At 63.5% G+C, this 114529-nt stretch carries 101 protein-coding genes, 2 tRNA genes, 1 pseudogene and 1 riboswitch (1 of these 105 cut by a window edge); of the genes and pseudogenes, 64 read left to right on the top strand and 40 right to left on the bottom strand.

Annotated elements, in window-relative coordinates:
* Positions 1 to 152: the 5' end (the start) of a porin gene (locus A9762_RS08195; protein WP_069341540.1), read on the bottom strand. It extends 1012 nt beyond the left edge of the window; 152 of the gene's 1164 nt are visible here — the first part of the coding sequence; its start codon is at positions 150 to 152; its stop codon lies off the left edge, out of view.
* An 847-nt stretch (positions 153 to 999) separates the two neighbouring features.
* Positions 1000 to 2331, bottom strand: coding sequence for a sigma-54-dependent Fis family transcriptional regulator (locus tag A9762_RS08185; protein ID WP_240493480.1), 1332 nt, complete (start codon positions 2329 to 2331; stop codon positions 1000 to 1002).
* Positions 2332 to 2513: 182 nt separating this feature from the next.
* Between A9762_RS08185 and A9762_RS08180 the strand changes: the two genes are divergently transcribed.
* On the top strand, positions 2514 to 3458 hold the full coding sequence (locus tag A9762_RS08180; protein WP_069341538.1) for a LysR family transcriptional regulator: 945 nt from the start codon (positions 2514 to 2516) through the stop codon (positions 3456 to 3458).
* An 83-nt stretch (positions 3459 to 3541) separates the two neighbouring features.
* Here A9762_RS08180 and A9762_RS08175 read toward each other — a convergent pair whose 3' ends face one another.
* From A9762_RS08175 to A9762_RS08165, 3 genes are all read right to left on the bottom strand, one after another.
* On the bottom strand, positions 3542 to 4297 hold the full coding sequence (locus A9762_RS08175; protein WP_069341537.1) for an SDR family NAD(P)-dependent oxidoreductase: 756 nt from the start codon (positions 4295 to 4297) through the stop codon (positions 3542 to 3544).
* Between the two features lie 103 nt (positions 4298 to 4400).
* The gene (locus tag A9762_RS08170) at positions 4401 to 6263 is read right to left on the bottom strand and encodes a TRAP transporter large permease subunit (RefSeq protein WP_069341559.1); all 1863 of its coding nucleotides are present in this window, start codon (positions 6261 to 6263) and stop codon (positions 4401 to 4403) included.
* A gap of 15 nt (positions 6264 to 6278) precedes the next feature.
* A complete protein-coding gene (locus tag A9762_RS08165; protein WP_069341536.1) occupies positions 6279 to 7298 on the bottom strand; it encodes a TRAP transporter substrate-binding protein in 1020 nt (339 codons plus the stop codon).
* Between the two features lie 725 nt (positions 7299 to 8023).
* Between A9762_RS08165 and A9762_RS08160 the strand changes: the two genes are divergently transcribed.
* The 4 genes from A9762_RS08160 to A9762_RS08145 are packed head-to-tail and all read left to right on the top strand — an operon-like array spanning position 8024 to position 11731.
* Positions 8024 to 9190 (top strand): acetyl-CoA acetyltransferase, encoded by a 1167-nt coding sequence (locus A9762_RS08160; protein WP_069341535.1) that lies wholly within the window; start codon positions 8024 to 8026, stop codon positions 9188 to 9190.
* 20 nt (positions 9191 to 9210) lie between these two features.
* On the top strand, positions 9211 to 10788 hold the full coding sequence (locus tag A9762_RS08155) for an acyl-CoA synthetase (protein ID WP_139133136.1): 1578 nt from the start codon (positions 9211 to 9213) through the stop codon (positions 10786 to 10788).
* Entirely contained in the window at positions 10785 to 11321 is a 537-nt protein-coding gene (locus A9762_RS08150; protein WP_069341533.1) for a hypothetical protein, read from the top strand. The genes A9762_RS08155 and A9762_RS08150 overlap by 4 nt, the downstream gene beginning before the upstream one ends.
* Positions 11318 to 11731 carry a PPC domain-containing DNA-binding protein gene (locus A9762_RS08145; protein ID WP_069341532.1) on the top strand — a complete coding sequence of 138 codons (414 nt, stop codon included), beginning with the start codon at positions 11318 to 11320 and terminating at the stop codon, positions 11729 to 11731. Before A9762_RS08150 ends, A9762_RS08145 begins: the two co-directional genes overlap by 4 nt.
* A gap of 100 nt (positions 11732 to 11831) precedes the next feature.
* Here the strand turns inward: A9762_RS08145 and A9762_RS08140 are convergent, their stop codons facing one another.
* A complete protein-coding gene (locus A9762_RS08140) occupies positions 11832 to 12602 on the bottom strand; it encodes an alpha/beta fold hydrolase (protein ID WP_069341531.1) in 771 nt (256 codons plus the stop codon).
* A 102-nt stretch (positions 12603 to 12704) separates the two neighbouring features.
* Here A9762_RS08140 and A9762_RS08135 point away from each other — a divergent pair, with 102 nt between their 5' ends.
* Complete coding sequence (locus A9762_RS08135; protein ID WP_069341530.1) at positions 12705 to 13481, top strand: helix-turn-helix domain-containing protein; 777 nt, start codon at positions 12705 to 12707, stop codon at positions 13479 to 13481.
* 112 nt (positions 13482 to 13593) lie between these two features.
* Here the strand turns inward: A9762_RS08135 and alaC are convergent, their stop codons facing one another.
* Positions 13594 to 14811: an alanine transaminase gene (gene alaC / locus A9762_RS08130; protein WP_069341529.1), complete on the bottom strand. Its 1218-nt coding sequence runs from the start codon at positions 14809 to 14811 to the stop codon at positions 13594 to 13596.
* A 184-nt stretch (positions 14812 to 14995) separates the two neighbouring features.
* Between alaC and A9762_RS08125 the strand changes: the two genes are divergently transcribed.
* Entirely contained in the window at positions 14996 to 15325 is a 330-nt protein-coding gene (locus A9762_RS08125; RefSeq protein ID WP_069341528.1) for a multidrug efflux SMR transporter, read from the top strand.
* A 118-nt stretch (positions 15326 to 15443) separates the two neighbouring features.
* On the opposite strand, the gene rocD is transcribed toward A9762_RS08125, so the two are convergent.
* Complete coding sequence (gene rocD, locus A9762_RS08120) at positions 15444 to 16649, bottom strand: ornithine--oxo-acid transaminase (RefSeq protein ID WP_069341527.1); 1206 nt, start codon at positions 16647 to 16649, stop codon at positions 15444 to 15446.
* Positions 16650 to 16843: 194 nt separating this feature from the next.
* On the opposite strand from rocD, the gene A9762_RS08115 reads away from it, so the two are divergent.
* Together A9762_RS08115 and A9762_RS08110 are read left to right on the top strand one after the other, a co-directional pair.
* Positions 16844 to 16920 (top strand) — tRNA-Arg (locus A9762_RS08115).
* Positions 16921 to 17158: 238 nt separating this feature from the next.
* Positions 17159 to 17872, top strand: a complete 714-nt coding sequence (locus tag A9762_RS08110) for a GntR family transcriptional regulator (protein WP_069341526.1) — start codon at positions 17159 to 17161, stop codon at positions 17870 to 17872.
* Positions 17873 to 17971: 99 nt separating this feature from the next.
* On the opposite strand, the gene A9762_RS08105 is transcribed toward A9762_RS08110, so the two are convergent.
* The 4 genes from A9762_RS08105 to A9762_RS08090 form a co-directional block, all read right to left on the bottom strand.
* Positions 17972 to 19333 (bottom strand): cytosine permease, encoded by a 1362-nt coding sequence (locus A9762_RS08105; RefSeq protein WP_069341525.1) that lies wholly within the window; start codon positions 19331 to 19333, stop codon positions 17972 to 17974.
* A 160-nt stretch (positions 19334 to 19493) separates the two neighbouring features.
* On the bottom strand, positions 19494 to 20027 hold the full coding sequence (locus A9762_RS08100; RefSeq protein WP_069341524.1) for a flavin reductase: 534 nt from the start codon (positions 20025 to 20027) through the stop codon (positions 19494 to 19496).
* A gap of 16 nt (positions 20028 to 20043) precedes the next feature.
* The gene (locus A9762_RS08095; protein ID WP_069341523.1) at positions 20044 to 21312 is read right to left on the bottom strand and encodes a styrene monooxygenase/indole monooxygenase family protein; all 1269 of its coding nucleotides are present in this window, start codon (positions 21310 to 21312) and stop codon (positions 20044 to 20046) included.
* 105 nt (positions 21313 to 21417) lie between these two features.
* A complete protein-coding gene (locus tag A9762_RS08090; protein ID WP_069341522.1) occupies positions 21418 to 22362 on the bottom strand; it encodes an NAD(P)-dependent oxidoreductase in 945 nt (314 codons plus the stop codon).
* Positions 22363 to 22652: 290 nt separating this feature from the next.
* On the opposite strand from A9762_RS08090, the gene A9762_RS08085 reads away from it, so the two are divergent.
* The 4 genes from A9762_RS08085 (at position 22653) to A9762_RS08070 (ending at position 27240) form a co-directional block, all read left to right on the top strand.
* Positions 22653 to 23567: a hypothetical protein gene (locus A9762_RS08085; protein WP_069341521.1), complete on the top strand. Its 915-nt coding sequence runs from the start codon at positions 22653 to 22655 to the stop codon at positions 23565 to 23567.
* A 100-nt stretch (positions 23568 to 23667) separates the two neighbouring features.
* Positions 23668 to 25131, top strand: a complete 1464-nt coding sequence (gene hydA, locus A9762_RS08080; protein WP_069341520.1) for a dihydropyrimidinase — start codon at positions 23668 to 23670, stop codon at positions 25129 to 25131.
* 95 nt (positions 25132 to 25226) lie between these two features.
* Entirely contained in the window at positions 25227 to 26108 is an 882-nt protein-coding gene (locus tag A9762_RS08075) for an RNA polymerase sigma-70 factor (RefSeq protein ID WP_069341519.1), read from the top strand.
* A gap of 82 nt (positions 26109 to 26190) precedes the next feature.
* Entirely contained in the window at positions 26191 to 27240 is a 1050-nt protein-coding gene (locus A9762_RS08070) for a LysR family transcriptional regulator (RefSeq protein ID WP_240493478.1), read from the top strand.
* A gap of 73 nt (positions 27241 to 27313) precedes the next feature.
* On the opposite strand, the gene A9762_RS08065 is transcribed toward A9762_RS08070, so the two are convergent.
* Complete coding sequence (locus A9762_RS08065; RefSeq protein ID WP_069341518.1) at positions 27314 to 27793, bottom strand: carboxymuconolactone decarboxylase family protein; 480 nt, start codon at positions 27791 to 27793, stop codon at positions 27314 to 27316.
* A gap of 251 nt (positions 27794 to 28044) precedes the next feature.
* Between A9762_RS08065 and A9762_RS29165 the strand changes: the two genes are divergently transcribed.
* The 7 genes from A9762_RS29165 (at position 28045) to A9762_RS08025 (ending at position 33467) form a co-directional block, all read left to right on the top strand.
* Entirely contained in the window at positions 28045 to 28434 is a 390-nt protein-coding gene (locus A9762_RS29165) for an OsmC family protein (RefSeq protein ID WP_069341517.1), read from the top strand.
* A gap of 176 nt (positions 28435 to 28610) precedes the next feature.
* Positions 28611 to 29240, top strand: coding sequence for an alpha/beta fold hydrolase (locus A9762_RS08055; RefSeq protein ID WP_069341516.1), 630 nt, complete (start codon positions 28611 to 28613; stop codon positions 29238 to 29240).
* Complete coding sequence (locus tag A9762_RS08050; protein ID WP_371442596.1) at positions 29200 to 29841, top strand: cysteine hydrolase family protein; 642 nt, start codon at positions 29200 to 29202, stop codon at positions 29839 to 29841. The genes A9762_RS08055 and A9762_RS08050 overlap by 41 nt, the downstream gene beginning before the upstream one ends.
* Before the next feature lie 376 nt (positions 29842 to 30217).
* On the top strand, positions 30218 to 30604 hold the full coding sequence (locus A9762_RS28880; RefSeq protein WP_069341515.1) for a hypothetical protein: 387 nt from the start codon (positions 30218 to 30220) through the stop codon (positions 30602 to 30604).
* A 451-nt stretch (positions 30605 to 31055) separates the two neighbouring features.
* The gene (locus tag A9762_RS08035) at positions 31056 to 31700 is read left to right on the top strand and encodes an EcsC family protein (RefSeq protein ID WP_069341513.1); all 645 of its coding nucleotides are present in this window, start codon (positions 31056 to 31058) and stop codon (positions 31698 to 31700) included.
* A gap of 377 nt (positions 31701 to 32077) precedes the next feature.
* Entirely contained in the window at positions 32078 to 32839 is a 762-nt protein-coding gene (locus A9762_RS28480; RefSeq protein ID WP_139133133.1) for a hypothetical protein, read from the top strand.
* Between the two features lie 76 nt (positions 32840 to 32915).
* A complete protein-coding gene (locus A9762_RS08025) occupies positions 32916 to 33467 on the top strand; it encodes a hypothetical protein (protein WP_069341511.1) in 552 nt (183 codons plus the stop codon).
* A 168-nt stretch (positions 33468 to 33635) separates the two neighbouring features.
* Here the strand turns inward: A9762_RS08025 and bluB are convergent, their stop codons facing one another.
* The 5 genes and pseudogenes from bluB to cobA (A9762_RS29395) all read right to left on the bottom strand — a co-directional run.
* The gene (gene bluB / locus A9762_RS08020; RefSeq protein WP_069341510.1) at positions 33636 to 34319 is read right to left on the bottom strand and encodes a 5,6-dimethylbenzimidazole synthase; all 684 of its coding nucleotides are present in this window, start codon (positions 34317 to 34319) and stop codon (positions 33636 to 33638) included.
* Complete coding sequence (locus tag A9762_RS08015; protein WP_069341509.1) at positions 34303 to 35616, bottom strand: cobyrinate a,c-diamide synthase; 1314 nt, start codon at positions 35614 to 35616, stop codon at positions 34303 to 34305. Before A9762_RS08015 ends, bluB begins: the two co-directional genes overlap by 17 nt.
* A gap of 2 nt (positions 35617 to 35618) precedes the next feature.
* Positions 35619 to 36221 carry a cob(I)yrinic acid a,c-diamide adenosyltransferase gene (gene cobO / locus A9762_RS08010; protein ID WP_069341508.1) on the bottom strand — a complete coding sequence of 201 codons (603 nt, stop codon included), beginning with the start codon at positions 36219 to 36221 and terminating at the stop codon, positions 35619 to 35621.
* The gene (locus A9762_RS29400) at positions 36208 to 36714 is read right to left on the bottom strand and encodes a cobalamin biosynthesis protein (RefSeq protein ID WP_371442605.1); all 507 of its coding nucleotides are present in this window, start codon (positions 36712 to 36714) and stop codon (positions 36208 to 36210) included. Before A9762_RS29400 ends, cobO begins: the two co-directional genes overlap by 14 nt.
* A pseudogene (cobA, locus tag A9762_RS29395) lies at positions 36712 to 37434 on the bottom strand (uroporphyrinogen-III C-methyltransferase); the annotation flags it as partial. The pseudogene cobA (A9762_RS29395) and the gene A9762_RS29400, both read right to left, overlap by 3 nt.
* 389 nt (positions 37435 to 37823) lie before the next feature.
* Positions 37824 to 38109: riboswitch (cobalamin riboswitch) on the top strand.
* 192 nt (positions 38110 to 38301) lie between these two features.
* Between cobA (A9762_RS29395) and cobW the strand changes: the two are divergent.
* The 5 genes from cobW to A9762_RS07980 all read left to right on the top strand — a co-directional run bounded on the left by cobW (position 38302) and on the right by A9762_RS07980 (position 46139).
* Positions 38302 to 39396: a cobalamin biosynthesis protein CobW gene (gene cobW, locus A9762_RS08000; RefSeq protein WP_305778316.1), complete on the top strand. Its 1095-nt coding sequence runs from the start codon at positions 38302 to 38304 to the stop codon at positions 39394 to 39396.
* A gap of 19 nt (positions 39397 to 39415) precedes the next feature.
* Positions 39416 to 43240: a cobaltochelatase subunit CobN gene (gene cobN, locus A9762_RS07995; protein ID WP_069341506.1), complete on the top strand. Its 3825-nt coding sequence runs from the start codon at positions 39416 to 39418 to the stop codon at positions 43238 to 43240.
* Between the two features lie 38 nt (positions 43241 to 43278).
* Positions 43279 to 44331, top strand: a complete 1053-nt coding sequence (locus A9762_RS07990) for an ATP-binding protein (RefSeq protein WP_240493476.1) — start codon at positions 43279 to 43281, stop codon at positions 44329 to 44331.
* A gap of 98 nt (positions 44332 to 44429) precedes the next feature.
* A complete protein-coding gene (locus A9762_RS07985) occupies positions 44430 to 45038 on the top strand; it encodes a VWA domain-containing protein (protein ID WP_069341505.1) in 609 nt (202 codons plus the stop codon).
* Between the two features lie 45 nt (positions 45039 to 45083).
* Positions 45084 to 46139 (top strand): HoxN/HupN/NixA family nickel/cobalt transporter, encoded by a 1056-nt coding sequence (locus tag A9762_RS07980; RefSeq protein ID WP_069341504.1) that lies wholly within the window; start codon positions 45084 to 45086, stop codon positions 46137 to 46139.
* A 42-nt stretch (positions 46140 to 46181) separates the two neighbouring features.
* Here the strand turns inward: A9762_RS07980 and cobJ are convergent, their stop codons facing one another.
* The 4 genes from cobJ to cobG are packed head-to-tail and all read right to left on the bottom strand — an operon-like array spanning position 46182 to position 50711.
* Positions 46182 to 47963, bottom strand: a complete 1782-nt coding sequence (gene cobJ / locus A9762_RS07975; RefSeq protein ID WP_240493475.1) for a precorrin-3B C(17)-methyltransferase — start codon at positions 47961 to 47963, stop codon at positions 46182 to 46184.
* Positions 47960 to 48691: a precorrin-2 C(20)-methyltransferase gene (locus A9762_RS07970; protein ID WP_069341503.1), complete on the bottom strand. Its 732-nt coding sequence runs from the start codon at positions 48689 to 48691 to the stop codon at positions 47960 to 47962. The genes cobJ and A9762_RS07970 overlap by 4 nt, the downstream gene beginning before the upstream one ends.
* On the bottom strand, positions 48691 to 49317 hold the full coding sequence (locus A9762_RS07965; protein WP_069341502.1) for a precorrin-8X methylmutase: 627 nt from the start codon (positions 49315 to 49317) through the stop codon (positions 48691 to 48693). The genes A9762_RS07970 and A9762_RS07965 overlap by 1 nt, the downstream gene beginning before the upstream one ends.
* The gene (gene cobG / locus A9762_RS07960) at positions 49314 to 50711 is read right to left on the bottom strand and encodes a precorrin-3B synthase (RefSeq protein ID WP_240493474.1); all 1398 of its coding nucleotides are present in this window, start codon (positions 50709 to 50711) and stop codon (positions 49314 to 49316) included. The genes A9762_RS07965 and cobG overlap by 4 nt, the downstream gene beginning before the upstream one ends.
* 262 nt (positions 50712 to 50973) lie before the next feature.
* On the opposite strand from cobG, the gene A9762_RS07955 reads away from it, so the two are divergent.
* From A9762_RS07955 to cobF, 4 genes are read left to right on the top strand one after another with little or no spacing between them, the layout of a single operon-like run.
* A complete protein-coding gene (locus A9762_RS07955) occupies positions 50974 to 52212 on the top strand; it encodes a bifunctional cobalt-precorrin-7 (C(5))-methyltransferase/cobalt-precorrin-6B (C(15))-methyltransferase (RefSeq protein WP_069341554.1) in 1239 nt (412 codons plus the stop codon).
* Positions 52212 to 52964, top strand: coding sequence for a cobalt-precorrin-6A reductase (locus A9762_RS07950; protein WP_069341500.1), 753 nt, complete (start codon positions 52212 to 52214; stop codon positions 52962 to 52964). Before A9762_RS07955 ends, A9762_RS07950 begins: the two co-directional genes overlap by 1 nt.
* Positions 52965 to 52978: 14 nt before the next feature.
* Positions 52979 to 53737, top strand: a complete 759-nt coding sequence (gene cobM, locus A9762_RS07945; protein ID WP_069341499.1) for a precorrin-4 C(11)-methyltransferase — start codon at positions 52979 to 52981, stop codon at positions 53735 to 53737.
* A complete protein-coding gene (gene cobF / locus A9762_RS07940) occupies positions 53734 to 54501 on the top strand; it encodes a precorrin-6A synthase (deacetylating) (RefSeq protein WP_069341498.1) in 768 nt (255 codons plus the stop codon). Before cobM ends, cobF begins: the two co-directional genes overlap by 4 nt.
* A 134-nt stretch (positions 54502 to 54635) precedes the next feature.
* Here the strand turns inward: cobF and A9762_RS07935 are convergent, their stop codons facing one another.
* Entirely contained in the window at positions 54636 to 55502 is an 867-nt protein-coding gene (locus A9762_RS07935; protein WP_069341497.1) for an alpha/beta hydrolase, read from the bottom strand.
* A gap of 125 nt (positions 55503 to 55627) precedes the next feature.
* Here A9762_RS07935 and A9762_RS07930 point away from each other — a divergent pair, with 125 nt between their 5' ends.
* The 8 genes from A9762_RS07930 (at position 55628) to A9762_RS07895 (ending at position 63607) form a co-directional block, all read left to right on the top strand.
* Positions 55628 to 56410, top strand: coding sequence for a helix-turn-helix domain-containing protein (locus tag A9762_RS07930; protein WP_069341496.1), 783 nt, complete (start codon positions 55628 to 55630; stop codon positions 56408 to 56410).
* 131 nt (positions 56411 to 56541) lie between these two features.
* A complete protein-coding gene (locus A9762_RS07925) occupies positions 56542 to 57006 on the top strand; it encodes a RidA family protein (protein WP_069341495.1) in 465 nt (154 codons plus the stop codon).
* A complete protein-coding gene (locus A9762_RS07920) occupies positions 57003 to 58400 on the top strand; it encodes an adenylosuccinate synthetase (protein ID WP_069341494.1) in 1398 nt (465 codons plus the stop codon). The genes A9762_RS07925 and A9762_RS07920 overlap by 4 nt, the downstream gene beginning before the upstream one ends.
* Entirely contained in the window at positions 58390 to 59013 is a 624-nt protein-coding gene (locus A9762_RS07915) for a pyridoxamine 5'-phosphate oxidase family protein (RefSeq protein ID WP_170836208.1), read from the top strand. Before A9762_RS07920 ends, A9762_RS07915 begins: the two co-directional genes overlap by 11 nt.
* A gap of 219 nt (positions 59014 to 59232) precedes the next feature.
* Positions 59233 to 60606: an MFS transporter gene (locus A9762_RS07910; RefSeq protein WP_083253738.1), complete on the top strand. Its 1374-nt coding sequence runs from the start codon at positions 59233 to 59235 to the stop codon at positions 60604 to 60606.
* 84 nt (positions 60607 to 60690) lie between these two features.
* Positions 60691 to 61713, top strand: a complete 1023-nt coding sequence (locus tag A9762_RS07905) for an AraC family transcriptional regulator (protein ID WP_371442592.1) — start codon at positions 60691 to 60693, stop codon at positions 61711 to 61713.
* 130 nt (positions 61714 to 61843) lie between these two features.
* Positions 61844 to 63079, top strand: coding sequence for an FAD-dependent oxidoreductase (locus tag A9762_RS07900; protein WP_069341493.1), 1236 nt, complete (start codon positions 61844 to 61846; stop codon positions 63077 to 63079).
* Positions 63080 to 63148: 69 nt separating this feature from the next.
* Positions 63149 to 63607, top strand: a complete 459-nt coding sequence (locus tag A9762_RS07895) for a YaiI/YqxD family protein (RefSeq protein WP_069341492.1) — start codon at positions 63149 to 63151, stop codon at positions 63605 to 63607.
* A gap of 75 nt (positions 63608 to 63682) precedes the next feature.
* Here the strand turns inward: A9762_RS07895 and A9762_RS07890 are convergent, their stop codons facing one another.
* Together A9762_RS07890 and A9762_RS07885 are read right to left on the bottom strand one after the other, a co-directional pair.
* Positions 63683 to 64336 (bottom strand): ankyrin repeat domain-containing protein, encoded by a 654-nt coding sequence (locus A9762_RS07890; RefSeq protein WP_069341491.1) that lies wholly within the window; start codon positions 64334 to 64336, stop codon positions 63683 to 63685.
* Positions 64337 to 64461: 125 nt separating this feature from the next.
* Positions 64462 to 65334 (bottom strand): LysR family transcriptional regulator, encoded by an 873-nt coding sequence (locus A9762_RS07885; RefSeq protein WP_069341490.1) that lies wholly within the window; start codon positions 65332 to 65334, stop codon positions 64462 to 64464.
* 314 nt (positions 65335 to 65648) lie between these two features.
* Between A9762_RS07885 and A9762_RS07880 the strand changes: the two genes are divergently transcribed.
* From A9762_RS07880 to A9762_RS07870, 3 genes are read left to right on the top strand one after another with little or no spacing between them, the layout of a single operon-like run.
* Complete coding sequence (locus tag A9762_RS07880) at positions 65649 to 66893, top strand: efflux RND transporter periplasmic adaptor subunit (RefSeq protein ID WP_069341550.1); 1245 nt, start codon at positions 65649 to 65651, stop codon at positions 66891 to 66893.
* Between the two features lie 2 nt (positions 66894 to 66895).
* The gene (locus A9762_RS07875) at positions 66896 to 70042 is read left to right on the top strand and encodes a multidrug efflux RND transporter permease subunit (RefSeq protein WP_069341489.1); all 3147 of its coding nucleotides are present in this window, start codon (positions 66896 to 66898) and stop codon (positions 70040 to 70042) included.
* Entirely contained in the window at positions 70039 to 71502 is a 1464-nt protein-coding gene (locus A9762_RS07870) for an efflux transporter outer membrane subunit (RefSeq protein ID WP_083253737.1), read from the top strand. Before A9762_RS07875 ends, A9762_RS07870 begins: the two co-directional genes overlap by 4 nt.
* A 108-nt stretch (positions 71503 to 71610) precedes the next feature.
* Here the strand turns inward: A9762_RS07870 and A9762_RS07865 are convergent, their stop codons facing one another.
* Positions 71611 to 72219: a nitroreductase family protein gene (locus A9762_RS07865; RefSeq protein WP_170836207.1), complete on the bottom strand. Its 609-nt coding sequence runs from the start codon at positions 72217 to 72219 to the stop codon at positions 71611 to 71613.
* A 181-nt stretch (positions 72220 to 72400) separates the two neighbouring features.
* On the opposite strand from A9762_RS07865, the gene A9762_RS07860 reads away from it, so the two are divergent.
* Positions 72401 to 73354 (top strand): LysR family transcriptional regulator, encoded by a 954-nt coding sequence (locus A9762_RS07860; protein ID WP_069341488.1) that lies wholly within the window; start codon positions 72401 to 72403, stop codon positions 73352 to 73354.
* Here the strand turns inward: A9762_RS07860 and A9762_RS07855 are convergent.
* Positions 73254 to 74429 (bottom strand): MFS transporter, encoded by a 1176-nt coding sequence (locus A9762_RS07855; protein ID WP_069341487.1) that lies wholly within the window; start codon positions 74427 to 74429, stop codon positions 73254 to 73256. The genes A9762_RS07860 and A9762_RS07855 overlap by 101 nt on opposite strands.
* A gap of 191 nt (positions 74430 to 74620) precedes the next feature.
* Between A9762_RS07855 and A9762_RS07850 the strand changes: the two genes are divergently transcribed.
* From A9762_RS07850 to A9762_RS07840, 3 genes are all read left to right on the top strand, one after another.
* Positions 74621 to 75514 (top strand): LysR family transcriptional regulator, encoded by an 894-nt coding sequence (locus tag A9762_RS07850; RefSeq protein ID WP_069341486.1) that lies wholly within the window; start codon positions 74621 to 74623, stop codon positions 75512 to 75514.
* A 148-nt stretch (positions 75515 to 75662) separates the two neighbouring features.
* Positions 75663 to 76430 (top strand): autoinducer binding domain-containing protein, encoded by a 768-nt coding sequence (locus tag A9762_RS07845; protein ID WP_069341485.1) that lies wholly within the window; start codon positions 75663 to 75665, stop codon positions 76428 to 76430.
* A gap of 189 nt (positions 76431 to 76619) precedes the next feature.
* On the top strand, positions 76620 to 76883 hold the full coding sequence (locus tag A9762_RS07840) for a DUF4148 domain-containing protein (protein WP_069341484.1): 264 nt from the start codon (positions 76620 to 76622) through the stop codon (positions 76881 to 76883).
* Positions 76884 to 77022: 139 nt separating this feature from the next.
* On the opposite strand, the gene A9762_RS07835 is transcribed toward A9762_RS07840, so the two are convergent.
* Genes A9762_RS07835 through A9762_RS07815 form a run of 5 tightly spaced genes read right to left on the bottom strand, consistent with a single transcriptional unit; the run spans position 77023 to position 82191 of the window.
* Positions 77023 to 78492 carry an efflux transporter outer membrane subunit gene (locus A9762_RS07835; protein ID WP_069341483.1) on the bottom strand — a complete coding sequence of 490 codons (1470 nt, stop codon included), beginning with the start codon at positions 78490 to 78492 and terminating at the stop codon, positions 77023 to 77025.
* A 56-nt stretch (positions 78493 to 78548) separates the two neighbouring features.
* Entirely contained in the window at positions 78549 to 79511 is a 963-nt protein-coding gene (locus tag A9762_RS07830) for an efflux RND transporter periplasmic adaptor subunit (RefSeq protein ID WP_069341482.1), read from the bottom strand.
* Entirely contained in the window at positions 79508 to 79717 is a 210-nt protein-coding gene (locus A9762_RS07825) for a DUF1656 domain-containing protein (RefSeq protein WP_069341481.1), read from the bottom strand. The genes A9762_RS07830 and A9762_RS07825 overlap by 4 nt, the downstream gene beginning before the upstream one ends.
* The gene (locus A9762_RS07820; RefSeq protein WP_069341480.1) at positions 79714 to 81714 is read right to left on the bottom strand and encodes an FUSC family protein; all 2001 of its coding nucleotides are present in this window, start codon (positions 81712 to 81714) and stop codon (positions 79714 to 79716) included. Before A9762_RS07820 ends, A9762_RS07825 begins: the two co-directional genes overlap by 4 nt.
* Before the next feature lie 3 nt (positions 81715 to 81717).
* Positions 81718 to 82191: a MarR family winged helix-turn-helix transcriptional regulator gene (locus A9762_RS07815; RefSeq protein ID WP_069341479.1), complete on the bottom strand. Its 474-nt coding sequence runs from the start codon at positions 82189 to 82191 to the stop codon at positions 81718 to 81720.
* A gap of 220 nt (positions 82192 to 82411) precedes the next feature.
* Between A9762_RS07815 and A9762_RS07810 the strand changes: the two genes are divergently transcribed.
* The 8 genes from A9762_RS07810 to A9762_RS07775 all read left to right on the top strand — a co-directional run bounded on the left by A9762_RS07810 (position 82412) and on the right by A9762_RS07775 (position 94007).
* Positions 82412 to 83581 (top strand): acyl-CoA dehydrogenase family protein, encoded by a 1170-nt coding sequence (locus A9762_RS07810; RefSeq protein WP_069341478.1) that lies wholly within the window; start codon positions 82412 to 82414, stop codon positions 83579 to 83581.
* The gene (locus tag A9762_RS07805) at positions 83578 to 84993 is read left to right on the top strand and encodes an MFS transporter (protein WP_069341477.1); all 1416 of its coding nucleotides are present in this window, start codon (positions 83578 to 83580) and stop codon (positions 84991 to 84993) included. Before A9762_RS07810 ends, A9762_RS07805 begins: the two co-directional genes overlap by 4 nt.
* 417 nt (positions 84994 to 85410) lie before the next feature.
* Positions 85411 to 87882, top strand: a complete 2472-nt coding sequence (nirB, locus tag A9762_RS07800; RefSeq protein WP_069341476.1) for a nitrite reductase large subunit NirB — start codon at positions 85411 to 85413, stop codon at positions 87880 to 87882.
* Positions 87883 to 87909: 27 nt separating this feature from the next.
* Positions 87910 to 88293, top strand: a complete 384-nt coding sequence (nirD, locus tag A9762_RS07795; protein WP_069341475.1) for a nitrite reductase small subunit NirD — start codon at positions 87910 to 87912, stop codon at positions 88291 to 88293.
* 34 nt (positions 88294 to 88327) lie between these two features.
* Positions 88328 to 91057 carry a nitrate reductase gene (locus A9762_RS07790; RefSeq protein ID WP_069341474.1) on the top strand — a complete coding sequence of 910 codons (2730 nt, stop codon included), beginning with the start codon at positions 88328 to 88330 and terminating at the stop codon, positions 91055 to 91057.
* Between the two features lie 93 nt (positions 91058 to 91150).
* The gene (gene cobA, locus A9762_RS07785) at positions 91151 to 91966 is read left to right on the top strand and encodes a uroporphyrinogen-III C-methyltransferase (RefSeq protein ID WP_069341473.1); all 816 of its coding nucleotides are present in this window, start codon (positions 91151 to 91153) and stop codon (positions 91964 to 91966) included.
* A gap of 256 nt (positions 91967 to 92222) precedes the next feature.
* On the top strand, positions 92223 to 92798 hold the full coding sequence (locus A9762_RS07780) for an ANTAR domain-containing response regulator (protein ID WP_069341472.1): 576 nt from the start codon (positions 92223 to 92225) through the stop codon (positions 92796 to 92798).
* A 9-nt stretch (positions 92799 to 92807) separates the two neighbouring features.
* On the top strand, positions 92808 to 94007 hold the full coding sequence (locus A9762_RS07775; protein WP_069341471.1) for a CmpA/NrtA family ABC transporter substrate-binding protein: 1200 nt from the start codon (positions 92808 to 92810) through the stop codon (positions 94005 to 94007).
* 82 nt (positions 94008 to 94089) lie between these two features.
* Here A9762_RS07775 and A9762_RS07770 read toward each other — a convergent pair whose 3' ends face one another.
* Entirely contained in the window at positions 94090 to 94350 is a 261-nt protein-coding gene (locus A9762_RS07770) for a hypothetical protein (RefSeq protein ID WP_069341470.1), read from the bottom strand.
* Positions 94351 to 94659: 309 nt separating this feature from the next.
* Between A9762_RS07770 and A9762_RS07765 the strand changes: the two genes are divergently transcribed.
* From A9762_RS07765 to hxsC, 5 genes are all read left to right on the top strand, one after another.
* Entirely contained in the window at positions 94660 to 95058 is a 399-nt protein-coding gene (locus tag A9762_RS07765) for a GFA family protein (RefSeq protein ID WP_069341469.1), read from the top strand.
* Positions 95059 to 95487: 429 nt separating this feature from the next.
* Entirely contained in the window at positions 95488 to 95784 is a 297-nt protein-coding gene (gene hxsA2, locus A9762_RS28045) for a His-Xaa-Ser repeat protein HxsA2 (RefSeq protein WP_083253736.1), read from the top strand.
* 77 nt (positions 95785 to 95861) lie between these two features.
* Positions 95862 to 96134 carry a His-Xaa-Ser system protein HxsD gene (gene hxsD / locus A9762_RS07760; RefSeq protein WP_170836206.1) on the top strand — a complete coding sequence of 91 codons (273 nt, stop codon included), beginning with the start codon at positions 95862 to 95864 and terminating at the stop codon, positions 96132 to 96134.
* Complete coding sequence (hxsB, locus tag A9762_RS07755; protein ID WP_069341467.1) at positions 96131 to 97591, top strand: His-Xaa-Ser system radical SAM maturase HxsB; 1461 nt, start codon at positions 96131 to 96133, stop codon at positions 97589 to 97591. Before hxsD ends, hxsB begins: the two co-directional genes overlap by 4 nt.
* Complete coding sequence (hxsC, locus tag A9762_RS07750) at positions 97585 to 98757, top strand: His-Xaa-Ser system radical SAM maturase HxsC (RefSeq protein WP_069341466.1); 1173 nt, start codon at positions 97585 to 97587, stop codon at positions 98755 to 98757. Before hxsB ends, hxsC begins: the two co-directional genes overlap by 7 nt.
* Positions 98758 to 98812: 55 nt before the next feature.
* Here hxsC and A9762_RS07745 read toward each other — a convergent pair whose 3' ends face one another.
* Complete coding sequence (locus tag A9762_RS07745; RefSeq protein WP_069341465.1) at positions 98813 to 99154, bottom strand: zinc ribbon domain-containing protein YjdM; 342 nt, start codon at positions 99152 to 99154, stop codon at positions 98813 to 98815.
* Positions 99155 to 99840: 686 nt separating this feature from the next.
* On the opposite strand from A9762_RS07745, the gene A9762_RS07740 reads away from it, so the two are divergent.
* The gene (locus A9762_RS07740) at positions 99841 to 100245 is read left to right on the top strand and encodes a hypothetical protein (protein ID WP_069341464.1); all 405 of its coding nucleotides are present in this window, start codon (positions 99841 to 99843) and stop codon (positions 100243 to 100245) included.
* A gap of 24 nt (positions 100246 to 100269) precedes the next feature.
* Here the strand turns inward: A9762_RS07740 and A9762_RS07735 are convergent, their stop codons facing one another.
* The 3 genes from A9762_RS07735 to A9762_RS07725 are packed head-to-tail and all read right to left on the bottom strand — an operon-like array spanning position 100270 to position 101895.
* The gene (locus A9762_RS07735) at positions 100270 to 100791 is read right to left on the bottom strand and encodes a phage tail protein (protein ID WP_069341463.1); all 522 of its coding nucleotides are present in this window, start codon (positions 100789 to 100791) and stop codon (positions 100270 to 100272) included.
* A gap of 12 nt (positions 100792 to 100803) precedes the next feature.
* Complete coding sequence (locus A9762_RS07730) at positions 100804 to 101337, bottom strand: phage tail protein (protein ID WP_069341462.1); 534 nt, start codon at positions 101335 to 101337, stop codon at positions 100804 to 100806.
* A gap of 9 nt (positions 101338 to 101346) precedes the next feature.
* Positions 101347 to 101895, bottom strand: a complete 549-nt coding sequence (locus tag A9762_RS07725; RefSeq protein ID WP_206093560.1) for a phage tail protein — start codon at positions 101893 to 101895, stop codon at positions 101347 to 101349.
* A gap of 683 nt (positions 101896 to 102578) precedes the next feature.
* Between A9762_RS07725 and A9762_RS07720 the strand changes: the two genes are divergently transcribed.
* Entirely contained in the window at positions 102579 to 108242 is a 5664-nt protein-coding gene (locus A9762_RS07720; protein WP_170836205.1) for an IPT/TIG domain-containing protein, read from the top strand.
* Positions 108243 to 108364: 122 nt separating this feature from the next.
* Here A9762_RS07720 and A9762_RS07715 read toward each other — a convergent pair whose 3' ends face one another.
* Positions 108365 to 108871, bottom strand: a complete 507-nt coding sequence (locus tag A9762_RS07715; protein WP_069341460.1) for a PaaI family thioesterase — start codon at positions 108869 to 108871, stop codon at positions 108365 to 108367.
* A gap of 79 nt (positions 108872 to 108950) precedes the next feature.
* On the opposite strand from A9762_RS07715, the gene A9762_RS07710 reads away from it, so the two are divergent.
* The 3 genes from A9762_RS07710 (at position 108951) to A9762_RS07700 (ending at position 112007) form a co-directional block, all read left to right on the top strand.
* Entirely contained in the window at positions 108951 to 110321 is a 1371-nt protein-coding gene (locus tag A9762_RS07710) for a PLP-dependent aminotransferase family protein (RefSeq protein WP_069341459.1), read from the top strand.
* Between the two features lie 75 nt (positions 110322 to 110396).
* Entirely contained in the window at positions 110397 to 110930 is a 534-nt protein-coding gene (locus tag A9762_RS07705) for a phospholipase D family protein (RefSeq protein ID WP_206093559.1), read from the top strand.
* A 108-nt stretch (positions 110931 to 111038) separates the two neighbouring features.
* Positions 111039 to 112007: a bifunctional helix-turn-helix transcriptional regulator/GNAT family N-acetyltransferase gene (locus tag A9762_RS07700; protein ID WP_069341457.1), complete on the top strand. Its 969-nt coding sequence runs from the start codon at positions 111039 to 111041 to the stop codon at positions 112005 to 112007.
* A 101-nt stretch (positions 112008 to 112108) separates the two neighbouring features.
* Here A9762_RS07700 and A9762_RS07695 read toward each other — a convergent pair whose 3' ends face one another.
* Positions 112109 to 112747, bottom strand: a complete 639-nt coding sequence (locus A9762_RS07695; RefSeq protein ID WP_069341456.1) for an isochorismatase family cysteine hydrolase — start codon at positions 112745 to 112747, stop codon at positions 112109 to 112111.
* 189 nt (positions 112748 to 112936) lie between these two features.
* On the opposite strand from A9762_RS07695, the gene A9762_RS07690 reads away from it, so the two are divergent.
* Both A9762_RS07690 and A9762_RS07685 read left to right on the top strand, forming a co-directional pair.
* A complete protein-coding gene (locus tag A9762_RS07690; protein WP_069341455.1) occupies positions 112937 to 113764 on the top strand; it encodes an AraC family transcriptional regulator in 828 nt (275 codons plus the stop codon).
* Between the two features lie 81 nt (positions 113765 to 113845).
* Positions 113846 to 114271, top strand: coding sequence for a cupin domain-containing protein (locus tag A9762_RS07685; protein ID WP_069341454.1), 426 nt, complete (start codon positions 113846 to 113848; stop codon positions 114269 to 114271).
* Between the two features lie 176 nt (positions 114272 to 114447).
* On the opposite strand, the gene A9762_RS07680 is transcribed toward A9762_RS07685, so the two are convergent.
* Positions 114448 to 114524 (bottom strand) — tRNA-Met (locus tag A9762_RS07680).
* Positions 114525 to 114529 lie beyond the last annotated feature (5 nt).

Raw genomic sequence — 114529 nt, 5'->3', positions numbered from 1 at the left:
TTCTTCGAACCCGATGCACCGACCGTGTTCGTCGAGTTGCTCGTGTAAGCGACGCCGGCGTCGATCAAGCCGTACAGGGTGACGCTGCTTTGAGCGTGCGCGGTCATCGAGAACGCGCCGACAACGGCCGCGGCAAGAAGAGTTTTTTTCATGGTTTAAGCTCCAGTAACGTGACACGAATCGCAGAATTCGCGTGTAAACAGAACGCGGCGAAACAGAACATGTCGAGGTGACGATGCGTCACTCGCGGACCCGAACAGCTATCGGCACTGCTCTGTTGACAGGGGGCAGTGTATGAGTCACCGCAACTCCCGCCTATTTCAGAATCCGCAAGAATCTATTTCAGATATGAAAAGAATCTGCGAGACACGTCCTAAAGCATTGCCTGACAAGGGATTGGCTTGATTAAGCGTAGGTGAGAAATCGCCATGCAAGCGATGTGTGTTGCGCTTGGGACACAGTGTGATGTGCAGAAGAAAGCGCGCGCGAAGCGTTGCCAGCATTGAATTTGCGCGCGACACGCATGATCGGATTTGGTTCCGTGAGTGTGTAAGCACGTCGCATGAATGATTGCGCACGCCTCGCATCGAACCATCGGACGTTGTGACGGTCATCGTGTCGCGCATCGATGACGACATGTTTCATCGCATCACTTCATCACAACGATCGCGCGTGTCGTCTTGTCATGTTGGATGGCTGCCATGTGGCTGTCATCTACGCCGCGTACACGCGCGCAATGAGATAAATCTGAGATGCTGGCAAGCGCATGAAAGCGTCGTGTGCCGAAAAGTGCTTTATTTATGGGGTTTTACGGACTATTGCGAGTCGCCGAATAATTCATTGCGTCGAATGATGACAATGATTTCGGGATGCAGACCTATACTACGTTCCGCGAGAAGTAGACTTTTGCGTTGAGTGAAAAGTCTCCAAACCTTGGCGCGGCCTCATCGGCCGCGCTTTTTTTTGCCCGCGATTTTCAGCGTGCCGGCGCAGGTTTCGTCAGGCGTAGTAGCCGGTGGTGAGGGCTTCGCCGCAATCTCGCACGTGGGGAATGCTCAACTGCTTGAGCTTGCGATACAACGACGCACGGCAGAAGCCGAGCGTGCGCGCGGCGGCGGAAATGTTCCAGCGATGTTGGGCGAGCGCATGCAGAATGCGTTCGCGTTCGGCGTCGTGATGGGCGTCGTGCGTGAGGGATTCCGCAGGCAGTGCGACCGCCTTCGACGCAGCGCTCACCTCCTTCGCATCCTTCCCTTCCCCAAGTTCCTTCGTGCGCAACACGTCGTCGCGAGATAACGCTTGCGTCATCCGCATCGACGTTGCCGAGTGCAGCGCGCCGGCCTGCAGACACTCCGGCGGCAGATCGCTCACGCACAGCACATCCTCGCCCATCACAGCGCACGCGTAACGCAATGCGGCGCGCATCTGACGCAGATTGCCCGGCCACTGGTGTGAAAGCAGACGTGAGAGCGCATCCGGCGACACGCGCGAGAGTGCCTGATCGACGCGCAGTCCGGGCCACTCGTCACACAGCATGCGCGCAATCAATTCAGTCTTGTCGTCGCGCTCACGCAGCGTGGGCAGTGTGAGCACGCCGACCGCGATCCGGTAATAGAGGTCTTCGCGGAACGTGCCTTGCGCGACCGCACTCGCGAGATCCTGATGGGTTGCGCAGATCAGTTGCACATCGACCGGGACCGGCTGGCTTGCGCCCAGCGGCGTGACCTCGCGCTCCGACAGCACGCGCAGCAAACGCGTTTGCAACGCATGCGGCATGTCGCCGATCTCATCGAGAAACAACGTACCGCCGTCGGCCTGTTGCAGTTTTCCTTTCATGCCGCCGGGCAATGCGCCCGAAAATGCGCCGCGCTGGTAGCCGAACAACTCACTCTCGACCAGATGCTCCGGCAGCGACGCTGTGTTGATTGCGACGAAGGCCTGCGCGCGACGTTCGCTGTACGCGTGCAATGCCCGCGCGAGAAATTCCTTGCCGGTGCCCGTCTCGCCGAGAATCAGCACCGGCAACCCGCGATCGACGAAGCGCTTGCCGCGCGCGAGCAGGTCGCGCATGCGGGCGTCGGTGCCGCACAGGTCGTCGATGTCGAGGTAGTCGGGGCGCAAATGGCGGGCATGCATCGGTGCGGGACGGGCGGGGGCGGCCGCAGGCACACGTACGATGCGCTCGGCGAGCGCGGCAAAGTTGTTGAAGGCGGTGTTGACAGTGTTGTGGGTGCCGACAGCACCGACGGTATTCGCATTGGCGGCGCCGAGGGGGCTGGCGTGGCCGACAGGTCGAGCGGGGGCGTGCGCTACGGCTAGGTGAGCGGGCATGACTTGTCTCCTTCTCGTATTGGTACGAAAGGGGCGCCGTCGGTGGCTTGTGGCCTGGCGATTCCTGACGTCTCTTTATGTCGCGACCGGCTCGGGTGGCCAACCGCCAATGCAGGATACGACCGCCGAGTCATAACATCCAATACAATATTGATGCGCCAATAATACCTCTGGGGTATCAAATGATCGAATTGCGCCATTTCCAGTACTTTGTCGTGCTCGCGCAGACGCTTCACTTCGGCCGCGCGGCCCAACAACTCCATATCTCGCAGCCGCCGCTATCGCGTCAGATCGCGCTGATGGAGGCCGAACTGGGCGTACAACTGTTCGAGCGCACGAATCGCAGCGTGCGGCTCACACGGGCCGGCACGCGCTTCTATCAGGACGCGGTGGAAATCCTCAATTCGGTCGACCGGGCGCGGCGCAATGTCGTGGCGGCCAGCCGTGGGGAGGACGGCGCGATCACCGTCGGCTTCATGATGTCGTCGGCCTACAACATCCTGCCCGCGCTCACCCGGACGTATGCCGCTGCGTATTCACGCGTCGACATGAAGCTGGCAGAAACGCTGCCCAATCTGCTCGCGGAGTCGGTGCGGGCCGGGCAGACGGACGTCGGCATCATGTACCGCCCGGAGGATCTGACCGGGCTGGATACGGCGACGGTGTTTCGCGAGGAGATGGTGGCGGTCATTCCCCGCACGCACCCGCTCGCAAAGGTGCGCGTGCTCGACGCCGAGCATCTCGCCGAAGAATCGTTCGTGAGCATTCCGCGCGAGATCGCGCCGCTCGTGTACGACCTGATCGTCACGCATTGCCGGCGCTCGGGCTTCTCGCCGCACATCCGTCTCGAGACCAACTTGCAGCAGACGATCATCAACCTCGTCGGAGAGGGCCTTGGCGTGGCCATGGTGCCGATGTCGATGAGCAGTGCTAGTGCCTCGGGCAACGCCGTGTTCAAGCCGCTCAGGAACGCGCCTGTGGCTGAGGTGGCGCTGCTGTGGAGCCGGGACAACCACAACCCCTGCGTGGCGACGTTCGTGGAGAACGCACGCAGTGTGTGGCGGGAGATGCAGCGCGCGCCGGGTGCGCGACTGGTGCCCGATCTGCCGGACACCAGCCTGCGCTGAGCGCGTCATGCGTGGGGGACAAGCGGTGAGACGAGGGAAGCGGGGGACGTAGATACGGGGAATGCCGGGGCGCGAGCGCGCCGTCAGATTTCCAGAATCCCTGCGGCCACGAAGCCGCCATCGACCGGCAGAATGTGGCCGGTCACATACGAGGCGTCGTCCGACGCCAGAAAGCTCACCGCACCGGCGATTTCGTTCGGTTGCCCGTAGCGCCCCAGCGGGGTCGTCTCGGTATAGTGACGACGCGAGATGTCCGAGTGCAGCACCTTGGTCAGCGGCGTATCGATCGGCCCGGGCGCGATGCCGTTCGCGGTGATGCCGAACGGCGCGAGTTCGATCGCCATCTGACGCGTCAGCCCGATCACGGCCGCCTTCGACGTGCCGTAAGCCGTGCGACCCGCGCTGGCCAGAATCCCTGCGACCGATGCCAGATTGACGATGCGTCCCCAGCGCTGCTCGCGCATGAGCCGCGCGGCGTGCTGTCCGCACAGCAGCGTGCCCGTGAGGTTCACGGCCATGACCTGATGCCAGTGTTCGAGCGGATAGTCCAGGAACGGAAACGTCTTGGCGATGCCCGCATTGTTCACGAGCACGTCGCACCGTCCGTACCGTTTCGCCACCTGCGCAAAGCCGTCGGCGATCGACGCTTCCTCGCCCACGTTCATCCCCAGCGCCCACGCGCGACCACCTGCTGCGCTGAGCGCTGCGGCCGTCTCCGTGGCCGCGCCTTCGTTCAGATCGGCCACGACTACGGTCATGCCATCCTTGACCAATCGTTCGCAGATGGCGGCACCAATGCCCATACCGCCGCCCGTGACTACTGCTACCTTCTCCGTCATGCTATGGACTCCTAAATTTACTGACAGTTACAGCTCGGGCTCCGCCGCACGCTTAAGCGGCGGAGCCCGTCGGTGATATCGCGAAACCGTTAAGGGGTTGGCGTTACTTCAGGAAACCGATCGAGATCCAGGGGATGAAGACCACGATGAGCAGCGCGATGAGCAGCGCGCCCATGTATGTCCACATCCGGTTGAAGACCTTGTCGGGCGACGTCTTGCCGATGGCGCAGGCGGCATAGAAGCCGACACCGAGCGGCGGGGCGAACAGGCCCATGCCCATCGACAGGATCACGACCATGGCGTAATGCACGTCGTGAATGCCGAGCGAGCGCGCGACCGGGAACAGCAGCGGCCCGAACAGCACGATGGCGGGAATGCCTTCGAGCACGCTGCCGAGCACGATGAACACGACCATTGAGATGAGCAGGAAGCCGACTTGTCCGCCCGGCACGCCGTGCATCAGACCGACGAGCTTGGCCGAGAAGCCCGATTGCGTGAGCGCCCATGCCATGGCGGTGGCCATGCCGATGATCAGCAGGATCGCGCCGGACAGGGCGGCGGTCTCGGTGAGCAGCGGATAGAGACGCTTGAAATTCAGATGTTTTTTGAAGGCGTGGACGATCAGGCCGATCACGATGGTGTACGCGATGCCGATGGTCGACACTTCCGTGGCCGTTGCCGCGCCTTCGATCACTGCCGTACGGATGAGGATCGGCAGCGCCAGCGCGGGCAGCGCAATGATGAAGGTCTTGCCGATCACGCTCCACGGCGCGCGACGCGCAGCGTTGGGCGCTTCCTTGCGCGAGCGGGCGAAACACACCACGACGATGGCCAGTGTGGCGATCACGGCAGGCAGCAGGCCGCCGACGAACAGGGCAGTGATCGACACGCCGCACACGGCGCCGATGGTGATGAGCACGAGGCTCGGCGGGATCGTCTCCGTCATCGCGCCGGTGGCGGACAACAGGGCGACGAGGTCTTCCTGTTTCGAGCCGCGTCGCTGCATTTCAGGGAACAGCGCCGGGGCGACGGCGGCCATGTCGGCCGCCTTGGAACCGGAGATGCCCGAGACCAGGAACATCGCCCCGAGCAGCACATACTGGAGGCCGCCGCGCACGTGACCGAGCAGCGAGGCCATGAATTCGATCAGGCTGCGTGCCAGTCCGCTCATTTCGATGAGCGCGCCGAGCAGCACGAACAGCGGCACCGACAGCAGCACGAGCCCGGACATGCCTTCGTCCATGCGGCTCACGACGATCTGCAAGGGGGCATCGGTCACGAGCGCCAGATAGGCGAGGGTGGCCGTGCCGAACGCGAAGGCAATCGGAATGCCGCCCGCCACGCACGCGCCCACGATCAGCACGAAGAAGATGAGCAGGTTGTAGTTGCCCATGGCGATGAGCGCGGGGCGTCCGAGCCAGAGCGCGGCGCCGAGCGCGGCGACGAACAGCACGCCGAGCCCGAACTGACGCAGGCTGGAGCAGCGCGCCATGCGCGAGATCGCCGCGATGAGCATCAGGGCGGCGCCCACCGGCAGCGCAGCCGCACGCAGGCCGTCGGGAATCTCGAGGGCGGGCGTGGTGATGTCCATCTGTTCGATCGCATGCGTGTACGCCGGCATGATGATCAGCGCGACGAACACGCACACGGTCAGCGCGGCCATGGTCTGGAACCAGTCGCGCCATGCAGCGGGAAGTTTGTTGACGATGGCGGACAGACGCATGTGTTCGCCCCGGTCGAGGGCGAGCACGGCGCCGAGCATCGACAGCCAGATGAAAAGAATCTGTGCAAGCTCATCCGACCACGTGAGCGGATTGTCGAACCCGTAACGCGAGATCACGCCCGCGAGCAGGATGAGAGTTTCCGCCACCACCAGCAGCACGGCAGCCGCTTCGGTGACTTTCATCACCGCGCGGTTGACGTGGCAGAAGAGGCGGGCGAGCGCGTGCGTCGGCTCGGCCGTCATCGTCAACGTTTCCATTTACGCGAGCTTCCCTGTGTACTTTTCCAGCATGGCCCATGCTTCGTCGCCGAACTTCTTGTGCCATTCGGCATAGAAGCCCGCGGCGCGCAGCTTGTCGCGGAACTGCTCGTTGTTCGGTGCGTTGAACACGAGACCCTTCTGCTTGAGCTCGGCCGTCACGCCTTCGTTAAGCTTGCGCACGTCATCACGCTGGGCGACGGCGGCGGCGTTCACGTTGGCGGTCACGATGTCCTGCAGGTCCTTCGGCAGCTTGTCCCACTTCTGCTTGTTGGCGAGGAACCAGAAGCCGTCCCACATGTGGTTCGTCATCGACACATACTTCTGCACTTCGTAGAGCTTGGCCGTGGTCAGCAGCGCCAGCGGGTTTTCCTGCGCTTCGACGATGTGCGTCTGCAAGGCGGAATAGACCTCGGCGAAGTTGATCGACGTGGGCGACGAATCGAACGCGCGGAACATCGACGTCCACAGCGGGCTCGTCGGCACGCGAATCTTCAGACCCTTGAGATCGTTCGGCGAGTTGATCGGACGACTACTCGTGGTGATCTGGCGATAACCGTTTTCCCAGATCTTGTCGAAGGCGAACACCGTGGTCTTCGCGATCTGACCGCGCACGTGCGCGCCGAGATCGCCGTCCATGGCCGCCCACACCTGGCTGTAATCCTTGAACGCGAAACCCACGCCCGAGATCTGCGCGGCCGGCACGAGCGTGCCGAGAATCAGCGGCGAGAGCGTGAAGTAATCGATCGCGCCGGAGCGGATCTGACTCAGCATGTCGCTGTCCGAGCCGAGCTGGTTGTTCGGATAGATCTGGAAGTCGATACGTCCCTTCGACTGCTCCGCGATTTTCTGCGCCATCTCCTTGGCGCGGATGTTCATCGGATGGCTGACGGGCAGGTTGTTGGCGAACTTCAGCGTGAATTCGGCGGCGTGGGCTTGCGTCTGATACAACCCCGTAGCGGCGGCTGCCGATGTGGTGGCCACGACTTTGATGAAGTGGCGACGATCCATGGTGCTCATACTGCATGTCTCCTATTTATAAGTTTGGTGACTGCGTCTGATGCGCGAGACGTGAGAGGCAGATTGCCTCGCAACATCACGGCCAACTCGACTGGCGATGCGCAAATTCTTCGTTCGACTTCCGATTCGCGTCATCTGCCGGACATTCGGCTCGCAAGTGGCTGGGTCATCTTACGCAAATCGAATGCCAGTTCGGGCCCTGAACGGGAAAACCCTTACGTTGTTAAGCATCAGTGAAATCCCGCGTGGCGTGTCGGCATCCTTTCGTCATGCGCAACAAGGCTTCGCGGCGAATTGGCGCGATGACGGGCGTTTGCTGCACGTGCGAACGGTGCCGGGACGCCCGGCGATCGGGGGGTGACACCTGTCGCATTTCGCCGATGCCTTGCGACACCTGTCGCATGCCCGGACACGCCCGGTGCGACAGGTGTCGCATCGGTATCGGTGCCACGATTTCTGCTGCGGCACAGCAAAATTTCCGCGTATTACAAACGTCACCGACTTTCAAATTTCACTTGATGCGGCGATAAATCCCGCTTTACGCTTGCGTCAATTGCGAATGCGCCAAAAGCGTGTGAGATAGATCGAACTCGCAACGACGACTGACCGAGCCGTCGATGTCGCAGACCTGGCCCTGTGCGGACCGCGCGCAGACACGCGGCAGAGGTCTGGCATCGAAATTGCTCACCGGAGTCTGGATGACCCCATTTTTCCGGAGACACTTCATGGTTGCTGCATGCCTTACCGGCTGGGCCCACTCCCAGTTCGGCAAACTCGATAACGTCGATGCCGAAGTCCTGCTGGCCGATGTCGCACAAGCGGCTCTCGACGACGCGGGCCTTTCGCCCGAACAGATCGATTCGATTCACGTCGGCACTTTCAATGGCGGTTTCCTGTATCAGGACTTCCCGTCGTCGCTCATCTTCAACCGGATTCCCGGGCTGCGCTTCAAACCGGCCACGCGTTACGAAAACGCCTGCGCCACGGGCTCGGCTGCTGTGCATGGCGGGCTGCAATCGATCGAAGCAGGCAAGGCCACGCACGTGCTGGTGATCGGCTTCGAGAAGATGACCGAACTCGCTACGCCGCAAGTCGGCGAAGTGCTGCTCAAGTGTTCGTATGCGCGTGAGGAAGCCGGCATTCCCGGTGGCTTCGCCGGTGTGTTCGGCACCATCGCGCAGACGTACTTCGACCGCTACGGCGACCAGTCCGACGCGCTCGCCCAGATTGCCGCGAAGAACCACCGCAACGGCTCGGTCAATCCGTACGCGCACATGCGCCGCGATTTCGGCTACGACTTCTGCCGTAACGTGTCCGAGAAGAACCCGTTCGTGGCCGGTCCGCTCAAGCGCACCGACTGCTCGATGGTGTCCGATGGCGCAGCCGCCCTCGTGATCTCGAAGGCCGATGTGGCGCGCGCCATGCCCAAAGCGGTCGGCTTCCGTGCGGCGGTGCAGGTCAACGATTACCTGCCGCTCTCGCGGCGCGATCCGCTGGCGTTCGAAGGCGGTCAGCACGCGTGGCGTCAGGCGCTGGGGGTTGCGGGCGTGTCGTTGAAAGACCTCTCGCTGGTCGAGACCCACGACTGCTTCACCATCGCCGAACTGATCGAATACGAAGCCATGGGGCTGGCCAAGCCGGGGCAGGGCGCGAGCGTGCTGGCCGAAGGGCTGACGCAAAAAGACGGCTTGCTGCCGGTCAACCCGTCGGGCGGTCTGAAGGCGAAGGGTCACCCGGTCGGCGCGACGGGCGTGTCGATGCACGTCATGGCGGCGATGCAACTCACGGGCACGGCCGGTGAGATGCAGATTCCGGGGGCGAAGCTCGCAGGCGTCTTCAACATGGGCGGCGCGGCTGTAGCGAACTACGTGAGCATTCTCGAAGCACGCTGAGTGCATACAGGAGACGAGAGATGCTCAAGAAGGTCATGAACCTCGGCCGACTACTGGCCGACGTCGCCCGCCGTCATCCGGACGAACCCGGTCTGATCGTGGGCGACAAGATCACCACGTGGGGCGAGATCGATGCCCGCGTGAACGCTGCCGTCGAAGCCCTGCGCAAGCTCGGTGTCGGCAAAGGCGACAAGCTGCTGGTGCATTCGCGCAACAACCTGCCGATCTTCGAGAGCGCGTGGATCGCGTTTCGTCTGGGCGCGGTGTGGGTGCCGACGAACTTTCGCATCACCGCTCCGGAGGCCGCCTATCTGGGGCAGTCGAGCGGCGCCTGCGCCATGATCTACGACGCAGGATTCGAAGGTCATGTCGATGCCGTGCGCGCCGCCTCGCCGGCGTTGCGTCATGTGATTGCACTGGGCGCGCCGCGCGAAGGCGAGCTGCACTACGAGACGCTGGTGGCCGAACATCTCGGTGCACCGGGCTTTGAGGAAGAAGTCGAGTACGAGGACCCGCTGTGGTTCTTCTACACGTCCGGCACGACGGGGCACCCGAAGGCCGGCGTGCTCTCGCACGGGCAGATGGCGTTCGTCGTCACCAACCATCTGGCGGATCTGATGCCGGGCATCACGTATCGCAGCCGCTCGATGGTCGTGGCGCCGCTCTCGCATGGCGCGGGCATTCACGCCATCGTCAACACGGCGCGAGGCGCGGCGAGCGTGTTGCTGCCGGGCGAGAAGATGGACGCAGCGCAAGTCTGGCAGGCAGTCGAGCGTCACCGTGTCGACAACATGTTCACGGTGCCTACGATCGTCAAGATGCTGGTCGAAGATCCGGCGGTGGACGAGTACGACCATAGCTCGCTGCGCTTCGTGATCTACGCGGGCGCACCGATGTACCGCGCCGATCAGAAGTATGCGTTGCAGAAGCTGGGGCGCGTGCTGGTGCAGTACTACGGCCTGGGCGAAGTGACGGGCAACATCACGGTGCTGCCGCCGTGGTTGCATAGCGACGACGATGATGCGCCGGACGCCCGCGTGGGCACCTGCGGTTTGCCGCGCACGGGTATGGAGGTGGCGATTCTCGACGAGCAGGGGCAGCGTCAGCCGGCGTTCGCGTCGGGCGAGATCTGCGTGCGCGGGCCGGCCGTCTTCATGGGGTATCACAACAATCCGGACGCCAACGCCAAGGCGTTCAAGGACGACTGGTTCCACACCGGCGACCTCGGTCATGTGGATGCGCAGGGCTTCCTGTACATCACGGGGCGGGCGTCGGACATGTACATCTCGGGCGGCTCGAACGTCTATCCGCGCGAGATCGAAGAAGCGTTGCTGACACACCCGTGCGTCTCCGAGTGTGCCGTGCTCGGCGTGCCCGACCCCAAGTGGGGTGAGAGCGGGCTCGCGGTGGTGGTCGCCCGGGAAGGCATGGCCGCACAGGCCGATGAACTGCTCGGACATCTCGAAGCGCGTATTGCCCGCTACAAGTGGCCGCGCCGCTTCGTATTCTGGAGTGCCATGCCCAAATCGGGCTACGGCAAAATCGTGAAAAAGCAAATCAAGACGATGCTCGAAGAGCAAGGAGACTATCGACTATGAAACCTGCGCTTTCACGGGTCTATCAGCATGCAGGCGTCCCCACGTTACCCCGTGTGGAAGACTGCGTGTTGAGCGGGCAGCACGAACTGCGCGTGACGATCCGGTCTGGTGCGAATCTCGGCGAGTCCTTACGCGCGGCGTTATCCCGCTATGCGTACGGTGGCGGCGTCGGGCGTTTCTGTGCGGGTACCGCGCGAGGGCTGCGGTATCACATGATCGAGAACACGACAGACGTGGAGCGCCCCTTCGGGTACGGCGCGCCGGTCGACGAGATGCGCGAGGTCGATCTGATCGGCGGCGCGATCACCGTCGGTCGCACGGCTGACGGCGCCACGCTGCTGCATTGCCATGCGGGGTTCTCCGACCCGTCCGGCGAGTTGCACGGCGGGCATCTGATCCTCGATCACACCTGGGCCGGGGACGAGCCTGTGGTGATTCGTCTGTGTCTGTTCGAGCATGGCGGATATGTGACGGGCGACGACGAGGAGACGCGGTTTCATTTGCTGCGTCCGGTGGCGGGAGATCTCTCATGAGCGTCGCACTGGATGTTCCGGTCGCCATCGAGAGCGGCACGCTGGGCCGGTTGGTGGTGGCGCGCCTGAAGCCGAATCAGGATCTGACGGAAAGCATCGAGGCGCTGTGCGCCGAGCATGCCATCTCGCGCGCCATCGTGCGGGGGGCCGTCGGCAGCCTGATCGACGCACGACTGGCGTTCCGTGCGGGTGACGGCTGGCGTGAGCAAGTGGTGAACGGCCCCGGCGTGGAGATCCTCAACGTGTTCGGCGAGGTCGATGCTCGGCCGGGTGCGGCGAACGCGCTGCCCATGCTGCATGGCATGGTGGCCGACACCAACGGGCGCATGTTCGCGGGTCGCTTCGTTCGTGGTGGCAACCTGTCGTTCATCACCATCGAAGTGACGTTGCAGGAGTGGTTGCCGGCCTGACGCCGCAACGACAGACAGATTGTCGGTATACGTGAAAGCGCATGGGGAGTCTTCGGACTCCCCATTTGCGTTGGTTGGCACTGGTGGGCACTAGTCGGTACTAATCGCCGCTGCCGAGGAACGACTCGATGGCGTTCACCAGCGCGAGCGGCGTCTCGTTCATCGGATAGTGACCGGCGTTGCGCATCACCTCGACGCTCGTCCGCGCGTAGCGTTTCCGATAGGTCTGCGCCATCAGCTCGGCGGTAAACACCGGATCGTGCTCGCCGACGAGCGCCTTGACGGGCACATCGGCATTGATCTCGTTGCTGAAGTCGGTATCCGCCCATGCCGGGAAATACGCGGCGAAAGCCTGTGACGACGAACCTGTCGCCGAGGCGTTGGCCTTCCAGTCGATCCACGGCGATGGCAGTCGGTTGCCGGTGCTACGGTCGATGATGGCCTTGCGGGCATCGAGCGAGGTGGCGGCGCTCTCGAACAGGGCACGACGGGCGGCGTCGAACACGACACCGCCACATGGCACGGGCGCGACGGCGACGAGCTTGCGCACGCGGTGCGGCACGAGTGCGGCGACCTTCTCGATCGCCATGCCGCCCATCGAATGACCGATCAGGCTGAACGTCGTGAAGTCGAGCGAATCGGCGAGGGCGATGGCGTCTGTGGCGATCTCGGTAATGGTGTGCTCGCCCGCGACGTCCAGCATGCCGCCATAGCCGCGATAGTCCATGAAGACGTAGCTGAAGTCGTCTTGCGAGAGCCACGGCTCGCAGGCGGCGAACGAGCGGGCGTCGCCGAACCAGCCGTGCAGCGCGAGGATGGCGTGCGGGCCGTGGCCGACGCGGTGAAACGTGTTGGGTTTGCGATCTGGCATGTCGAATCCTTCGGGACAGCGGGAATTGCCCGGACGCTCATCGTAGCCACGGCGGAGATTGCCCACCGTCGATGACGGGTCAATCGCTGTAGAATTTGGGCCATGCGAAATACGTTGATCGATCCCTACGAGCATTTGCCGCGCAGCGTCGTCGTCACGGCCAACGACTACCCGGCCGGGCTCACCTTCCCGGAACACGCCCACGCACGCGGGCAGTTCGCGTTCGCGTCGCGCGGCATGATTACGGTGTCGACGCCGCAGGGGCGATGGTTCGTGCCGCCGCAGCGCGCCTGCTGGGTGCCCGCGCAGGTTTCGCACGACATGACGATGAACGGACCGGTGACGATGCTCAACACGTTCGTCACGCCCGAAGCGGCGAGGTCGGCGGGTTTGCCGGATCGATGCTGTGTCTATGGCGTCTCACCGCTGCTTCGCCAGTTGCTGGACGACGCCATCGACTTGCCGCCGCTGTACGACGAGCAGGCGCGCGACGGCAAGCTCATGGCGTTGCTGCTCGCCGAGATCGCGGCGATGCCGCGTCTGTCGCTACATGCGCCGTTGCCAACCGATGCCGAGTTGGCGCGCGTGTGTCGGGACGTGTTCGCCGCACCGTCGATGACGTTGGAACTGGATACCGTTGCGGCGATGGCGTCGATGAGCCGCCGAACATTCACGCGCCGCTTTCGTGAGGCGACGGGGGTGAGCTTTGCACAATGGCGGCAGCAGGTGTGTCTGTTGGCGGCGGTCGAGCGGCTGAGCGACGGACAGCCGGTCACGCGTGTCGCACTGGATCTTGGCTACGGCAGTCCTAGCGCGTTCACTGCCGCGTTTCGCCGGGTGCTTGGCGATCCGCCGAGTCGCTATCTCGCGCTCGCTTAGCGCGGCGCGGGGTGAGGGTGTTCAGCACGCGTGAGGCGTGCGACGTCCCAACGAAAAAGGGGCGCCACCGAGGCGCCCCTTTGACTTTGCGTGCCGTACTGGTTGCGATGCCTTATGCCACCGTCGGTTGCACGAGTCCGTCTTCACGGAACATGTGCTTGATGCCGCGCACGGCTTGTCGGATACGCGACTCGTTTTCGATCAGCGCGAACCGCACGTACTCGTCGCCATACTCACCGAAGCCGATGCCGGGCGAGACCGATACCTTGGCCTGCGCGAGCAGCTTCTTGGCGAACTCCAGCGATCCGAGCGCGCGATACGGTTCCGGAATGCGCGCCCAGATGTACATCGACGCCTTCGGCAGATCGACCGTCCAGCCCGCTTCCGTCAGGCCTTTGTAGAGCACATCGCGGCGGCGCTGGTATTGCTCGCGAATCTCTTCGACGCACGTCTGATCGCCTTCGAGCGCAGCGATGGCTGCGACCTGAACCGGCGTGAACGTGCCGTAGTCGTGATAGCTCTTGATGCGCGCGAGTGCCGCGACCAGTTCGGCGTTGCCGACCATGAAGCCAATGCGCCAGCCGGCCATGTTGTAGCTCTTCGACAGCGTGAAGAACTCGACGGCGACGTCCTGCGCGCCGGGCACCTGCATGATCGACGGCGCTTTGTAGCCGTCATAGACGATGTCGGCATAGGCCAGATCGTGCACCACCAGAATGTCGTGCTTGCGTGCGAGATCGACGACCCGCTCGAAGAATTCGAGTTCGACGCACTGAGCCGTGGGGTTCGACGGGAAGCCGAGAATCACCATCTTCGGCTTCGGATGACTCTCGCGAATGCCGCGTTCGAGTTCGGTGAAGAAGTCGATGCCGGGCGTCATCGGCACGGAGCGGATGTTGGCGCCGGCGATCACCGCACCGTAGATGTGAATCGGGTACGACGGGTTCGGCACGAGCACCGTGTCGCCCTGATCCAGCGTGGCAAGCATCAGGTGCGCGAGGCCTTCCTTCGAGCCGATGGTGACGATCGCTTCGCGCTCGGGGTCGAGTTCGACGTCGTAGCGATCCTTGTACCAGCGGGTGATGGCGCGACGCAGGCGGGGAATGCCGCGCGAGGTCGAATACCCGTGCGTGTCGGGGCGTTGTGCGACTTCGACGAGCTTGCTGACGATATGCGGCGGTGTGGCCCCGTCGGGATTGCCCATCGACAGATCGATGATGTCCTCGCCACGACGGCGCGCTGCCATCTTCAGCTCGGCGGTGATGTTGAAAACGTACGGGGGAAGACGATTGATGCGCGCAAAGCTGCGCGAGCCCTGAGAGCTGGACATGAGAAATCCTGGAACGTAAGCGCCCGGAACCGTCCGAGCGACGCCGGTGTGCTGGCCACACCGTGACGGCGAATGTAGCGCGACGGTGAACGCTTAGGCAAGTGATTTTTGCAGCGCGTGGTCAAGGGGACGTCGGGTAAGATGGGCGCCCATGTGTTGGCAAGTCCGAAGAAAAGGAGGGGCGATGGCGTATCTGTACCTGCTGGTGGCAATCGTGGCGGAGGTGATTGCGACGTCTGCCCTGAAGGCGTCGGAGGGTTTTACGCGGGTCGGTCCGGTCGCGCTGGTCGTGGCGGGTTACGGCATTGCGTTCTACATGCTCTCGCTCACGCTACGCACGATCCCCGTGGGCATTGCCTATGCGATGTGGTCGGGGCTGGGCATCGTGCTCATTTCCATCGCGTCACGCGTGTTGTTCGGACAGAAGCTCGATGCACCGGCCATCCTCGGCATGGCGCTGATCATCGCCGGCGTGCTGGTGATGAATCTCTGGTCGAAGACGTCGGCGCACTGACACACGCACCGGCGCATTCCGGCGTTGCGGGTATCGTTGGCATCGTTGGCATTGCGACGTGATGCGAGAGCGAGGGGCAGCGCGCAATGATGCAATTCCCGCGCTGCCTGTCAGCGCGTCATGCGTCGTGCTCCGCTTCGGCGAGCACCGCCTTGAGTGCAGAGATGCAGGTATCGATCTCCGTACGTTCGATCACGAGCGGTGGCGCGAGACGCAGCACGGTCGAGCGCGTCTCCTTGGCGAGCACACGACGGCGCAGCATGCGCATCGACAGGTCGTGCGCATCGGCGCGCGACGGATCGATCTCGATGCCTGCCCAGAGGCCGCGTCCCCGCACTTCCCGAATGAGCGGCGAGTGAATCGCGTGCAGACGCGAGAGCAGATATTCCCCCATTTCCGCACTTCTGCCCGGCAGGTCTTCGTCGGCCATGACGTCGAGCGCTTCGAGCGCGACGGTGGCGGCGAGTGCATTGCCGCCGAACGTCGAGCCGTGGCTGCCGGGTTCGAAAAGGTCGATGATGTCGCGCCGCGCAACGAAGGCCGACACCGGCAGCAGGCCACCGCCGAGCGCTTTGCCGAGCATGATGCCGTCCGGCACGATGCCTTCGTGCTGATACGCGAACCATCGGCCTGTGCGTCCAAGGCCGGACTGGATTTCGTCGAGCAGCATCAGCACATTCTGCTCGGTGCAGAGTTGACGCAGCCCGCGCAGAAAGCCGTCGGGCGGCACGACGATGCCGCCTTCACCCTGAATCGTCTCGAACAGTACGGCACAGGTATTGGGGGTGATGGCGGCGCGCACGGCGTCGATATCGCCGTAGGGCACGCGCACGAAGCCGGGCGCGAACGGGCCGAAGTCGGCGCGATAGGCGGGCTCGGAGGAGAAGCCGACGATGGTGGTGGTGCGTCCGTGGAAGTTGCCGTCGGCGACGATGATTTCGGCTTTTTCGGCGGGAATGCGTTTGACGCTGTATCCCCAGCGTCGCGCGGCCTTGACGGCCGTCTCCACGGCTTCGGCGCCTGTGTTCATGGGCAGGGCGCCGCCGAGCGTCGTGAGGTCGCAGAGGCGTTCGAGAAAGGCGCCCAGCCGGTCGGTGTAGAAGGCGCGGGAGACGACGGCGAGTCGCTGCGCCTGCGCGGTGAGTGCGGCGACCAGACGCGGGTGCGCGTGGCCATGACTGACGGCGGAATAGGCGCTCATCATGTCGAGGTAGCGATTGCCCTCGACGTCCCAGACCCAGACACCTTTGGCGTGCGAGAGCACGACGGGCAGGGGAGCATAGTTGTGCGCACCAAAGCGTTGTTCGCGTTCGATCTCGTTCATGAGCGCGTTCCTCCACGTCTGAAGTCTAGATGCGAACGCGCTGGCACGCAAAGGGGGAGAACTCCCGAAGGGTCGCGCATGAATTTGGCATGCACGTGCGCTATAATCGCCGATTACCCGGATGTGACGTATGACGTCGTGTCCGGGCCTCTCCGGCAGCGATATCAGATCGCCGCCAGCATGTCGCAAGCGCACTGCCCATAGCTCAGTTGGATAGAGCATCGGCCTTCTAAGCCGACGGTCGGGGGTTCGAATCCCTCTGGGCAGGCCAACCACGCCAAGACTGCCCACAAACGTTGCGATCCCACCTCCCGGTGTTGACGCGCGGTGAAATCCCGGTGACATCGATATGGCGACGCGCGTTGCAGATACCGCCATACCAGCGGATTTTTGCTGTCGATGCGTATAATCTAGGAACAAAAATCATCGGCCCGCGCTGTGCGTATCGCGTCGAAGTCCGTTCGTTTTCTTCGCGCGTCGTCCGTGTCCAGGTCTCGACTCCAACCAACATGTCCAAAGCCTCCCGTTCACCTCGCGCCGCACCGAAGCCTACCGAAAGCACGAGTGAAGAGATCTACGAGCGCATCTACCTAGCCCTGCTGGAGCATCGGCTGACGCCCGGCACCAAGCTTGCCGAAGAGCGGCTGGCGGCCATCTTCAATGCCAATCGTGCGCGTGTCAGAGATGCCCTGAGCAAGCTGGCGTACGAGCAGATTGTCGAGGTCTATCCTAAGAAGGGCTGGTTCGTGGCAAAGCCATCGGTGGATCAGGCGCGCGATGTGTTCGAGGCGCGCCGCGTCATCGAACCGGCGGTCATGCGGCGTCTGGCGCAGGAGATGGACGACGAGAAGCTGGCGGCGCTTCAGGCGCATCTGCGCAAGGAGATGGACGCGCGTGAGTCAGGCGACAAGCGCGCCGTCATTCGTCTGTCGGGGGAGTTTCATAATCTGGCGGCGTCGCTCGCCGGTAATTCGTCGTTCATCCGCAGTCTTCGCGAATTGTCCACGCTGACCTGCCTGGTGATTCTGGTGTACAACGCACCGGTCGTGGAGAGCTGCCGTGCCGACGAACACGAGCGCATCGTCAAGGCGCTCGCCGCGAACGATGGTGAGACGGCTGCCAGGATCATTCTCGAACATCTGAGCCATGTCGAGCATTCGCTCGATCTCGGCGCGGCGTCGGAAGAAGCCGATCTGGAAGCGATTTTCGGCAGCGCTGCCTGACGGCAGCGGTCCCCGCGGTTCCCGGTCATGGCAATGCCGTCGGCCAGGGACAGGCGCCGACGGCGTTGCGCGATAACCGCTGCTGAGGTTTCCGACGCCTCAGACGGAAGGCGACGGGACGCTCGCCTTCGGCGGGAGCGCGAACTTCAGCGACCCGTACAGCAGCGAAGCCGTCACGGCGGTGATGGGGCCGGAGAAATCGGCAATCGCGCCCCCCCATTCCATGATCGTGATCCCGCAGGCCGTCGAAACCGCCCAGGCGGCAATGCCCGGGAAATTGAACGACGACTGCGAACTGTCTTCCCACTCCTGCGTGAATGATCCCTGCGATCCTTGCGAATGGCGCGTGGCGACGATATGCATGACGGCGATCGACACCCATGCCACCACGATCACCCCCTGATAAGCCAGTGCCTGCAAGATGTATTCAAAGACATTGAGCAGCATGAGCAGGTAGATCAGCACCCCGATGACCGTGGCGCAGACGAAGCGCGGCAGCTTTAGCGAAAGTATCGTCTGAAGCAGCGACTGGAGATTGACCGCAGCCAGATAGAAGTTGGCCGTGTTGATCCGCGTCTGGCTGACCCATACGAAGAACAGACCGCCCACGCCCATGAGCTTCAGTATGGCGAAAACGACCGACAGTTCCGACACCTTGTCTCCGGACGACAGGCTCCCCACGAGGAAGATACCGACCAGACCGTTCACGAAGAACGTGAAGAAGTAGAACGGCCATCCGAAGTTCAGGCGTGCGTGATACTTGACGTCGCGCTTCTTGCCGAAGCGGGCGTAGTCGAAGGTGAACATCATCATGATCCACACCCCCATCAGATACGCGAAGGATGAAAACCATCCGAATCGCGAAGGGTGTGCCGGCCCGAGATGAAGCCACTGGGTCGTCAGACCCACGTCGTAGATGGTCAGCGCCGTTGCGGTGATCAGCCCGATCAGATAGAACGGCAACAAGACACCGTTGAACTTGTCGAGCCATTTCTGAACGCTGCCGAATACCAGAAGGACGCTATACACGACCACGAACAGGTTCATCACCTTTTGCGGCACGGCGGGAACGAACGAGTGCAGTGCAATGCTGATCACCGACCCTTCGAACAGTCCGTAGTACGTGGCGCAGGCAAAGAAGATGAGTGTGGCCAGTGCCGCGCCGGACCGGCCGAACAGAATCCGCGAGAACAGCGCGACGGACAGTCCGGAGTTGATGGCGTATCTGGCGATGATGCCGTTGACGATGCTGTAGCAAATGACCGTCAGGCCAAGGCCGATCAGGGCGTTGACCGTACCGAAGTTGATGGCCATCGTCGCCGAGAACACCAGCCAGCACATCGAACTGCATACGGCCCACCACGCCATTGTCAGCGGGCCTTTGTTCATCCGTTGGTCTTCAGGGATCGGGCGATCGGCGAAATCGCTGTTTTGTTCTTCATCGGAAGGCTGCAAGTTCATTTTTCACCTGCTTCATAAAGTGAGGTTCGCTCCTCCAATGTCGACCAGATGCAAGGTTGCGGCCAAAGCGGCTGAAACGGCCGAACCTTGCACCATGCCTCTAGCCCGAGCGAATCCTGAGCTAACTACGGAACCGTCGTGTGCCTTGGCAACGACGCAGCTACTTGAGAGCAACAGCCGGCGCTTCGGAGAGCGCGTGGTAACGACGGCCGAAGTAGATCAGCCCGTGCGCGGCCGACGAACAAAGCCCGACGGCAAGGACGCTCGCGATGATGATCGAATGCGTGCCGACTTCCGAGACCTCCTTGATTCGGCAGTCGAACGACACGACAGCGTTGCGCAGGATCGGCGCACCGGTCGCGAGCGTGGTCCACTCGGCCTTCTCGAAACGTTCGGGAATGGATAACGCACCGACGCCGGCGAAGGTGTCTGCCAGATGCTGTTGATGACCCGACAGACTGTTCACGCAGAACACGCCGTTCTGTTTGAGCGGCACGTTCTGCAGGCTCGAGCGATTCATACACAGCAGCAGGGTCGGCGGCGTATCGCTGACACTGCATACCGCGGACGCCGTAAAACCGAGCTTTCCGGCGGGCCCGTCCGACGTAATCACGTTCACGGCAGCGCCGAGCCGGGACATGCCGTCGCGGAACTGCTGTCGTGAGAGATCGCCTTCGTAAGTGGAAGTGTCCATTGCGTCTCCGCGCCTGTCAGGCCTGATAGCGCTCGACGAATGCCTGTGCCTGTTGCGGGCAAAGCAAGGTGTCGAGCATGCGATCCGGGCGAGCGAATCCGTTGAACAGCGCATCGCCTGCGTCGAGATTCTGTGCTGCCGTGGCAATCACGCTTGCGCCGGCCGAATCGAACGGTTCCAGGAAGTGATGGTTGAACTTGTAGGCCGCACGGCCATAGTTTTCCCAGAGATCGTCGTTGATCTGCGTCAGCCACTGTTCCGTCACGGGATGCTCGCCTCGCGCGACGATGACTTCGGCAAGGAAGTTGGCGCTGCGATTGGCGAACTGTCCGCCCTGTCCGCAGACCGGGTCGAACGTGATCGCCGTGTCACCGACCGGAATCACGTAGCCGCCGGACGGCATCTTGGCGAACGCCTGACGCACGGTGGGCGAGAATCGGCCGACCAGCCATGCGTGGGGATCGCCTTCGACGTAGGTCATGTCGTCGGCAATATGCGCTTCCCACGGTGCCGTATCCCGGATGATGTCGCACGCCGCCTTGACCACATCCTGTCCGGTCTTGCAGTCGCCGAAGCGATCCATCATGCCGCCCGGGCGGGCTTCGAGCAGGATGGCGAACGAGGCGCCGGCGGTCTTGTGCTCGTAAGGCACCCAGAAGTACTCGCCCACATCGCCATACTGATTGAACTTGACCGGCACGTACGGCACCCGATCCGAGAACCATTCGGTGTGCTTGCCCGACTTGCTCTGGACCACCGCCATGGCGAGGTTGCGCTGCGGACGGTCGTAGACGGCGCGTTCCGCGTGACGCGGGATGCATGCCGCGAGGTCGGCCTTGCCTGCGGCCAGCACGGTGAGGTCGTGCGTGGCGGCGATCTCGTCCATGCGCTCAAGCGTCACGCTCTCGATGACCAGCTTGCCGCCACGGCTTTCCAGATCCTCCAGCCAGCGGCTCACGCGCATACGCTGGTCGATTGCCGCACCACGACGACCGTACTCGGTGCGTCCCTGCACTGCCGTACGCGGACCGCCCACCGTCGCGAGGGTGTCGAGCAGGAAGCCATGCCCACGGAAGGACTTGTCCGACCAGTGATCCATGCCCAGCGAGCGCTCGATCTCGATGACTTCGTCATACAGGTACGCCGAACCCGTGGGCTTGGAGTGATTCAACCATTGATCGGGGGACCGATCCGAATAGAGCGTGACGTCGTAGTTCGATTTGAGCAGCGCGTAAGCCAGAATGCATCCTGCGGGACCAGCACCAATAATCGCAATCTTCTTCATTAATTCATCTCCATTGTCGTCTTGATGAAACGGTTGACGGCCGTTGCGTCGGGCTTTCGAAACCCTGACGCGGCGTCGTAACAAGCACTCAAACTATTCGTTCGTTCAGCCTCCTGTGGTGGTGCTCTGTTGTCGCAACCAGGCGGCGTAGCGTTCGATGCCCGCCTCCAGGCTGACTTGCGGGGAGTAGCCCAGATCCCGTTGCGCCGCCGAAATGTCGAACAACCCTTGACTCTCGTCCAGGCAATCGGGGCCCGCCTGTAACTGGATATCCGCTTCGGGGACGACGGCGCGCACGATCTCGGCGATCTGGCTGAACGTGACGCGGGATCCACCGGTGATGTTGTAGGTGCGACGTGGCAGCGTTGGCGCATCGAGTGCGCGGATCAATCCGTTGGCGGCGTCGTCGATGTGGATGAACTGGCGGTGAAAGTCGCTACCGAACGGCATGCGGGTCGGGCGCTGGCGAAGGGCGTCGGTCAGCATCGTGCGGATGACGCAGTCCGTCGTGCGGCGCGGGCCGTACACCCACGAAATGCGCGCGCTCACGCCATCGACGCCGTACTGTTTCGCGTAACTCTCGACGAGGTATTCGGACGCGACCTTGCTCGCGCCATAGAGGCTTTCCGGCTTCAGCGGCGAGTCTTCGCCGATACGGCCACCCTCGGGAAGGGCGATGTGCCCATAGGCGCTCGTCGACGAGCAGAAGACGAACCGTCGCGCCTGATGAATCCGCGCGATCTCCAGCATGTTCGCGGTGCCGACGATGTTCACCTGCACCATCGAATAAGGCTCGTCGCGCGCCACCATGGGCCCGGAGTAAGCGCCGCAATGGATGATGGCCGAGACGCCCTTGCGGGTCAGTTCATGAAGGCGATGGATCTCGGTGAGGTCGCATCGAATCACTTCCAGTCCATCGATGCTGTGTCCACCGGTTCTGTCGATGGCAATGACATCGTCTCCTCTGTCTTTGAGCTTGCGCGCAACTGCGGCACCCAGCAGTCCCGCAGCGCCGGTCACAACAATGGTCTCGGCTTTCGAATTCGTCATCGTCTGTCCTTTGAGTTTGTCTCTCTTACTGAATGGCTGCCCTGCATGCAGGCTAGATCATGTAAACAGTGTTGTTAACAATATATTTATTTGCAACTGAGAAAAAATTCTGGTTTACGATGAGTGTTGTTGTTTACATCAATGTAAACATGATTGGATATTTGACGTACACTCCTTTCATGAGACGACGAAGCGTTTGCCGACGCCGCGCGAGGTCCCGACAGATCACGAGATCACGCGTGTTTCGGTCAGCGGCAAACGCAGTCAATGAAGTGAACGGAGTGATCGGAATGAAAGTGAGTCGTGGCATTTCGACATTTGCCGAGGGGCGAGCGCCTGCCCGATGCGGCCTTGTCATTGGCAACTTCGATGGCGTGCATCGGGGGCACCAATCGGTGCTCTGGCATGCCCGCGTCGCAACGGCGAGGCTGGGGATTGCGCTGGTCGTGCTGACGTTCAACCGCCATCCCAAAGCGGTGCTCACGCCGGCGTGTGCGCCTACGGAGATTCTTCCGGTACGCGAGAAGCTGCTGGCGCTGGAAAAGTGCGACGTCGATCACGTCGTGCTGCAACCCTTCACCAGGGCGTTCGCGAGTCTGACGCCGGAGGCGTTCATCGAGGACGTGCTGGTCGGCACCCTGAACATTGCCTGGTTGCAGGTGAGCAAGGACTTCCGGTTCGGTGCAAAGCGGGCGGGAGACTTCGCGCTTCTGGCAAAGGCAGGCGAGCAGCATTCGTTCACCGTGAGCCGGAGCGACACGGTGCTGGATCGGGGGGTACCCATTTCCAGTTCGACGATCCGTCAGGTATTGAGCCGGGGCGACATGCGCGAAGCGGAGCGCCTGCTGGGGCGGGACCTTGCGTTTGCCGGCACGGTACTGGCTGCAGCCGGCGCGCGTGACGGCAAGCGATGGCTGCGTGTCAGGGTTGGCTATGTTCGGCCGAGTCTCGTCGGGCTATTCAATGCGCAAATCACGTTCAACGACAGGACAGTCGTTGACGGTGTCGTGGCGTTGAGTGGCGTGCCGGGTGCCAGTCATCGGGAAAAGCGCATTGCGGAGATTTTTCTTGACGGTGATGCGCCGCTGCCGGTCGGCAGGGCGGTTCGAATCCGAATCCTGGCGCCTTGCCGCGCTTTTCCTTCGGACGACACGTGCCTTGCCCACGAGGAAGATGCCATGGAAATGGCCGGACGCAGCGTTTGATCGAGCCGTCAGTGGTCCTGTGTTGCGATTGCCACGCGGTCCTCACGAATTTTAATTTAGTAATCCTGTTTAAATTCATTGAATCGAAAGGATGCCGGTCATGGAAAGACAAAGCAGTTTTGAGTTTGATACGGTGCTTCGGAACGCACGAGTGGCAACGGCGTCCGATGTCTTTTTGGCCGACATCGGCATTCGTGACGGCAAAATCGCGGCGCTCGGGGCGAACTTGCCATCTGCGAAGCACGAGATCGATGTCATGGGCCGCGTCGTAACGCCGGGCGGGGTCGATGCGCACTGCCATCTGGATGAACCGATGGAGCCCCCATTGAGAATGGCTGACGATTTTCTGACCGGAAGTCGCGCAGCGGCCTGTGGCGGAACGACGACCATCGTGCCGTTCGCCGTACAGCGTCGCGGCACTTCGCTCGCCGAAGCCGTCAAGGCGTATCACGCAAAGTCCGAGGGGCGGGCATGCATCGATTACGCCTTTCACATGATCGTGACCGATCCCACCGAGGTGCTGCTCAAAACGGAGCTGCCGCATCTCATCGAGAACGGCTATACGTCCTTCAAGATTTACATGACGTATGAAGACCTGAAGCTCGACGATTTTCAGATCCTCGATTTGCTGGCGGTCGCGCGTCAGTCGGGTGCCATGGCCATGGTGCATGCGGAGAACTCTGATTGCATTGAATGGCTGACGCGCAAGCTGGAGGCCGTGGGACGTACCGCACCGCGTTTTCATAGCCACGCGAGACCGATGCTGGTGGAGCGTGAGGCGACACACCGGGCGATTGCGCTGGCGGAACTGATCGATGTTCCGATTCTCATCGTGCATGTGTCGGGGCGTGAAGCCGTCGAGCAAATTCGTTCGGCACGCGGCAAGGGGCTTTCCATTTACGCGGAGACCTGTCCGCAGTATCTGTTCCTGACCGCCGACGATCTCGGTATCGACGACAGCTATCACGGCGCCCGTTGCGTGTGCAGTCCGCCGCCTCGGGACCGGCAAAATCAGGAAGTGATCTGGAACGCCATCAACGAAGGTCTCTTCTCCGTTTTCTCGTCGGATCATGCACCGTTCCGGATGGACGGCGTCGACGGGAAGCGCCCGGGCGGGCACGAACAGCCGTTCAGGCATATTCCGAACGGCATACCGGGCATTGAAACGCGCATGGCGTTGCTCTATTCGGAAGGGGTACTCGCGGGACGCATTACGTTGCCCCGATTCGTGCAACTGACGGCCACGGGGCCGGCCAAGGCTTATGGCCTTCATCCGAGGAAGGGGGCGATTGCGATCGGATCGGATGCCGATCTCGTGATCTGGGACGAGCGGGCGAAAACGATTGCGAATGCCGACCTGCACCACGGGGCCGACTACACCCCTTATGAAGGGATGCAGCTCAAGGCGTGGCCGGGGCTCACCATGAGCCGGGGCAAGGTCGTTTGGGACGGCGAGTCGTTCACCGGCGAGTCGGGGCACGGGAAATTTCTGCGATGTGGCTCGCCGACGCTCGGCCCCCGTCTTAGTCGTGGTGCGGGGCCAGGTTTTTTCGATGAGGTCTGAGCGCGCGTCGTTCTTGTCGGGGCGGTCGTGCTGCGGCAAAATGAGCAGCCTTGCGCGTGCGCACTGCCCGCACATTTTCTGGCCTTCGCCACGACATGACCGACTCCGCACTCATCTTCGAGCGTCACCGTCCGCGCCTGCAAGCGATTGCGTATCGCATGCTGGGCGCCGTCGCGGAAGCCGAGGACGTCGTGCAGGATGCGTGGCTGCGCTGGCACAACACCGACCCGCATGCGGTGGAGAACGCCGAAGCGTGGCTGGTCACGATCACGACACGCCTGTCCATCGACCGCCTGCGCGCGGCCAAGGCCGAGCGCGAGCACTACACCGGCGTCTGGCTGCCCGAGCCGGTGCTGATGGCCGAGGCGCCGCCGACGCCGGAGCAGGTGCACGAGTTCGCCGAAGACGTCTCCGTCGCCTTTCTCTACACACTGGAACGTCTCTCGCCGGACGCTCGCGCTGCCTTTCTGATGCGCGATGTGTTCGACGCCGAGTATGACGACATCGCGCAAACGCTGGAGAAGACGCCTGCCGCCGTCCGCCAGCTCGTACGACGCGCGCGAGAGACATTGCGCGACGGCAAGCCACGCGAGTCCGTGCCGCGTGCCACGCTGCATCGCTTGCTGACAGCCTTTGCCGACGCGATGCAGCGCAGCGACTTCCATGCGCTGCACGCGCTGCTGAGCGACAACGCAGAACTCATCGGCGACGGTGGCGGCAAGGTCTCGGCCTTCAGCCGTCTGGTCGGCGGGAAGCGGCTCGCACAGCTCTTCTTCGCGGGCACGCGTCGTTATGGCGACGCGCTGCGGGTCGAAGTGGCACGGGTCAACGGCGAATGGGCACTGCTGCGCTTCATCGATGGGCAACTGGAGTCGGTGCTCGCGTATGAGACCGATGGTGAACGCCTGACGCGCATTCTGGCGCAACGCAACCCGGACAAGCTGGCAGGGATCGCGGCGGCGCTCGCACGGCGCTGAGAAAATTTTTTTCATTTGATGTCACAAATCGATCCGGCGGCTCGTCTTAGCGGTATGGTCAACAAACCGCGGGCTCGCCATCATGTCGATATCCCTCTCAATGCTGCCGGTCAAACCCTCCGTCACGGGGCCGAGCACGCTGCCCGGCCGGGCTGGCGCCGATCGTGCTCGTCGTGCTGATTCGCTGGCGGACAGCTTCGCCACGAGTTATGCCGGTGTCGTGGCGTTTCTGGCCGTCGCGGCGGAAGGCAACTTCGTGAAGGCCGCCGACCGGCTGGGCATCGGCCGCTCGGCGGTCAGTCGCAGTGTTCAAAAGCTTGAGGCGCAGTTGGGCGTCCGGCTATTTGTGCGCACCACGCGCAACACCTCGCTCACGCCCGAAGGACAACGTTTCTACGATCAATGTCATCCCGGCGTGACGCGTATCGTGCAGGCGCTCGACGACATGCGGGAGCTACGCGAAGGCCCGCCGTCGGGACGATTGCGCGTGTCGTCGACGGTGAGCTTCGGCCGGCAGGTCGTAGCCCCCCTCCTCGCCGGATTCCGACGTGGCAATCCGGACATCGCTATCGAGTTGCTGCTTGACGACGCGCCTGTCGATCTGGCCGCCGACGGCGTCGATATCGCGTTTCGCAATGGCCGCATGGAAGACAGTCAGGTCATCGCGAAGCAGGTGATTCCCATGCAGATGGTGTTGTGCGCGTCGCCCGAATACGTCGCCAGACATGGATTGCCGACGAGTCTGGAGACGCTTGCCGATCACAGTTGCGTGAATTACCGGCTGGCGTCCGGTCGACTGTGCGAATGGGAGTTCAGGAAGGACGACCGTCCGCTCAAGGTCGCGCCGAACGCCATGCTGACGTTCAACGATGCCGATCTGGTCCTGCAATCGGTGCTGGACGGTCAGGGGATTGCGCAGATGGCGGCCTATCAGGTAAGCCACCATCTACGTGCCGGAACATTGATGGCGTGCCTTGCGCAACACGCGCCCGACGACTATGGGCACTACTTGTGTTTCCTGAGCCGTCAGCACCTGCCGGCCCGGATGCGCGTGTTCATTGACTACATGACCGAGCGCATCCGCTCGCTGGACTTGCAAGTCTTTGACGGGGTGCTGCTGAAGCAGGCGTAATCAGCAAGCTGGCGCGTTGCGTGGGCGACGACCGGCGATAGCCGGTGTCATCGCCGGTCGCCGTAAGGCGTGTTCAACTGAGATTCGCCTTGTCGAGGCCGTATGCCTTGTCGGCCGAGCCGGGCACCGTACGGAAGCCGACGTTCAGCCGATTCCAGCCGTTAATGGCCATGACAGCGAAACTGAGATCCGAAATTTCCTTCTCGGACAGGTGCGCGCGTACCTGCTCGTAGATGTCGTCGGACACGCCGTGCGGGGCCAGCGTCGTCAGGGCTTCGGTCCATGCCAGGCAGGCGCGCTCGCGCGGGGAAAAGAGGGGAGACTCGCGCCAGATCGCCACGTGATGCAGGCGAAGCTCGCGCTCACCGCGAATCTTCGCCTCTTTCACGTGCATGTCGAGGCAGAAGCCGCAGCCATTGATCTGCGATGCACGAACCTCGATCAGGCTCAGGATCGAGGATTCGATGGTGCTCGACTTCAGCAACATGCCGAACTCGACGAATTTCTTGAAAAGCTCGGGCGACTGGGCGAAGGCGTTCAGACGTTGACTCATGGTGGCGACCTCGATGGGTTGACGCGTCCCGATGCGGTTCGGTCAGGACGCTAAGGCATAAAACAGCCTCTTCATCTTAGATGTCGACACCGAATGGCAGAAGATCCGGGGTGGGGCGCACCATGTTGCCCCGGCGGCAACAATCATCCGTCCGAAGCCTGTCACAAACCATACCGGGATAACGACTTGCCTTCCTAAGCGAGCACTGTGCGCAGACACTGGCAATCGTTCTCGACGCCACGGATACCATCATGATTACGGCAACACGGCAGGGCGAGCCATATGGCGTCCAATTGACCAATGGGCGTTGTCTGGTGTCCTCGGACACGCAAAAGGGTGGGAAAGGTGGGCGTGCGGGCATGCGACCGCATGAGCTGCTGGAGAGTGCGCTTGCAGCGTGCATTCGCATGTCCATCGATATGTCTGCCGAGCGCGCGGGTGCCACACTTCCCGCCGTCACAGTCAAAGTGACGATCGACAGGCAAGACCACGAAACCGCGTTCGACGTGTCTCTTCACTTCTCGACAGCCCCCTCGCCGGCGCACGAGTCACTTGCTCGTGAGGCGGTGCGAGCATCACCCGTTGCGCAGACACTGGGCAAGCCCATCGCGATTCGTCCAGCGGCAATCGTCATTCCTTGATAGGGAGGGGGCATTTATCATGGGCGACCAAACCATCGAAGCCCTCTCGTCGGCAATGCGCCAACTTGCACCGATTGGCGGGATGCTATTGAACTGATGGGTGATAGGTTTCTGGTCCCCGGCGTTTGCGCCGTTGACCCGCCTGATCGAATATTCCAGACACGGAGAATCTACGCTTGCCTGCTCCATCGAAACTGTTTTTCCTGCCGGGCGCATCCGGAAACACGGCGTTCTGGCAGCCGCTCGCGAATCTGCTGACCACCCCCGCCAAGAAAGTCATCCTTCCCTATCCGGGGTTCGGTCAGGAGCCGCCGGCGCCTGATGTCAACGACATCGACGATCTCGTTCGAAAGGTCGTCTCTCACATCGACGAGCCCACGGCCTTGATTGCTCAATCCATGGGAGGGGTGTTAGCGATTCGCGCAGCGCTGGAAAGGCCTGATCTGATAACCCATCTTGTATTGACGGTGACGTCTGGCGGCATCGATACACGCGCGCTGGGTGCGGCAGATTGGCAAAGCGGATTTATCAATGCCAATCCGTCTTTCCCGAATTGGTTCACGTCGTTCACCGCTGATCTGACTGACGAACTCAGCCGAATTGCACAGCCTGTCCTCTTACTTTGGGGGGATGCAGATCCCATCAGTCCGCTAGCGGTTGGCCAGCGGCTGCGCGAACTGCTGCCTGACGCTAGGTTGCACGTCGTCCCAGGGGGTAACCATGATCTGGCGCATGAGCACGCGTCGGAACTCGCAGGCCTTGTCGATGCGCACCTATCGCGGACCGGCGCGGGTGACCGGTCCTGATCACCAGATCGATTCGAAAGATTTCATATCGGAACACATGGACGCCCGACTTCCCCCTCCCGGCGCGGTACTTCTGCTGATCGACTTGCAGCGTGCGATTGACCATCCCAGTTGGGGCGAGCGAAATAACCCCGATGCCGAGCGACAAGTCGGTCGATTACTGGCTCACTGGCGTTGTCGAGGGTGGCCTGTGTGGCACGTTCGGCACGACTCCACAAATCCCGCGTCTCACTACCGGCCGGGCCAGCCAGGACATGCATTCAAGCCAGAGACAGCCCCGGTGGCAGGGGAGTTGATCATCCCGAAGCAGACGAACAGTGCGTTCATCGGGACCGACCTGGAAGATCGGCTTCGGGCCGGAGGGCTCGACGCGTTGGTTGTGGCGGGCGTCATCACCAATAATTCAGTGGAAGCCACGGTCCGCATGGCCGGTAACCTTGGTTTCAAGACATGGCTCGTGTCTGACGGCTGCTTCACGTTTGCACGCACAGACTGGAACGGCGCACCACGAAGCGCCGAAGAGGTTCACGCGATGTCACTCGCCAATCTGGACACCGAATATTGCACCGTCACGACTGCCGATGCGTTATTGCCTGCGTGAGCACGACCAAATCGACCGGAGCCGAGCGAGCATTGACGGGGCGTCGGTGTCGAGCCCCCAGGGGGGCGACGTCGGAACTGACAAGTGGTGGACGGTTTCGCAAAGTCCTGAAGACAGGCGCTGTCAGGATGCGATTTCCTTTCCACGACGGAGGTCGACGATGAATCCCCTTAGTGCCGCAACCCTCAGTTCCGTACCGACGGCGACGCGGACGCTTCACCGGCATTTGTGCCCGCTTCGCGAGCGTTTTCAAGCCGATCTCGCCACGGTTCGCCTCACGCGCAGAGGCGAGCTTCGCGCGGCGGTAATCCCCAACGCTGTGATTGTGGAGCCACGTGGCGCGGGGCACCCGTTACCGACGCCCTCGTCAGCGCGTATGGCCGAGCCGGCAGCGCCGAAGCCCGCAGTGGATTTCATGTTTTTTCGCGAACCGTTGAAGGCGAACCCCGCGCTCGTCGAGAAGTGGGGTGTCGCGGCGAAGGCCGGAAGCGAATCCGAAGCGTGGTCTGCCTTCGTTGGCGATATCAGCGAACGGTTCTTCAAAGGCAGCCGCCGACAGCGCGTGATGGATGCGCTGATCCTGAGCCTTGACGTCCTGCCGCCGCAGCATCGGGCAGATGCCCTCGCATGTCTCCTGACTGACGGCAGCGAAGGCCTCGCCGCCGTCGAAGAGTTCTGGGAGTACGTCGGGATGGAACGCATTCCCGACGTCGACCGGGCGCGTGTGGCGGCATTGTTGCTTCGCTACGAGATCGGCAAGTAAGGTCGGCGAGTATGACGGGCGTCGTTGTGCTTCGACATTGCCCGTCGCGCCAACCCGCTACGTTCACAACACACCGAGCACGGCCTTCGGTTCCATGACGGCTTCGATTCCGAAGGTGCCGTACTCACGTCCGATGCCCGATTGTCGTTGCGAAGCCGGCCGCAGTCGAATGACCGATGTCGGCACGGTGGTATGTGCCTTGCGGGGCGAAAACGGCCGTTCATGAATGGCTGCAAACGGATGAATCCACAGCCAGTAACAGACCGTTGCCTTGGGCCGCACCAAGACATACACACACGCTCGGCACCGATTCAGTTCGCATACCTACGATACGCCCTAAAGTTTTCCGGTTCGCTGCCGTTGTCCATGCGAGCGGAGTAGATACGACGCGCTAGACATTAGGCTAAAGAGTTTTCACCACTAATTCGCGGATCTGGACAGTCAGAAAAAAATGACCAATGAGTTAACTGAATCGAAAATTCAGCAAGCACTTGAATGGGCCTACGACAAGGCTTTAAATGGCATTCCCGGAGCGGGAACCGCAGAGGAATTGGCGGCGCAATACCTGAAAGACAGCGATTCACCGCTTGATGCCGTCAACTCGCTAATCCGTTGGCAAAATACCAAGGCAGCGACCTCGGGATTTCTCGCCGGGTTAGGCGGGATCGTGACGTTGCCGGTCACGATTCCCGCCAACGTCGCGAGTGTTCTGTATGTGCAGTTGCGAATGATCACAGCAATTGCCTACATCGGAGGCCACGATCCTAAGGATGACCGGGTGAAAGCGCTCGCTTACACTTGTCTCGCGGGAAGTGCGGCAAAGGACATCCTGAAGGATGCGGGCATCGCCATCGCGCAAAAGATCGCAATCAACTCGATCAAGGGCATTAGCCGCGCAACGATCACGAAGATCAATCAGGCAGTTGGATTTCGCTTGATCACGAAATTTGGCACTACCGGGGTCATCAATCTTGGTAAGGCCGTACCGCTACTCGGCGGCATCGTGGGCGCCACATTTGACTCTGTGACCACCAATATAGTTGGCAACGTCGCCCGAGACACATTTGTCGCCTCCGCAGATACGTTGGCGGCCTGATCTCGCGTTGCGGTTCGCGTGAAAGTTGATGGACCCCGTTCGCCCTGCTTGGAAGGGCCGTCAACCTCGCTGATTACCTCGTCGGCCAGCAGGATGTCGAGAACGACCGTTTACGCCTCGAAAGTAGCTGCCGAAATCACGCGTGCGCGTAAGGTCGAAACGTATCGAGCAGAGCCGACCGTGTTGGGCGGTGGGGCTACTGCGCGCAGCGGCGGACATGCAAACGTCGATTTCTCCCAAGATAACGGACGTGCCCAGATCATGTCAGTCGAGTCGGCTATACCCGAAAGCATAGATATCGAAGTGACATGATCGTGCTGCCAGCTGGCAGATCATCCCAAAACCGAACGCTTTTATTCCTTAGTTCCAAGATTCCTATGGCCAAACCGACCGATCGAGATCGCCTTTTGTGGTTGCTAAATGAAGAAGGCGGCACATCGAATCAACAAGCAAAAACAATATTGAATGTTTCTGATCAACGATATGGCCGGTTGAAAGATGAACTTCTCGGCGAAGCGTTAATTGAGAAATATCGCTGCCGCTCGGGCGGTATATCCTTAACCGCCAAAGGCGTAAAACATCTCGCGCCCTCACCAGAATCGGCCGTCGGAAAAGAAGCAGATCTCTATGAGGAACTGGTTAATGTTATCGACCATGAAGCCTACGATAACGAAGAGAACGCGTTTGGTTTCGATATCGGGTCGCTTCGCAATCGTGGCAAGTGGACTAATCCGGATGTTGTTAAATTTTCAGTCCGAAACTATCCGCGACAACGTATCGATAAGCTTATCGTAACAACTTACGAAGTAAAGCAATGGCGAAGATGGAATGTAGAAGCGGTCTATGAGGCAGCATCACATCGCAAATTCGCACATGAGGCATATGTGGTGCTTGAATGGGCAAAAGGGGCCGAGCTGGAGGGACTGGAAGTCATGGAGTCCGCCTGCAGCCGCTTCGGGGTTGGCCTTATAACGTTACATAAACACTACAGCGGCTTCCGCAAACTCATACAACTTGAGGCGGTACCGAATGTACCCTCGGAAGATGATGTCGAGGATTTCCTTGAGTATGTACTTTCGCGGAAAGCTGATGCGGACAAGGCATTTGCAGATCTCTGGACAAAGCGTGGCGTTGCCTGATCGCCCTCTGGAGGGAAGGAGATCACACCTCTCGCGAACTACGAAGTGTGGGGAATTCTAATGAGGCGAGGTATACATGATCAGATTCGGCGATGTTTTCGGTATCAAACGGCGCAATTCCTCTATGAATGAAAAGCACTTGGCCCTCTACATGGGGTACGCGTTTAGTCACGGGATCAATGTTCAGCACCTTCTCGCACCTAGCGAGCTAGCGGTTCCGTACGTTGTTTACTGGGACAACGAGACGCCCACACCGGTCCCCTATTCCGCAGCGACTCAGCATGAGGCGGTTGCAAATGCGCGATCAGCACGAGAACAGGCTGTCGGTGTGTCGGGATGGTCGTCCGGTCGAGAAGGAACCGTCACTCAGAACGACGGCACAAAATTGGATATTTTGTTGATCGAGGGTTGGGTGCCAGGACTTGATGTACCACTCGAGATGTTCGTGTATTACAGGACGCAACCGTTCAGGCTGATCCACGGATTCATGTGGAAAGAACATGCGCAAGCGCGAAAAGAACGCCATTCCTTTATGGCCGACTTCCAGCGCGGCATCCTGATGCAGCCATTCGGTCAACGATGTATGGAAGACGTTGAAAATGCGGAGCGCGTCCAGTTCGTGCGGTGATAGTCGCCCGAGACTCGAGCATTTACGCCAGGCATCCGGATCGGAAGCTATCGAATTCATCAGGCAATGCTGCAGCGTCAATGGCAACAGATGAATAGCCGCTTTGCAGAAGAACAAATGTCGTTCGGGGTCGAAAACCGCCATTCGTTTTCGGCGGCATCACCCCCATCATTCCGCTGCACTACCGGGATCGCTCGCCGCAGCGTCCTTTTCCGGCGGCCATCGGTTTTCGAAAACGTACTCGTCCAGCGGTGCGCGAGACGCCCAGCCTTCCTGTTCCAGCATCGGGGCGTCGTAGAACTCGGTCACGTGTCCGAGGCAGAGAATCGCGACCGGCTTTGCACCCGCGGGCATTTCCAGCAGTTGCGCGACTTCGTCGGGATCGAAGATCGACACCCATCCCATGCCGAGACCTTCCGCGCGGGCGGCCAGCCACAGGTTCTGAATCGCGCAGGATACCGAGGCCAGATCCATCTCCGGTAACGTGCGTCGGCCGAAAACGTGCCGCTCGCGTCCGTCCATCAGCGCCATCACCAGGATCTCGGCGCACTGCTGCATGCCCTCGACCTTGAGCTTCATGAATTCGTCGTGGCGAGCACCGAGTGCGTCGGCCGTCTTGTGCCGCTCACGTTCTACCGCATCGTGCAACGCCGAACGCAGGGCGGGCGACGTCACCCGCACCACGCGCCAGGGCTGCATGAAACCAACGCTCGGGGCGTGATGCGCGGCGTCGAGCAGTCGTGCGAGGACCTCGGGATCGACGGGCGTCGGCATGAAATGGCGCATGTCGCGCCGCTCGTAGATCGCGCGGTAGACGGCGGCGCGTTCGCGCTCGCTAAAAGGCTGTGCCATGAAAGAGTGCGGCAGTAAGCGCCGGGTTCGACGGCCAGTAGCCGTGCAGATAGCTCGCCACGATCGCGCCTTGACGGTACACCGGCTCACCCGTCGTGCTGGCAGCGCTGCCGGGCCGTGTCGTGTGGTAAATCGGCACCATCGACGTGGCCATGCGCGTGTAGTGAAAGGTGTGCCCCCTGAGCGTGCCGTGCGATGTCTCCAGCGCCTGCATGCCGAGACCGGCGAGGCGTTTTTGCAGCGTGGCGTGCCCGGGCAGAATGCCCAGCATGGATGTCGAGACGCCGTCGGCATCCGTCAGCTTTTCCAGCAAATACAGCATGCCGCCGCACTCCGCCACGATGGGCTTGCCTGCCGCCGCATGCGCACGCACGCTCGCAGCGCTACGCGTATTGCCTGCAAGCCGCGCCGCATGTAGTTCGGGATAGCCGCCGGGCAGGAACAGGGCATCCGTCGCGTCGGGAACGGCGTCGTCCGCGAGCGGCGAAAAATACGTCACGTGTGCGCCCATCGTCTCCAGCAGACGAAGGTTCTCCGGGTAGATGAACGAGAACGCGGCGTCACGCGCGACGGCGATGCGCTTGCCGTCGAGAAATTTCGGGATGTCCGGCATCGCATCCGAAGGCGGCGCGTCGAAGCTGACCGGCGGCGGGAGGTCGGCAAGTGCGGTGCCGGCGAGCGCCTGCGCGGTCGCAGCAATCCGGGCATCGAGCCGATCGATTTCATCGGCCTGATGCAGACCGAGATGTCGGGCGGGCAGTGTCATCTGCGCCGATGTCGCGAGATGCCCAAGCCATCGCAAGTCAGCAGGCATGCCTTCGCGCAACAACTGCGCATGACGCGGCGAACTCACGTGATTCGCGAGTACGCCATGCATCGGCAACCCGGGCCGGTAGTGGGCCAGTCCTGAGGCAATCGCCCCGAACGTCTGCGCCATCGATTTCGCGGAGATGACAGTGACGACAGGCACGCCGAACGTCATCGCCAGATCGGCGCTGCTCGGGGTGCCGTCGAACAATCCCATCACACCTTCGATGAGAATCAGGTCGGCCTCGCGCACAGCCTCCGCCAGCAGACGACGGCATTGCGCAGCGCCCACCATCCACAGATCGAGCGTCTGGACGCACGCCCCGCTGGCGCGCTCGAGAATCTTCGGGTCGAGAAAGTCGGGACCGGTCTTGAAGACGCGAACGCGGCGTCCCTGCTCGCGATGCCATTGCGCCAGACCGGCCGTGACCGTGGTCTTGCCCTGACCGGACGCAGGCGCACTCACGAACAGCGCGGGGCACGACGCCATGATCAGAACTCGACGCCCTGTTGCGCCTTCACACCCTGCTCGCGATACGGATGCTTCACCAGACGCATCTCGGTGACGAGGTCCGCCGCTTCGATCAATTCGTCCGGCGCATGACGGCCGGTGACCACGACGTGCTGCATTTCGCCACGTGCGGTGAGCACGCCGAGCACTTCGTCGAGCGGCAGATATTCGTACTTCAGGACGGTATTGAGCTCATCGAGAATCACCATACGGTAGTTGCCGCTCTCGATCATGTCGACGGCCGCTTGCCAGCCCTTGCGTGCGGTGGCGATGTCGGCGTCGCGGTTCTGCGTGTTCCAGGTGTAGCCGTCACCCATCGTGATGAAGTCGCACTGCGGGTGGCTGCCGAGGAAGTCGCGCTCGGACGTATGCAGCGCGCCCTTGATGAACTGCACCACGCCAATGCGCTGGTCGTGACCGAGCATGCGCACGGCCATGCCGAACGCCGCCGTGCTCTTGCCCTTGCCGTTGCCCGTATGCACGATCAGCAGGCCCTTTTCGGTCGTCGCGGCAGCTTGCTTCTTTTCGTGCCCTTCGCGACGTCGCTGGGTCATGCGCAGGTGGGATTCGCTATCTGTCTTCATCGTTTCGTGACTCCGGTTGAGCGTCGTGCTGAGGGTTGTCTGAGGCGGCGATGGTGGTCGTCACCGCGATGGCGACGGTGATGCCGTCGCCGGCGTATTTCTTCGCGAGCAGCGTGCCGCCGGACGATGCCAGCACGGCGCAAGGCTCGCACACCGCGCGCACACCCATGTGGGCAAGCACGGTGTCGGAGCGGGGCAATTGGGGATGCGCGTCGAGACACGCCTCGATCTGCGCAGGTGTATAGCCTGCCAGACGAATGCCGTGGTGCTCGCAGAAGCGCACGAGCGCCGGATCGCCGGCCTTCTTGTCGAGCGTCGCGAGGGTGGCGACCTCGGCCAGCGAGCGCGAGCCTAGTGCCGCGAGTACCGCGGCTTCGATCTGTGCTGTCGTCATGCCTTGCCGAAAACCGATGCCGAGGCTGAGCGGGCGCTGCGCCGTGGGGCGTCGGGAAATCCCGGCGATCTCACTGCCGGCATCATCACCGTCGATCATGCCGGGGCGCTGCGCGAGCGACACCACGTCGCCGATCACGATGATCGACGGCGATCCGATGGCCGCCGCACGAACCTCGGCAGACAAGGTGTGCAGCGTGGCAATGACGTGACGCTGCGCCGGGAGCGTTGCCGACTCGATGGCCGCGCACGGGGTGTCCGGCGACATGCCCGCTTGTTGCAACTGATCCGTGATGTCTTGCAGACGGCGAATGCCCATGTAGATCACGAGCGTCAGGCCCGTGGCCGCAAGCGCTCGCCAGTCCGGCTCGTCTTCGCCTGCGCTGTGCCCCGTCACGAAAATCACGCCCTGTGCCAACCCCCGGTGAGTGACGGGGATGCCGAGCGTCGTCGGTGCCGCAATGCCGGCGGTTATCCCGCCCAGGATCTCGACGGGCACTCCCGCCGCCTGCAACGCTTGCAGTTCCTCGCCGCCGCGCCCGAACACGAAGGGGTCGCCGCCTTTCAGGCGCGCCACGCTTCGGCCTGCACGAAGGTGGGAGAGCATCAGCGCGATGATCTCGCGCTGCGGTGTGGACGCATGCCCGCCGCGTTTGCCGACGTAGACGATCTGCGCGTGCGGCGCGGCCATCGCCAGAATGCCGGGATTCACGAGATCGTCGACCAGTACGACATCCGCCTGGCCAAGCGCTCGCATGGCCTTGACGGTGATGAGTTCGGGGTCGCCCGGTCCGGCGCCGATCAGCCACGCACGACTCATTGCTGGCCTCGCTCGGCGTAATCGTGGTGAAGTTCGCACGGGACGTGCATCGTGCAGCACGAGACGAAAACGGCACCCGACATGGGACGCGATGCAGGACGCAGACGTGCCACCGGGACCGGGGCAGGGCGATGACTCATAAGCGGGACGACGGGGGAGGGCATGAGCGGTCGGCTGCGGTGCGCGGAACGAATGCGCGGTAACGCCCTTCATGCCCCTCATCGAGGGAGCAGGGGGACCGAAAATTTGGTGGCGAGGATACCACAGGCCTTGTGCGGCTCGCTTCGCGCCCGTTCGCCCCGGCGGTGCCCCGATTGTAGGCATCGGCGGGGCGGCTTGAGGGAGGCTTAGGGCCAGCGTCTCGCCTTGACGGAGCGGTATCCGGCACCTACACTCGCGGCTAATCTGGTGCTCGCGCACACGTTCAGGCGTGCGCAGTTAAACGGGAAACAGACGGGCGGCGCGCCCCCTCATGGGGTCGACGCGACGCCCCAGCCTGTGCTGCCCCCGCAACGGTGAAACGAAGGTGCCGCAGTCATGCGACGCCAGGCCGACTTCAACCCCGCACGTGTTTCGCGGGGCGAGACCACTGCGCTAATGCCCTGACGGGCAGCGTGGGAAGGTGAAGCGGCCATTTCGTCAGCCCGGATACCGGCCGGAGAAGACGATTGGCACTGCGGGTAGGCGGTGTGCAGTCAAACCTTCAGTTTTGCCACGTTTCCTCCGCTTTCCCGATGCAGCCGTCACCGGCGGCGCGGCCGTGTCCTGCCGGACTGGTCGAATGCCATGCCGGCAATACCGACAGCACCGACGACCGGGCCGGAAGAGGCGTGTCACCACGCTTTGCCTTATTCCATGTCGACTTCCATGCGCAAGATCCCCGTGACCGTGATCACGGGCTTTCTCGGCAGCGGTAAAACCACGCTGCTGCGTCACATCCTGTCCAACAACAACGGCCTGCGCGTCGCGGTCATCGTCAACGAATTCGGCGAACTGGGCATCGACGGCGAAATCCTCAAAGGTTGCGGCATCGGCTGCGACGACAACGGTCAGGAGACCGAAGGCCAACTGTACGAACTGGCCAACGGCTGCCTGTGTTGCACTGTCCAGGAGGAGTTCTTCCCCGTGATGGAAGCGCTGGTGGAGCGTCGCGACCAGATCGACCATGTGCTCATCGAGACGTCCGGCCTCGCGTTGCCCAAGCCGCTGGTGCAGGCGTTCAACTGGCCGTCGATCCGCAACAGCTTCACCGTCGACGCCGTGATTACCGTGGTCGACGGTCCTGCCGCCGCCAGAGGTCAGTTCGCCGAAGATCCGGTGGCCGTCGACGAACAGCGCAAGGCCGATCCGAACCTCGACCACGAATCGCCCCTGCACGAACTTTTCGAAGACCAGTTGAGCGCGGCGGATCTGGTCATTCTCAACAAGACCGATCTGCTCGACGACGCGGCGCAAGCCAGCGTGTCGGCCCTGATTCGCGACGAACTGCCCTCGCACGTGAAGATCGTGCCGGCGAGCAACGGCAACCTCGATCTGAGCGTGCTGCTCGGCCTGAACTCGGCCTCCGAGGAAACCATCGACCAGCGCCACGACCATCACGGTTCGGCGGACGATGCGGACCACCACCACGACGAGTTCGACTCGGTCATGGTGTCGGCATCGCTCATGGCACCGGCGTCGCGCGACTCGGTCATCGCCGCGTTGAGCCAGTTGGTGCAGAACCACACGATCTACCGCGCCAAGGGGTTCGCGGCGTTGCCGGGCGCACCGATGCGTCTCGTGATTCAGGGCGTCGGCAAGCGTTTCGACAGCTATTTCGACCGTCACTGGCGCGATGGCGAAGCGCGCGGCAGCCGCTTCGTGCTGATCGGCGAAGACCTCGACGCCGACCAACTCCAGCGCGAATTCGACGCGGCACTGGGCGTGAGCGCCACGTCGGCCACGTCTACCGCAGCGGCCTGAGCCGGGGAAGACGCGTCGCATGCATCTGTTACGGACAGTCCCCGGCGGCTTTGTCGATGACGCCGCCGGCGTGATCCGCATCGATCAGCAGCCCGCCGACATCGTGGTGCTCAGTTCGGCCGACACCACGCTGTCGTTGCTCGCGAGCGTGGTCGAGCGGCTCGGCGACGATTTCCCGAGCCTGCGCCTTGCCAACGTCACGTATCTGCGTCAGCCGGCGTCGGTCGACTTCTATGTCGACGATGTCTTGCAGCATGCGCGCGTCGTGGTGGTCGACCATCTGGGGGGCGAAGCTTACTGGCCGTATGGCATCGAGAGGATCGTCGAGCTGGCGCAGCGTCGCGGCCAGATGCTGGTGATGTTCTCCGGCGACTTGCAGGAAGACCCGAACCTGACGGCGCTGAGCACGGCAAGCCCCGAGTTCTGTACGCGCCTGTGGCGCTATCTGCGTCAGGGCGGACCGGTCAACGCCGAGGCGTTCCTGCGTGCCATCGCGTGGCACGCGCTCGGCTGGGGCGACGAACCGCCGCTGCCGGTCGCCGTGCCCAATGCCACGCTGTACCACCCGGATCCGCGATCGCCGACCCGAGTCGCCACGATGGACGACTGGCAGGCCTGCTGGCATGCCGGGGCGCCCGTCGTCGCCATCCTGTTCTACCGCGCGCACTTGCAGGCGGCGAATACCGGCGTGTTCGACGCCCTGATCGATGCGCTGAGCGCGCGGGGTCTGAATCCGTTGCCGATCGCGATTACGTCGCTCAAGGACGCTCTCAGCCGCGACGTCGTGCAGCAACTCTGCGACACCTACGACGTCTCGCTGGTCCTCAACACCACGGCCTTCTCCACCTCGACGCCGGAAGATCCGCGCCAGTCGCAGGTCTTCGGCAACGACGCGCCGGTGTTGCAGGTGATTCTCAGCGGCGGCAATCGCGACGATTGGGTCAAGGACAATCAGGGCCTCAACTCCCGCGATATCGCAATGCATGTCGCGCTGCCGGAAGTCGACGGCCGCATCATCACGCGGGCGATCAGCTTCAAGGGCCTCGACTATCGCTGCCCGCGCACCGAGGTCGACGTCGTGCGCTATCAGCCGGACAAGGAACGTGTTGCGTTCGTGGCCGAACTCAGTCGCCGCTGGTGCCTGCTGCGCACGAAGCCCAACGCGCAGAAGCGTCTTGCGCTGGTGCTCGCGAACTACCCGGCGAGCGAGGGACGCATCGGCAACGGTGTCGGACTCGATACCCCGGCGTCGGTCGTCGAGATCCTGACCTTGCTGCGCGACGAAGGTTACCGCGTCGACGAACTGCCCGACGACGGCGAAGCGCTGATGGCACGCCTGACGCGTGGCGTGACGAACGATCCCGAGACGCGTGCGTTGCGCCCGGCCTTCCAGAGCTACGCGCTCGACGACTATCTCGCAGCGTTCGCGCAGTTACCGGCAGACGTGCGCGACGCGCTTAACGAACGCTGGGGGCCGGCAGATCAGGACCCCACCGTCCGGCAGGGGCGCTTCATGATTGCCGGCTCGCGATGCGGCAACGTGTTCGTAGGCATCCAGCCGTCGCGCTCTCGCATCGACGGCGATTACGCCAGCTATCACGACGCCGAACTCGTCCCGCCGCACGCCTATCTCGCGTTTTACTTCTGGCTGCGCCACACGGTCGACGTCGATGCCGTCGTGCATGTGGGCAAACACGGCAGTCTCGAATGGCTGCCCGGCAAGAGCGTGGCGCTGTCCGACAGTTGCTGGCCGGACCTGACGCTCGGCCCGCTGCCCCATCTGTACCCGTTCATCGTGAACGATCCGGGCGAGGGCAGTCAGGCGAAGCGTCGCGCGCAGGCCGTGATCATCGATCATCTGATGCCGCCGCTCACGCGCGCCGAATCGTATGGCCCGCTTCAGGATCTGGAGCGTCAGGTCGACGAGTATTACGAAGCGTTGATGGTCGATGCGCGCCGCGCCAGGCTGCTGCGCAGCACGATCCTCGAGACCATCGTGCGTCATCGTCTGCACGAGGAGCTGAGCCTCGACGCCCCGAACGATACGGACGCGGAAGACGAACTGCTCACCCGCGTGGACACCTGGCTGTGCGAGTTGAAGGAGACGCAGATTCGCGACGGCCTGCACATCTTCGGCCGTTCGCCGACGGGGCGCGAACGTCGCGACACGTTGCTCGCGCTGATGCGTTTCCCGGTGCGTGGCGGGCAGGGCCGCGACGCCAGCCTCATCGATGCGCTGGCGAAAGACTTGCAGATCGACGACCGGTTCGATCCGCTGAAGGCCGAATGGTCGGCGCCGTGGGACGGACCGCGTCCGGCGTTGCTCGCGCAGGTGAGCGATGCACCGTGGCGTCATCAGGGCGATACGCGAGAGCGACTGGAGTTGCTGGCGACGAACCTGCTGGAGACGTTGACCGGCGAGGACGGAGAGCCCGCCGCGTCGCTCGAAGGCAAGACACAGCATCTGAGCGCGACGCGCGAAGTGCTGGCGCGAGCGCGGGACGAAGTACTGCCGTCGCTCGATGCGTGCGGCAGCGAGGAGCTAAGACATCTGCGGCGCGGTCTCGAAGGACGCTTCGTGCCGCCGGGGCCGAGCGGCGCGCCCTCGCGCGGACGCCCGGACGTGCTGCCGACGGGGCGCAACTTCTACTCCGTCGACACGCGCGCGATTCCCACGCAGACGGCATGGGCGCTCGGCGTGAAGTCGGCGCGCCAGTTGATCGAACGTCATTTGCAGGATCACGGCGATTACCCGCGCGCCATCGGCCTGTCGGTGTGGGGCACGGCCACGATGCGCACCGGTGGCGACGATATCGCGCAGGCATTCGCGTTGCTCGGCGTGCGTCCGAAGTGGGCTGCCGGCAGTCACCGCGTGACGGACTTCGAAATTCTGCCGCCGGGCGGCATGGAGCGTCCGCGTATCGACGTGACGCTGCGGGTGTCCGGCTTCTTCCGCGACGCCTTCCCGAATGTCATGCACCTGTTCGACGCTGCGGTGCAGGCCGTGGCGGCGCTCGACGAGCCGGAAGACATCAACCCGATCCGCGCGCGTGTGCTGCGTGAGCGCGACGCCTGGATGGCGCGCGGCCTCGACGCTGATGAGGCACGCAAGCGTGCAGGCTGGCGCGTCTTCAGCTCACGCCCGGGCACTTACGGCGCAGGCTTGCAGGAGATGATCGACAACGGCCTGTGGCAGACGGACGAAGATCTCGCGCAAGCCTATCGTGAGTCCGGCGGCTATGCGTATGCGCAGGCGAGTGCCGGTGAGCAGGCGCATGGCGTGTTTGCGACGCGTCTGGCGAGCATCGACGTCGTTTTGCAGAATCAGGACAATCGCGAGCACGACGTGCTCGACTCGAACGACTACTACCAGTTTCAGGGCGGCATGACGGCGGCCGTGCGGCACTTCTCGGGGCAGCAACCCGAGGTGTACCACGCCGACCACAGCCGCCCGGATGCGCCGCGCGTGCGCCCGCTCACCGAAGAGATCGCCCGCGTGATCCGTGCGCGTGTCGTCAATCCGAAATGGCTCGACGGGGTGAAGCGTCACGGTTACAAGGGCGCGGCGGAGATTGCCGCCACGGTCGATTACCTGTTCGGTTACGACGCCACGGCGCGCGTGGTGTCGGACCATCAATACGGGCTCGTGACCGACGCCTGCCTGAACGACGCCCACACGCGCGAGTTCATGCAGCGCCACAACCCTCAGGCACTGCGCGGCGTGTGCGAGCGCCTGCTCGAAGCCATCGGTCGGGGCCTGTGGCAATCGCCCGGCGCCTACCGTGAGCAAATCGAAAATCATCTCCTGGCCGTCGGGCAGGAAATCGAACGGAGCGTGTCGTGACATCGCCCAACGAACTGAGCGCGTCTGAGATGCCGCCAATGCCGCAGCTGTTTCCTTCATTTCCCCTGACGGCACTCGTCGGTCAGGCGCCACTGCGCGACGCCTTGCTGCTGATCGCCGTCGATCCGTCGATTGGCGGCGTGCTGATCACCGGCCCGCGCGGTACGGCGAAATCGACGGCGGCCCGCTCGCTGGCCGATCTGCTGCCCGACTGTCCTTTCGTGACGCTGCCGCTGGGCGCGACCGAGGAGCGCCTGATCGGTGCGCTGGATATCGACGAAGCGCTGCGTGGCGGCGGCGTGAAGTTCTCGCCGGGCCTGCTGGCGCGCGCGCATCAGGGCGTGTTGTACGTCGACGAGGTGAACCTGCTGGCCGATGCGCTCGTCGACGTGGTGCTGGACGTTGCCGCGAGCGGCATCAACGTCGTGGAGCGCGACGGGGTATCGCACCGGCACGCAGCGCGCTTCATGCTCGTCGGTACGATGAATCCGGAGGAGGGCGAGCTGCGGCCCCAGTTGCTGGATCGCTTCGGCCTGACGGTCGTGCTGGAGAACTGTTTCGATCCGCAGGTGCGTCAGCAAATCGTGAAGACGCGGCTGGCGTTCGATCTCGATCCGGCGGCGTTTCACGCGCGATGTGCACCGGCGCAGGCCGAGCTTCGTCAGCGCATTCTCGACGCGCGTGCAGCGCTGGCCGATGTCGGCATCGACGATGACGTGCACGACGCCGTGAGCGCCCTGTGTATCGAAGCGCAGGTCGATGGCATGCGCGCGGATCTCATCATGCTGCGTGCGGCACGGGCACTGGCCGCGCTGGAAGGTTCGCCGATGGCCACGCGCGCGCATGTCGAGCGCGTGGCGGAGTCGGTGCTGGGGCATCGTCGTCATGCGCCCGCGCAAGGGGCGTCGTCCGGCCGTCCGCCTCAGGACACCGGCGGTACTGCACAAGAGGCCCGTGAGGCTGACGCCGGGAACGCACCGCAGAGCAGTGGGGCAGGCGACGCGGCCCCCGATTGGGGCTATCTGCCGCCCGAGCCCATCGGAACGACTCGCGTGAAGGGCGTGGTCCCGCTGTCGTCAAAAAAACGCTGAACCATCGGGAGCGCGCCGCCGTCGGCTCGTCCGGCGGTTCCCGGTGGTTACACGGTGCAGGGCAGGCAAGACGCGCGAAACGTCGTAGCGAGACGTCCGTGCCGGGACGACGCATCGTCTGGAGCGCGACGCTATTGCGCAAAGGTCCGCAACCGCTGGACAGAACGCATCTGCGTTACGCCGGGGACGAAACCCCCGGCGGCGAGTTGCACTGCTTCGTGCTCGACGGTTCCGCATCGATGCTGGGCAGTCTCGCGCAGGCGAAAGGCTGGTTGCTCGATAGCTTCAACCGCCTGGCGCGGGAGCGATCCGAAGTCGCGCTGATTCGCTTTGGTGGCGATCGTGCCGAGGTGCTGTTCGGTCCCGCCGTGCCGCGATGGTGGAACGAGCGCTGGATCGAGCCCATCGGCGGTGGTGGCGGCACGCCGCTGTCGGCGGGTGTCGCCGCCGCGGCACGACTGCTCGCGCGGGCGAAACGTGCCGAAGGGCCGCAGGCATCGCAGGTGCGGGTGTTGTGGCTGCTGACGGACGGCCGCACCCGCGACATGCCGTCGAAGCCCCCGGGCGTCGACCGCGTTGTCGTGGTCGATTGCGAGCAGGCGCGTATCGGACATGTCGCACACATCGCACTGCGTGGTTGCGAACGTCTCGCCCGCGCGTGGGCGGCCGAATGCGTTCGTCTGGATGAGATTGCACCGCGTGTTTAAGGATTCCCCAGTTGCACGGACTCACTTGATTTAAGGATCGACCGTATGTCCATGTCTCTTACCTCCCTGCCCCCGGCGGGGCGCTTGCGCACTCGCGTCGGCGGCATGTATGCCTTGCTCGCGGCGTTCAATATCGGCGCGTGGGTCTGGGCGTTCGTCGCGTTCCGTGGCGACCCGCTGCTGCTGAGCACCGGCGTGCTGGCGTGGGGCTTCGGCCTGCGTCATGCGGTGGATGCCGATCACATCGCTGCCATCGACAACGTCACGCGCAAGCTGATGCAGGACGGGCAGCGCCCCGTCTCGGTCGGCTTCTTCTTCGCGCTCGGGCACTCAGCCGTGGTGCTGATCGTGGCGGCCGGCGTGGCGCTTGCAGCGGTGGCGCTGCAAAACCGTGTCGAGGAATGGCGGGGTGTCGGCGGCATCATCTCCACCAGTATCTCGGCAACGTTCCTGTTCCTGATCGCTGCGATGAACATTTTCATCCTGCGCGGCGTTTGGCGGGCGTTCGACAAGGTGCGTCGCGGCTTGCCCTACGACAGCGACGATCTCGACATTCTGCTGAACAATCGTGGCTTCGTGGCGCGCCTGTTCCGTCCGATGTTCCGGCTCGTGTCGCATCCGGCGTGGATGCTGCCGCTGGGGTTCCTGTTCGGTCTCGGGTTCGATACGGCCACGGAAGTGAGTCTGCTGGCGCTGTCGGCCAGTCAGGCGGCGCATGGCGTGTCGCTGGGCACGGTGCTGGTGTTCCCGGCGCTGTTTGCGGCCGGTATGACGCTCGTCGACACGACGGATGGCATTCTGATGCTCGGCGCCTACGAGTGGGCCTTCGTTCGTCCGATTCGCAAGCTGTATTACAACCTGACGATTACGCTCGTGTCGGTGCTCGTCGCCGTGCTCATCGGCGGGATCGAGACACTCGGCATGTTCCAGAACAAGTACGAACTGACGGGCGGGTTCTGGGATGTCATCGCCGAGCTGAACGAGAACTTCAACAACCTCGGCTTCGCCATCATCGGCGTGTTCATCCTGTCGTGGTTGCTGTCGTTCGTCGTCTACCGGATCAAGGGGTACGACAAGCTCGGGCCGGCCGAGGCGGCGTAACGTCTTCTTCTATTTCGTCGCGCCGCTGAGCCTCGTCAATCCTCAGCGCTTCGGCGGCTCGCCGTACCAGCGGGGCGTGTAGATCCACTCCCCGTTCGGGCCGCCATCGATGCCTCGCGTGGTCGACGAGCCGACGATAACCATCGTGCGCATGTCGACCTGCTCCGCACGCAACTCGCCAAGCGTGGTGTTGACGAGTGTGGCGCCGGGGCGGCCCACGTCACGTCCGAGCACCACGCGCGTGTCCGGCGTGCGCCATTCGCGCACGATGTCCAGCGCTTCGCCCAGTTGCCACGGACGCGCCCGCGAGATCGGGTTGTAGAACGCCATGACGAGATCGGCCTGCGCTGCGTGTTGCAGGCGTTCACGAATCACCTGCCACGGCTTCAGATTGTCCGAGAGCGACAGCACGCAGAAGTCGTGACCGAGCGGTGCGCCTGCGAGTGCTGCTGTCGCCATGGCCGCCGAAATGCCCGGGACGATGCGCAGGTCGACGGTCTTCCAGTGCGCATGCTCACTCACATCCAGCGCTTCAAGCACGGCACTCGCCATCGCGAACACGCCCGGATCGCCCGACGACACCACAACGACATGCCGGCCCGCGCTCGCGAGTTCGAACGCGTGGCGTGCACGCATCAACTCCTCGCGGTTGTCGGTCGCGTGCACTTGCTGGTCGTCGCGGAACGGGCCGGCCATGGCGACGTAGGTGGCATAGCCGAGAATGTCGGTCGCCGCCGCCAGCGCGGCAGTGGCATCGGGCACACGCAGACCGATGTCGCCGGGCCCGAGCCCGATGACAGTCAGTGTGCCGCGCGCCTGACCGATCCGCGCGGGATCGATCGGCGCCCGCGCTCGGGCGAGTGCGATGCCGGTGGCGTCGTGATGAAAGTCGACGTCCGGGCCAAGCGTCGTTACCAGCCAATCGATGGCGGTGGAGGCTTCAGAATCGTTGAAATCCGCGTTGAAGTTCGCGTTGAAGTTGGCAAAGCGCAGCGGCACCGCGAGGTCGTCGGCAATGGCTTGCACGGCGGCGTCGCCCATCGACGAGACGGGCGCAATCACAGCCGCCAATGCCTGTGGCGAGAGCGCTTGCGCCGAGAGCATCGCGCGAATCTGCTGCGCGTCGGCACCTTGCGGCTTAGTGACGACGGCGAGCAGGCTGCGCGGATGAATCACCAGTGCGTCGGGACGCGAGGTGCTATGGGCGTCATCGACGAACGGCGTGATGCGAATCGTCCGCGCGGCACCGTCGGCTTTCGGGAGGTCGGCATCGTCGAGCCACGGGGCGTCGCCTTCGATGCGCACCGTTTCACCCGCGAGCAGATCCGAGACGAAATGCTTGCTCTGCTCGAGATCGGCGAGCACGTAGCCTTCCGGCGGATTCAACAAACAGGTGCCGAAACGCAGCTCGCCGCTGGTCGTGATGGCCGGGGCGATCCCCAGCGTTTGTGCGAGGTGACGCGCCAAAACGTTGACGCCGGCCAGTCCGCCGAGCAGCGGCACCACGGCGCTGCCGTCTTCGGCGACGGCCAGCACCGGCGGCTCCGTTCCCTTGTTGCTCAGCATCGGGGCAACGCAGCGGATGACGATACCGGCCGCGCACAGGGCGACGATCGGCGTGCCGTTGGCATACAGCGCCTGAAGATGTTCGCCGAGTTGCGTGAAACTCACGTCGGCGTCGTGCCCGACACGGGCTTCGAGACCGTGCACGGTCGCGCCCGGCAGGCTCGCCTGAAGACGTCGCGCGGTGTCGAGCGCGCTGCGCCCGAGCACGACGATGGCCGGTGCCGGCGCGATGGCCTGCCCCATGGTCGAGAGGTTCATCCCTGCCATTTCTGCCCCGGCACGACGAGCAGCGAGAAGTACGGCGAGGCGCTCGGGTCCACGTCCGTCAGCGGCACGATGCGCTGGTTCGCCATCGTCGCCCGCTCGACGTAGAGCGCACGGCTGGCGAGTCCGAGTTCGTCGAGCACGCGCCGCACCTTATCGAAGTTGCGTCCGAGCTTCATGATGACGGCGGCGTCCGTATCGGCGAGCTTGCGACGCAGTTCCGCTTCGGGCATCACGCCCGAGAGCACCGACAGGCTCTGATTGCGATAGACGAGCGGCGTGCCCAGCACGGCGGCACCGCCAAGCATCGAGCACACGCCCGGGACCACGTCGACGTCGAACCGCCCGGCCAGCCGGTCGTGCAGATACATGTACGAGCCGTAGAAGAACGGATCGCCTTCACAGACCACGGCGACGTCGCGTCCCGCTTCGAGATGCTCGCCGATCAGTGCGGCGGCCGTGTCGTAGAAGTCCGCGATGATCGTCTCGTACGACAGCGGCGGTTCGAGCGCTTCGGTCGTGACCGGATAGACGAGCGGCATGCGTGTCTGCGAGTCGAGCAAATGGCCTTCGATGATGCCGAAGGCGTTGCCTTTCTTGCCCTTCGCCACGAAGTACGCGACGACCGGGGCGGCTTGCAGCAGACGCAAGCCTTTGAGCGTGAGCAATTCGGGGTCGCCGGGGCCGACACCAATGCCGAAGAGTTTGCCGGAGGTTGTCATTATTCGATCTCCGATGCCAGAGCGTTGATGGCGGCCGCGGCCATGGCGCTGCCGCCTCGGCGGCCCGAAACGATCACGTACGGCACGCCGCGACTGTCAGCCGCGAGCATGGCTTTGGACTCGGCGGCGCCGACGAAGCCGACCGGAAAGCCGAGGATCAGTGCGGGGCGCGGTGCCCCCTGATCGAGCATGTCGAGCAGATGGAACAGGGCGGTCGGCGCGTTGCCGATGGCGACGACGCTGCCGGCGAGCCTCGGACGCCACAGTTCCAGCGCCGCTGCCGAGCGCGTGTTGCCCATCGAGCGGGCAAGTTCCGGCACGGCGGGATCGGTGAGCGTGCACACGACATCGTTCGCGGCGGGCAGGCGGGCGCGGGTCACGCCGTGCGCGACCATGTTGGCGTCGCACAGGATCGGGGCGCCGGCGCGCAGGGCGTTGCGTCCGGCCGTGCCTGCGCCGTCCGAGAATTGCAGGGCATCGACGATATCGACCATGCCACACGCGTGGATGACGCGAACGGCGAGCTTTTCGAGGTCGGCAGGGATGCGCGAGAGGTCGGCTTCGGTGCGGATCGTAGCGAACGATTCGCGGTAGATGGCCTGTCCGTCGCGGACGTAATCAATCATGGCTGGGCAATCCGGTCTTGCGAGTTGAGTCGAAGCGCAATCGCTTCGAGCGTCAGGTGAGTGGCGACGCGCGCGCCGAAACGGGCGGCGTCGTCCCGGCGAGGGCCGGGGGTGTCGGGGGCTGTGTCTGACGTCGCGTCGCAGTACAGGTCGTACTGTCCCGGGCCGACAGCGAGCAAGGTCCACGGCGCGCGATGCGCCGACGCGCACGAGCGGACACAGCCGCTGACGTGAACTTCGACACCGGTTTGCAGACGTTCGGCCAGTGCGCGCGCGTCGGCTTTCGTGTCGGAGAGCGCCTTGGCGCACCCCGTCGATCCTGCACAGGCGATCATGCGACCCAGTGGCGTGTGTGCGTGGCGAATCATGCCGAGGCCGTCGAGGGTTTGCTCGACATGCGCCACATCGCGCTCGGCCACGTCCGTGATCAGCAGACCTTGCCACGGCGTGACGCGGAAACTGCCTTGCGCATGCGAGCGCGACAGCGTCGCGATGGCGTGCAAGGTCGCGGCGTCGAGGCGTCCGAGCGGCGCTTGCGCGCCGACGTGCCACAGGCCCGCATCGCGCTGCGGCCATGCGCCGAACCGGCGCAGCGGATCCGCAGGTGCGCGTTGCCAGTCGCTCACCGCCGCGTCGCGATGCAACGTGACACCGGCGCGGGCTGCGGCACGATGGGCGACGTCGTCTGCGCGGTGCACCCGCAACAGGTCGCGCATCCGCTTGTGGTCGTCGTCGGCCAGATCGATGAACGTGTGCAGCAACGCGTGCACCAGCGCGGGAACGTCGCTCGCCCGAATCGCCGCGATGGCGCTGCCGGGCGTGGTGAGCGTGGTGAGCGGATAGCCAGCGAAGCCGAGTGCGAACATCGGTTCGCTGGCAATGGTGACTGTCATCGGCGACAGCCAGACGTCATGCGGATGATCGAGCGCGGCAAGGTGTTCGCCGCCGTCGAGCAGCACCGAGAATTTCGGCGACAGCGCCGCGAAGCGCGGTTCGTTTTCCAGCCGGAGGAGGATCGTATCGGCGAGTGACGTGGTGTCGTACAGCGCGCCTGCGTCGCAGCCGGCGGTGGCGCTGAGCATCAGGTTGCGCACGTCGTCTGCAACGGCGGTTCGCCGGGCCACGTGTTCGTCGTCGGTCAGTTCGCCGCTATCGTCTCCTGCAACGGCGCAGCGCTGGACACGTGGCCCGAGGCCGGCGTCGATCAGCCGTCGATGCAATTCGGCTTCGGCGCCTGCTTTCACACCGCGCAGTTGAAGATTCGCGCGGTTCGTCAGCTCGATCACACCGGTGGCGAACGTCTGGGCGACCTCGGCAATCGCGGTGGCCTGCGTGGCGCTCAGTTTCCCGCCGGGCAGTTTGACCCGGCATAGCCCGCCGTCGCGGCTGGCCACGATGCGTCCGAGCGCCGGGCAGGCCGAAGGCCGGAGAGAGGGAAATGAGACGTGATCCAAGGTTCGATGAATGGCAGGCGCGACCGTGGCACGGCCGTCTGTGCGGGCGGTTGCGGCGGCTGTCGTGCTGCCGTCGTGTCCTTTAGGGCCCCGGGGGGCTTCAGCAAAGCGGTATTATGCCTGCTTTGCGGTTTCCGGCCCCGATTTTACGGGCCGTGAACGAGGGATGGAGAGAGGATCGAGAATGATGACCGGCGATGCGATGACGCCCTGGCTGACGGTGATCGGCATAGGGGAGGACGGGTTTGCTGGTCTGGGCCGCAACGCCCGTCGCGCACTGCTCGACGCCGAGATCGTGGCCGGTGCCCCGCGTCATCTGTCGATGCTTCCCCCACGTCTGCGCGCGCGGCGCGAACCGTGGCCCAGGCCGTTCGACGTCGAGCCGCTGCTGGCATGGCGCGGACACCGCGTCTGTGTGCTCGCCAGCGGCGATCCGATGCTGTTCGGCGTAGGCGCAACGCTGGCCCGTCGTCTTCCGTCGAGCGAGATGCATGTGATCGGCGCGCCGTCGTCGCTGTCGCTGGCCGCTGCCCGGCTCGGATGGGCGTTGCAGGATGTGCCGACGGTCTCGCTCGTCGGACGGCCGCTCGCCACACTGAACGCGCACCTGCGAGATGGCGCGAGGCTGCTGGTGCTGAGCCGCGATGGCGCATCGCCTGCCGATGTCGCCGCCATGCTGTGCGCCGGCGGTTTCGGCCCGACACACATGAGCGTATTCGAATCGCTGGGCGGGCCGCGCGAGCGGCGTATCGATGCCGTTGCCGCCGACTGGGGCGATCGGCAAGTCGAGGCGCTCAACCTCATGGCGCTCACGTGTCGCACCGACACGGGCCGCTCCCTGCCGTTGGCGACCGGTCTGCCCGACGATGCTTTCCTGAACGACGGCCAGTTGACCAAGCGCGACGTGCGCGCGATCACACTGGCACGGCTGGCGCCGTATCCGGGCGCCCTGCTGTGGGACGTCGGCGCAGGCTCCGGTTCCATCGGCATCGAATGGATGCGCGCGCATCCGGCATGTCGCGCCATCGCCATCGAATCATCGCCCGAGCGTCAGGCATTCATCACGCACAACCGGGAGGCGCTGGGCGTGCCCGGGCTGGAACTGGTGGCAGGGCGTGCGCCCGAGGCCTTGCAGGGACTTGCCGCGCCGGACGCGATTTTCATCGGCGGCGGCGTGACGGTGCCGGGCGTGCTCGACCTGTGCTGGTCGCGACTGCGCCCGGGCGGCCGCCTTGTCGCCAACGCCGTGACGCTGCAAAGCGAGGCGGCGCTGGTCGACTGGCGCGAGCGTCATGGCGGCACGCTGACGCGTCTGGCCATCAGCGAAGCCCGGCCGCTCGGCGGGTTCGATACCTGGCGGGCGGCGCTGCCGATCACATTGCTCGAAGCGATCAAGCCGTCCGACGATCCCGTCGCTGCATCTGACGGGATGATGTCGTGATGCGCGTTCTGCTGCTCGGTGGCACCGGCGACGCACGCCAGCTCGCGCGCCAACTCGCGTCGCACGACGTCTACAGTCTGGCCGGACTCGGCCGCGTACCGGACGACTTGCCGTGCGAGGTCCGTGTCGGCGGTTTCGGTGGCAGCGAAGGGCTCGCGAACTATCTCGTTACCGAGAGTATCGACCTGCTGATCGACGCCACGCATCCCTACGCCGCGCAGATCAGCGCCAACGCGCGCACTGCCGGGCAACGTTGTGAGGTGCCGGTGTGGGCGCTGCGCCGTGCGCCGTGGCAACCCCGGCCGGGCGACGACTGGCGTGTCGTGCACGACTGGCCCACCATGTGCGATGCCCTCGCTGCCTTCTCGCGTCCGCTATTCACTTCGGGACGCGAGCCACTCAACCATCTGGACGCGATCCCCGCGCATCAGCGCTGGGTCGTGCGCTGTCTCGACGATCATCCGGGCAACGCGCAAGCTCTCGTGATCGGCGCACGTGGTCCTTTCACACACGAGAGCGAGCGCGCCTTGTTCGCGCAGCATGACATCGACGTGGTCGTCAGCAAGAACAGCGGCGGTGCGGCGACCGAGGCGAAGCTCGACGTGGCGCGCGAACGCGGCCTGCCCGTGGTGATGCTGGCGCGGCCCCCGGTCGTCGAGGCGGATCGCACGTTCGAGACGGGAGACGCCTTGCTGGCCGCACTCGATGCGTGGCGAGCCGGGGCGCATATCCAACACAACCCGACCTCCTGACGAGGGAATGAAGCATGACGGTCTACTTTATTGGCGCCGGACCGGGCGACCCTGACCTGATCACGGTCAAGGGGCAGCGTCTGATTCGCACGTGTCCGGTGATTCTCTACGCGGGTTCGCTCGTCCCCGACGCCGTGCTGGCCGGTCATACGGCCGAGCGCGTGGTCAACACTGCCGACCTCGATCTCGACACCATCGTGGCGATGCTGTCCGAGGCGCATGCGAAAGGGCAGGACATCGCCCGCGTGCATTCGGGCGATCCGTCGCTGTACGGCGCAATCGGCGAGCAGATCCGTCGGCTTCGCGCGCTCGGCATCCCGTACGAGATCGTGCCGGGGGTGACGGCAACGGCCGCCTGCGCGGCGACGCTCGGTTGCGAACTCACGCTCCCGGGCATCTCCCAGACACTGATTCTCACGCGTTACGCGACGAAGACGGCCATGCCGGAAGGCGAAGCGCTGGGCGATCTGGCGCGTCACCGCGCCACCATGGCGATTCACCTCGGCGTACGGCACCTCGCGCGGATCGTTGCCGAACTCAAGCCGCATTACGGCGACGATTGCCCGATTGCGGTCGTGTACCGGGCCAGTTGGCCGGATGAGACCCGTGTGACAGGCACGCTGGCGGACATCGAAACCAAGGTCGGTCAGACGGGGATCGAGCGTACGGCGCTCATTCTGGTCGGTCAGGTGCTGGCCGCCGACGGCTTTGCGGATTCGTCGTTGTATTCCACGATGGGCGCGACGGCCCGGCAACAGGAGATCGGGCGATGAAGCGCGTCCTCATCATTGGCATTGGCGCCGGCAACCCCGATTACCTGACGGTGCAGGCCATCGACGCGCTCAATCGCGCCGACGTCTTCTTCGTGATGGACAAGGGCGTCGCGAAGGAGAAGCTGATTGCGCTGCGTCGGCACATCATCGAGCGGTTCGTGAAGGATCGGGACTACCGAATTGCGGAAGCGACGAGTCCGGAGCGTCGGCGTGACGAATCGGATGCCGACTACCGCTCGGCCGTCGACGAACTGAACCGCGACAAGCAGGCGATTTTCGAGCGCCTGATCGACGATGCGTTGAATGACGGTGAAGTCGGTGCGTTCCTCGTGTGGGGCGATCCGTCGCTGTATGACAGCACGATCCGCATTCTCGACGCCATTCGTGCCGAGGGCAACGACACCTTCACGTTCGACGTCATCCCCGGCATCAGCAGCGTGCAGGCGCTCGCTGCGCAACATCGCATTCCGCTCAATCAGATCGGGCGATCGATCGAGATCACCAACGGACGCGGCATCGTCGACGGCTTCCCGGAGGGGGTGGATACCGTCGTCGTGATGCTCGATTCGAAGCACTCGTACAAGCATCTCGCGCACGAGGATCTCGACATCTTCTGGGGCGCTTACGTCGGCACACCCGACGAGATCCTGATCTCCGGACGTCTGTGCGACGTCATGGACGAGATCGAGCGCGTGCGCGACGAGGCACGCCGCACGCATGGCTGGATCATGGATACCTATTTGCTGCGCAGACGCGCGTCGTAACGGTTACCCGACGCGCGGTCCACGGCGAGGTTGGCAATGGGCCGGATGCCGAAGGCGCAAGGGGGCGTTTGCGCCTTCGTCGACACGCGCCGATACGCGAACCTCGCGAACTTAAGAGCGCGCGGGACCAGCGGTTATCGGCGAGCCGTCGCGCCGATCATCTCGAGAATTGCGTCGGACAGTTCGTTACCTGCCTGACCCACGCGGTCGACGGCGTCGAAATGATGCCCGCCGCGCTGCCGTGCGATTTTGACGTTCAGGCCGTGGTCGTCCAGCAGCGTCTGAAACTGCGCCTGTAGCCGATGGAATTCGTCAGACTCGTCGCCACCCACGCTGAGGATGTACGGCAGCGGCACTTTGGGAAGATGGTGAATCGGGCTGAAGTCCATCACCTCACCGCGATCGAGCTGAACCGCCTTGTTCAGGTAGCACAGACGGATCGGCTCCAGATCGTAAAGCCCGCTGATGGCGCAAGCGCCCTTGATCAGATTGGCGGGCGCATCGTAGGCGGCCCAATCCGTGCCGGCCAGTGCTGCTGTCAGGTGGCCACCCGCCGAACTCCCGCAGACGAACAGGGCATCGCGGTCGATGCCGAGCGACGCGGCATTGCGATAAAGATGCAGTACCGCCTGACGATTGTCCTCGACGATGTCTCCCATCCGAACGTCCGGCGCGAGCCGATAGTTCACGACCACGAAGTTGATGTCGTGCGTCTGATACAGCCCTGCGAGCGAACTGAAGTCGGACTTGTCCAGCGATTGCCAGTAACCGCCGTGAATGAAGACGAGTGTCGGTCGTCCGGCCTGCGTTGCGGGGAACAGATCATAGGTCTGTTTCGCGTCATCGCCGTACGCGATGTCTTCCCTGAACGCGTTGGCACGACGAAAGGCTTCGCCGGTGCGAGCCCAGCGCGCAAAGATATCGAGATGATCGGGAATCCCCGCACGAACGTTGTATTGCAGATCCAGTGCCTCTTGATCAAACGAACGGTAAACCGGCATGCTAGCCTCACTAATCGGAATGGAAGTCGATTTCACGCCGCAGCATCGCGACGCAAATTCCGAATCTAAGAGAGGCGCGACGACGCGGCGCGCGAACAAGTGACAAGGTATGCCGAGGTTACGCCATGTTCGGAAAGAGTGAAGACCGGGACGATTATCAGCAGATTGCGCGGCCCGTCGGCGGCATGGCGCGCGACTTGCCGGATCGATTTTTCATCGACTATCACGAGCACGTTCGCGGCCAGCTCATCTACACCATCACGGGCTCCATCGTCGTCACCACCGCCAAGGGCACCTGGGTCGTGCCACCGCTGCGCGCGGTCTGGGTGCCGCCCGGCGTGCGGCACTGCATGCAGGCGGTGGGTGCCATCGAGATGCGCACCCTCTATTTCGACGCAGATCGGTTGCCCCTGCATACGAGCGACTGTTGCGTCGTGTCCGTGTCGCCGCTGCTGCGCGAACTCATTTCCGCCGTCGCGCGTATGCCTGTCGAATACGCGCTGGGGAGCCGCGATGCCGTGGTGGTGGATCTGCTGTTTCACGAGATCCGTCCGCTCAGTATCGAACCGCTTCACCTGCCCATGCCGTCGGACGAGCGCATCGCCCGCATTTGCCGGTGGATTCTCGCGAACCCGGCTGAAGAGACGTCGGTGTGCGCGTGGAGCAAGGTCGTGGGCGCCAGCGAGCGCACCATCATCCGTCTGTTTCCCGAGCAGACGGGGATGACGTTCACACGCTGGCGGCAGCAGGCGAGGCTGCTCGTCGCGGTGCAGATGCTGAGCGCACAGCGTCCGGTGACGGACATCGCGTCGTCGCTCGGGTACGACAGCACCAGCGCGTTCAGCGCCATGTTCCGCAAGGCGCTTGGCTGCACGCCGACCGAATTCTTCCGGCCGAAAGACAACTGATGCCGGTGAGGACTCATCGTCGCTAGTTGGCGTAAGCGCGACATACGTTTGCGTCAGCCCGACAATTCGGGCGGATTCGATCCTCCAGAATGAATGTGCCGCCACGGTGGCGGCTTCATTGTGGAGATGACGTGAACATCTACGAACGTATCGCAGCCGCAGGGCTGGAATTACCCAACCTCAAGGTAACGCCCGCGGCTTTTCGTCCCTTCAAGGTCCACGGCAATACGCTCATCGTGTCGGGGCAGTTGCCCGTGCGCGCGGGCGTTCCCGTATGCACCGGCAAGGTACCCGCCGACGTGTCGGTCGACGACGCGCGGCATGCCGCACGGCTGTGCGTGCTGAACGTGCTGGGCTGGGCGCATCTGGCGACCAACGGGCAACTCGACCGCATCGAGAGTGTGTTGCGGGTCGGCGGTTTCGTGGCGACGTCGGAGGGGTTTGCCGATGCGCCGTCGATCATCAACGCGGCGTCGGAACTGCTCACGCAGATCTTCGGGGAAGCGGGTGAGCATGCCCGCATCGCCATCGGCGTGGCGAGTTTGCCCTTCAACGCGCCGGTCGAAGTCGAAGCGACTTTCTCTCTCGTCTCATGAACACGCGCGCCGGATATGCCGACGTCCTCGTCGGCCTGCAATACGGCGATGAAGGGAAGGCCAAGATCGTCGACCGGCTGGCGGCGGATTACGACATCGTCGCTCGCTTCAATGGCGGCGCCAATGCAGGACACACCGTGTCGACGCCGACGGGAAGCGCCCGGCTCGCGCAGGTGCCCTCGGGGGTGTTCCACGCGCACACGCTGATGTACATCGGCTCGGGGTGCGTGGTGAGCCTCGTCAAGCTGGCTGACGAACTCGACGCGCTGCGCAGTACCGGCGCTTCGCTGGACGGGCGGCTCCATGTGAGCGAGCAATGTGCCGTCGTTCAGCCGTGGCATCTCGACTACGACGCCAGACACGGCGCGCAGATCGGTACGACCGGCAACGGCATCGGGCCGTGCTACGCCGATCTGTCGCTGCGATGGCAGGGCGGCGTGCGAACGGTCGTGCAGCTTCGCGATCTGGTGGCGGACGAGGCGGGCGCATTCGAACAGATGGCCCGCTACGCCGCGACGCATGACGACACGCCCGCCGCGCGGGCGGCGACCGAGGGCGTCATCGCGAGCATGCGTGCGGCGTGGGCGAGGCTCAAGCCGAGCGTCGACGTGGTGGATGCGCTGTGGATGACGCGGCATGTCCAGCGCGGCGCGCGCGTGCTCTTCGAGGGCGCGCAGTCGGTGATGCTGGATGTGACCGGCGGACAGCAGCCGTACGTGACGTCCAGCCACACCGCCCCGGCGTTTGCCTTCGTCGGCGGCGATCTGCCGGTGCGATATCACCGCAAGACCATCGGTGTGGCAAAGGCCATTGCGTCACGGGTCGGCGCCGGGCCGTTTCGCACCGAATTCGGTGCGCTGCGCTCGTCACGCTATTGCGCCGACGCCGCGCTGCGCGGTATCGGCTGGCGCGAGGAGCGGGACCGCTTCGACCCGCAGGCGCTGCTCCGGTCCGAAGATGAATTCGATGTCGGCGTGGCGCTGCGCATGCTGACGAACGAATACGGCACCGGGAGCGGCCGTCCGCGACGGCTGGGACGGCTCGATGTCGCCGAGCTTGCCGAGGTCATCCAGCGACACGGGGTGAACGAGTGGTATCTCAACAAGTGCGACTGCCTGTCGCTTTTCTCCGGCACGCGCGACGCAGAGATTCCGGTGCTTATGCCGCAGAGCGAGGGTGAGGGCGGTGCGCATACCGCCGCGATGTATCACTTCCCCGCGTTCGACGAACTTCCCGACGATGTGACCGACATTGCCCGCCTGCCATTGCCGCTTCAGGCGTTCGTCTCGGCGGTGCAGACGGCGACGGCCTGCCGCATCGCGGGCATCGGGCTCGGCCCTCGCCGGGAGCAACTCCTCATTCTTTCAGAAGGGACTGTCAACGATGACGCCTGACTATCTAGACGCCAAAATGCGTCGCACCGATCTGGCATGGACCGATTGGCCGGCGATCGAAGCGTTCCTGCGCGACGAACTGATTTGTCGCGTGGCCGTGAACGACACGCCGTTTCCCTATGTCGTGCCGCAAAGCTTCACCTTCGTCGGCGACGCTTTTCTCATCCACTGTTCGCGCTTCGGCAAATTCTCGGGGCTGCTGCGTGAGAACCCCCACGTCACCATCGTTGTGGACCGGCCGGTCGCGTTGCTCAAAGCGCCCAAGGGGCAGAACACCAGCCTGGAGTACTACAGCGTGATTGCCCGATGCGAGGCGACGACTCGCGAGGACACGCACGACGTCATCGCGCATCAGAACACGGCGTTGGGGAAGTTCCGTCCCGAGAAGGATTACACGCCCATCGAGCCGGGGGCGGCGAATCAGATTGTGGCCATTCGCTGCCGCATCGAAAGTCTCAGCGCCAAGAAGCGAATTCTCGCAGACGGTCAGTATTCGCCGCCGGGGCAACCGCAGGCGCCTTATCTGCGATATCCGTTCGAGCGGGGCGCCGCGTTGTCCGGTCTGCCTGAAGGCGCGTTCGATCCGCAGCGTTTTCATCGCAAGCCGACGTAACCGGCGTGATCGGTCTGGTGCGCGACGCTCGTCGGTGTGACACGGCGAGACACGGGCAGGCGAGCGGAAAGCTCGCCTCGCGCATCTTGGCGTAACTCCGATTGTCCACGACATTTTCCCGCGCGCCCCGCTAGTTTTGGCGCCCGATATTGATGCATCCGGTGCCGATTCGCGGTGCCGGCGTATTCAACGGGACAGGTCGAAACGGAGGAGCGGTGTATGAAAATGCATTCGATGGAAGTGGGCCGGATAACGGCGGCGCAGCGGTTGGAGCGCTTGCCCGTTTGCGGGTATCACCGATGGTTGTTTCTCGTGATTGCGTTGGCGTTTTTCTTCGACAACATCGATCTGGCCACGATGACGTTCGTCCTCGGTTCGATCAAGACGGAGTTCGCGCTCTCCAACGTGCAGGCCGGTCTGATCGGGAGTGCGAGTTTCGTGGGTATGGCAATCGGCGCGATCGGCTCGGGGATGGCCGCTGACCGCTTCGGACGCAAACCGGTGTTCCAGATCAGCATGGTGGTCTGGGGCGTCGGCAGCGTGCTTTGCGCCACAGCGTCCGGGCCGGTGGAGCTGGGCGCCTTTCGCTTGTTGCTGGGCATCGGGATGGGCATGGAACTGCCGCTGGCGCAAACGCTGCTCTCCGAGTTCATTCCGACGCACCGGCGCGGCAAGTATCTGGCGCTGATGGACGGCAACTGGCCGCTCGCTTTTATCTGCGCCGGGCTGTTGTCCTACGTCGTGCTGGCGAATCACGGCTGGCGCATGTTGTTTGCGCTGGAGGCGATCCCTGCGTTGTTTCTGTTCGTCATTCGACGCTATGTACCTGAATCGCCCCGCTGGCTGGAGTCGCAAGGGCGCTATGAAGCCGCCGATGCCGTGGTCGGTGCGGTGGAGGCGTCTGTCATGCGCCGCCTCAGGCTGACGTCGTTGCCGGAGGTGGCGCCCAATGCGCCGGAGAGCCAACGCGAAGCCCGTGGCCTGCGCGTGATCTGGTCCGACGGCTATCGCAGGCGCACGCTGGTGGTCGGCGCGTTGTGGTTCTTTGCCCTGCTCGGCTTTTACGGGCTGAATACGTGGCTGGGGGCGCTCCAGCAGGCAGCGGGGATTGTGGTCACCCAGTCGGTGCTCTTTACGGTATACATCTCGCTTGGCGGCATACCGGGGTTCCTGGTCGCGGCATGGTCGGTCGAGCGATTGGGGCGAAAGCTGACCTGCGTCGGCACGCTGGTTGGCGGGGCGTGCGCGACCTACGCCTTTGGTCAGGTCCTGCTCGCGGGGGCGCCGCAGTGGTCGATCTACGCGACCGGTGCGAGCATGCAGTTCTTCGCGTTCGGCATGTGGGCCGTGCTATACGCCTATACGCCGGAGTTGTTTCCCTCGCGGGCGCGCGCGACCGGGTGTGGCTACGCGTCGTTCTGCGGCCGGGTCGGGGCGCTGCTGGGGCCGACGCTCGTCGGCGCCATCGTGACATGGTCGACGAGCGATGCCGTGTTTCTCTTTGGCGCGATCTGCTTCGGCATTGCCGCCTTGTGTGTCTGGCGCTACGGCGTGGAGACGAAAGGCGTGCAACTGGAGACGGTATCGGGTTGAGTGGTGGCGCAGGCGGATGGGGGATGGCGGCGGCGGGTAGTGCAAGTTCACGTGAAGGGCTACGCTAGAATCTCGCAGCCCCTCATGTGTGCCTCCGCCCATTTCCGTACCGACATGAATCCCGGACCTCGCGACGTCCTCAGTCAACTCCTCGCTACGTGCAAAGCCGAACGCGCCGTGACGGCGAGCTTCCGGCTTCATTCGCCGTGGGCTTTGCATTCCGCCGGTACGGAGGGGGCCTTGATTCGGGTGTGCACCGGGCAGGGGTACTGGATTCGTCCCGACGGCGGTGAGCCGGTACAGATCGGGCCGCGCGATATCGTCATGCTGCCGCGCGGCACGCCGCATACGGTGGCGTCGATGCGCATGCCCGATCCGAACGAGGTCGTTGCATTCGCCGACGTGCTGAGTGCGCACATGACCGGTCGGCACGGCGATCATCCGATTGAAATGACGTATGGCGACGTTGCCGAAGATGCCGCGGGTGCCGAGCCCACGCAGCTTTACACGTTGCATCTGTGGATGCCCGCACTCGACGTCGGCAGTATTCAGACGGCATTGCCACCGGTGATCGTGCTGCGCAGCGACGAACATGCCCTGGCGCACACGCTGGCCGTCACGATGGAGCTGTTGGTGCAGGACTCGCTGGCGCAGCTTCCGGGCTGGCAGTTGTCTGCGGCGCGCATGGGCGATCTGCTGCTCGTGCGGATACTGAGCGAGTTTCTGCGAGCGCCCGACGCTGCACAGCCAGACCTGTCGGGCAAGTTGAGCGCGCTCGACGATCCCGGCATCGCACGGGCCATCGCCGCCATGCAGGAAGCCCCGCAACGCGACTGGACCATCCCCGGTCTCGCGGCTGTCGCCTATCTCTCGCGCACGGTCTTTACCGAGCGCTTTCGCGCGTTGATCGGCGTGCCGCCGATGCAGTATCTGAGCGCTTACCGGATGAACGTTGCGGCCGAACGTCTGCGCCAGCCACGAGCGCGTATCGGCGATGTCGCGGAGTCTGTCGGCTACGTGTCCGAGAAGGCGTTTGCCCGGGCGTTCCAGCGCTGGATCGGGATCTCGCCCGCGCAGTATCAGCGCGACGCTCGCGGCGATCGTTAGCCCATCGTATTGCAGGTCCCCGGCACGCCGCCGGACGATCGGTGCCCGAATCCGGCGTTCCGGAGGTTGAGCCTGCACGTGCCCGCACGAATAATGCCGATCACGTGATGACGAGATCGAAGGCAAAGGCATGAACGAGCGGAATGAGCAGAAAGCGTGCGCTGCGCAGGGCAAGCAAGGGAAACACGTGCTGATCGTGGGCGGCGGCATCGCCGGTTGTGCGTCGGCTATCGCGCTGGCGCAGACCGGCGTGCGCGTGACGCTGATCGAGAAGCAAGCCGAGTGGAAGTTTCAAAGCTCGGGCATCTTCATCTACAGCAACGGTCTGGCGGCGCTGTCGAGTCTTGGCGTCCTGCCCGACATTCTGGCGAGCGGCTTTGCCATCGCCGATGGACGCAATGTCTATCTCGATCAGCATGGCGAGCCGATCGTCGACACCTTCTATCCGTCGCGATATCCCGGTATCCCGCCGATCGTCGGCATTCGTCGCGCAGAGATGCATCGCATTCTCGCCGCACGAATCGCCGCGCTGGACGTCGATATCCGGCTCGGCACGACGGCCGTCTCGATCGATCAACAGGCACCGCATTCGGTTTGCGTCGCGTTCTCGGACGGCTCGGTCGGCGAGTACGACCTTGTCGTGGGGGCGGACGGCATTCGCTCGGAAGTCCGCCAGCTTGTCGCCGGTGCGATATCGCCCGTCTATACCGGGTTGGGCGTGTGGCGCAGCGTGCATGCGCGTCCCCGGGATCTCACTGCGAAGATCATGATGATGGGCGTGGGCAAGCGGCTTGGCATCATGCCGATCAGCGACGACCGTCTGTATGTGTTCGGCACGATGGCCGAGCCGCCAGGCGCGTGGTACGGCCGTGCCGAATGGCCTGCGTTGATGAAAGCCCGGTTCGCGGAGTTCGGCGGTCCGGCGCGACAGTTTCTCGACACGTTGTCGTCTGATTCCGAAGTGCTCTATACCGCCGTCGAGGAGGTCTCGACACCGTTGCCGTGGCATCGGGGGCGCGTGATCGTGATCGGCGACGCCGCGCATGCGTCCACGCCGTTCATGGGACAGGGCGGGGCGATGGCGCTGGAAGATGCCGTGATGCTGGCGCAGAGGCTTGCGGGAGAGGGGGGGCTAGGGGACATCGGTGACATCGAGGCCACGTTGCAGGCCTTCGGTCAGGCGCGTTACCCGCTGTGCAAGTTCGTGCAGGACGTGTCGCGTTCGGTGGGCGAAGCCGGGGCGCAGGAGCATGCGGACGCGCTCGTCACGCGCAACGACGCTCTGCGGCAGGAAGCCCAGCAGAAGGTCGACAGTTTCTATGCGCGGATGGAGACGCTACGTGGCGAGGCGGCGTCCATGCCGTAGCCGGGGCATGCCGGGCACGTCTTGCCGTATGATGGTCGCCTCCCTCAGCGAGACCCGAGACCCCCTGACATGCAAGTGCTAGTCGATGCGGACGCTTGCCCCGCCGCCATCAAAGAGATCCTGTTTCGCGCCGCCCGACGCGAGTCGATACCGGTGACGCTCGTCGCCAATCAGTTCCTGCGCACGCCGCCGTCGCCGTTCATCAAGGCGATTCAGGTGCCGTCGGGATTCGACGTGGCGGACGCGCGCATCGTCGAGATGGTCGAAGCGGGGGATCTGGTGATTACGGCGGACATTCCGCTGGCCGCCGGCGTGATCGAGAAAGGCGGTCATGCGCTCGATCCGCGCGGAAGCTGGTTCACGCCGGACAATATCAAGGAGCGTCTGTCGGTGCGCGAGATGATGGACCAACTGCGCACCGCCGGCATCGAGACCGGCGGCCCCGCACCGTTCAGCCCGCGCGACAGCAAGGCGTTTGCCGGCGAACTGGATCGTTTTCTTGCGCGTCAGCGCAAGGCGTCGTCCTGACGTCATTTTGCGTCGCGTCTCGTTGACGCCAGACGATCGGCGACGAGCGATGTCGTGTTTCGTCGAGTTTTGTGATTACGTCGCGCTTTGTGTGTTGCCTGTCACCTTGTCGCGCAACGCTTCGAGCATCGCGACGATATCGCTCGGCAGTCTGCGCTCGCGGGCGATGTCGACACAATCGCGGCCCCGGTCGTCGGCGATCGACGGATCGGCCCCGGCGTGGATCAGCAGACGCAATGTCGCGAGCCGTTGCAGGCGCGCGGCGTAGAACATCGGCGTCTCACCGTGTGCGCGCAGGTTCAGCGACGGCGCGAAGGCGAGCAGCGAGCGGCACATGGCGTCGTCGTCGCGCCAGACCGCGGCCCACAGCGAATAGCTCGGATTGGCGCCGCGTCGCAACAGGAAGTCGACGAGCGGACGATTCTCGCCGCGTGCGACGGCATACCAGAGTGCCGTTGCCTGAAAGTCGCCTTCATCTTCATCCATGGGAACGACCTGCTCCAGCACGGCGCCAGCGTCGAGCAATGTCTCGACGGTCTTCAATCCATTGGGTTCGGCCAGCCCGCCGGCGCCCGACGGTCGCACCGCGCAGGCCAGATGCAATGCTGTGCGGCTTTTCGGATCGGTGGCGGCAATCAGCTCCGGCGCGTCTGCCAGCAATCCGGCGACCGCGTCGCAATGCCACTGCTTTGCTGCGTTGAACAAGGCGGTTTTCGAGGGTTTCGCCATCCCGGCTTCTCCTTGTCGGTGTTCTGCGCGACACCGCGCAGAAGACAACGTTCGGTCAGTCTATTGACGTCATGTGGCGGTTCGACATGCTGCGGGCACAACGGTTCTCGTACCTTGCCAGCCTGTCAGGCTTGATCGCTGCCCGCGCGCAACAACTCGGCGAAACGGGCCTCGCACCAGCGCATCACGTCGTTCGGCTCGCGTCCGAAACGCCACAGCATGCGCACGGGCAGTTGCGGCAGGCCGAGATCGTCGCAGCGAAGTTCGTGCAGATCCTCGTACTCCGCAATATCGATGGGCAGCACTGCCCAGCCGAGCTTGTCGACGACCATGCTGGCGATGACGTACGAACTGTCCGCGCGCCAGATCGACGGGCTGAGTTGCAGCGGCATGATGTCGTCCATCTGCAACAGAATCTGACGGTACTTCGCCAGATCGCCGCGCGTGACCTGATCGCGGTAGGCCAGCGGATGGTCGCCCGCGACGAAAACGCCCTGCACGGCCGATCCGACGTACTTGTGGCCCAGCGCCGACGAGATCGCGCCGCGATCCACGTGAAAGCCGATATCCGCGCGCTGCTTCTCCACATACTCGGCGACTTCCGTCGACGTGCCGTTGAGCAGCGTCAGTTCCAGATAGGCGAACTGATAGGCGAGGTCGCGCACCAGCTCGCTCACGGCCTGATAGGGCAGCGCCTCGTCGAGCGCGAGCGACAACTGCGGCTGCTCGCCGAACGCCAGCGCATTGGCGCGATGGTTCAGCCCCTCGGCCTGCCGCAACAACTCTTTGGCTTCGAGCAGCATCACCTCGCCCTGATCGGTGAGACGTGCGTTCCGGCGGCTGCGATCGAATAGTTCAAATCCCAAATCCGCTTCGAGCAGGGCGATCGCTGTGCTCACGGCCGACTGGGCTTTTCCCAAACGACGGGCGGCAGCGGATATCGAGCCTTCCTCCGCTGCCGCCACAAAGTAGCGCAATTGTTCAATTGTCCAGTTCATCCATTCATTTTATAGATAGGTTCCAACTTTTTCTAACACCATTTTCACGGCAGAATCGCGCTTCTCCAATCTAAAACGCCGGATTGAAACGCCAACATAGGCGAGGCGGCAGACGACCGGATCCCCGGTCCGGTGGTCTCAGGCATAGACTTCCTTCGCGCAACGCGCACCTGCCACCCACGGCGCCCCTGGAGAGATGCGGGCCCCCGGTTCCCCCCATCGCTGGCGCATGGCGCGCCAGCTCTCGCTCGACGCCGCGCACCGAACGCAGCATCGACACCGTCGACCGGATGTCGTCAATCACACGTGCTTACATGTCATCGAAAATCGATTACCGAACCCGTTTCGGACTACTGACTGGTGTGTCCGCCAGTCTGATCGCCAGCGTTCTCCTCCTTTCCGCGTGCTCGGACCGTGGCAAAAAAGAGACGGCGGACGCCACACCGGAGGCCGTCGTGCGCACGGTCGAGCGTCGCGCCGAACCGCTCACGACCCAGCAACCGGGACGTCTCGAAGCCTATCGCAGCGCCGACGTGCGTGCGCGTGCGGGCGGCGTCGTCATGGAGCGGAAGTATCAGGAAGGCCAGAAGGTCACCAAGGGCGAGGTGCTGTTCCGCATCGATCCGCAGCCGCTGTCGGCCGCGCTCGACGCCGCCCGTGGGGCGCTCGCCAAGGCGCAGGCCGAGCACGATTCGGCACGCGACAAGATCGAGCGCTATCGCGGCCTGCTCGAATCGCACGCCATCAGCGCTCGTGAAGACGCCGAGTCCCGCGCCGCCGAAGCGCGCACGCGTGCCGAAGTGCTGGCCGCCCGCGCGGAAGTGCGCAAGGCCGAACTCAACCTCGGTTACACGAACGTCGTTTCGCCGATTGCAGGGCGCGTCCGCCGTGCTGAAGTGACGGAAGGGGCGCTGGTCGGTCTGGACTCCCCCACGTTGCTCACGCGCGTCGAACAGATCGATCCGATCTACGTGAACTTCTCGCAACCGGCCGCCGAGGTCTACGCGATGACGCGCGATCTGCGCGCGGGCAAGTTGCAGCGGGGCGAGCAGGGCGAAGGCACGTCAGCGCCGCAGGTGCATGTGACGCTGCCCGACGGTCGCGAGTACACGCTGCCGGGCAAATTGCTCTTCACGGATCTGGCCGTCGACCCCGGCACCGACACCATCGCCATGCGTGCGCTGCTGCCGAACCCGGACGGCGTGCTGCTGCCCGGCGCGTTCGTGCAGGTGCGCATGCAGGGCGCGGTGAATCCGAACGTCGTGCGTGTGCCGCGCGAATCGCTCACCCGCACCGGCGAGGGCGCGATCGTGCGTGTGGTCGATGCGCAGGGCAAGGTGCATGACAAGAAGGTGCGTGCCGAAGCCATCGACGGTCGCGACTGGCTCGTGACGGACGGCCTCAAGGGCGGTGAACACGTGATCGTGCAGAACGTCGCGCAGTTCTCCGACGGCATGCAAGTCAAGACGAAATCGGACGCCACCGCGTTGGCCGCGCAGACCACGAGTCAAGCCACCAGCCAGGCGGCCAGTCAAGCCACGAAAGCGGAGACGCACTAACCATGGCTCGTTTCTTTATCGATCGCCCGGTCTTTGCCTGGGTGATCTCCCTGTTGATCACGCTGATCGGCGTGCTCGCGATCCGGGCGCTGCCCGTCGCGCAGTACCCCGACATCGCACCGCCGATGGTCAGCGTGTGGAGCAGCTATCCCGGCGCGTCGGCGAAAGTCGTCGAAGACTCGGTCACCGCGATCATCGAACGTCAGATGAACGGTGCGCCGGGGCTGATGTACACCTCCGCCACCAGCGGCAACGGCGAGTCCTCGGTGAACCTGACGTTCCGTCAGGGCACGAGCCTCGATCTGGCTGCCGTGGAAGTGCAGAACCGTCTGAAGACGGTCGAGTCGCGCTTGCCGGAAGTCGTGCGTCGCTACGGCGTGAAGGTCGAGCGCGCTGCCGACAACATCCATATGGTCGTCACGCTGTCGTCGCGCAATCCGGCGGTGAACGAATTCGATCTGGGCGAGATTGCCGCGTCACAGGTGATGAACCAGCTCAAGCGCGTGCCCGGCGTCGGTCAGGTGCAGTTCTGGGGCACGGAGAAGGCCATTCGCATCTGGCCCGACCCGGCTAAACTCGTTGCGCTCGATCTGACCGCCACGGACATCGTCTCCAAGGTGCGCGCCTACAACGCGCGCGTGACCGTCGGTGACCTCGGTGCGGGGTCGACACCGACGTCTGCCCCGATCAACGCCAACGTCGTGTCCGACAGCGCGTTGTCCACGCCGGAAGAGTTCGCCAACATTCCCTTGCGCGTGCGCTCGGACGGCTCGGCCATCCGGCTGGGCGATGTGGCGCGCGTGGAACTGGGCGCCTCGGACTACAACTACTCGGCGCGTGTCGACGGATTGCCCGCCACGGCCATGGGCGTGAAGCTCGCCGCCGGGTCGAACGCCGTCGAAGTGATGAAGGCCGTGCGTCAGGTGATGGACGAGCAGGCGAAGCTGTTCCCGGCGGGTGTCGAGTATCAGATGCCCTACGAGACGGCGTCGTTCGTGAAGGTCTCGATCCAGAAGGTCGTGAAGACGTTGCTCGAAGCCATCGTGCTCGTGTTCCTGGTGATGTATCTGTTCATGCAGAACCTGCGTGCAACGCTGATCCCGACGCTTGTCGTACCGGTCGCGTTGCTGGGCACGTTCGGCGTGCTGCTGGGGCTGGGCTATTCGGTCAATACGCTGACGATGTTCGGCATGGTGCTCGCCATCGGCATTCTGGTTGACGACGCCATCGTCGTGGTCGAGAACACCGAGCGGATCATGGTCGAGGAAGGCTTGTCGCCGTATGCGGCCACGGTCAAGGCGATGCAGCAGATCAGCGGGGCCATCGTGGGGATCACGGTGGTGCTGGTGACGGTCTTCGTGCCGATGGCGTTCTTCTCGGGCGCGGTGGGCAACATCTACCGCCAGTTCGCCGTCACGCTCGCCGTATCCATCGGCTTCTCCGCGTTCCTCGCACTCTCGCTCACCCCGGCGCTGTGCGCGACGTTGTTGCGCCCGGTCTCGCACGACCACCACGAGAAGCGCGGCTTCTTCGGCTGGTTCAACCGCACGTTCGCGGTGGGCACCGAGCGCTACACGCGCACCGTCGGCAAGACGTTGCGACGTCCGTGGCGCGCGCTGCTGGTCTATGGTCTCGTGCTGATCGCCGTGCCGCTGGCGTTCATGCGTCTGCCGTCGGCCTTTATTCCGGAGGAAGACACGGGCAGCTTCATGGTGATGGCGTCGGAGCCGCAGGGCGCCACGTTGCCCGAGGCGATGACCGCGCTCAAACGTATCGAGCGCTACCTGATGGAAAACGAGCCGGTCAAGCACGTGTTCGTGCTGGGCGGCTGGAACGAGTTCGGTGCAGGCCCGGGCGGCGGCATGTTGTACGTCACGCTCAAGGACTGGCATGAGCGCACGTCGAAGCACGACGGCGTGAACGCGATCGTCGAGCGCGTCAACGGCAAGTTCATGGGGCAACCCGATCGCATGATGATCGCGATGAACAGCCCGGCGTTGCCGGAGCTCGGGTCGTCCAACGGCTTCAACCTGCGCTTGCAGGATCGGGCGGGTGTCGGCAAGGAAGTCTTCACGGCTGCGCGTGACGATCTGCTTCACAAAGCCGCGCAGGACCCGGTGCTCAAGAACGTGATCTTCGCGGGGCAGGGCGATGTGCCGCAGGTCGACGTGAGCATCGATCGTCGCAAGATGGAAGCGTTGAAGGTCAACATGGACGACGTGAACACCACGCTCGCGACGATGTTCGGCTCGGACTATGTGGGCGACTTCATGCTGGGCTCGGAAAATCGCCGCGTGCTCGTACAGTCGGACGGCCGTCAGCGAGTGTCGCCCGAAGACATCGGCAACCTGCGCGTGCGCAACGCCAATGGCGAGATGGTGCCGCTCTCGGCTTTCGTCTCGCTGAAATGGAAGCTCGGCTCGCCGCAACTCAAGCGTTACAACGGCTATCCGTCGTTCACGATTCAGGGCGAAGCGGCGCCGGGCAAGAGCAGTGGCGAGGCCATGGCGCGCATGGAGCAACTGATGGCGGAGATGCCTGCGGGCATCGGGCACGAGTGGAGCGGGCAGTCGCTGGAAGAGCGCGACTCTGGCGCGCAGGCGCCGATCCTGTTCGCGTTGTCGGTGCTGGTGGTGTTCCTCGCGCTTGCGGCGCTCTACGAGAGCTGGGCGATTCCGGCGGCGGTCATCATGGTGGTGCCGCTCGGCGTGATCGGTGCGCTCGGCGCGGTGAGCCTGCTGGGCATGCCCAACGACATCTACTTCAAGGTGGGCCTGATCGCGACGATCGGTCTGTCGGCGAAGAACGCCATTCTGATCGTGGAAGTCGCCAACGATCTGACGAAGCAGGGCATGGCATGGCTCGATGCGGCTGTGGAAGCGGCGCGTCTGCGTTTGCGTCCGATCGTGATGACGTCGCTCGCGTTCGGCTTCGGCGTGGTGCCGCTGGCCATCGCTTCGGGACCGGCGTCGGGCGCGCAGCGCGCGATCGGCGTCGCAGTGCTCGGCGGGATCGTGACGGCCACGGTGCTGGCGATCTTCCTCGTGCCGCTGTTCTTCCTGATCGTCGGACGCTTCGTGCGCCGTTCACACACTGGCGGCAAGCCTGCGCAGGCAGACGCCGCGCCCGCCGTCGAGGGGAAAGTATGACGATGTTTCGACCCCGCCTTCGCGGGATGACCCTGGCCGCAGCCGGTCTGTTCGCGCTGCTGGCCGGATGCACGATGGCGCCCACGTACGAGCGCCCGGCCGCGCCGATGCCCACGACGTATGAGGCGGCGCCGGCGGGCGGCGACGTGCAGCTCGCGCTCGCCGCGCCGCTCACGGGCGACGCCGATTGGGCCGACGTCTTCACCGACCCGGAATTGCAGGCGCTGATTCGTCGCGCGTTGGCCCAGAATCGCGACTTGCGTCTGGCGTCCTTGCGGGTGCAGGAAGCGCGTGCGCTGTACGGCATCGAAGGTGCCAATCTGTTGCCGAGCGTGCAGGCGGGGGGATCATTCTCCCGTCAGCGCTATTCCGGCTCCGCAGGACAACCCGACGGCAGCAGCAATCCGCCGGGCGGCTATGTCGCTAACGATGTGCGCGCGACGCTCGGCGTGAGCGCGTTCGAACTCGATTTCTTCGGGCGCGTTCGCAGCCTGCGCGACGCCGCATTGCAGTCGTATCTCGCGAGCGAGGAGGCGCAACGCGCGGCGCAGGTCAGTCTCGTGGCCGAAGTGGCGACGGCTTATATCGGACTCGTGGCTGCGAACGAGCAACGCGCTTACGCGGCCAAGGTGCTGGCTGCACGCGAAGCGGGCATGCAGGTGATTCGCCTGCGCGCCGAGCGGGGACTTGTCGACGGCCTCGATCTGAATACGGAGACGACGCAGGTCGAGGTGGCACGTGCGGCGTTCGCCGAGCGTGAGCGCCAGCGCAGCGAGATTTCGCACATCCTGCAAGTGCTCACGGGCGACGTGGCGACGCGACCGTCCACGGAGGCGGCGCTCGACAGCGCCTTCGTCGTGCCGGTCGCGGCAGGGCTGCCGTCGTCGTTGCTGATGCGGCGCCCGGACATCCGGCAGGCGGAAGCGCAACTGCGGGGTGCGAATGCGAACATTGGCGCTGCCCGCGCGGCGTTCTTCCCGTCGATCCGGTTGACGACGGACATCGGGACCGCCAGTTCGCGTATTGCCGATCTGTTCAGTGCGGGCACGGGCGTCTGGTCGTTCCTGCCGCAGATCACCGTGCCGATCTTCGATGGCGGACGCAACATTCAGGGGCTGAACCTGGCGAACGTGCGCAAGGAAATGGCAGTCGTGTCGTACGAACGCGCCATCCAGACCGCATTCACGGAAGTCAACGAAGCGCTCACGGCGCAGCAATGGCTCTCGCGCCAGCTCGATGCGCAAAAGCGTGTATCGGACGGGGAGCGTGAGCGGCTGAAGCTGGCCGAGCGTCGTTATGCGAACGGTGTTGCGAGCTATCTCGAACTGCTCGATGCGCAACGCAGCGACTTTCAGGCGGCGCAGCAGTTGATCGACGTCAAGCAGCGCGTGCTGGTCAATCACGTGGCGCTGTATCGTGCGCTGGGCGGCGGCTGGACGCCGAACGCCGACGAATCCTGAGCGCAGCCGGTTCGCCGGTCGTCAAACAAAAACCCCGCCGGCTCTCGCGATCCGGCGGGGTTTTTTCATGCGATGTCGCGGTGAGGGCGACGCGCAGGCGTCAGAACATCAGAACGCGAAGCGGCCTTCCGAAGCGATCTTCGCCAGCGGTTCGCGCGGGCTCGGCACTTCGCGAGCGCGCAAGCCTTCCGGCAGTGCGTTCACGTCGCCGCCCGGACGGCCGATCGCGACGGCCGCTTCGATCTTGTACTTGGACGACAGATCGAGTTCGTTGCGGATCTTGTCGTGCTCGATGCCGGCCAGACCGTGCGCGGCCCAACCCGAGTTCGACGCTTGCAGCGCGAGGTAACCCCATGCGGCGCCGGCGTCAAAGCTATGCGTCGGGGCGGGCACTTCCTTGTCGCTGCCCGGGGGCGTGAGCGTCGACTTCGAGATCACGAGCACGATGGCGGCAGCGTGTTTGGCCCACGTCTGGTTGAATTCGTTGAGGAAGCCGACGAACTGTTCCCAGTGCGGCGTGCCACGGCGTGCGTAGACGAAGCGCCACGGTTGCGCGTTGTAGGCCGACGGGGCCCAGCGGGCGGCTTCGAACAGCGCCAGCAGTTCGGCTTCGGGAATCGTTTCATCCTTGAACGCGCGCGGCGACCAGCGGGCCACGAATTGCGGGTCGATCGGATGGTCGGCTTGACGCGTGTTGAGGGTGTTGATATCGGTCATGCGAATGTCTCGTCGGCAAAAATACGGGAGAGAGTGCTGCGGCACGTCGGCGTCAGGCCGACGGTCATGCGGTAATTGCGCCCGGGCGAGCCTGAGCAGGTCGCTAGGATACCGCGCGCGTCGTCCGATCCCAACCAATATCGCCGCACGTCCTTATAACCGGGCGCTATCATCCCGTCTCATGAACACGTTCAAAAACATGCGGATCTTCGTGCGCGTGGCCGACGGCGCGAGCTTTGCCGGCGCGGCGCGCGCGCTCGACATGACCACGCCACAGGTCTCGAAAGCGATCTCCGAGCTGGAGGCGCATCTGCGCACGCGACTGCTCCATCGCACCACGCGCCGGCTGGCGCTCACCGATGCAGGCAAGCGCTACCTCGCGCGGTGCCGCGACATCATCGCGCTGGTCGACGTTTCGGAAGCCGAGGCGGGGGCGACCAACGCGGCGCCGAGCGGCAAGCTCCGTTTGCACGCGCCGGCCAGTTTCGGGCAGGTCTTCGTCGTGCCGGCGCTGGCGCGATTCATGGAGCAGTATCCGGAGGTCGAGGTCGATCTGCTGCTGTCCTCGCGCGTGCCTGACCTGCTGGAGGAGAACATCGATGTCTCGCTGCGTCTGGCGGCGTCGCAACTGCCCGATTCGGGACTCGTCTCGACACGGATCTGCCGCATGGCGTCGGTGCTGTGCGCCGCCCCGCAATACCTCTCTGAGCACGGGGCGCCCCGGTCGCTCGACGAATTGGCGCAGCACACGCGGGTCCGCCTGAACGCGCCGCACTACACCGTCGAACACTGGCTTTTCGACGGTCCGGTCGGCACCGTGAAGCTGCCGATCCCCGCGGGGCGTCTGCGCGTGAATACGGCGGATTCGCTGGCAGCGGCGCTCGTGAGCGGCTGCGGCGTGGGTCCGGTGCCGTTGCTCTCCGCTGTTCCGGCACTGCGCAACGGGTCGCTGGTGCGCGTGCTGCCCGAGTACGAATTGCAGGGGACGAACGTCTACGCGGTGTACGCGTCGCGCCTGTATCTCGACGCGAAGGTCAAGACGTGGATCGAGTTTCTTCGAACGTTCGTGACGCAGGCGCTTGCGGCGCCCGACGCCGCAGCGATAGCGCTGCCGCCCCGATCAGCAGACCGATGACCAGCGACACCCAGAGCACCGCGGTGTCGCCCCAGTGTTCTCGAGCGAGGGAATATCCCCACGGGGCCACGGCCGAGACCGCGAACGCCGGCGCGAGCAAGGTGCCCAGGGCGCGGGCATAAGCGTCGTGGGAGAGGAGTTCGAGCGGCAGGCTGGCGCGTAGCAGCGTCGCCAGTCCGTTGAGCGCACCATAGCCGAAGATGAAGATACCGGCCGCGAGCGGCGACGACAGTCCGGCCAGCCCCAGCGCGAAGCACAGCGGCAAGCCGATGCCGACCACGACGTTGAGCTTGACGGCGCTCGCCTGCCGGGGTTGAAGCCACTCCAGCATGCGCGCACAGACCTGGCCGACGCCCCACAGCGCGGCGAGCCCGACCGGCAGCCCGCGCGTGCTCAGCACCGAGGTCAGGTGCGCAGCCAGGCCGGACGAAAGGATCGAGATCATCGCCATGATCGCGCCGTAGAGCAGGGCGGAGGCCCACGGCAGCGGTGCGCGCGCCTTGCGGATCTCGTCCGCCGCCGGGATTCTGGGCGGCGTTGGCGGCAGGCTGCGCAGCAAGGCCCACGCGACGAGGCCGATCACGCCATAGACGAATACACCGGTGCGCCATCCCCACGTGTCGCCGAGCCAGTTGCCCAACGGCCAGAAGACGGTCGTCGCCAATCCGCCGATGAGCGTGATCTGTGTCATCGGACGCCGTGCTGCCGCACCATACAGCGCGGCGAGTGTGGCGAAGGCAGCATCGTACAGCGAGAGCCGCATACCGATCCCGAGCAGACACCACGCGGCATAGAACTGGGCGAGGGTGCTGCCGGTGGCGAGCGCGACGCAGCCGACGGTACAAATGAGCGTGCCGACACACATGACGCGGCGCCCGCCGAACCGTTCGAGCCAGCGCCCGGACAATGGCGAGACGGCCGCCATTACCAGCATGGCAAGCGACGGCCCCGCGAACACCCATGTCTGGGCCCAACCCATATCGCGCGCGATGCGCCACGCGAACGCGCCGGGCAGATAGAAGTTCACACCCCAGTTGATGAGTTGCGCAAGGCCGAGCCGGATGACGATGGGCATGACGTGAAGCGGGCAGGAGCGCGCCGAAGGGAAGTCAAGGGGGTGACGGTATGAGTGCTGTATTGGTGCTGTATTGACGATAGCGCGAGACGAACCGATACAGGACATCCGTCCAATAGCCGAATGGTGCGCCAGCGCCATCTCTTGGTAAAGTCTTGGCATCTTATCCGTTTCATAAGGAAAACTTTGAGATGCGGCGCCTGAATCTGGATCAGCTTCATACTTTTTCAGAAGTCATCGACGCTGGCAGTTTCTCTGCGGCTGCCGCGCGTCTCGATTTGTCGCAGCCCGCCGTGAGTCTTCAGGTTCGCCAGCTGGAACAGCGCTTGAACGTCAGACTCATCGAGCGCGTCGGCAAACGTCTGAAGCCGACGTCGGCGGGGCAGACATTGCTCGAACATGCGCGGCGTATCGACGCTGCCGTCGAAGACGCCATGCAGGCGCTGTCGAGTCATGCGCTGGGGGTGGCCGGCGAGGTCGCGATCGGCACGGGGGCGACGGCGTGCATCCACTTGCTGCCGCCGATGCTGCGCGCGATGCGCAAGCGCCATCCGTTGCTCGATATTCGGGTGAGTACCGGCAACACCGACGACGTTGTCGCGGCCGTGACCGAAAACCGTCTCGACATCGGTCTTGTGACTTTGCCCGCTGCCGGACGCAGTCTGCACATCACCCCGGTACTGCAAGACGAGTTTGTCGCGATCGCGCCGGCAAGCGATAGCGAGTGGGCTCAGGAAGTGACGCCGCAAGCGCTCGCCGCAGCGCCGATGGTGGCGTTCGAATCCGGCAGCAGCACGCGACTATTGATCGATGAGTGGTTTTTGCAAGCGGGAATTCGTATGCGCCCGGTGATGGCGCTCGGGAGTATCGAGGCGATCAAGGAAATGGTCGCGGCGGGATTGGGGTATAGCATCGTGCCGCGAATGTCGGTCAGCGCGGGTCATCATCGACGCGGATTGCGTATATCCACACTGACACCGGCCTTATCGAGAACGCTGGCGATCGTGGTGCGTCAGGATAAACCGCTGACGCCGGGATTGCGAAAAGTCCTGTCGGCATTGGAGTCATTGGGCTGCGCGGTATGAAATTCGATGAGAAAATGATTGGCACTCCACGTCATATAGTGGGGTTGTTTTATTGGGTAAAATTACTCCCCGCAAAACGCAAAGCTCAGACTACAATGCGCGAATATCGGCAATCCACCGGCAATTATTAGAGAACGTGCAATTCGCAATGCATCACAATCTTTATCGATATGAAGGGCTGCTGGGTGCCCGGTCGGTCGAGGCGCTGGACGCCGAGTTTCAGAAACTGACGCAAACGCTGGAATACGACGCACTGTTCTACGCCCCGTTATTGCCCCGTCGCGAGCGAGAGGCTGCGGCGTTTCAGATGGACGATCAGCTCATTTCCGCACAGGGAATGCCGAGCCGCCATATCTTCACGACGTTTCCGCCTGCCTGGATCGAGCGTTATCAGAGTGCGGGCTATGCGGAAGTCGATCCGGTGCTTGTCGCCGCGAATCTGTCGCCGTTGCCGATTCTCTGGCGCACCTTTCTCACACAGAAGCGTCCTCACCCCATCTTCGCGGATGCGCGCGCTCACGGGCTTGGCAGTGGTGTATCGATTCCCATTTACGGGGCTGCCGGCGAGCGGGCGATTTTCAGTGCCGCGACGGCGAAGTCGCCGGAGGAATCGGCGGAACTCGAAGCGCGCATGGTCGGTGAAATCTATCTCACGGCGCTTTACTTTCATCAGGCGATTCAGCAACTCGACATGCAGTGGGTCGCGAGCCGCAGCAATGGCAAACTCAGTCCGCGTGAGATCGAAAGTCTATTGTGGGCGGCACGCGGCAAGACGGCGTGGGAAATCGGGTTGATTCTGAAGATATCGGAACACACGGTGACGTTTCACATCAATAACGCCAAACGCAAGCTCGGTGCGGTCAATCGACATCAGGCAATTGCGGCGGCAATCAGCACCGGTTTGATTTCTCCCTGACATTTCCGTCATTTTCGAGACATTTTGGGATCGTGTTTGGCTGATTTCACACTTTTTCCGAAACAGTGTGTTGTCGCTTTGCGGCTGGTTGATTCGTAAGGGAAAACTATAATTTACTCATGGTGCGAACTGATTGGTTAGCAGTTTTCGCTTCCATGAGTGAAATACGAACGATAAAAGGAGTTTTCCATGAAGAAGAACCTGTTGACCGCCGTTGCGCTGGTGAGTCTTACCCTCGCTGCCGGCTCGGCCATGGCTGCCGATCAGTCCAGCGGCGTGACCCGCGAACATGTGCGCGCCGAACTGCAAGCGGCCCGCGAACTCGGTCTCTCGCCGGTGACGGAATTCAACTTCCCGTACACCTACGAGCAGTCGGTGCAACTGCAAAAGCGCACGGCCGAAATCGAAGCGGCACAGCACAATGGTGCACCGCAAGCACCGATGGCCAACTAAGGCGTTGGCGTCAGTGAGAAGATCGTCGACGACGTTGTCGACACGCTTACCGAGTCGTTGAGTCGTACCTGAAGTCCCTCGATTCGCCGACGGCCCGCCTGACTCGACATCGAGTCCCGCCCGCGCCGCGCGAATCGTCTCAATGACGCAGCGATGCGTCACTCTCCACAGCCCCGCCCGAGGATTCGTTCCCGACGGGGCTTGTGTGTTTCTGCCATCCCCCACCCAGCGCCAGGAACAGATTGACCTGATCCATGGCGACTTGCGTTTCCGATGCCGCCAGCGCCGCTTCGGCGCTCGCATGCGTGCGCTCGGCGTCGAGGCTCGTGAGGTACGGCGCACGACCGGCGCGATACAGCTTGTGATTCTGTTCGGCCGCATCGCGTGATTTGTCGCGGGCGTCGCGCAGGGCGTCGTCGCGCTGCAATTCGCGGGTGTAAGCGGAGAGCGACGTCTTGGCTTCCTGCACGGCTTTGAGTACAACGCCGTCGAAATGCGCAAGCGCAGCATCGGCACCGGCTTCCATGCCCTTGATGTGCGAACGCACGCCGTTGGTCGGTAGCGACCACGAGATCATCGGGCCGACCGTCCACTGTTCCGTGCGTCCCTGTCCGAAGTGTTCGAGCACACCATTTGCCCCGATCGATGCGCCGAAGCGGATCGATGGATACAGGTCCGCCGTCGCCACCCCGATCTTGGCGGTGGCCGACGCGAGTTCGCGTTCTGCCTGACGTACGTCCGGGCGGCGCTTGAGCAGCGCGGTGCCGTCGCCGACAGGCAGCGCTTGCGTGAGTTGCGGAATGCGGCGGCATTGAGCGACGCGTGCGTCGAGCGTGCCGGGCACCTTGCCCAGCATCACGGCCAGCCGGTACGTTGCGGCTTCGCTCTGCGCCTGGAAATGCGGCAGTGCGGCGCGCAGCGTGTCGGCTTGCGCCTGCGCGCGCAGCAGATCGGTCGGCTGATCGCGTCCGGCGTCCACGAGCTTGCGGGTGATGGCGACGCTGCGCTCCTGCAACCGCAACTGCTCGTTGGCGATGTCGTATTCGTGGTTCGCCGCGCAACCTTGCACGTACGCCCGCACGGTCTCGGCCGCCACGCTCACACGCGCGACGTCGAGTGCAGCCTGACTCGCTTCGGCGGCGGCCAGCGCGGCTTCGTCGGCTCGCGCGAGTTTGCCGAAGAAGTCGATCTGATAGGAGATGCCGAGGGTTGCGACGGCGATGTTCACCACCGGCAGCTTCTCTTCCTTGAGCAGGCTTTCGCCCGAGATCTGCGCGCGGGCCGCTTCGGCCTCCACGCCCCCCTGCGGCAGATTCTCGGATTCCACTTCGTGATACATCGCGACCGCACGTTGCACGTTCGCCAGCGCCACGCGCACGTTCGTGTTGGCGGTAAGCGCCTCTCTCACGAGCGTGTCGAGCTGCGGATCGTCATAGAGCTTCCACCAATCGTCGGGCACCGCGCCGATGGAGACGGCGCGTTGCGACGCATCGGCGAGCGGGCCATTCGCGTCGGGCGAGCGCATCACCGAATGCTCCGGCAGATGGTAGTCCGGCCCGACGGTCGTGCAACCGGCGACGAGCGCGGCGGCAGTCGCCACGGCGCTCATCAACGCAAAACGCGCTTTGCAACCCGCTCGGGTTCGGGCGACGGTTTTCACGGACTTCACTGACGAGCCTCCGCTTGTGCTGCCGGTGTCCCGTTCTGAGAGACGGCGGCGAGCGAGGCCGTCGATGCTTGTTTCGGCTGGGTTGCCTTGTCCTGCGTTTGCACGACAGTGACCGTCGCCGTACGACCGGCGACGAGGCGCATGTCCTTGGGCACATCGTCGAGTGCGATACGCACCGGAATGCGCTGTGCCAGACGGACCCAGTTAAACGTCGGATTGATGTTCGGGAGCATCGATGCGCCGCTGGTGCGGTCACGGTCCTCGATCCCGGCGACGATGCTTTGCACGTGGCCGTGCAGCACATGACGCTCGCCCATCAGGCGAATCTCCACCTTGTCGCCGATGTGGATGCCGCGCATCTTCGTCTCTTCGAAATAGCCTTCGACGTGCAGCGAGTTCGCGTCGACCATGGAGAGCACCGGACGTCCGGTGCTCACGTAATCGCCCACGCGCGGCAGGCGGTCGTTCAGATAACCGTCGGCGGGGGCGAGCACGCGAGTGCGTTCGAGGTTGAGCTTCGCGAGACGCACGGCAGCGTCTGCCTGAGCCACGGCCGCCTCACCGGATTCGACCTTGGCCTGACCGGCCTCGACGACTTCCTTCGCGACCACTTCCGTCAGCTGATGATTGCGGGCGTTTTCACGACGCGCCTGCGCCAGCGTGGCGCGTTGTGCGGCGGCGGTGGCTTCGGCCTGCTGCAAGGCGAGCGTATAGCGGTCGCGATCTATAACGAACAGCAGATCGCCGCGATGCACTTGCTGGTTGTCCTTCACGTCGACATCGGTGATGAGACCGGAGACATCAGGCGCGACTTGCACGATATCGGCGCGAATGCGGCCGTCGCGCGTCCACGGGGCGACGGTGTAGTAATCCCACAGATGCAGCAGCACGAAGATCGCGACGCAGGAGACGGCAAGCGTCAGGACGACGGGGCCGAGGGAGCGAAGTTTCAGTTTCATGATTGGCAGGCGCGCGCGAGGGCGACGATGCCGCCCAGCGCGATGATGTACACAGCAAGATTGAATAACGAACGGTGCCAGACGAGCTTGTAGAAGCCGATACGCGCGAGCACGAAGCGTAGCGCGCCCGTCAGCACGAATGCCACGATCATCAGGGCCAGCAGCGTCGGCACGAATACGCCGTAGATGTCGATCTCGCCGCTCATTGGGCACTCCCGGTAGTGGTGGCAGGGAACAGTGCGACGTGGATGTCCATGAGCGAGGCACGCGCGCTGCGCGAGGCCTGATCGCTATGGGCGACCAGCGAGCGCACGGCGCCCAGCAGTTTGTCTTGCAGCGAGCTGTCCGGCTGGCTCACCTGTTCGTCGAGTCGCGACTGATAGAAGCGCGCCACGTCGGTGAGCGCAGCTTCGACGGCACTGCGCTGCAAGGGATTCAGATGCGGCAGCTCGCGCTGCAAGGCGAGTGCCGAGAGTTCGACGCGCACTTCGGTGAAGCCGTCGCTCGACGTCTCGCTCTCGCTCGCGGCCAGACGCGGCACCAGTTGCCCGAGCCGGTCGAGCAGACGTGCGCGCAGCCGGTTGTGCTCGCTCACCGAGCGGCCCATGGCGTTCTTCGCGATGTCGCGCCAGCTCGAATGAATCAGGCGACGCATGGCCACGCGCGTGCCGAACGGACGCGTTTGCAGGGTCCACAACAGCGCGAACAGCACACCGGCCAGCCCCGCGATATTGCTGTTGAAGAACGCCGGGAAGTCGGCGCTGTAGCCGCCCTGAATGCCGACGAAGCTCGCGGTGTTCACGGCCACGAGCATCGCCACCATCGTGAAGCGCGGCTGCGGGATGAACGTGCCGAGCAACAGGTAGGGCACGGCGAAGAGGGCGACCAGCAGACCGAAGTCGTGGGCGTTCGTCAGAATGAAGAACACATAGACGGCGGCAAGGACCACGCACACGGCCGTCGCCCAGAAGAATGAGCGGATGAACGGTGCGGGTTCGTCCATGGCCGCGAAGAAGCAGCAGGCGACGGCCCCGAGCGAGACGCCGGCAGCGCCGTCGTTCCAGCCCGTGTAGATCCACGCCAGCCCCATGATGAACGTGCACAGCGCGGCGGAGATCGTCGAGAACAGCAGCAGCCCGTGGTCGTAGTGGCGCGCGCCGCCGAGTTCCCAGTAGGGGAAGGCGGGCGTCCACTCGGGCGCGTCGCCTTGCTGACTGAAACGGCGTTGCAGCGACGCGCAGTCCTGCCACAACTGCACGAGCGAGCGCAGACGGTCTTCAGTCGCCGCGACGAGTGCGCCGTACCAGTCCGACGCCTCGCCGGCCGACTGTGGCGGCTTGAGCAGGTGCGCCGGGGCAGGCGAGGGCGCACCGCGCCGCAGCCACGCGACCACTTCGGCCATCTTGTCCTCCAGCGCTTCGGGCGCGCCCTTCGGATGCAGGCGCAACGTCTGCACGAGCGATGCCACCGTCGAGAGGACCGGCATCATCATCGTCATGCGTCCGCGCAACTCCTGCGCGTCGCGTACGCGCTCGGAGGTGTCGGCGTCATAAGACAACTGGCTGATCAACTGGTCGAGCGCCAGAATGTCGGCCGCCATGCGGTGACGGCTCATGTGGCGCGTAGCCTTGCCTTCGGGATCGGCCGACAGCATGTCGGTGGTCCAGCGAGCGGCGTCGGTGAGCCAGCGCGTGGAGCGGTCGTGCAGCACCTTCGCGACGCTCGTCGGCAGAATCACGGCGCCCACGACACTCGCGCAGACGATGCCCAGAATGATCTCTTCGGAGCGCGCGATGGCGATGTCGAAGATACCGGAGGGCGTGTTCACGGCCGGGAGTGCGATCAGCGGCAACGTGTACGAGGCGAGCAGGAAGACGTAGCTGCGCGGTGAACGATGCAGCAACGAGATGTAGAGCAACGTGCCGGTCCACAGCCCGACGGCGGCCATCAGCAGTTCCGGCGTATCGACGAGTGCGGGAACGAACGCGATGGACGCCGCAGCGCCCAGCAACGTGCCGAGCACGCGATAGAGCGCCTTGGAGCGTGTGGCGCCGGTCAGCGGGTGCGACACGATATAGACCGTCGCCATCGCCCAGTAGGGGCGAGGCAGGCCGAGCGCGAGCGCGATATAGAGCGCCAGCATCGAGGCGACGAACGCCTTGATCGAAAAAATCCAGTCGCGTGAAGATGGCCAGGTAAGCACGGTTTACTTCTTGGGGAGCGCCATGGCGAGGATGGACCCATCGGGGTCGGCCGCGCGGTTGAGCGTTTCAAACACGCGCAACACCGCCTCGAAGTCTTCTCGGGGGATGTCGGCGAATACCTTGGCGCGCAGTTGGCTGAGTTCGCGTTCGAGCTTCTCGGCGAGCGCTTCGCCGGCGTCGGTGAGCTTCAGTGCGTTGGCGCGACGGTCGCTGGCATCGACTTCACGCACGACCAGACCGGCGGCGCACAGTTGATCGAGCAGACGCACGAGCGACGCGCCTTCCAGCCCGACGTACTCGGCCAGCTCGACCTGACGCACACCCTGGCCAAGACGGCGGATGAACAGTAACGGGCCTGCGCTCGCCGCGGAAATACCGTATTCGACGATCGCGCCCTGCGACAACTGGCGCCACTGTTTGCCCGCCAGCAGCAGATGGCTGGTGAAGACGAAGCGGAGCGTTTCTAGGGAGGTCATGGCGAAAGATTATATGTTAACTAATAATTAGGATGCTAGTTAATAGCCTGTTGCGCCAGGCGTGGAAATGATGGGAAGCCTTGCCGTGGATGCGCGTGGACAGGCACGCGGGACGTGCCTTTGCGCGATTTGCGCAGGTAAGATAGCGGCACTCACGGCGGTATTTCGTGGTCGCGCCGGCCGGCAGCCAAGTGTTACGACATATTTCAAGGGACGCCCCATGACATCGAAGGGACTGGATAGCGAATCGTTCGAATTGCTGCTCGCGGCGGTGCAACGGTTCATCCGCGAGCGGCTGGTGCCCGCCGAGAACGACGTGGAGGCACAGGACGACGTGCCGCAGACCCTCGTCGACGAGATGAAGGAGATGGGCCTGTTCGGGCTTTCGATTCCGGAGGCATTCGGCGGCATCGGTCTGTCGATGGCGCAGGAGGTGCGCGTGGCGTACGAGTTCGGGCAGACGTCGCTGGCGTTCCGCTCGGTCTTCGGCACCAACGTGGGCATCGGCTCGCAGGGCATTCTGATGGACGGCACCGACGCGCAGAAGCAAGACCTGCTGCCGCGCGTGGCGAGTGGTGAGCTGATCATGTCGTTTGCACTGACCGAGCCGGACGCCGGATCGGACCCTGCGGCGCTGAAGACGCGCGCGGTGCTCGACGGCGACACCTATGTGATCGAAGGCGTGAAGCGCTTCATCACCAACGCGCCGCGCGCCGGGGCTTTTACGCTGATGGCGCGCACCGGCGGCGAGGGCGCGGGCGGCATCTCGGCCTTCATCGTGCCCGCCGATACGCCGGGCCTGTCGCTCGGCAAGCCGGACAAGAAGATGGGCCAGCGCGGCACCAAGACCTGCGACGTGGTGTTGCAAGGCGCGCGGGTGCCTGCCGCGAACATCATCGGCGGGGTGGCGGGCAAAGGCTTCAAGACGGCCATGAAGGTGCTCGACCGTGGCCGTCTGCATGTGGCGGCACTCGCGTGCGGCATGGCGCAGCGGATTCTGGACGAATCGGTGGCCTATGCGCGCGAGCGCAAGCAGTTCGGTCAACGCATCGGCGACTTCCAGCTGGTGCAGGCGATGCTCGCCGACAGTCAGGCCGAACTCTATGCCGGATGGTCGATGGTGCAGGACTGCGCAGTGCGCTATGACGCCAAACCCGCCGGTACGCGCGACGCCGATGTGAGCACGCGCGCGTCGTGCGCCAAGCTGTTCTGCACCGAGATGGTCGGGCGCGTGGCGGATCGCGGCGTGCAGGTGCATGGCGGCGCGGGCTACATCAACGAGTACAAGGTCGAGCGCTTCTATCGCGACGTGCGCCTGCTGCGTCTGTATGAAGGCACGACTCAGATCCAGCAACTCATCATTGGCCGCGCCCTGATGCAGGACGAATGAACGTGCAGACGCCCGCGCAGAAAGTGTCACCGACGGCATTGCCGTTGCTCGTCGCTTCGACGTTCTTCATGGAGAACCTCGACGCGACCATCATCACGACGTCGATTCCCGCCATGGCGCGGGACTTCGGTGTCGCCCCCTCGCAGCTCTCGATCGGCCTGTCGGCTTATCTGGTCGCACTCGCGGCATTCATTCCGGCGAGCGGCTGGCTCGCGGACCGTCTGGGGCCGCGTCGCGTGTTCCCGGCCGCGATTGCGCTGTTCACGCTGGCGTCGGTGCTGTGCGCGATGAGCACGAGCCTCGACATGTTCACCGTGTGTCGTGTGCTGCAAGGGCTCGCCGGCGCCATGATGGTCCCGGTCGGCCGTCTGGTCGTGCTGCGCAGCACACCGAAGCCGGCGCTCGTGCGCGCCATCGCGACGATCACCTGGCCCGGCCTCGCCGCCCCGGTGCTCGGACCGGCGCTCGGCGGCTTCATTTCGTCGACATGGAGCTGGCACTGGATCTTTCTTATCAACGTGCCGTTGGGCATGGCGGCCTTCGCGGCGGCGCTATGGCTGGTGAAGCCGTCGCCGGGGCAGAGCAAGCCGTTCGATCTGGCGGGATTCGTCGCGAGCGGTGTCGGGGCCAGCCTGCTGATGTTCGGTGTCGAACTCGCGAGCCGCACGCCGGCGGACTGGCCGGCCGTGATTGGTTGTCTGGTCATCGGCGGTCTGGCGATGGCGTGGTCGATTCGCCACTTCGGCCGCACGTCGCATCCGCTTCTCAATCTGGGGGCGATGCGGGTGCAGACGTTTGCCGTCACTGTGTGGGGCGGTTCGATGTTTCGTATCGCCATCGGCAGCGCGCCATTCCTTCTACCGTTGATGTTCCAGCTGGCGTTCGGCATGAGCGCCGTGACGTCCGGGTTGCTGATGCTCGCGCTGTTCGCGGGTAACCTCGGCATCAAACCGGCGACCACGCCGATCATGCGCCGCTTCGGTTTCCGCCGGGTGTTGCTCGGCAACGGGTGGCTCGTCGTCGTGGGCTTCGCCCTGTGCGCGATGCTCTCGGCAACGACGCCGCTGTGGATCATTGCGCTGGTGCTGCTCTTTGGCGGCATCTGTCGCTCGGTGCAGTTCACCACGCTGGCGACGCTGGCTTATGCCGACGTGCCGCCGGCCGACATGAGCGGTGCCAGCACGCTATCCTCGGCGCTTCAGCAAATGACGACCGGCATGGGCATCGCGCTCGGTGCGCTCGTCCTCAAGATTACCGAGGTCGCAGGTGTCACGCCGTTCAGCACCGCGAGTTTTCGCTGGACGTTCGTCGTCATGGCCGGGATCGCGCTGCTCGCCATGATCGACGGCTCGCGTCTGCCGGCCGACGCCGGCGCGCAGGTGAGCGGGCACCAGCCGTCACCGTCGAGATGACGTGACGACCAAAGTGCCGACTGATGCGCCAACCGAGATGCCGACGCACCGCATGTAGGCATCATGATGGTGCGCACGGGGCAGGCGCCCCGTGCCGTGCACTGGTGCGGTGCAGCAGATGGCGCCCAAGAATCGGACACTTCCCATAGACAACTTCATGGCTTCTCCTTGTCCGGCAACGCTTTGCCGATAGTCCCGTCCCCGCTGGCACGCTTGTTGCGTTAGCCATAACGCTAGCGGCAAAGGCGTCGCCGGCAACGAATTCTGGTGCGGCGTCGGGCGGGACAGCCTGCGACGTACCCACAGGACAACGGCGTCCCTCCGTGCTTCGGCGCGGATGGACGCCGTTTTGTTTTTCGGGGCTGTACTTCGGGACCGGGTTCCGGAGCATGAAGCGCGGCAACAGGAGAAGACAACATGGGCAAACCTCGTCTGGTCGTCATCGGCAACGGCATGGCCGGTATCCGCACGCTCGAAGAGCTGCTTGAGATCGCACCGAATCAGTACGACATCACCGTATTCGGCGCGGAGCCGCATCCGAACTACAACCGCATCCTGCTCTCGCCGGTGCTCGCGGGCGAGCAGTCGTTCAAGGACATCGTGCTCAATCCGCTCGACTGGTATGCGGAAAAGGGCATCACGCTGCATCTGGGCAAGGAAGTCACGCAGATCGACCGGCCGCGCCGCGTCGTGCGCTGTGCCGACGGCACCGAAGCGCCGTACGACCGCCTGCTGATCGCCACCGGCTCCAGCCCGTTCATCCTCCCGGTGCCGGGCAAGGATCTCGATGGCGTGATCAGCTACCGCGACATTCGCGACACCGAAATCATGATCGAGACGGCGCGTGTGAAGCGTCATGCGGTCGTGATCGGGGGCGGTCTGCTCGGTCTGGAGGCGGCCAACGGTTTGAAGTTGCGCGGCATGGACGTCACCGTCGTGCACCTCGCCGATACGCTGCTCGAACGTCAGCTCGACAGCACTGCGGGCAAGCTGCTGCAACAGTCGCTCGAAGCGCGCGGTCTCGCGTTCCGCCTCTCGCATCAGACATCGGAAATTCTCGGCGACGAGGCGGGCTGCGTGCGTGGCGTGAAGTTCGGCAACGGTGAAGCGATCGATGCGGATCTGGTGGTGATGGCTGCTGGTATCCGTCCGAACACGACGCTGGCCGAAGCGGCCGGTCTGCACTGCGCGCGCGGCATTGTGGTCTCGGACACGCTGCAAACCTACGACCCGCGTATCTACGCCGTGGGCGAGTGCGTGAGCCATCGCGGTGTGGCGTACGGTCTCGTCGCACCGCTGTTCGAGCAGGCCAAGGTCTGCGCGAATCACCTGGCGCTCATGGGCATCGGCAGCTATCGCGGCTCGGTGCTCTCGACGAAGCTCAAAGTCACCGGCATCGATCTGTTCTCGGCCGGCGACTTTCTCGGTGGCGAAGGCACGGAAGAAATCGTGCTCTCGGACCCGGCGAGCGGCGTCTACAAGAAGCTCGTGATTCGCGACGACAAGCTTGTCGGCGCCTGTCTCTATGGCGACACGACCGACGGCGCGTGGTACTTCAAACTGCTGCGCGAAGGGCGCGTGCTGGGCGAGTTGCGCAGCAGCATCATGTTCGGCGAGACGAGCGTGGGCGACGTCGGCACGCAAGGCCAGAGCCGTGCGTCCGCCATGGCCGACAGCGACGAAGTGTGCGGTTGCAACGGCGTGTGCAAGGGCACCATCGTCAAGGCGATCACCGAGAAGGGCCTGTTCACGCTCGACGAAGTGAAGAAGCACACCAAGGCGGCCAGTTCGTGCGGGTCCTGCGCGGGCCTGTGCGAGCAGATTCTGATGAGCACGCTGGGCACGACGTACGACGCGACACCGAAGGAAAAGGCCGTGTGCGGCTGTACTGACCTGTCGCACGCGGACGTGCGCCGCGCCGTGCGCGAGCACCGTCTGACCACGCACCGCGCCGCCTTCGACTTCCTTGAATGGCGTACGCCGAACGGCTGCGCCACGTGCCGTCCCGCACTGAACTACTACATGCTCAGCACGTGGCCGAAAGAGGCCGTGGACGATCCGCAAAGCCGCTTCGTCAACGAGCGCGTGCACGCCAACATCCAGAAGGACAACACGTTCTCCGTCATTCCGCAGATGAAGGGCGGCGTGACGAATGCGAGTGAATTGCGCCGCATCGCCGACGTGGCCGACAAGTATCAGATTCCGATGGTGAAGGTCACGGGCGGTCAGCGGATCGACTTGCTCGGCGTGAAGAAGGATGACCTCGTGAATGTGTGGCGCGATCTGGGCATGCCGTCGGGGCACGCGTACGGCAAGTCGATCCGTACCGTGAAGACGTGTGTGGGCAGCGAGTTCTGCCGCTTCGGCACGCAGAACAGCACGCAGATGGGCATCGATCTGGAAACGATGCTCGCGAACATGTGGTCGCCGCACAAGGTGAAGCTGGCCGTATCGGGCTGCCCGCGTAACTGCGCCGAAGCCGGTATCAAGGACGTGGGCGTGATCGCCGTCGACTCGGGCTGGGAGCTGTACGTGGGCGGCAACGGCGGTATCAAGACCGAAGTGGCGCAGTTCCTCGTCAAGGTGAAGACAGCCGAAGAGGTCAAGGAGTACACCGGCGCGTTCCTCCAGTTGTATCGCGAAGAAGCCTACTACCTCGACCGCACGGTGCATTACCTCGATCGTGTCGGCCTCGACTACGTGAAGCAACGCGTGGTAGCCGATGCGGCCAATCGTCGGGCGTTGTACGAGCGTCTGCTGTTCTCGCTCGACGGTCTGCCCGATCCGTGGCAAGCCCGCATCAACGGCACGCAGGCCAACGAGTACCGTCCGCTGACGGTCTCCGGCGTGCCTGCCGAAGCGCTGTCCACCGAAACCACGACTGCCTGACTGCTTGATTGCCTTGAAGGGGCTGCCATGACTGAACAATCCCGGCCGATCTGGCTGCATGTGTGCGATGTGAATGCGATTCCGCGTCTGGGCACGCGTGTACTCACACATCCGAGCGGCGACATCGCGCTGTTTCGCACCGAGAGCGATAACGTCTTCGCGTTGCGCGACAAGTGTCCGCACAAGGGCGGCGCGTTGTCTCAGGGCATCGTACACGGCGAGAAAGTGACGTGCCCGTTGCACGCCTGGAACATCGATCTGAACACGGGCGAGGCCTGTGCGCCGGATGTCGGCTGCGCGCAGCGCTTTCCCGTGCGCATCGACGCCGGTGAGGTCTATCTGGCGTTCGACGAGACGGTGCGGGCCGACGTGAGTGATGTGAATGACGTGACCCAGACGGTCGCGGCCTGACCGTCCCCGACACGAACGACTGCCGGAGCCCCCCATGACAACCATCACGCAAACCACCTGCTGCTACTGCGGCGTCGGTTGCGGCATGCTCGTCGAGAGCGACGGCGAGCGCATCGTCGGTGTGCAGGGCGATCCGGCGCATCCGGCGAACTACGGGCGGTTGTGCAGCAAGGGCATGACGCTGCCGCTCACCGCACAGTCACTCGCCGGACGCGTGCTGATGCCCGAGATGCGCACGTCGCGCGAGGCTGAGCGCGCGCCTGCCACGTGGGACACCGCGCTGGCGACGGTGGCGTCGCGCTTTGCCGACGTCATCGAACGTCACGGCCCCGATGCCGTGGCGTTCTACGTTTCCGGGCAGTTGCTCACCGAGGACTACTACGTCTTCAACAAGCTCGCGAAAGGGCTGGTGCGCACCAACAACATCGATACGAACTCGCGGCTGTGCATGTCGAGCGCCGTGAGCGCGTACAAGATGGCGCTCGGCGCAGACGGTCCGCCCACGTGCTACGACGATCTCGAAGCCGCCCGCACGGTGATCTTCGCGGGCAGCAACATGGCGTATGCACATCCGGTGCTGTTCCGTCGTCTGGAAGCGGCGAAGGCAGCCGATCCGTCGATTCGCTGGATCGTCGTCGATCCTCGCCGCACCGACACGGCGGCGATGGCCGACCTGCATCTGCCGATCGTGCCGGGCACCGACGTCGCGCTCTTTCACGGCATGCTGCATCACCTCATCTGGGAAGGACGCATCGACCGCGGTTACATCGATGGGCATACCGACGGGTTCGACGCGCTCAAGCAAACGCTGCGGGCCTATCCGCCGCAACTCGTCGCGGATATCTGCGGCATCGAGGAATCGGCGCTGCGCCAGGCGGCCGACTGGTTCGGTGAGAGTCCGGCGGCGCTGTCGCTCTATTGCATGGGGCTGAACCAGTCGAGCCACGGCACGGAAAAGAATCTCGCGCTCATCCATCTGCATCTCGCGACGGGACAGATCGGACGCCCGGGCGCCGGTCCGTTCTCGCTGACCGGGCAACCCAATGCGATGGGCGGACGTGAAGTCGGGGGCCTCGCGACCATGCTCGCCGCGCATCGCGACATCGGCAATGCGGCGCATCGCGCCGAGGTCGAGCAGCTCTGGGGCGTGCAGGGGCTCTCGGACAAGCCGGGGCTGCCTGCCGTGGAGATGTTCGACGCGGTTCGCGATGGGCGCATCAAGGCGATCTGGATTGCGTGCACGAACCCCGTGCATTCGATGCCGGACAGCGCGCGTGTGCGCGAAGCACTCGCGACGGCAGAGTTCGTCGTCGTGCAGGAAGCGTTTCATCAGACGGATACCGTGCCGTATGCCGACGTGTTGCTGCCCGCCGCCAGTTGGGGCGAGAAGGCGGGCACGGTCACGAACTCGGAGCGCCGCATTTCCCGCGTGCGTGCTGCGGTGTCGGCGCCGGGCGACGCGCGCCCGGACTGGTGGATCGCGAGCGAAGTGGCGCGGCGACTTGCTGCGAAGCTCGGTGTGCCGTCCGAGCCGTTTGCGTTTTCGTCCATCGAGACGATCTTCGACGAGCATCGCGCGCTGACCGTCGGCCGCGATCTCGACATCGGCGGCATCGACTACGCCTTGCTCGCTGCGCGTGGACCGCAACAGTGGCCGTTCCCGGCAGGGGCCGCGCACGGGGCGGCGCGTCGTTATGAAGACGGTGTATTCGCCACGGCTGACGGTCGCGCGAAGTTTCACGCGTTCGAGTATCGGCCGGTGGCCGAGCCGATCAATGCGCGGCATCCGCTGCGTCTCATAACCGGACGTCTGCGGGACCAGTGGCACGGCATGAGCCGCACGGGGCGCGTGGGGCAGTTGTTCGAGCATGCGCCCGAGCCGGCGCTGACGATGCATCCGGCGGATGCTGCGCGTCGTAGTCTGCGTGCGGGCGACTTCGTGCGGCTGTCGAGCCGTCGTGGCGAGCGCGTGCTGCTGCTGACGGTGAGCGACGACGTGGCATCCGGCTCGGTCTTCGTGCCGATGCATTGGAGCGGTCAGTTTCTCGGCGGCGGAGGCGTGAACGACACCACGACCGGCGCCGTCGACAAGTATTCGAAACAGCCGGAACTGAAGCATGCAGCGGTGCGTGTCGACCCGCTTACGCTGCCGTGGCGCGTGGCGGCCGTGCGTCGCGGCGATGCACTGCAACTGCACGCGGCGGTGCAGCCGTTGCTGGCGCAACGGCGCTTCGCAACGGTACGTCTGGAGGGCGACGACCGCATCGTCGTGTCGGCCGCCGACGACCGTCCCGATGCCGAATGGCTGGAGCGTTTGCATACGGCGCTCGGCTTGCCGCGTGACGAATCGTTGTTGGAGTATCGCGATGCACGCCGGGCGATGACCAAGCGCGTGGCCTGGCGCGGCACGCTGATCGACGGCGTGCTGGTGGCGGGCGGCGAGGCGGACGTCACGGGTTCGACGTCGCTGCTGGCGAGGGTGCGCGAGACCTCACCGTGGACGCGGGCGCGGCACGCCGTGTTCGTGGCCGACAGCGGCCCGGCGGCGCCGCGCGACCGGACGGTCTGTCAGTGCAAGTCGGTCACGGCGTCGAGCATTGGGGCGGCCATCGAGGCAGGCGCGGATGTTGCGCAACTCAAGGCGAAACTCGGTTGCGGCACCGTCTGCGGGTCATGCGTGCCGGAGTTGCAACGCATGTGTGCCGCATCAAGCGGGGCGACGCCCAAGGTATCGGTCCCGTCCGTGGCGGCGAGTGCTGCATGACGGTACACCAGCGAGACGTTGCCAACATCGAAGACATCGAGACCAAGCAAGAATCACGGCAGGAATCACGACAGGAATCACGGGAGAACGATCATGAAGCACGGCAAAGTCACACTGCTCAGCGCGGGGCCCGGGGCACTCGATCTGCTGACGTTGCGCGCGGCGCGCGTGCTGGGCGAAGCCGACGTGTTGCTCGTCGACGATCTGGCGAATCCCGAGATCGCCACGCTCGCCCCGCAGGCGCGCGTGATTGCCGTGGGCAAGCGCGGCGGTTGTCGCTCCACGCCGCAGGCGTTTATCGAGCGCATGATGTGTCGCTTCGCGAAGTGCGGCGCGCATGTGGTGCGGGTCAAGGGCGGCGACGCGCTGATGTTCGGCCGAGCGGGCGAGGAGATGGCGGCGCTGCGGCGCGCGGGGGTGCCGGTCGAGATCGTCAACGGGGTGTCGTCGGCCTTCGCGGCGGCGGCCGGTCTCGGCATGTCGCTCACGCATCGCGATCACTGCGCGGGCGTGACCTTTGTCACCGCGCATCGGCAGGACGGCAGTGCGCCCAACTGGGCGGCGCTCGCGGCATCGGGCACCACGCTGGCGATCTACATGGGGCTGCACCGGGTCGAGGAGCTGAGCGCGACGCTGCTGGCGCATCTCGATGCCGCCACGCCGGCGGGCGCGGTGCAGTGGGCGGGCACGCCGCAAGAGCGTCGGATGGTGACGTCGCTCGGGCGGCTGGCGGCGGACGTGCGCGCCGGGGGCTTCGCCAGCCCCACGATTCTGCTCGTGGGCGGCGCGGTCGCTGAAGCCGCTGCGATGCCCGGCGTGGCGGATGTGCTTGATGGACCTGACGCGGCGGCGATGCCCACGCGAGATGGCAACCACGACATGGCGCACGTCATCCCCCGTGCTGCGTGAAGCGTTGTATCGTCAATGCCTATACTGAACGCGGAACCGTTTGGGTATCCGCGACCGAATGAGATGCCCCCGTCAGGCCGCACAGTCGTGACCTGATGGGGGTGTCGACGTGATCCTCTCATCGACTGGCCGACTGTGTCGGCCCTCACGAAACTTGTCGAAAACACCGGACGCCGGGGACATCGATCCGCCGGCCGCCCCCTCCCGCAAGACTGCTGGTTCTGCGTCTCCCGCCAACGGGCCGGCGGCGCAGGGCATGCTGCGCGTGTTGCTCGTCACCGATACGGACAAGCCGATCGGCGAGTTGCGCGCGGCGCTTGCCCGGCTAGGCTGCGAGATGCTGGCCGAGGTCGCCAAGCCGCAGGCGTTGCCGCGTGTGGTGGAGAGCGAGCGGCCGGACGTGGTCATCATCGACACCGAATCGCCTTCGCGTGACACGCTAGAGCAACTGGCGGTGATGAATGCGGCGGCGCCACGGCCGGTGCTGATGTTCTCCGCCGACGACAACCAGTCGCTCATTCGCGCGGCGGTCGACGCCGGGGTGACGGCGTACTCCGTGGAAGGGCTGGCGGCCGACCGGCTCGCGCCGATTCTCGAAGTCGCGCTCGCGCGCTTCGCGCATGAGGAGAAGCTGCGGGCCCGGCTGGCGAAAGCCGAGAGCGAACTGGCCGACCGCAAGCTGATCGACCGCGCCAAGCGTCTGCTCATGGACCGGCGCAGGATTTCCGAGCAGGAGGCGTACGCCATCCTGCGCAAACGGGCGATGGATCAGGGCGAGAAGCTCGTCGAAGTGGCGCGCCAGCTTGTCTCGATAGCCGAATTACTGGGATAGACACTGCTCATGTCGACATCATCGAAGTTGGCTTCCGACGTGCCGCCGTCCGACGAGATATCGGACGGGGTACCGGAGAAGCGTCATTTGCGCGTGGGGTTTGTCGCGCTCTCGGATGCGGCGCCGCTGGTCGTGGCGAAGCGTCTGGAACTGGGCCACGAGCATGGGCTGACGCTGGAGTTGAGCCGTGAGGCGTCGTGGGCGGCCATCCGCGACAAGCTCATCACCGGTGAGCTGGATGCGGCGCATTCGCTCTATGGGCTGGTGTACGGCGTGCAACTCGGCATTGGCGGCCCGCGCGAGGACATGGCCGTGCTCATGGTGCTTAACCGCAACGGGCAGGCGGTGACGGTGACGCCGTCGCTGGCCGATGCGATCGCCGAGACCGGGGATCTGCGCCGCGCGCTGGCGTCGCTCGGGCGCAAGCCGGTCTTTGCGCAGACGTTCCCGACGGGCACCCACGCGATGTTCATGAACTACTGGTTCGCGGCGCAGGGTATCGACCCGCTCACGGACATCACAAGCATCGTGATTCCGCCGGCGCACATGGTGGCGGCGATGGAGGAGGGTGGGCTGGACGGTTTCTGTTGCGGCGAGCCGTGGCACGCCGTGGCGCAGGCACGCGGGTTGGGACGCACGGTCACGGTGTCGAGCGACATCTGGCCGAATCATCCGGAAAAGGTGCTCGCCTGCCGGCGGGACTTCGTCACTCGCTATCCGAACACGGCGCAGGCGCTGGTGCGAACGCTGCTGAGTGCCTGCCAGTGGCTGGACATGCCGGGGCACCGGGCGGAGGCGGCGGGGTGGCTGGCGGAGCCGGCGTGGGTGGGCGCGCCGCGCGACCTGATTGCCGCGCGTTTGCTGGGCGATTTCGGACGCCTGTCCGGTCGGCACGCGTTGCTGGCGGTGAGTTTCTTCGATGAGGGCGCGGTGAATTATCCGCATCCGTCGGACGGGATGTGGTTCGTCTCGCAGTATCGTCGCTGGGGGATGGTCGGCGAGGCGGCGGTTGCCGAGGCGGCGCGCACGGCGGCGGCGGTCAATCAGACGGCGTTGTTCGAGGCTGCCGCGCGGGCGGAAGGGGTGCCAGTGGTGGCGCAGTTTGCGGCGCAGACGCTATGCGACGGCCGGGTGTGGGATGCAACCGTGGCTGCGGATCTGGCGGCCTACGTCGACGGGTTCGCGATTCGGGCGAAGTCGGCGGATTAACGCTAATCGGTCGGCGACGCGCAGACGGCAGAGCGCTGACGGCGCCCGGCGAGCGCCGGACCGCCGTGGGGGGAGCGTCGAATTACTGGGCGAAGGCGTCGCAATCGGCGCCGCCGCGAGCGAGGCAGGCGCGCAGCGCGCGTTCGCGATGACGGTGATGCATGTTCAGGTGGTAGACGAGGGCGAGCAGCACGACCTGCCGCGACACGTTCGCGAAGACCGGTTCGAGGCCGGCGGCGCGAGCGAGTTCGCGGCGCAGGACGGGGTGCAGGCAGGCGAGGGCGAGGATCGCGAAGGACCCGGGCACTGCGAGAAACGCGGCTAACGCTATCTTCTTTTTCATGGCCGTCGATGTGTGGTTGGGCGTCATCGGGACGCACCTGGCGGAGACGGTTGGGGTTCTGAAATCGGAAACCGGCGCACCTGTGTGCGCCGGTTTCGTCATTTTGGCGGGCGTCTCCTCCCGTCTCACTGCATGTGTGACAGTGTAGGGATCCGCCGCAATCCGATAAACGCACGAAACTGAAAGCCTCTGTTGCGCAAAGTGGAGGGAATCGGTGGGGCGGGGACGTTAGCCGGCGTCAGGCGTAAACTTCAGGAGATTGGCGCGAGCGGCGTCGCCCCCCTTTTCCGCGTTTCGAGGAGTCTGCCGATGTCTGTGCTTCAGGGAAGTTGTCTGTGCGGGACCGTCAAGTTCGAGGTTCGCGGGCCGATGGTCAAATTCAGCCATTGCCATTGCAGTCAATGCCGAAAGGGACATGGGGCCGCCTTTGCGAGCTATGGCCGCACGAGGCGCACGGACCTTCACATTCTGGCGGGTGAAGAAAGCATCAAGGCGTATGCATCGTCAGAGCGGGCGCGGCGTGAATTCTGTGCGCACTGCGGTGCGTCGCTGTTCTGGTCGGGCAATAGTGACGAGCTGGCCGAATGGATTGCCGTGGCGCTCGGGACGATCGATACCCCTTTCAGCGCGCCGGGGCAGAGGCATCTTCACGTGGCGTCGAAAGCGGCCTGGTACGCGATCGAGGATCATTTGCCGCAGTTCGATTGATTTTTAAGCTGCGGTAGTCGCGTCCAGGCTAAGCGCCTTCATTTCCAGTCGCGGCTGCCCGGCCCAATACCCCTAAGTGCCCCTAAGTGCCCCTGTCTTTGTCATTTCCCTGACATCGAATCTTCCGTATGCGTGGATGACTAGCGTTATCTAACATCGTATGCAACGTGCTCTCTACCCCACATTTTCGGCAATGAAAACTTCAAAAAATAGGCTGTGTTGATCTATTTTGCGAAAAAAATCTGACAGAGTTTCTTTCCGAACTGTCGTAAAAACATCAGTTTCTCCGTGTTTCTCAATTTTCAAATGTTACATTTGATTACAAATTGTGCCGCATGTCATACACTGATTGAGCGAATCGTATTGGGGTGAAAAGATACGATATTGCGATTTATGCATACATGATGGATACATAAGAATGGAGAACATATGAAGGGGTTCCTCAAAACGTTTGCAGCAGTGGCTGCAGGATTTGCTGCTCAGAATAGTAATGCCGCGCAGTTGCCGGTACAGGCTCCGACGCATCCAATTGATACTGCTTCAGTTGCATCGATCAATGAGAAAAAACTCGAATCGATCAATGTGACTGTCTCCTCGGGAGATACATTCAATTTCGTGCTGAAACGGGCCGGTGAAGACGGCACGTCGCTCATGGCATATCACAGATCTCATTCATCCCACTCCTCGCATTCGTCACATTCGTCCCACTACTCCAGCCGTTATTAATTCTTCCGAAACGAAGGGTGTTGCCGCCGACTCCTTAGGAGTCGGCTTCAGGGATTGCTATGACGATGCGATTGGAATTGGATTCTGAACTGTACAGTGTAGAAGCTGTTCAAAAGGCGGCCTATCGCTTCATTGATCGACTTACGATAGTAATTTCGCAGGGGCAGGGCGGCGTGATCTGCGAGGTCGATGTGAACGATTTATCTGCGGCCGTTGTTGAAGATGTTCTCGCAGATTTCAAGCGCGAGTTGCTCGATCAGCAACTGAGATTTCAGATTAAAAAAGAAACGGAGTCTGTCAGAAACCTCATTCTTGCATATGCGTTCTCACGCACGGGGTTGCAGCAATGAGCAAGTTTCTCGGCATAGATCAATTTCGGGCGACGTCAACGGAATATCGCTTGCTCCCATTCCGGTTTGAGAGGTTAGCCGGAGGGGATGTTGTAGTTACCAACTCCGTTGGAGAGTTTGCCTTTCTGGCGCTACCAAAATTGGAGGCTCTTGTCTCTCGGAACTTGAGCCCGGCGGACCCAGACTACGCAATGTTGCGGTCACGGCATTTTCTTGAAGAGGATGGGGACCAAGCCAGCATAGAGCTACTTGCGTTGAAAATGCGCACCAAATTCAGCAAGCTGGCTAACTTCACGAACTTGCATATTTTTGTGGCTTCGCTGCGGTGCGATCACAGTTGCCAGTATTGCCAGGTCTCCCGTCAATCCGAGGACAAAGCTGCGTTCGACATGACTGTGGAGACAGCAGATCGTGCGATAGATCTAATGTTCCGCTCACCAAATCCGGCATTGAAGATTGAATTTCAAGGTGGCGAGCCACTGCTGAATTTCGATCTGATACGGCATGTGGTCACGAGAGTGGAAGAGAGGAACAGGTTCGAAGGCAGAGAAGTGCAGTTTGTGATTACGACGACATTGTCTTTGGCCACGGATGAAATCTTGATTTTTTGCCGAGAGCACGAAATTCTGCTGTCCGCGTCGCTTGATGGTCCAGCCGATTTGCATAATCGCAATCGCCCGCGTCCTGGACGCGACAGTCACGAGCGGTTCGTCGAGGGATTGAATCGAGCTCGAGATTTGGTTGGCTATGACTCCGTTTCTGCGCTAATGACCACGTCTCCCGCCAGTTTGACGCGCGTGCGAGACATCATCGATGAATACTTGAAGCATGGGTTTGACGGAATTTTTCTTCGTCATCTTTCTCCGTACGGATTTGCACTGAAGACCAAGAGCTTTCAGGCTTATAACACGGAGCGTTGGCTCGAATTTTATCGGGAAGGATTGGACTACATCCTGGACCTAAACAAGTCGGGTATCTTCTTTAGAGAGTATTACGCGACGTTGTTGCTTACGAAGATGCTGTCGGTTGAGGACCCAGGGTTTGTCGATCTGATGAGTCCGGCTGGCACCGGTATTGCCGCAGTCGTCTTCAATTACGATGGGGATGTTTACGCGTCGGATGAAAGTCGCATGCTACGTGAAATGGGCGATACGACGTTTCGTATTGGGAACGTCCACCAGAATACCTACGAGGAAATTTTCACCAATGGCACGCTACTTGACGCGTTGGAGGATTCATTCACAGGTTCCGCGCCGATGTGTAGCGATTGCGCGTTTGAATCGTGGTGCGGCGCGGACCCGGTCTTTCATCATGGCATGTACGGAGATGTGCTTGGACGAAAGCCGGAGTCCGATTTTTGTAAGCGAACGATGGGTGTAACAAAACTGCTACTGGAAAAGATGCGAGGCGAACCAGAGGTCAAGGATATATTTTTGCGGTGGGTGAACCGATGCTGACACTCTCTGGACGTGTGATTCGCGCCGATGACAAGAACCAGTTGAGTCAGGACTTCTTGACGCGTCGCAGACAATTTCAATTGCACACGAACATAGGTCTTCCTCGTGCATTACGAGATCGGGCGGCATTCTTGTGCCGACCTGGTGAGACTATTCCTGACGGGTTTGGACATTACTTTGCTTTCGGCAGTCGACCACCTAGTCTTGATGAAAACGCAACGTGCACACTGCTGGGAAGCGAGTTTTCGTACCTGCGAGACGGCGACGTAATCAGCCTTGGTGTCGACGGACGAGTGCGAGTGCTTTTCCGTGCGAACTCAGATCACAACAGTATCCTCATCACTGAGCAGTGCAACAATTACTGTTTGATGTGCTCCCAACCGCCGAAGGCCGTTGATGACCGATGGCTACTTGATGAAGCGATGGAAACGGTGCAACTGATTCCTCGTAGCACCCGTTCTCTGGGCATCACGGGCGGTGAGCCGACGTTGTTTGGCGATGGATTCTTAGACTTGCTTCGAAAAATCAAGCACTGGTTGCCTCAGACTTCACTTCATGTGCTATCGAACGGAAGAGGGTTCTCGGACGTGAGTTTCGCCGAACGTTACGCGGCAATTCAACATCCAGATTTGATGGTGGGTATCCCAGTGTATTCTGCCGACCCGACTCGCCATGATTATGTTGTCCAGGCTAGGGGGGCATTTGATGAGACGCTGCGAGGTATTCTCAATCTAAAGCGCTTTAGTCAAAAGGTCGAAGTTCGCGTGGTTGTTCACAAGCAAACATATGAAGGGCTTCCCGCATTGGCTGAATTCATTGCGAGGAATCTGTTGTTTGTCGACCACGTTGCGCTGATGGGACTGGAAATGACAGGGTTTACTCGCGCTAATTTGGATTCTCTACGAGTCGATCCGGCGAGTTACCGGGAGGAGCTCAGCAGCGCCGTGCGAATCTTAAGGAGCTATGGACTGAGAACATCGGTATACAACCATCAACTGTGCCTCGTTAACGAGGATGTTGAACCTGCCTACGTCAAATCGATTTCGGATTGGAAAAATGAGTACGCAAAAGAATGCGATCCGTGTACTCGGAAAGCTGAATGCGGAGGTTTCTTCTCGTCTGAGATCAAATATGGGTATAGCCCATCGATCACGCCCTTCGTGTAGAGCACGAAAGCCAAGGGGCCCATCGATCGAGACCTCGACGGGCCTCTCCACTTAGTTACACCTTCTTGACGAACTCCGTCTTCAGGCTCATCGCGCCGAAGCCGTCGATTTTGCAGTCGATGTCGTGATCGCTGTCCACTAGGCGGATGTTCTTCACCTTGGTGCCCATCTTGATCGTGCCGCCGGAGCCTTTGAGCTTCAGGTCCTTGATGACGGTGACGGTATCGCCGTTTTGCAGAATTGCGCCGGTGGCGTCGCGATAGACACGCTCGGTTGGCTCAGCCGCCGCATCTGCTTGCGTCGACCATTCATTGCCGCATTCCGGGCAAATGCACACTCCCGCATCTTCGTAGGTGAATTCGGAGTTGCATTTCGGGCAAGGGGGCAATGCGCTCATGGGGTTTCCTGGAGTGAAGGCGTTAAGAGCGCGAGAGTATAGCGTCCGTCAGGTCGAACCCGTTTGCGCTGGCTCAAATGCGGGGATAAGACTCCCGCAGCCAGCCTTTGAAAGCGGAATCGCCATCCCCACTGAAATGCTTAATGTGTCGGCATGGCTGCGCGTGCAACATCCGTGTAGAAAATCCTAAAGAACTAAGAGATCGGTACGATAACTCGCATGTGTCCCACTTTCCTGGTTTTGCCATGCCATCACTCTTGATGATTCACCCAACCAAGTCTGAACGACGAGTGAAGACAGGTTTCAACTGGGCTGCGCTACTGTTCGGATCGCTGTGGGCGTACGCCGAGGGATTGGTCCGTCGGGGCGGGCGACTAATCGCCGTCGATTGCGCAGCAGGACTGCTTTGGTCACTCGGCCATCCGGCGGCGATGTTGGCGGGGAGCGGCTTGTTTCTTGCGAAGAATATCGTTGTCGCCCGGTCGGGCGGCGCTTGGTTGCGGCAACATCTTGTCGATCAGGGCTATCGGACAGCCGACTGAACCGCGTCGTCATGGGGATAGGCGGATGGTCGGGGCTCGCCGCCGTCGAAATCTCTAATGGATCGGGGGCATCACACGGGCGATACTGGTTTGGCCGATAATGGGCGCCACGCCCGTTCCCTCAATCCTTGCGCTGTCCCTGTCATGGCCGCGGAGATCCAGATCCTCATTCGTACGGAGTGCCCGCCCGGTGCCTGCACCTGCGAGCGGGAGGTCTTGTTGCAGGACCCGGATGGCGACCGGCGCATTCTGATGCTCACGCAGGCCGAGGAGAAGCGGCTGGTGGCCCGCATCGAAGCGGCGACAAGCTATGCCGATCTCAGGCATCTTGCGAAACGGATCTACGAGCAACTGGGCATTCAGTTGCAAATCGGCCCAGGCTCAAACGAAGTCCGCACGGTGAGCGGTTTCGATATCCATCTGGAGGACCGCCCGGGCCTGTGTCGCAAAACCCGGGCGTCCATTCCTGCGGCCGTGCGCCGATGTCTCAAGGAGCGTCCGGAAATCGCCTACGAAATCCTGAACGCCCACGATCTGTTCGGCAACTGAACGTCACGACCGACCGCGTCGATCTTACGGACGCGGCGGAAACTCCCCATATTGCACCGCGATGCAGAAATTCATCGGCAGGAACGGCTGCATGTTGTTGTGCGAGCCGCCGTTGCCGACGACGCTAATCGCCTGCGGCGAGAGAGAGACGGGCGACTGCAATGCCGTGTCTTCGAGATAGGTATTGTTGCCCCCCGCGAAGAATCGCATCGGCAGACGGTCGCCCGGCGTCAGCGACGACGGTCGCCCACCGTTCACATAGGCCGTATGCGTGTGCAACGGGACCTGTGTGTCGTCCAACGTCACGGTTTCGCTACCCTGACGCTTGTACATGTCGGTCGGCGCCGTCATGCCTTGTGCGATCTGACCGCGCAAATCGGGGACCGCGAACGTGAGTTTGCCGTCGCCGCCATACAGATTGCCGATCACGGCGAACAGCGTCGGAAACGAACGGATCTGGAGGATCGTGCCGTCACAAAACACCCAGCCGCTCGGCGCAAAGTTGCAGGCGAAGATACGCACTTCGCCAATATAGTATTCGTCCATGATTTGCTCGGGTCAGCCTTGCGACGGATAAAGGCCATCCATCGCGATGATGTAGTTCATCGTCACGGTTGGCATGATGTTGGCGTGCGCAACAGTGGCTGCGTTGCCGGAGGGCGCGATGGCCTGGGGAGATAACGCCGCTTTGCCCGTGGGGTTACGGGCGCCGTTGTCGTAAAAGTTCTCCTTCGTCACCGCCAGCAGGAGATCGCTGGCGGGCGCCGCCGATGTCGCATCGCTCGACGTCGCGTTGATCACGTGCGTGTGTCCGGGCAATTCCTCCGGCTTGAGCGTGACACTCGCACTGCCGACCTTTTGACCGATCAAGCGCGGGGTCAACCCAGGTGCCTGTCCCATGCCGATCGGCACCTGAGCGCGCAGGTCCGGCAGCGCAAAGTCCGACCGCCCATCGCCGCCGTAAGTTGTGCCGATCAGGGAATAGAGCACTTGGAAGTCGGAAATGTTGACTCTCTGTCCATTGCAAAGCATCCAGCCGACGGGCGCGTAGGTGCCGGCGAACAGGCGAATTTCGCCAATGTACGGTGTCATGTCGAACTCCTAGCCGCGTGAAGGATAAATGCCGTTGACGCAGATCATGTAGTTCATGACCAGCGATGGCTGCATGTTGTTGTGGCCCAGAGCGTCGCTCGTCGTGCCGCAGGCTTCCGGGGATTCGGCTGACAGCGTGCTCGACGTGACCGGACCGTAGAGCAACGGTCCGTCGGTCGTTTGACCGTCCTTCACATTCACGCTCTTGGCGAGCACCCGGTTCTTGTCCGGTCCCACCACCGGCTGCGTGGCGCCGATCGCGGCAGTGTGGAATTCATGCGTGTGCGCCGGAATCTGTTGCGCAGTCAGGGCGACGGTCTCAGTACCGTTCGGAACCCCTTGTTCATATTTGCCGGGCTGCCGGTGCATCGCGACGCGCCCACGCAAATCCGGTAGCCGGAAAGTCGTCCTCCCATCTCCTCCGTATTGCACGCCAAGCAACGAATACAGCGCCTGGTTGGTGCTGACGTTCATATAGCGCCCGTCACACGGCAACCAATCCCGTGGAGACATGGCGAACGAGAACAATCGTATTTCCCCGAAATATGCTTCTTCCACTGGTCTTTCCTCGTTAAGTGGCGACGCCACGATCTTTGAATTCTTATTGGCGCGAATTGTGCCATCTCAAAGCAAACTTTCAAATTTATTTCGAAGTCCTTGGGGTTTATCAATTTTTATAAAACGATCGTTTGAAGTAGGGTTTTCAGTGATTCAAATGCCGATTCTTCTACGGATTAACCCTAGGAAACGTGGCATGAATGGGGGATGGGAAGAACATTGCTTGACGTAGATTTCATGGTTCTTTTAACCTTCGCCAACAAAGCAAAGTCAGTTTGTTAGTACAAAAAAGCATTAATAAAAAATACCGAAAAATATGGTAGGCAAATGCTGCTGGCTATTTCGGTGGTTGAGGTTGTGAAAATAACAATGGAGTTCCGGCCGATCGTTCGGTTGGGGTTCGGGGGCCATAGACATGAAGCGCAAGTGCTTACGGGGTAACTCCGCAACGATGCGGCAGTTGGGTAGCCAGACATTCATCGACCCGCCACGGTCACTGCCACGCCTAATGCGCGTGGAAATTTCCTGAGTTTTCCGTTTCGTTCGTTTCGTCGACGTCGCTGATGCACCGCGATTGCGCGCGTGCGACTCCCGTTGTCGACGCAGGTGCGGTCGCGCGCGTGGCGTGCGACACGGTCGGTGGTCTGTTCTCGCTTTTGTCCTTTCTCGTCATGTTCCCAGGTATGAATGCCCCCAGCGCGGCCTCGCGCGTCTCCCATATACGCTCAGGTCTGTGTGCCGTCTGGTTCCATTGGTTGCGCGCGCTGGTCGCGCTGTTGCTGTTCGGCTTTGCGTCGTCGGCCATGGCTGCGGTGTGCTACACGTGGAATGCGGGGCCGGCCGGTGCAAGTTCTTACACGCTGTCGACACAAACCACGGCAGGGTTTCGGAACTGCGACCCGTTTTACGGGAACGCCAATGACGGCGGCATTTATTCGGACGCGAGTCAGGGGACGTCCGATATTCCTTCGCCAACCGGAGACGGTTCCAAGCTAAAGATCGATACCAACGCTGTCCCCGAGGACGTCGTGGTTTTCACGCCGAGCCCGACGACGACGCAGACGCAATGGACTTTCACGCTGTATGGCAGCAATGGAAGTTCCAGAGAGCTTGTCATCAACCGTGAGCGCGGTATTCCGGCAATCTCGGGCATTTCGCCTTCCGTTCGACCTTCTGCCACCGGCGGTTCGGTAACCCTCACCGGTACCAACTTCGTCAACAACGCAACGGTGACGTTCGGCGGAACGGCTGCTACCGGCGTGACCGTCGTCAGCCCCACGCAGATCAATGTAACCGCGCCGGCGCACGCCGCCGGCGCCGTTGATGTCGTTTTGACCACCTCCGGCGGTTCGGCAACGGCGACCGGTGCGTTTACCTATCTCCCGTCACCCGTCGTGACGTCCGTGTCGCCAACGCAAGGATCGACGGGCGGTGGCAACAGCGTGACGATCAACGGCACCGATCTCGGCGGGGCGACTGCCGTGACCATGGGCGGCAACGCGGCGACTATCACCGGGAACTCCGGGTCGCAGATCACGGTTACCGCGCCGGCGGGAAGTGCCGGAACGGTCGACGTTCTGGTGACGACGGCCGGTGGCACGAGCGCCGTCAGCACGTCGGCGAAGTACACCTATGTCAATTCGCCTACCGTGGCATCGGTGACGCAGAACGAGGGGCCGCTCGGCGGCGGCAACACGGTCACCATCACGGGCACTAACTTTGTGGTCGGTTCGACCACCGTCAGCTTTGGCAGTACCCCGGCGTCGGGCGTCGTCGTGAACAGCACCACTTCGCTCACGGCCACCGTTCCGGCAGGCGCTGCGGGCACCGTCGACGTATCCGTCACGACCCCGGCTGGCACCAGCCCGACCGTGCCCGGCGACCGCTATACCTATCTCGCGACGCCGACGCTGTCGGCCGTCTCGCCGACCGCCGGGCCGACTGGCGGTTCGACGTCGGTGGCATTGACGGGCTCGGGATTCACCTCGGGCATGACCGTGACGTTCGGCGGCACGTCGGCATCCGGCCTCGTCGTGAACAGTGCGACGTCCGCGAGCGTCAACGCGCCGGCGCACGCTGCGGGCAGTGTCGATGTCGTGGTGAGCACGGGGGGCGGCAGTGTTACGCTCCCCACCAGCTACAAATATGTGGCCGCGCCGACGGTGACCGGCGTCCTCCCACCCACGGGTTCGGCGTCGGGCGGCACGCCCGTGACGATCAACGGCACCAATCTGAGCGATGTCACGGACGTCAAGTTCGGCGCGACGAGCGTCGCGTTCACGGTCACCGGCCCCGGCTCGATTACCACGACGTCGCCCGGCGGAACCGGGACCGTGGATATCACGGTGACGTCGCCGGGCGGTACCAGCGCCACAGGCACGGCCGATCAGTTCACGTATATCCCGGGGCCGACGGTCTCGTCGATTTCGCCGGCGACCGGTCCGGCGTCTGGCGGCACCAGTGTGACGATCACCGGTGCGAACTTCACCGCCGGCTCGACGGTGGCGTTCGGTTCCACGGCCGCCACGGGTGTCACCTTCGTGAACTCGACCACGCTCAACGCCACCGCGCCCGCAGGGACCGGCACGGCCGATGTCCGTGTGACGACCGCCAACGGCACCTCGCCAATCGTGGCGGGCGATGTATTCACTTACATCGCGGCCCCCACCATCACCTCCATCGCGCCAACAAGCGGTCCGGGCGGTGGCGGCACGACCGTGACGATCAGTGGTACGGGCTTTACGGGCGCGACGGCGGTGACTTTCGGGGGAACGGCGGCCACGACCTTCAATGTGACCACCAGCACGTCGATGACGGCGCAATCGCCCGCAGGTACGGGCACGGTCGACATTCGTGTGACGACGCCGGGCGGCACGACCGCGATAAGCGCTGCCGACCAGTTCACCTACATCGACGCGCCGACGGTGACGTCGATTTCGCCGACCGCTGGCCCGATGGCCGGGGGAACGACCGTGACCATCAACGGCACCAACCTGTCCAACGTGTCGAGCGTGAAGTTCGGCGCAACCAACGCGATTTCGTTCAGCGCCGGTACGGGGACGCAACTTACCGCGATCTCTCCGGCTGGCGCAGCGGGTGTGGCGGATGTGACGGTTACCACGTCGGGGGGTACGAGTACCACGGGCGCTGGTGATCGGTTCACGTATGTCGCTGTGCCGACGGCCGCGCCTGTCTCGGTGTCAGTGCCGTTCAACAGCGTTGCCGTACCCGTCAATGTCAACCTGTCGAGCGGGGCGAGCGCCGTGACGCTGGTGAGCGTCGGCACAGGTCCGTCGCACGGACAGGCAACCGTCAGCAGCAACACCTCGCTGACCTACCGGCCCACGGCCGGGTACTCGGGAAGTGACTCGTTCACGTACACGCTGACGAACGTCGGTGGCACATCCACCGCCGGTACGGTGACGGTCACTGTCGGAACGCCGACCATCACGTACTCGCCGCCGTCGACATTGCAGGCGAGCGTGGGGGCGGCGTATTCGTCAACGGCACTCGCTGTCGCCAGCGGCGGCTCGACACCGTATAGCTATTCCATCACCACCGGACACCTGCCGCAGGGTCTGACGCTCGATTCGAACGGTACGCTGCATGGCACGCCGACTTCCGTCGATGTGCAGGACATCACGGTGACAGCCACCGATAACACGACGCCGGGCGGTCCTTACTCGGCGACGAGCGGCACGATCCGGATCACCACGGTCGCGCCGACGATTGCGTTCAGCACCACGTCGCTGACGGCGGTGGCCAGCGGCACGGCATATAACCAGTTGGTCACGGCATCGGGCGGGACCGCCCCCTATACCTACTCGATCGTCGGGGGGAGTCTGCCGCCGGGCGTCACGCTGAACACCGCGACGGGGGCGATCACAGGTGATCTGAAGAATGTCGGCAGCTTCACGTTCACGCTGCAAGCGAAGGATGCGAATCAGTTCCCCGCGCAGGTCGTACTGACCCTTCAGGTCACGGCACCGGTGCTGGCGGTCACAACGACCGCGCTGACCGATGCCGCCCTCGGAACGTCTTACACCCAGACGCTCACCGCCTCCGGCGGCGTCACGCCCTACACCTTCGCGGCGACAGGATTGCCGGCCGGTCTGAGCGTGGCGGGTAACGCCATCTCCGGCACGCCGACGCAGACGGGGACGTTCACGGTGGTGGTCCGCATGACGGACAGCACGGCAGGGGTCGGCGCGCCGTACTTCGTCGACAAGTCGCTGTCGCTGACGGTGAACGCGTCGCCGATGACGCTCTCGCCGTCGACGCTGACCACGCCGATTGCCGGACAAGGCTATACGCAGACGCTATCGGCCTCGGGGGGCACGGCGCCGTATCGCTACACCGTCACGAGCGGGACGTTGCCGGCTGGGCTGACGCTCGACCCGGCCACGGGGATTCTGAGCGGCACGCCCACGTCGACCGGTGCCAGCAACTTCACCGTTACCGCGACGGATTCCAGCACCGGTCCCGGCACGCCGCTCACGGTGGCGAAGGCGTTCGCGTTCAACATCACCGGCCAGGTCGCTTCGGCCCCGGCGGTGCAGACACAAACGCTGTCGAACGCACCGCTGCGCATTCGTGCGACGGCCAATGCCGTGGGCGCACCGTTCACGCGTATTGCCATCGCCACGCCGCCGCAAAGTGGCACGGCGGTCGTGGACGGCGAGGACATCGTCTACACGCCGACGGCGAACACCAACGGTGATGTGACCTTTACCTACACGCTGACGAACGCCGTGGGCACGTCTGCGCCGATCAGCGTGACGGTGTCGGTGAAAGCCGTGCCGGTCACGGCGGCCTCGCTCGAAACCTCGGTGGCGGCGAACGGGACGGCCGATCTGGACATCACGTCCGGCGCGACCGGTGGTCCATTCACCGGGGCCAACCTCGTATCGATCTCCCCGGCGAATGCGGGAACCGTCACGATCATCTCGACGGCTGCGGCGACGCCGGCGGCCGCAGGCGTGGCACGCGCGGCCGCTGCGCCCACGGGCAACACGTACACGTTGCGCTTCGTACCTGCTGCGGCGTTTGCCGGCATGGCGGTGATCACGTACACGATCTCGAACGCCAATGCGACGTCCGCACCGGGCACGGTGAAGGTCACCGTCGCGCCGCGTAAGGACCCGAGCACGGACCCGGACGTCACCGGCCTCATCGGTGCGCAGGTCGAAGCGGCGCGGCGCTTCGCCACGACGCAGATCGGCAACTACAACCAGCGTCTCGAAGCGCTGCACGGCAAGGGACGCGCGCCGTCCAGCAATGGACTGAACGTGGTGCTGCCGTCTTCGGATCGCGGCAGCAGCCGGGATCTGTCGCGTTGCCAGGACATCGCAGGCATTACCGATCGCGACGCCTGCCTGCGCGGCGAAGTCAGCCCGACGGCACTGAGCAAGGCCAAAAGTCTCGACGTGCGCGACAAGAGCGTGGGCGCGAGCGGCGTGGCGACCGGCGAGTCGGGCGACGGTCCGAACCTGCCCGGCGTCGGTGCCGGCGACGACCAGCGCTTCGCCTACTGGACGGCCGGCACGGTGGACTTCGGTTTCGCCAACACGGCGGCTCAGCGTTCGGGCTTCAAGTTCACGACCGGCGGCGTGACGATGGGGGCGGACTATCGCTTCTCGGACCAGTTCTCGCTCGGTGCGGGCGTGGGCTACGGCCATGACGCCACGGATATCGGCAGTTCGGGCACGCGAAGCACGGGCGACAGCTACAGCGGTGCGATCTACGCGAGCTTCCGTCCGATGCCGACGTTGTTCGTCGACGCCGTCGCGGGCTACGGCACGCTCAGTTTCGACTCGCGTCGCTGGGTCGTCGATGCGAACGACTTCGCCACCGGCAAGCGCAACGGGCAGCAGTTCTTCGGCTCGTTGTCGGCGGGTTACGAATACCGCACCGACGATTGGCTGTTCTCTCCGTATGGACGTCTGACGGCGTCGCGCTCCACGCTCGATCAGTACAGCGAATCGGGCGCGGGATTGAATGCGCTCACGTATTTCAAGCAGAACGTCAACACGCTGTCGGGCACGCTCGGTGTGCGCGCGGGCTTCGCGAAAGCGACGCGCATCGGCACGTTCTCACCGTATGTTCGCGTGGAGTTGCAGCACGATTTCAACGGGCAGAGTCTCGCAGGGCTGGCCTATGCGGATATCGCGTCGAGCGGGCCGGTGTACTTCGTGCCGGGCAGTCCGTATGGCAGCGATCGCGTGCAAGTCGGGGCGGGGACGAAACTGCGTACCGGTGTGCTCGTCTTCGGACTGGACTACAGCGTGACGACCGGCATGGGCGGCTTGCAGCAGGGCGTGCGGCTGACGTTCGCCGCGCCGTTCTGAGGCGGTGGTCGTCACTGGCTGAACTTCGGGCGCTCTTTGGGCGCTTACGCGTCGACATGACAATGGCCCGCCGGTCGAAAGATCGGTGGGCCATTGGCTTATTGGGCGACGCTGATTGTCCTCTATCGTCCCTTTGCGTGGTCGCCTCGCAGTGTCATCACAGCGCTGTCGATGCTTGCCACGATCTTCCCGTCGTCACGTTTGATGTCGCACTGATAGTGCGAGACGGTGCGTCCCCGGTGTGTCGCCCAGGCGTGCGCGAGGAGCCGGGCGTCCCAGACCGGGCGCAGAAACCTGGCCTTGAGATCGATCGTGGTGAACGTCTCGCCGTCGGCCATCAGCGTGGAATGGGCGGTGCCGATGGCGGCGTCGGCCAGCTCGCACAACATGCCGCCGTGCACGGTGCCCTGCTGATTGCCGTGCAGTTCCGCCCGGGCATGCAGTTCGATGATGGCTGACGCTTCGCCGATCTCCACGATACGAAAGCCGAGGAATTGCGAGATCGCTGTCGGGTAACGCATGTGGATCGTCTCGTCACCGCGCAGTGTGCCGTCGAGCTGACGTCGCAGGTAGTGCAGGACAGGGAGGGAGTCGGCGGGGTCCCGAGGCTGGGAGGGCAGGGAAGGCATGGCGGTCTCGGTTGAAGTTTGCTCTGCGCAGTGTCGCCGTCTACAATCGGACAATCAAGAAATTGTCCTACATACAGTGATGACTGACGCATCCTCCCCGTCTCCCGTTGCCCTGCTCGTCGAGCGCTTGTCCGACGATATTCGCCGTGGCGTGCTGCCACCGGGCATGGCGTTGCCGACGCATCGCAAACTCGCCCTCCAGTACGGCATTGCCATCGCTTCGGCCACCAAGGTCTACGCGAAGCTGCGCGAGCTGGGGCTGGTCGTCGGCGAGGTCGGGCGAGGGACGTTCGTACGCGATCGACCGATGCAGCGCGAGTGGGATGTCGACGACGAGGCTCGGCTGAGTTCGAGCGCGGTGGATCTGTCGTTCAATCATCCGTCGTGGCCGGAGCAGAGCGAGCTGTTGCGCGCAACGCTGCGCGAACTGGCGACGGCGGGGGATCTCAGTGCGCTCATGCGTCAACAGCCGCCGGGCGGGCGTCAGCACGAGCGGGAGATCGTCGCATCGTATTTGCGCGACGTACGTGGCATCGAGGCGGAAAGCGAGCGGGTTTTTCTCGTCGGCGGTGCGCAGCAGGGGCTCGACGTGGTGGTGCGGGCGGCGCTACGGCCCGGCGATGCGGTGGCTGTCGATGCGCTGACGTATCCGGGCTTCAGGATGACGGCGTCGCTCGGGGGACTGGCGTTGAAACCCGTGCCTTATCTCAATGCGGCGAATGGCGGTCATGCTGGCCCGGATCTGGCGGCGCTGGACGCACTTTGCCGTCGGCATGCGATCCGCGCGATCTATACGATGCCTACGTTGCACAATCCGCTCGGCTGGGTGTTGAGCGAGGCGCAGCGCCGAGCACTGGTCGAGATAGCGAGGCGTCACGATTGCCTGATCGTCGAGGACGCCACGTATGCCTATCTGGTGGACGACGCCCCGCCGCCCATCGTGACGCTCGCGCCGGAGCGTACGTTTCATGTGTCCAGTGTCTCGAAGAGCGTGGCGACGGGGATGCGATTCGGCTATGTCGTCGCGCCGAAAGCGCATGTGGCAAACGTCAAGCGAGTGATTCGCGCGACTTACTGGAGCCTGCCGAGCATCGTGACGGCGATCGCGACGCGGTGGCTGGCGAGTGGGGAGGTCGAGCGTCAGGAGCAACGGCAGCGCGAGCGCGCGAGGCAGCGGCAGGCGATTGCGCGTGAGGTGCTGCGTGGCATGACCGTTGTTGCGCATCCGTCGTCGTTGTTTCTCTGGCTGCCGCTGCCGGAAGGCTTGCGCATGGATCAAGTGGCTTCGGCGCTTGCCGCGAGCGGCATCGCCGTGTCGAAGGCACAGGCCTATGCCACGACACGGCATGCGCCACATGCGCTGCGTCTGGGACTCAGTTCGATGTCCGATGCGCAAGTCGGGCCGGTGCTGGCCGAGGTTCGTGCGGTCATCGACCGTCTGCCGTTATGAAGCGTCGGGTGATTTTTTCGATGCCCTTGGGGCATCGCGGAGTGTAATCAGGATGAAATCAACGAGATGAAGTCGATGCGTAGCGTGATCTGGGCGGTCGTGATCGGGGCGTTGCCGTTGGCGCTCGTGTCACCGGCGTCGTACGCACAGCCGGACGTTCAGGTCGGCTTCTCGCCGGAAGGGACGGCGCGGGCGCTGGTGCTGGAGACCCTCGGTAGCGCCAGGCAGAGCATTCAGATGCTGGCGTATTCGTTTCAGGCACCCGACATCATGGAGGCGCTGGTGGCCGCGAAGCGTCGTGGTGTCGACGTGCGGGTGGTCGTCGACAAGAAACGCAACGAAGGGAAGACGAGCCGGGACGCGATGGATTGGGTGACGCGTCAGGGCGTCGAAGTCCGCACCAACGACCGGTTTCACATCCATCACGACAAGACGATCATCGTGGATGGGGCGACGGTGGAGACAGGGTCGTTCAACTTCGCCAAATCGGCGGAGACGGGGAATTCGGAGAACGTCGTCGTGATTCGCGGTATGCCGGACGTGGCGCGGCAATACGTCGAACACTGGCAGTCGCGGTGGGATTCTGGGCAAGCGTACGTCGCGAAGTGATGCGCGCTGTCGGGTGGATGCCGGGCTTGCATAAGTTGCGATGTGCAACTATATTGGTTGCGTGTCGCAACTTATGCGGCTTATCGTGCAACTTACGTGAGGCATCTCATGGACATCGTCGATCTTCCCGGCAAACCCCGCGACGCGGAGATTCTTGAGCTTCGCGATTTCTCCCGTCGACTGGTTCGCGAACTCGGCTTCATGCGCAACACGCTCGCCGATAGCGACCTCGCACCATCGGCCGTTCACGCCATCATCGAAATCGGCGCCACGCCGGGGATCAGCGCCAAGGATCTCGGCAATATTCTGCGTCTCGACAAATCGAATACGAGTCGTCAGGTCGCGAAGCTGGAGGCCGGCGGGCTCGTGCGACGCGCGACTGCAAGCGACGACGCGCGCGCCTCAGAGCTCTATCTGACCGACGCCGGGCAGAAACTGCGCAGCAAGATCGATCGCTTTGCGACCGATCAGGTGTCGAGCGCGCTTCGACGCATCGTGCCCTCGGATCAGGCGGCGCTGGTCCGCTCGCTCGCGTTGTATGCCGACGCGCTCGCGCAGGACAACTCGGCCAAACGCGACGCGGACGCCGACATCGCCACGCAGATCACCGAGGGCTATCAGCCTGGGTGCATCGGTGACATCGCGAGTCTTCACGCACGCTATTACGCGGCGCATTGGGGTTTCGGCGCGTTCTTCGAGAAGAAGGTGGCGACAGGGCTGGCCGAGTTTGCCGGCGCGTTGCCCTCGGACGGCAAAGCGTTGTGGCTCTACGTCGAGAACGGACGAACGCTGGCGTCGCTCGCCATCGATGGCAATCTCGAGACGGGCGTGGCTCACCTGCGCTGGTTCATCGTCGACGACGTGCTGCGCGGCACGGGCGTGGGGCGACGTCTGATGTCGAACGCCATGGCCTTCGTCGATGCGCGTTTTCGCGAGACCTATCTGTGGACGTTCAAAGGACTGGACGCGGCGCGCCATCTGTACGAGTCGAATGGCTTCCGTCTCACGGAGGAGTTCGAGGGCGATCAGTGGGGCAGTAAGGTCACCGAGCAGCGGTTCACGCGCACGAAAGGCTGACGAAAGGCTGAGGCGTCGGGGAGACGCTGAAAGCAGAGGCGATCGTGAGATCGCGGGCGAGCACGACAATGCGGACGATAGCGAAGCCAAGGCCGTGACGCTTACGCCTCGTGCGTTCGACGAAGCAACGGCAGCATGTCTGCCAGCGTAAGCACGGTGGACCGGGAATCGAAGGCCGTGGCGAACAGGCGGTCGTGCGCGACGGTGTCCGGATCGAAACAGCAGTCTTTCACGGTGAAAAGACGGTAGTCGGCGTCGCTCGCGTAAGCAACCGTCGAGAGCACGACGCCGGTCGACGCGATGCCTGTCATGATCAGCGTATCGATGCCGCGCGCCGCAAGCTGTGCCTGCAAGTCGGTACCGAAGAATGCGCTCGCACGGTGAGCGAGAATGCGCGGCTCATCCGGATGCCGTCCGAGTGCGGGGCAGATGTCGTCGTCGACAAATAACCCGAGCCGTTTGACGCCTTGCCCATTCCTGTTCATCGGACTGACTTCCGGATAGCCGCGGCTGAAGTGGAATTTGACGAAGAAGACACCGATACCCTGATCGCGGGCGGCATTGCACAGCGTGCGCGTGTTGGCCAGCAGTGTCGGGGCGACCGTCGGGAATAACGCAAGAATGTCGGTCTGGTAATGCATCACGAGCAGCGCCGTTTTCGCGGGGATGATTGTCGTGCTGAGCGCGTCGTAGGGATCTGCCGTCGAATCGACGGGCGTGCGTTCGATGGAGGACGGCATGAGGATTCGCGGTGGCAGGGGAATGGGGCGACTCTAGCATGATGTTGGGGGCGTCATTCGTCGTGCGATGTCGTGACCGGCGTGATGCTTCGGGCAGGGCTGATGGCCCTGCCGGTCGCCTGTAAAATCAGGCGCTAAGTTGCGCGTCACGCCGGCGCGAACCCCATTCACTCTCTTTGGCGAACCGCGATGGCCCGAAACACCGCATCCAAACGCCCGGACTGGGTCATTCGTGCCCAGCCGACAGAGGGTGTCGAGCGCATCGAGGCCTGGTTTCATGGCAAAGCGTATGCCATGCATCGCCACGATACGTACGCGATCGGTCGGACGATTGCCGGGGTCCAGAGCTTCAGCTATCGACGTAGTCGGCGCGACAGCGTGCCGGGTAACACGATCGTGCTGCATCCGGACGAGGCACATGACGGCCAGGCAGGCACCGACGAGGGCTTCCGCTATCGCATGATTTACGTGGATCCCGCACTTTTTCAGGACGTATTGGGTGGCAGTGGATTACCGTTTCTCGAAGGCGGGGTGACGACCGACCCTCGTATCGCGGCCGCGACGGAAGTCTTGCTCCAGCACGTCGACCATACCGTCGAACCACTTGAGCAGAATGACGCGCTGGCCGAGCTGGCGCATGCGCTAGCCGCTGTCGCTGGTGCGCCGCGCGCGCGAGGGAAGGGGGATTATTTTGCCGCCTGTCGCGCGCGCGATTATCTGCGCGCGAACTTCACGCGCGTGGTCACGCTCCCGGAATTGGAGGTGGCCACCGGTCGGGATCGCTGGAGTCTCTGTCACGATTTTCGGGCGTTCTACGGCACGAGCCCGTACCGCTATCTCACCATGCGCAGACTCGATGCGGTGCGACGCATGATGCTCTGCGGCGTTTCGCTTGCGAGTGCGGCGACAGATGCGGGCTTTGCCGATCAAAGCCACATGACGCGTCACTTTTTGAAGACCTTCGGCGTCACGCCGGGACGCTGGCTCCAGATCATGGCCAACGTGCGTCGCGGTTGAACACTCACCCAAGATCGTTCAATACAGCTCTCCGGCGACTACGTATTCTCGGAAGGATGTCTACACCGAACGGAGAGAACCATGTCTGCATCACTGATTCCCGGCACTGCACCTACCGCACGCGGACAATGCGAGGCGATTGACCTGACTGGCAAGATCGCATTGATCGACGGCCACTGGCAGCCGCGTGTGGTCGCGGAAATGAACGATTACCAGTTCAAGGTCGTGAAGATAGAAGGCGAATTTGTCTGGCACCAACACAGTGACACGGATGAGACCTTCATTGTGCTGGACGGCGAATTAAGGATCGACTTTCGCGGCGGCCCCTCGGGCGACGGCTCGATCGTGTTGCGTGCCGGACAGATGGCCGTCGTTCCGAAAGGGGTCGAGCACAAGCCCTGCGCACAAGGCGAAGTGAAGCTGCTGCTGGTCGAACCCCGAGGGGGGCTCAATACCGGGGACGGCGCAACCAGCGAGCGTACGGTGCTGAACGATCAGTGGATTTAAGGCCCCGCTGTCGAAACATCGGCGAGAGAATGCCTGAAGGGACTTTGTCGGTAGCGCGATTGACTTGCTGCCGAAGGAGAATGTGAGGCTGGAAATGAAAATGGCCGGCTTGGTAGCCGGCCAATCTTCACTTTTCACTCGTACGCCCGACTTGCTGAGCGACAGTGAATCAAATTTGGTTGCGGGGACAGGATTTGAACCTGTGACCTTCGGGTTATGAGCCCGACGAGCTGCCAGACTGCTCCACCCCGCGTCTGA

It is taken from the genome of Pandoraea sp. ISTKB, from assembly GCF_001721285.1.
Lineage (GTDB): Bacteria > Pseudomonadota > Gammaproteobacteria > Burkholderiales > Burkholderiaceae > Pandoraea > Pandoraea capi.
This window is presented reverse-complemented; position numbering and strand designations above follow the sequence as displayed.

What these genes read in the sequence shown, in the direction of transcription:
- A9762_RS07910 (WP_083253738.1), top strand. Translation starts at nt 59,233, where the DNA reads ATGAAAATGCATTCGATGGAAGTGGGCCGGATAACGGCGGCGCAGCGG.
- A9762_RS07865 (WP_170836207.1), bottom strand. Translation starts at nt 72,219, where the DNA reads ATGACCGATATCAACACCCTCAACACGCGTCAAGCCGACCATCCGATC.
- A9762_RS08070 (WP_240493478.1), top strand. Translation starts at nt 26,191, where the DNA reads ATGTCGATATCCCTCTCAATGCTGCCGGTCAAACCCTCCGTCACGGGG.
- A9762_RS08110 (WP_069341526.1), top strand. Translation starts at nt 17,159, where the DNA reads ATGTCCAAAGCCTCCCGTTCACCTCGCGCCGCACCGAAGCCTACCGAA.
- A9762_RS07900 (WP_069341493.1), top strand. Translation starts at nt 61,844, where the DNA reads ATGAACGAGCGGAATGAGCAGAAAGCGTGCGCTGCGCAGGGCAAGCAA.
- cobM (WP_069341499.1), top strand. Translation starts at nt 52,979, where the DNA reads ATGACGGTCTACTTTATTGGCGCCGGACCGGGCGACCCTGACCTGATC.
- cobA (WP_069341473.1), top strand. Translation starts at nt 91,151, where the DNA reads ATGAAGCACGGCAAAGTCACACTGCTCAGCGCGGGGCCCGGGGCACTC.
- A9762_RS07980 (WP_069341504.1), top strand. Translation starts at nt 45,084, where the DNA reads ATGTCCATGTCTCTTACCTCCCTGCCCCCGGCGGGGCGCTTGCGCACT.
- A9762_RS07850 (WP_069341486.1), top strand. Translation starts at nt 74,621, where the DNA reads ATGCGGCGCCTGAATCTGGATCAGCTTCATACTTTTTCAGAAGTCATC.
- A9762_RS07915 (WP_170836208.1), top strand. Translation starts at nt 58,390, where the DNA reads ATGACGCCTGACTATCTAGACGCCAAAATGCGTCGCACCGATCTGGCA.
- A9762_RS08135 (WP_069341530.1), top strand. Translation starts at nt 12,705, where the DNA reads ATGCGAAATACGTTGATCGATCCCTACGAGCATTTGCCGCGCAGCGTC.
- A9762_RS07965 (WP_069341502.1), bottom strand. Translation starts at nt 49,317, where the DNA reads ATGATTGATTACGTCCGCGACGGACAGGCCATCTACCGCGAATCGTTC.
- A9762_RS07890 (WP_069341491.1), bottom strand. Translation starts at nt 64,336, where the DNA reads ATGGCGAAACCCTCGAAAACCGCCTTGTTCAACGCAGCAAAGCAGTGG.
- A9762_RS07920 (WP_069341494.1), top strand. Translation starts at nt 57,003, where the DNA reads ATGAACACGCGCGCCGGATATGCCGACGTCCTCGTCGGCCTGCAATAC.
- hxsB (WP_069341467.1), top strand. Translation starts at nt 96,131, where the DNA reads ATGAGCAAGTTTCTCGGCATAGATCAATTTCGGGCGACGTCAACGGAA.
- A9762_RS07870 (WP_083253737.1), top strand. Translation starts at nt 70,039, where the DNA reads ATGACGATGTTTCGACCCCGCCTTCGCGGGATGACCCTGGCCGCAGCC.
- nirD (WP_069341475.1), top strand. Translation starts at nt 87,910, where the DNA reads ATGACTGAACAATCCCGGCCGATCTGGCTGCATGTGTGCGATGTGAAT.
- A9762_RS08085 (WP_069341521.1), top strand. Translation starts at nt 22,653, where the DNA reads ATGAAAGTGAGTCGTGGCATTTCGACATTTGCCGAGGGGCGAGCGCCT.
- cobN (WP_069341506.1), top strand. Translation starts at nt 39,416, where the DNA reads ATGCATCTGTTACGGACAGTCCCCGGCGGCTTTGTCGATGACGCCGCC.
- A9762_RS08155 (WP_139133136.1), top strand. Translation starts at nt 9,211, where the DNA reads ATGCTCAAGAAGGTCATGAACCTCGGCCGACTACTGGCCGACGTCGCC.
- A9762_RS07815 (WP_069341479.1), bottom strand. Translation starts at nt 82,191, where the DNA reads ATGACCTCCCTAGAAACGCTCCGCTTCGTCTTCACCAGCCATCTGCTG.
- A9762_RS08065 (WP_069341518.1), bottom strand. Translation starts at nt 27,793, where the DNA reads ATGAGTCAACGTCTGAACGCCTTCGCCCAGTCGCCCGAGCTTTTCAAG.
- A9762_RS07935 (WP_069341497.1), bottom strand. Translation starts at nt 55,502, where the DNA reads ATGCCGGTTTACCGTTCGTTTGATCAAGAGGCACTGGATCTGCAATAC.
- A9762_RS08170 (WP_069341559.1), bottom strand. Translation starts at nt 6,263, where the DNA reads ATGACGGCCGAGCCGACGCACGCGCTCGCCCGCCTCTTCTGCCACGTC.
- cobO (WP_069341508.1), bottom strand. Translation starts at nt 36,221, where the DNA reads ATGAAGACAGATAGCGAATCCCACCTGCGCATGACCCAGCGACGTCGC.
- A9762_RS08035 (WP_069341513.1), top strand. Translation starts at nt 31,056, where the DNA reads ATGACCAATGAGTTAACTGAATCGAAAATTCAGCAAGCACTTGAATGG.
- A9762_RS28880 (WP_069341515.1), top strand. Translation starts at nt 30,218, where the DNA reads ATGGCCGAGCCGGCAGCGCCGAAGCCCGCAGTGGATTTCATGTTTTTT.
- A9762_RS07720 (WP_170836205.1), top strand. Translation starts at nt 102,579, where the DNA reads ATGAATGCCCCCAGCGCGGCCTCGCGCGTCTCCCATATACGCTCAGGT.
- A9762_RS08090 (WP_069341522.1), bottom strand. Translation starts at nt 22,362, where the DNA reads ATGACGAATTCGAAAGCCGAGACCATTGTTGTGACCGGCGCTGCGGGA.
- A9762_RS07835 (WP_069341483.1), bottom strand. Translation starts at nt 78,492, where the DNA reads ATGAGCGCCGTGGCGACTGCCGCCGCGCTCGTCGCCGGTTGCACGACC.
- A9762_RS07875 (WP_069341489.1), top strand. Translation starts at nt 66,896, where the DNA reads ATGGCTCGTTTCTTTATCGATCGCCCGGTCTTTGCCTGGGTGATCTCC.
- A9762_RS07765 (WP_069341469.1), top strand. Translation starts at nt 94,660, where the DNA reads ATGTCTGTGCTTCAGGGAAGTTGTCTGTGCGGGACCGTCAAGTTCGAG.
- nirB (WP_069341476.1), top strand. Translation starts at nt 85,411, where the DNA reads ATGGGCAAACCTCGTCTGGTCGTCATCGGCAACGGCATGGCCGGTATC.
- A9762_RS29165 (WP_069341517.1), top strand. Translation starts at nt 28,045, where the DNA reads ATGATTACGGCAACACGGCAGGGCGAGCCATATGGCGTCCAATTGACC.
- A9762_RS08100 (WP_069341524.1), bottom strand. Translation starts at nt 20,027, where the DNA reads ATGGACACTTCCACTTACGAAGGCGATCTCTCACGACAGCAGTTCCGC.
- A9762_RS08160 (WP_069341535.1), top strand. Translation starts at nt 8,024, where the DNA reads ATGGTTGCTGCATGCCTTACCGGCTGGGCCCACTCCCAGTTCGGCAAA.
- A9762_RS28480 (WP_139133133.1), top strand. Translation starts at nt 32,078, where the DNA reads ATGGCCAAACCGACCGATCGAGATCGCCTTTTGTGGTTGCTAAATGAA.
- A9762_RS07805 (WP_069341477.1), top strand. Translation starts at nt 83,578, where the DNA reads ATGAACGTGCAGACGCCCGCGCAGAAAGTGTCACCGACGGCATTGCCG.
- A9762_RS07930 (WP_069341496.1), top strand. Translation starts at nt 55,628, where the DNA reads ATGTTCGGAAAGAGTGAAGACCGGGACGATTATCAGCAGATTGCGCGG.
- A9762_RS08050 (WP_371442596.1), top strand. Translation starts at nt 29,200, where the DNA reads ATGCGCACCTATCGCGGACCGGCGCGGGTGACCGGTCCTGATCACCAG.
- hxsC (WP_069341466.1), top strand. Translation starts at nt 97,585, where the DNA reads ATGCTGACACTCTCTGGACGTGTGATTCGCGCCGATGACAAGAACCAG.
- A9762_RS08175 (WP_069341537.1), bottom strand. Translation starts at nt 4,297, where the DNA reads ATGACGGAGAAGGTAGCAGTAGTCACGGGCGGCGGTATGGGCATTGGT.
- A9762_RS08125 (WP_069341528.1), top strand. Translation starts at nt 14,996, where the DNA reads ATGGCGTATCTGTACCTGCTGGTGGCAATCGTGGCGGAGGTGATTGCG.
- A9762_RS08180 (WP_069341538.1), top strand. Translation starts at nt 2,514, where the DNA reads ATGATCGAATTGCGCCATTTCCAGTACTTTGTCGTGCTCGCGCAGACG.
- A9762_RS07855 (WP_069341487.1), bottom strand. Translation starts at nt 74,429, where the DNA reads ATGCCCATCGTCATCCGGCTCGGCCTTGCGCAACTCATCAACTGGGGT.
- A9762_RS07840 (WP_069341484.1), top strand. Translation starts at nt 76,620, where the DNA reads ATGAAGAAGAACCTGTTGACCGCCGTTGCGCTGGTGAGTCTTACCCTC.
- A9762_RS07730 (WP_069341462.1), bottom strand. Translation starts at nt 101,337, where the DNA reads ATGACACCGTACATTGGCGAAATTCGCCTGTTCGCCGGCACCTACGCG.
- hxsA2 (WP_083253736.1), top strand. Translation starts at nt 95,488, where the DNA reads ATGAAGGGGTTCCTCAAAACGTTTGCAGCAGTGGCTGCAGGATTTGCT.
- A9762_RS07690 (WP_069341455.1), top strand. Translation starts at nt 112,937, where the DNA reads ATGGCCCGAAACACCGCATCCAAACGCCCGGACTGGGTCATTCGTGCC.
- A9762_RS07780 (WP_069341472.1), top strand. Translation starts at nt 92,223, where the DNA reads ATGCTGCGCGTGTTGCTCGTCACCGATACGGACAAGCCGATCGGCGAG.
- A9762_RS07950 (WP_069341500.1), top strand. Translation starts at nt 52,212, where the DNA reads ATGCGCGTTCTGCTGCTCGGTGGCACCGGCGACGCACGCCAGCTCGCG.
- A9762_RS07695 (WP_069341456.1), bottom strand. Translation starts at nt 112,747, where the DNA reads ATGCCGTCCTCCATCGAACGCACGCCCGTCGATTCGACGGCAGATCCC.
- A9762_RS07990 (WP_240493476.1), top strand. Translation starts at nt 43,279, where the DNA reads ATGCCGCAGCTGTTTCCTTCATTTCCCCTGACGGCACTCGTCGGTCAG.
- cobW (WP_305778316.1), top strand. Translation starts at nt 38,302, where the DNA reads ATGCGCAAGATCCCCGTGACCGTGATCACGGGCTTTCTCGGCAGCGGT.
- A9762_RS29400 (WP_371442605.1), bottom strand. Translation starts at nt 36,714, where the DNA reads ATGATCGACGGTGATGATGCCGGCAGTGAGATCGCCGGGATTTCCCGA.
- A9762_RS07705 (WP_206093559.1), top strand. Translation starts at nt 110,397, where the DNA reads ATGCGTAGCGTGATCTGGGCGGTCGTGATCGGGGCGTTGCCGTTGGCG.
- alaC (WP_069341529.1), bottom strand. Translation starts at nt 14,811, where the DNA reads ATGTCCAGCTCTCAGGGCTCGCGCAGCTTTGCGCGCATCAATCGTCTT.
- A9762_RS07880 (WP_069341550.1), top strand. Translation starts at nt 65,649, where the DNA reads ATGTCATCGAAAATCGATTACCGAACCCGTTTCGGACTACTGACTGGT.
- A9762_RS07825 (WP_069341481.1), bottom strand. Translation starts at nt 79,717, where the DNA reads ATGAGCGGCGAGATCGACATCTACGGCGTATTCGTGCCGACGCTGCTG.
- A9762_RS07970 (WP_069341503.1), bottom strand. Translation starts at nt 48,691, where the DNA reads ATGACAACCTCCGGCAAACTCTTCGGCATTGGTGTCGGCCCCGGCGAC.
- rocD (WP_069341527.1), bottom strand. Translation starts at nt 16,649, where the DNA reads ATGAACGAGATCGAACGCGAACAACGCTTTGGTGCGCACAACTATGCT.
- bluB (WP_069341510.1), bottom strand. Translation starts at nt 34,319, where the DNA reads ATGGCACAGCCTTTTAGCGAGCGCGAACGCGCCGCCGTCTACCGCGCG.
- A9762_RS08185 (WP_240493480.1), bottom strand. Translation starts at nt 2,331, where the DNA reads ATGCCCGCTCACCTAGCCGTAGCGCACGCCCCCGCTCGACCTGTCGGC.
- hydA (WP_069341520.1), top strand. Translation starts at nt 23,668, where the DNA reads ATGGAAAGACAAAGCAGTTTTGAGTTTGATACGGTGCTTCGGAACGCA.
- A9762_RS07830 (WP_069341482.1), bottom strand. Translation starts at nt 79,511, where the DNA reads ATGAAACTGAAACTTCGCTCCCTCGGCCCCGTCGTCCTGACGCTTGCC.
- A9762_RS07845 (WP_069341485.1), top strand. Translation starts at nt 75,663, where the DNA reads ATGCATCACAATCTTTATCGATATGAAGGGCTGCTGGGTGCCCGGTCG.
- A9762_RS07895 (WP_069341492.1), top strand. Translation starts at nt 63,149, where the DNA reads ATGCAAGTGCTAGTCGATGCGGACGCTTGCCCCGCCGCCATCAAAGAG.
- A9762_RS07740 (WP_069341464.1), top strand. Translation starts at nt 99,841, where the DNA reads ATGGCCGCGGAGATCCAGATCCTCATTCGTACGGAGTGCCCGCCCGGT.
- A9762_RS07775 (WP_069341471.1), top strand. Translation starts at nt 92,808, where the DNA reads ATGTCGACATCATCGAAGTTGGCTTCCGACGTGCCGCCGTCCGACGAG.
- A9762_RS08015 (WP_069341509.1), bottom strand. Translation starts at nt 35,616, where the DNA reads ATGGCGTCGTGCCCCGCGCTGTTCGTGAGTGCGCCTGCGTCCGGTCAG.
- A9762_RS07810 (WP_069341478.1), top strand. Translation starts at nt 82,412, where the DNA reads ATGACATCGAAGGGACTGGATAGCGAATCGTTCGAATTGCTGCTCGCG.
- A9762_RS08025 (WP_069341511.1), top strand. Translation starts at nt 32,916, where the DNA reads ATGATCAGATTCGGCGATGTTTTCGGTATCAAACGGCGCAATTCCTCT.
- A9762_RS07710 (WP_069341459.1), top strand. Translation starts at nt 108,951, where the DNA reads ATGACTGACGCATCCTCCCCGTCTCCCGTTGCCCTGCTCGTCGAGCGC.
- A9762_RS07770 (WP_069341470.1), bottom strand. Translation starts at nt 94,350, where the DNA reads ATGAAAAAGAAGATAGCGTTAGCCGCGTTTCTCGCAGTGCCCGGGTCC.
- A9762_RS07745 (WP_069341465.1), bottom strand. Translation starts at nt 99,154, where the DNA reads ATGAGCGCATTGCCCCCTTGCCCGAAATGCAACTCCGAATTCACCTAC.
- A9762_RS07860 (WP_069341488.1), top strand. Translation starts at nt 72,401, where the DNA reads ATGAACACGTTCAAAAACATGCGGATCTTCGTGCGCGTGGCCGACGGC.
- A9762_RS08075 (WP_069341519.1), top strand. Translation starts at nt 25,227, where the DNA reads ATGACCGACTCCGCACTCATCTTCGAGCGTCACCGTCCGCGCCTGCAA.
- A9762_RS08140 (WP_069341531.1), bottom strand. Translation starts at nt 12,602, where the DNA reads ATGCCAGATCGCAAACCCAACACGTTTCACCGCGTCGGCCACGGCCCG.
- A9762_RS07715 (WP_069341460.1), bottom strand. Translation starts at nt 108,871, where the DNA reads ATGCCTTCCCTGCCCTCCCAGCCTCGGGACCCCGCCGACTCCCTCCCT.
- A9762_RS07700 (WP_069341457.1), top strand. Translation starts at nt 111,039, where the DNA reads ATGGACATCGTCGATCTTCCCGGCAAACCCCGCGACGCGGAGATTCTT.
- A9762_RS07685 (WP_069341454.1), top strand. Translation starts at nt 113,846, where the DNA reads ATGTCTGCATCACTGATTCCCGGCACTGCACCTACCGCACGCGGACAA.
- cobJ (WP_240493475.1), bottom strand. Translation starts at nt 47,963, where the DNA reads ATGAACCTCTCGACCATGGGGCAGGCCATCGCGCCGGCACCGGCCATC.
- A9762_RS08145 (WP_069341532.1), top strand. Translation starts at nt 11,318, where the DNA reads ATGAGCGTCGCACTGGATGTTCCGGTCGCCATCGAGAGCGGCACGCTG.
- A9762_RS08150 (WP_069341533.1), top strand. Translation starts at nt 10,785, where the DNA reads ATGAAACCTGCGCTTTCACGGGTCTATCAGCATGCAGGCGTCCCCACG.
- cobF (WP_069341498.1), top strand. Translation starts at nt 53,734, where the DNA reads ATGAAGCGCGTCCTCATCATTGGCATTGGCGCCGGCAACCCCGATTAC.
- A9762_RS07885 (WP_069341490.1), bottom strand. Translation starts at nt 65,334, where the DNA reads ATGAACTGGACAATTGAACAATTGCGCTACTTTGTGGCGGCAGCGGAG.
- A9762_RS08105 (WP_069341525.1), bottom strand. Translation starts at nt 19,333, where the DNA reads ATGAACTTGCAGCCTTCCGATGAAGAACAAAACAGCGATTTCGCCGAT.
- A9762_RS08095 (WP_069341523.1), bottom strand. Translation starts at nt 21,312, where the DNA reads ATGAAGAAGATTGCGATTATTGGTGCTGGTCCCGCAGGATGCATTCTG.
- A9762_RS07790 (WP_069341474.1), top strand. Translation starts at nt 88,328, where the DNA reads ATGACAACCATCACGCAAACCACCTGCTGCTACTGCGGCGTCGGTTGC.
- A9762_RS07955 (WP_069341554.1), top strand. Translation starts at nt 50,974, where the DNA reads ATGACGCCCTGGCTGACGGTGATCGGCATAGGGGAGGACGGGTTTGCT.
- A9762_RS07735 (WP_069341463.1), bottom strand. Translation starts at nt 100,791, where the DNA reads ATGGACGAATACTATATTGGCGAAGTGCGTATCTTCGCCTGCAACTTT.
- A9762_RS08165 (WP_069341536.1), bottom strand. Translation starts at nt 7,298, where the DNA reads ATGAGCACCATGGATCGTCGCCACTTCATCAAAGTCGTGGCCACCACA.
- A9762_RS07905 (WP_371442592.1), top strand. Translation starts at nt 60,691, where the DNA reads ATGTGTGCCTCCGCCCATTTCCGTACCGACATGAATCCCGGACCTCGC.